Origin of the sequence: Celeribacter halophilus (assembly GCF_900114135.1) — a bacterium.
GTDB lineage: Bacteria > Pseudomonadota > Alphaproteobacteria > Rhodobacterales > Rhodobacteraceae > Celeribacter > Celeribacter halophilus.
Genome location: NZ_FORY01000010.1, coordinates 15203 through 130545, shown reverse-complemented (window position 1 = coordinate 130545; position 115343 = coordinate 15203). Strand labels below are relative to the sequence as shown.

The window sequence follows — 115343 nt, the reverse complement described above, 5'->3', positions numbered from 1 at the left end:
TCACTTCCATCAAACCTTTGCCGGCGACCGGATCATCTCCATCCCCGGCGAAACCCGTTCCGGCGCGATTCTGCTTGCTGTGGATCGTGATGATGTCATCACCGGAGCCACACGCGGGGCACGGCGCGTCTTTGGCCTGACAGACACGGATCTAAGCGCGGGGATCATTGCAAGCGACCTCTTTGCCAAGCTTCTGGAACCCTTGGATGATACGTTACAAGCGGCCGAATACAGCGTCTTGCGACGTTGGCTTATTCGTAATGGCGGCAACGTCACCGCGAGCGCGCGTGATCTTCAGATCAGTCATGCAACATTGAAACGCAAACTCAAGGCCCATAGCCTCAACCGGCGCCGTTTGAACTGAGACTTGTAAACCGGCTCAAATCTGAGCCGGTTTTCTTATAGGGTAAACACGCAGGTCTTGCGCCTTTATGAAATGACTTCAAACCTTCCTCCAAGGGTTGGCGGCAACGTCAACAGGGATCAAGAACCCAAAGAGGAGGAAATCAAAATGACCACGGACACCACCCTGCGCAAACCTGCCGAAAAGCTTTCCGAGCATCCGCAGGACTATCGCAACTACATTGACGGAGCCTTTGTCGCCAATAGCGGCGAGATGATTGACGTCATGAACCCCGCCAATGGCGCACTTTTGGGCCGTATCCCCGAAACAAGTCCGGACACCGTTGATGCCGCAGTTCGTGCTGCGCGGCGGGCTCAGGGACCTTGGGAAAAACTGCCCGCGATAGAACGCGCGGCCTACCTGCGAAAAATCTCGGCCAAGCTGCGCGAGCATCGTCTGGAGCTTGCCGATACGATCATCAAAGAACAGGGGAAAGTGCGCAGTCTTGCAGAGGTCGAAGTCGATTTCACCGCCGATTACATCGACTACATGGCCGAATGGGCCCGCCGGATCGAAGGCGAAGTTCTGACCAGTGACCGCCCGAAAGAAACCATGCTGCTCTTGCGCAAACCGATTGGCGTCGTGGCGGGGGTTCTCCCCTGGAATTTCCCGTTCTTCCTGATTGCGCGCAAGTTGGCTCCAGCACTGGTCACTGGCAATACCATCGTCATCAAACCGAGTGAAGAAACACCGATCAACGCCTATCTCTTTGCAGAATTGCTGGCGGAAACAGATTTGCCGAAAGGGGTGTTCAACCTCGTCGGCGGGCGCGGACCTGTGGCAGGTGAGGCCCTGATCTCCCACCCGGAGGTAGACTTGGTCACCTTTACAGGCAGCGTCGCGACCGGCTCGCATATAATGCAAGTGGCGGGAAAGAACCTGACTCGCGTCAATTTGGAACTGGGCGGCAAGGCTCCAGCGATTGTTCTCAAGGATGCCGATCTCGATCTCGCGGCCAAAGCCATCTATGACTCCCGTGTCATCAACACAGGACAGGTCTGCAACTGCGCGGAACGCGTATATGTCGAACGTGAGGTCCATGATGAGTTTGTCGAAAAGTTGACGGCTCATTTTGAAGCCACCCGCTATGGCGACCCTTCGGTGGACGACGATTTGCATATGGGGCCGCTGGTGAACGAGACTGGCCTCAACAAGGTGACTGCCGCCGTCGAACTGGCGCAAAAGCAGGGCGCAACCATCGTGTGTGGTGGCAAGCCGGCCGATCTGGGGCAAGGGTTCCATTTCCAGCCAACGGTGATTACAGGCGCAACCCATGAGATGGACATCATGCGGCGCGAAACATTTGGGCCAGTCCTTCCGGTGCAAGCTGTGGAGAACCTCGACGAAGCCATCGCGCTCGCAAACGACAGCGATTATGGCCTGACCTCTTCGATCTATACCCAGAACCTGAATGCGGCCATGCAAGCCTCACGCGACTTGAAATTTGGTGAAACCTATATCAACCGCGAGAATTTTGAAGCGATGCAAGGCTATCATGCCGGTCATAGAAAATCCGGTATCGGAGGCGCCGATGGCAAGCACGGGCTCTACGAATTCATGGTGACGCAGGTCGTGTATATCCAAGGGTAGCGGAGGCTGAACGTTCGCAAAGGCTGGAGTCTATCAGATTGGCGACCTGCACCTATCGATTTCATTCGATGCGACGGGTGCAGGTCACTCAAATTTGGGAGAATATCGGATGTTCGAGTATAGTGTAAGTTGAAAGCTCGCGTAGACCGAGAGCCTTTGGCGCACCAGATGGCACGAGGCGCAGAGTTGTAATTCTCCCATCGAAATGCTGCATAGCGCATAAATGGCAGGTCTGGTGAAGCGGCATAGGTGTGGTGGATGGAAAGCGGCTTAAGGCCGCTCACGTCGCTCGACATAAGGGCGGGTAACTGCCGTGCTCTGCGGGTGCGGGGTCTTGATCTGAAACCTAGCTAAAGCCGACATTCATCAGAAAATCACTTATACCATGAAGCCAGAAGATTATGGCCAGACATACACCCCGATGACTGGACCATGTAAACTCAACAGCAGCACATAGAGCCCTAATCCCCCCAATAAACGCAAAAAAACTGAAGCGCTGTTTTCGCATCCAGACAAGAGTGAGCCTGCACGCGTTGCAATCCAAAGCGCATCATAATCCTTGCCCGCCTCACTCATCTTCTGGCGGGTTCTTTGGTTGATCATTTTACATCCGAGCAAGGCAAAGATACCGAATGCGGCAAACAGAATAACATGAGCCACATCACCATTTGGCAAAAGATGCGCAAAAGACCAAAGCGCAAGCGCAACCAAGAGTGGATGACGGGTCAGCCGTACGATCCCTGGATGCGCTGGCTCAAAACTTTCGTTGCGTGCCCCGCCGAAGGAAAACGGATTTGGACGGGCTATGCTAAAGGACAGCATTAAACAAACCACAAACATGATGGAGATCGTAACATACGGCATCCAAGCCGCCTTTTCCCAGAGCGGCACATAGGGCGCACGATTGGCAGCCACAATCAACCATACAAAGATCACAAGAGACAGAATCGAATAGATAAGACCAAAGCCTTTTGCTCCAATACGAGCCACAATCCACGGCTTAACTGATGAGCGAACCGGAATGGTGTGGCTCAGAAAGAATGCCGCAGCGGCCAAAATAAAACTGCCCCATCCACTCATCTTATTATCCTCTATTACGCCAAAAACTTTACCCAGGCATACCGCAGCCGACCACACAGCCAAATATCATCACAAATAAAAATTTCGTGGCAAAGCCAGAGACACATATTGTGGAACAACTGACATTGACGATTGTCAAATCACCGCCGACAACATCTTTCATCAGTTGTCATCCATATAGACCCTCACTAGGGTCACGGTCAGAAAAGCGTCACATTGCATATGCCAAAGGCTCCACCATGCGTCGGGATATTACACAGATCGCGAAAGCGTCACTGTTATTTCAAAATGCTCCGACAGAACTAGTTGAGCCGTTGCTAGAGAGTGCTCGTGTTACCCGCCACACGCGAGGTGAAACGATTTTCATTCAGGATGACCCGGCGGATGTGATCTATATCGTGGTAAACGGTTGGATAAAATTGTACCGGATCGCCGCAAACGGCGCCGAAGCGGTCGTGGGCACGTTCACAAAAGGACATTCCTTTGGTGAGGCAGTCGCACTGCGCTCCGCACGATATCCTGTATCAGCGGAAGCCGTAACAGAATGTGAACTGATCGCCATCAATGCTGTCACGCTGATCCAAATGCTCGAAAGCAATCCAAAGATTGCAATCTCCATGCTGACCGCCACTTATGCCCATCTCCACAACTTGGTATCTCAGGTCGAACAGCTCAAATCCCGCACAGCCCCACAAAGAGTTGCAGAATTTCTATTGGAGCTTTGCCAAGGTTCAGACGGGCCATGCCAAGTCATTCTACCCTATGACAAAACGCTAATCGCAGGACGTCTTGGCATGAAACCGGAAAGTCTGTCGCGTGCATTTGCCAAACTTAAAGAACACGGTGTTCGCGTGAAGCAGAACGCTGCTGAGATCAAAAACGTCAACGCTCTCCGCAAATATGTTGAAGAAGACCCTGCATCTTCATGGAAACGTTAAAATGTTTAGCCATCAGGTCAAAAGCAGCTAAATTAATAAATCACAGGCTGACCTTAACCGTCATTCCTCCGGTGGCTGCGCGACGTTTGTTATAAATTCGGACAGCTTGACAGGTTCACTTTACTATTCACGAACGCCAACCGTCCCGTGTGGGACTGCGCTATGTTGGCGGAGAGGTAACAGACGGACGTGGCGCACGAGAATGGGTCAAGATGGGCCAAAACACTCCTGCGACCAATGCAAAGGCAAAACACCAAATCAGACCGGACAAAAACACCAGCGGCGTATACAGGCCCCAAACGTTCATTCCACCAAGCCATCGCATCAGGGCAGCGACAGGCAGCAAAACATACGCGATCACCATGGCAGAAGGGGCCACCAAAGGTCGTCCGGAATGCCCGAGAGATGCGCGTGACATCACCGAAACCGTCATGCCTCCAACGCCGCCAACGGCCAAAAAGTGCAGTCCAGCGACCTCGCTTCCGAAACCGACCATTGCAAGTCCCCAAAACACGAGACCGACCCCGACAGTTCCGTAGGATAGATGCAGTGTCCATAGAATAGGCTGGGACCATTGAAACCGGTTCTGCCATTTTGCGACTCTGATCAGCGCAAACAATCCCACGATAAGAGTGATTATGCCGGATAGCAGCGTATCAGGATAAAGGAGCTGCACTACCGGCAGGGCAATTGCCAAAACCAGAGCAACCGGAGTAAACACTGCAGGATCAGCGAGCTCTGCGACCTCAATCCCTGCCCTATGCATGGCATTGCGCGTGAAGGCTGGTGTAACCCTTCCTCCCAAGACTAGGATCATGGCAGCCAAAGAAAGCAAACCCACCCTAAGACCAATGCCTGCGCGCCCCGCGGTGTGTCCCCCCCAGTCAAGCAGCACCAAACAATCGCCAATCCAGAAAAATGTGAGAAAGATCAAAAACACCACGTTCTGTGGCTTGGGTTTGCGAACCAACTGGGTCGCGATCTTGGCTCCGATAAAGGGCACAAAGAGCAGTTCGACTACTGCGACCCCCGTAAAAAGGAGATTGTCCATATAAAGGATTGCTACACGGGCAAGAAGCCAAATCAACGCTGCCGCACCGATATAGAAGTGGCGAGCGGCCTTGGCCCCTGTCCAGTTTGGAACTGCGGTTAAAAAGAACCCGGCCAAAGTCGCACCACCATAACCAAATACCAGCTCATGAGCATGCCAATCACTCGGGCTAATACGTTCGGGTGTGATATCTAACCCACCAAAATAAGCCGCAAGCCAGAGGGAAAGGGAGAGAAGAGCTAAGAACACCGCACCGAGAAAGAAAACGCGAAACCCTTCGCCCAGTATCAGTGAGAAAAATCGTTTCATCACCGTGATCCTATTTTTGCAAATCAAAAAGACATTCACAAATCCAAGCCATAAGCGTCTTAACAAAAATCAAGGAGAACAGATCATGCCAGCGCGAGAAGGTTTCAAGTCTCACCAGATAGCCCGGATAATTCTTTCTTTTTGTTGGAGGCATGACCTAAACTTAACAAAGGGTTTCGGGACAAATCCTTCTGGGAGAAGCCGATGAAACGCAAACAAAAGATACAAAACGGGTGCCCGAAAGCACCCTATTTCACTTGCTTTTCGTCGCCGGTCTATCAACCCATGACCGAAGCCAGATAGGCGGAGGAGGTCATCAGCGGCAAGACGACAAGCGCGACACCCAGAATTCGCATGAGCGTGTCCCCGTGTCATTTGGCTAAACTTCACTTTATTCAAAGTACAAAACTCTCAAGACGCACCTCCTTGACATTTCTCAAGAGTTGCTCGGCTTCGGCTTGAGTTGTCGTCAGAACCAGACCGGTCGAAAGCCCATCCGCCATGGCCGCAGTAGGGGCGCTGACCGAGACCTGCGTGGCCGCCTGCACCAGATTTCCGTGGCGCGGATCGAGGATATGACCCTCGCCGTCCCGTATTTCCGTGCCCTGATACGCTGATGTCGCCAAAGCCCGATTGCGCAGGGACCTTTGCACGCTCTCCCCTGCAATCGTTACAGGCCAGCCATCGTGCTGAGGCGCAGAGCCAAGCGCCACGATCTCGCCCGTGTCGATCAGCACATCTTCGATGCCTTCACGACCGAGCAGCGCCGCGACATGATCCGCGACATACCCCTGTGCGATGCCATTCAACGTCAGCCGTTGTCCTTGCCTGAGACGCACGATCCCCGCTTCAAACATCACCCGGTCAAACCCGATTGCCGCGCGAGCGGCTGCAAGCGTGTCCGCTACGGGTTCATGCCCCTGCATCGCTGCCTCGGCCAAGACCTGCCAAAGCGGCTGAACCGTTGGGTCGAACCGCCCTTCAGTGGCATGATGCACCTTTCGGCACAGAGCAAGGCAATCAAGCAATTCAAAAGCCGGCGCCTCCAGATGCCCTGCACGGTTGAGCTGCGACAATTCGGAATTTGCATCATACAGGCTGAATACCGCTTCGAGCCTGCGAATTTCGGCACGCGCCATCGCAATAAGGCGGGTAGCATCAGGATGATCGAGAATGATCTGGGCATCCGCGCCAAGCGCGACGCCACGCCAATGCGCGGCCGCTGCCACAGATGTCGGCAGCCCCCCCGCCGCACCCAGACATGAGGCCGCAGCAATAATGAGAAAGCGTCTGCGAGTAATCTGCTGTGTCTCTTGCATGGTTCAAAATCCTTTCTGTGACGATAGCGCCTCAAGCCGCGCACCGATGTCTTCTTCCTGCCCGCTTTCTGTGGCCTCAGACGCATCGACGAGAGCCTCTTCGGCAGTGATCTCGGAAAACCGTTCAATCCGCCCGCCATGCTCACGCACAAATGCTTCGGCATCGTCAGGGTTTGTGAAGGGCACAAATTCCGGTGCTTTCATCCCGCCAAGCGCATCCGATCCGATGACATAGAGCGGCGCATCCACCTCGACCCAGGAACCCGGCGCATCCCAACGCGCACCGCTCATGTCCTGCACATAGGTGGCGACAACCGCATGGCTTTGTTCGGGCATATGCAGATATGCAACCGCATCGCGCACCTGACTGAAAAACAGCGGGGCAGGCATACCATCAAGATGGATTTGCGCTTTCGGGCCGTCATGTTCGAGCAGGTTCATCTGGCAATAAAACCCCACGGCCTCCGGCGTCATGTCCACCGGATCAGGACGCGCAATGCGTTCTTCCTTGCACCCCCCAAGCGCCATAGCCGCAAAGACAGCGACACAGAGCGGAACGCAAAATGATTGGCGGATTTTCGAACTGGTTTTCATGGGATAACCCTTCCAAAGGCAATACGGGCGGCTCCTGCGGCCAGCACCGGCCAGAGCCAGAGCGATGCAAGAGGTTTCCAGACCGCAATACTCGACGCAGCTCCTGCAAGCCCGGAGACAGCACCAACCGCTTCCGAGGCGGCAAGATTATAAATGCGGAACGCGTCGGCGGGATTGAGCACTAGCGCCCATGGGAAAACATCGGTGGTAAACGCGCCACCATCATCGGCGACAATGGCGGCCAGAAGTCCCAAGTCATAGAGCACGATGGCAATGAGCCAAAGCCCGATCACCAGAGCCGCAGCCCCTGATGGTCGCCGCGCCAGTGCTGACATCATATGTCCGAGAGAGAGAAACGCCGCCCCCAAAAGCACCGAGGTCCAGATCAGCCGCCACAAGGCCGGCAGCCCGGAAAGGGCCTCGTTCCCTGAGGTGCCAAAGGCATAGGCCGCCGCAATACCATAACCCGAGAGCACCGCGATGGCGACCACACCCAGTTGTGCGGTAAGTTTGCCCAAAAGCAGTTCCGAACGGCTCAGCGGATAGGTCAGATATAGCGGCAGGGTGCCGCGTTCGACCTCTCCGGCAATGGCGTCAAATGAAATCAACAGGGCGATGAGCGGCACAAGATAGACCGAAAGCGAAGTCAGGCTGGCCACGGTGACCGACAGGGTATCAACGGCCAGCGCTCCGGCGCTGCCAGTGCCCGCAAGCGACAGGACCAGTGAGAACAGCACCATAAGCACCACACCGACCGCAACCCAGCGGTTGCGCAGCGCAATGGCAAATTCGATGCGGGCAGTACTCAGGATACGACCAAACATCATGCGGCCCTCCGACTGATATGGGCGTAGATGTCATCGAGAGATGGCGGTTGAATATCGAAATCCGCAACCTGATCTCTGTTTGCGACAAGACGGGCGAGGACCTTGGATTTTTCATCCGCCTCACAAGTAAAACTCAGAGCGCCATGGTGCATCGCAGCTTCGGGGAAAGCCGCAACAAGCGCCTCCTCCTGACCGGATTGCGGCACCATCGACACCGTAAGAGGTAGCGCCGCTCTGCGCCGCAGGTCGGCAAGGCTGCCTTCTGCCACCTGTTGGCCTTTGGACAGGATCACAATGCGGTCGGTCCGCGCCTCCACTTCCGAAAGCGCATGCGAAGACAACAGGATCGCCGTGCCTTGCCCCGCCAGATCATCAAGAATGTCATAGAACTCACGACGCGAGATCGGATCGAGGCCGGAGGTCGGCTCGTCGAGTACCATAAGACGCGGTGTGCCAATGAGCGCTTGTGCTAGTCCGACACGTTGGCGCATGCCTTTGGAATAAGTGCCTATGCGGCGTCCGGCTGCCTCCAACAATCCGACACGGTCCAGAAGCGCATCCGCGTCCCTGACATGCCCTCCACGCAGACGTAGATAATGGCGGATCTGTTCGCGCCCCGTGAGCGCCGGATGAAACGCAGCGCTCTCCGGCAGGTAAGACACCAGTGCCCGCGCCACAGCAGAGCCCGGCGCATGTCCGGCAATGGAAATTGCACCTGCGCTTGTCGGAATGAGCCCGAGCACACATTTCATCAGGGTCGATTTGCCCGCACCGTTATGACCCAAAAGAGCCACACGTTCACCCGCAGAGATGCTCAGGGACACATCGTCCAGTGCGGCGGCCCCGGAGGCCGCTTTGTCATAGCGTTTAGTGAGATGCGAGAGGGTCAAAATCGTCATCGCGACCTCCTTTGGCCCAAAGTGGCGTGGCTTGGGCGAGGGTTTCATAAGGCGCTGGCACGTCGGAGGCCGGCGCCTGTGTCAAAGGGTGACTGTCCACCACACCGCCGATCTGTGTGGCGGGGAATTGTGCCTGCGACCAACGCACAAGCTGCACAGCGGGGGTGCCAAGTAACAGCTTTGCCGCCGGTTGCGACCACAGGATGTGATCCATCAAGTCATTCGGGCGATAGGGGCTGTCGGCGCGTGCATCACCATCAAGGTCGAAAACAACATGATCCGACCAGAAATTGCCCCGCCCCTCATAGGACCACTCGACATCGCGGGAGCCTACGTATTTCACCTGTGTCCGATTCCCGATAAAGGCATTTCCGGTAATCGTATTGCGCTCCGATCCAGCGGTGAAATGCACCCCGATATCGCAGCCCAGAAAGGTGTTCTCGGCCAGAAGATTGCGGTGCGCGTTATAGACAAAGACGCATTTCTCCGTCCCGCCCGTCACCAGATTGGCGAAGATGTCCGACTGGTTGGTGAAGTTCAGCATCACCCCGTGATCACGGTCGTTGATGGAGATATTCTCCCGCGCCACGATCCTGTCAGAATACATCATCGCAAAGCCGAGATGGTTACCGATGGAGATATTGCCCTCGATCAGGCTGTCATTGGTGTACATGTAATGGATCGCAAAACGCAGGTCGCGAAACAGGTTGCCGCGATAGGTGTTGTCGCGCGAGGTGTTAGAGAAAATCCCGTCGCGCCCGTAGCGGATTTCGTTGTCCTCCACCACCGAGCCGGGTGCATTCCACACATAGACCCCGTTGCCGCGATCATTCATCCGCGCCAGACGCAGCCCCTCGATGCGGTTGCCCTTCACCAGCGCATCGCGCGCACCGTGAATATCGACCCCCACAAGGTTGCCGCGAATGTCATTGTCGATCACGCGGGCGCGGGTGGCCTTCTTCGTCAGCTTCACGCCTGAATCAATCGTGTCATGCGAGCGTCCCGATCCCGTCACCGTCAGCCCTGTCACTGTCACATCCGCCGTGTTGATCGTGATGACGGAGCCAGCCCCTGCACCGTCGATCACAGCCCCCTTCGCACCCGTCAGACGCAAAGGGGTCTCGATGACCAGCGGGCCGACATATCGCCCCGCCGAAAGCACGATCTCGTCCCCTGCCGCAGCATCCGCTACGGCAGAGGCAAGCGCCCCGTCCCCCGCCCGCACCTCAATACGCTCCGCAGCCACGGGGGCGGCGAGGCACAAGGCGGCAAGAAGGCAAGCGACAGGACGGATCATCATGCAGGCTCCACAAACATCCGCCCGCGCATTTCCATGTGCAGCGCGTGACAGAACCACTGGCAATAATACCAGTAGACACCCGGTTTCGCGGCGGTGAAGGTCACCGAGGCCGTGGCCTGCGGTGCGACTTCCATCGCGACCCCGTGGTTGCCGAGGGTAAAGCCGTGGGTCAAATCGTCGATGTCATCGAGGTTGGTGACATACACCGTCACCTCGTCACCCTCCTTGACGGTAAAGCTCGACAGGCTGAACTCCGGCGCCTGGCTGGACATCCAGACTCGAACCTTGTTGCCGTCGCGGATGACCGTGTCCTGCCAGTCATCAATGTCGACACCGTCGATCTCGGCCTGCGCGCGCGCATCGGCAAACATCGGATCATTGCGATCCCAGACATCCACCGGATTGACGATATCGCGCCGCACCAAAATCACGTCATGCGGTTCGGCAAAGGTCGGCCCGTCATGCACGACCTTCATATTGTCTGTCGAAATGTCGATGATCTGCTCGTTTTCGGGCTTGAGCGGGCCGACATTGATGAAACGGTCCTTGGAGAACTTGTTCAGCGAAATAAGCCACTTGCCATCCGCCTCCTTGGTCTCGCCCATAGTGGTGTGGTTGTGACCGGGTTGGTAATGCACATCAACCTTCGACACGATCGGGTCCACCTCCGCGCCAGCATAGGCTTCCACCGCCTTGGCGATGTCCCACTTCACGATCTGGCTGTCGAGGAACAATGTCGTATAGGCAAACCCCTTGCCGTCAAATGCGGTATGAAGCGGTCCAAGCCCCAACTCGGGTTCCGCCACCACAGCCGAGCGCGGATCGGCATCGGCGTCAAAGAGCGCGTCCAGTTTGGTCACGTCCAACACGGTGCAGGTGGGCGACAGTTTGCCCGCAACCACAACGTGTTTCATGTCAGGCGCGGTGTTGATGCCGTGCGGGCTGTTGGGCACAGGAATGTAGCGGGTGTATTTCTTGTTCTGTCCCTTGCTCCCGTCGATGACCTTCACGCCGTTCAGCTCGATATAGTCACCTGCAGCAATCCCTGCTTCGATTTCGGCAATATTGAAGACAACGACGTGGTCACGCTCGGCTTCCATCATCTCCGGCAGGGTCATCCCCATTTCCGAGTTGTAGGAGGTCGAGAATGCGTATTTGCCCTGATAGTCGCAATCCGTGTTGTCGAGGTTGCCCGACACCATCACCTGCCAGGAGATCTCCATCGTGTCACCGTCAATCGCGGTGAAAAAGTTCACATACTTTTCGGGCTCGTCGAGCACCGACCCGTCATTAACCATGGGTGTCTCGTCCTCGCCATTGGCAAAGACATAGCCCGTGCGCGGGAATTTCTGCGGACGCAGACCGTGGATCGCTTTGGCGTTCGGGATGTCGATGATCTTGTCTGTTTTCATCACATCACAACGGATACGGGCCACGCGCGTGTTGGCCTTGTCGTTCACAAAGATGAAACGGCCGTCATAGGTGCCATCGGTGAAGGACATATGCGGGTGGTGCAAATCGCCGTTGTCGTGGACCTTCTTGCCCTGCGCCGCCAGATACTCCTTGGTCTCGGGCAGCATGTTCTCGGTGAGGACTTTGAGCGACTCGTTGGTCTGGCCCCAGCCCGTTGCAGAGCAGCGATTGAATACCGGCACCCGCATCAATTCGCGCATCGACGGAAAGCCGAGGATGCGCAATTCACCGGTCTGACCCGAGGACCAGAAACCGTAATACTCATCCAGTTCACCGGGAACCGGGCTGAGGTGATCCGTGGCCTGCGCCATCGCGCTGCCCGTACCCGCAGCCGTCGCAACCGCTGCCCCGCCAGCCAGCAGGCCCAGCCTGCCCCCTGTTCCTCCGATAAAAGCTGCCCCCGTAGCTGTCGCGCCCATGAAGCCGCGACGGCTCAGACCTTTATTCTCCGATTTAGACATGGTGTTTCCTTTCCCTAAGTGCGGATGTTGGGATGATTTTCGATCTCGGCTGTTTTGAGAGCCGACAGATCGGGTGAACTGACTTTCGCGCGCCGTTTCTCTTTCTTGATCACGACAGGACAAAAATCTTTGGACTGGTAGAGCACCTGACAATGCATGCAGTTGACGCATTCGTTCGGGTTGATCTCACCGGTTGGATGTATCGCCTGCACCGGACATTGATGCGCGCAGGTCTGGCAGGGGCTTCCGCATTCCTTGTAGCGTTTGAGCCAGTCGAACATGCGCAGCCGTGCTGGGATCGCCAGAGCCGCTCCCAGCGGACACAGGTAACGGCAATAGAACCGCTCCACGAAAAGCCCCGCGATCAGGAGAGCTGCGACATAGGCCACGAAAGGCCATGCCCGCATGAATTTCAGAATAATCGCGGTTTTGAACGGCTCTACCTCGGCCAGATGTTCGGCCTGTTCGATGGAGTAAAGCGACACCCCGAACAGCCCGAGGAAGATCATGTATTTGACCGCCCAGAGCCGCTCATGCAGCCCCCAAGGCAGGGTCCATTGCGGAATGCCGATCTTGCGCGCGATCTGGTTGGTGATCTCCTGCAAGGCGCCAAAGGGACACAGCCAGCCGCAATAGGCTCCACGCCCCCAGAACAACAACGCCGCCGCCACCGAAAACCACAAGATGAACGTCAGCGGATCAAGCAGAAACGCTTGCCAGCTGAACTCCGTCATTAATGCGCCGAACAGCGCCATGAGGTTCACCACCGAAAGCTGGGCGTTCCACATCCAGCCGAGGCAAACGAGTGTCACACTCAGAAATGCCATGCGGAACCAGAACGTCACCCGTGCCGAGCGCGTCAGCTGCATCTGGAAGAAAAATGCCAGCGTCAGTACAGACAACATGGCGCCGACCACTATGATCTGCGGGGTCTTGTCCTGCCAAATCCGTTTCCAGAGTGCGGCCTGAGCCTGCGCCTCGGTTGAAGTCTCTGCCGCGACGGTAACAGGTTGGGATGCGGAAATCGGTGTCAGATATGTCGAGGGCAACCGATACCCCAAGTCAAAGGTGGTAAAGACCTTTTCAATCGCCGCCACTTCACGCTGCACCAAAAGCTGCAAGCGGAACGGTTTCGTCGGATCAAAGCCAACATCGGCGGGTATTTTGAACAGATCCCGCTCTGTAAATTCCGGCGCATCCGCCGCCGCGATGCTGCCCATGCGGCGATGCCCACGGTCGCGAAACCGCACCGACACATCGTCTTGAATAAGCACGATCCGGTCAAAAATCCCGCCACGCACATAGCCCGACCCCTTGAAGGAATAGAGTCCGCGCCCGGTCACTGCGATCGCGTGTTCACCCTCTTCGAGCCAGCCCTGAAGATTGCTGTTTTCCGCCTCGCCCAGAATGGCCTCGCCAATCCCCGGCACCGAGACCAGCGCCATTTGCATATCGATGAACACCGTCTCCGGCGCTTCGGTCAATGCACGTTTGGCCGCCCGCGGGTCATCCATTTCAGCGAACGCGGTGTTGATCTGGCCAACATCAAGGGACATCCGGCGCACCGTGCCATCGCCCTCCATCTCCATCCAGCTTTTCGGCGCTTTGGCCTCTGGATTGATGGCAAATTTCGGCCCTGTATCTTCGACCTGTTGCAGGCCGCCAAGGCCCAGCGCACGGGCAACCTTGATACCGGACCGGATAATGCTGTCATCAATCACCATCACCGTCACGGTTGCCCCGGAAATGATGTTGAGATCATGACTTTCGCCACCGGAAGCCGCCTCTTCGACAAGGTTCACACCCTTGTAATCGGCCACCATGGATTTGATTTTTGTGTCGGGAATACCAATCAGAACGATTGGTTCGGAGTGCTTTACAAGCTTGATACCCAGCACGCGCGCGTTGTCGTCAACAGCCACCATCGTGTGGATCGGCTTGCCCGAATATCCCGTTGTACCAACGAAATCCGAGGTGATGAACACCCAGCCCAGCCGGGTATCTCCGGCCAACACGGGTGCGACAGGAACATCGTCGCGGATGGGGCCAAACGCATCGGCCCCCTCGACGATATCGGAGGGGGTCTCACTTTGCAGGAATCCGGTGAGAACGGGTTGGGCGGTTTGGGCCGCGGCGTCACCTATGGTCACGAAGGCGGAGAAAACCAGTGCAGAAAGCAGGCAGATCAGCCTGTTCAGGGACATCAAAAAAGATTTGTAAAAACGGGGCATGTGTCAAACCTTGCTCTGGCTGGGAGGTCCACGGGACGGTTGCCAGATGCGCTTGCTGCGCTCTGGCAAAGTGTTCAGTGTGAGTTGAACGCGTTCCCCCTGCGTCGCCGACGGACAATTGAAGGTCTGCGCGGACAGCGCAGCCATCGGCACGAGGGAACAATCCGCGCAATGTGCGCATTCTTGTGTGTCTTTCGGGGAAACGGGTTCACCAGAAGCATTCAACGTGATCGTTTCGGTGCCGTTCTGCCCACAGATGACAATGTTCGTCTGTCCCGCCCGCGCAATCCCGTGCGCGGTTTTGAGAATCCCCGACATCCCCGCCGAAGCCGTCAGGCTCAGCGCGAGAATCGCGATCATCACAAGGGGTGCAAAACGTGTCATGCCCGCGGGTGTGCGCCCGTCCGGTCACAGACGCCTTGACTTTAATCAAAAATCTAAGCTTTAAAGTTTATGCTAAGTAATTGCAAAACATGAATATATATGCTTGTTTTCTAAATTTAAGCACAAATACGCTTACGTCTCGGCCCGTTTAAGGCACCACGAATTTTCTACGCTTATCAGTATCCCACGCGTGACTCGCAAATCTCCTTACTGCGCGTTTTCAACGCGGTCGGATCGGTACGGCGGGATTTGTAATGATAGGTCGAGCAATCAAACCGCCCGGCGAGCCGTCGTAGAAATTGCAATGAACGAAACCTTTTTCGCCATTGGTTTAAGAGCAATGGTCGAGTGCCGTCGCGGAGAGCTTCTTTCAATTCTTGAAGCGCGAACGTATTCGGCGGAGGACATACCTCACACGCAACGCCGCAAGGCAGGACGTGTTCGACTACATCGAGATTTTTTACAACCCGACACGCAAGCACACTAACAACGGAATGCTGTCGCCAGTTGACTATGAAATCAAACAAAGGAAAATGAACAAGGCAGGTGTCAAGGAAATGAGGGGCACCTCAGATAGCAACAGTTCACCCCTTCCTAGCTCACCTTATCTGAAGTGATGCCCCCCAAAAACCTTTTGGAGTGTTGCTCGCATTTTAACCGTAAGCAACACTCCCAATCTGTACCGGTTAAGACAGGAGAGCCATTTTCACAGAACCGAGACAGATAGTCTTCATCGCATACGTGCTTCAGCCTAGATCTTCTGGACGCACTACTGCGGGCAGATTCTGATAACAGACCGGACGCAAAAAGCGCCGGATCGCCATGGTTCCAACCGAAGTCGCCCCGAAATTCGTCGATGCCGGATAGGGTCCGCCATGCACCATGCTATCGACGACCTCAACACCGGTCGGGAAACCGTTGAACAAGACACGTCCAGCCTTGCGCTCCAGTACGGGCAAAAGGTCACACGCAAGATCGGTGTCACCCTCGTCCATATGCACTGTGGCAGTCAGTTGACCCTCGAATCCCCGCGCCAGTTCCGGCATCGCGGCCCCATCTGCAACACGCACCACTAGACTAAGCGGACCGAAGACTTCTTCAGTCAAAGCATGGTCTTCAAGAAACGCGTCTGCGGTCACTTCGTAGAGGTTCGGGCTCGCCTGACGGCCCTCGGACTCACTGGTGTAAACGGGAGTGACCGAATTCCGGTTCTCGAACCGTTCTTTGCCCGCGCGATAGGCTTCAGCCATACCCGATGTCAACATGAGTTGCGGCGCAATTTCCTTGAGTGCGCCGGCAGTGGCAGCAACAAATGCATCTCCATCGCTTCCTGTCGGAACAACTGCGATGCCGGGATTGGTGCAAAGCTGACCCACTGAGCCAGTCATGGATGCGGCCCACCCCTTCCCTAAATCGGCAGCACGAGAGGCAAGGGCATGCGGCAGCAAAAACATCGGGTTCACTGATCCTAGCTCACCAAAGAACGGAATCGGTTCTGAACGTGCTGCGCACAGGTCGAACAAAGCACGCCCCCCGCCAAGGCTTCCCGTGAACCCCACGGCCTTAATGATAGGATGCTGCACAAGCGCAGTGCCCACCTCTCGCTTGCCACCCTGCACCATCGAGAACACACCTTTATGCTGATCGGTGCGCTGGATGGCTGCATAGATAGCTTCGGCAACGATTTCGCCGGTGCCGGGGTGGGAGGAGTGCCCCTTGACAATAACGGGACAGCCCGCAGCAAGCGCCGCTGCTGTATCCCCGCCCGCAACAGAAAAAGCCAACGGAAAATTTGAAGCGCCAAACACAGCCACCGGCCCGATCGGTCGTTGCATCATCCGCAAATCAGGACGCGGCATTGGCTGCCGGTCGAGCAAGGCTTCATCATGGCGCACATCCAAATAGTCGCCTTTAAGGATGGTTTGAGCAAACAAGCGTAACTGTGCAACTGTGCGACTCCGCTCCCCATTCAACCGCGCTTCCGGCAGCCCTGTTTCGCGACAACCTATATCGGTGATTTCGTCAGCGCGGGCTTCGATTTCGTCAGCAATAGCTTCAAGAAATGCGGCTCGATCTTTGCGTGAGGCATAGCCGTAAGACCAAAAAGCATCTTCGGCGGCATGCGCCGCGCGGTCCACCAGATCAACCGTTCCCATTGAGAAACTCGAAGGCGCTCCATGGGCTGGTTCATTTACAAACTTTGCATCTGTTTCAACCCATTCTCCTGCAATCAGATGTTTTCCATGCGGGGTGAACATCATTACGTATCCTTTCATTATTTCGGGAATAATCGGAAGGCTCCGGATCCGAAACCTTCCGTCATAGCAGTTATTCAAAGCAGCAAACTCACTCACACTTCCAGCGCAGAAGTCCGCTGATGTTCGGGATTAAGATTCCGAGGAAGTGCCTCAGTCAGTGACTGTCCTTGCCAACGGCATTGCCCCTGCAGCCCTTCAAGAAATCAAGATCCGCTCCGGTATCCGCTCCACCTACATGATTTTGATGCAGATAGGCGTAGCCACTGGTCACAATCTCGTGGCGCGGTTTCCATGCCGCCAGACGTGCTTTTAGCTCGGCATCAGAAATATCAAGATGCAAGCGGCGATTAGGCACATCCAGTTCAATCATATCGCCGGATTGCACCACCCCCAGAGGACCGCCCGCTGCAGCTTCGGGCGCGGTATGCAATACCACTGTGCCATAGGCCGTGCCGGACATTCTCGCGTCTGAAATTCGCACCATATCAGTCACCCCCTTCCGCAACACTTTGGGCGGCAAACCCATATTGCCGACCTCTGCCATGCCAGGATAACCTTTAGGACCGCAGTTCTTCAGAACCATAATGCAGGTTTCATCGATATCTAGCGTCTCGTCATTAATGCGAGTCTTATAGTCGTCAATATCCTCGAATACGATGGCGCGACCACGGTGGGTCAAAAGATGCGCGCTGGCTGCGGAGGGTTTGAGAACAGCCCCATTGGGAGCCAAGTTCCCGCGCAGCACTGCAATTCCTCCTTGCTCGGTCAATGCATGGTCTACAGGACGGATCACATCCTCGTTCCAGTTGCGCACATCACGCACCTCATCCCAGATAGTCTGCCCCGAAACGGTCAAGGCATCCTTGTGTAACTGGCCACATTCCCCTAAATTTTTAATCACTACGGGCAGACCTCCGGCATAGAAGAACTCCTCCATCAAATATTCACCGGAGGGCATCAGGTTCACGATGGTCGCCACATCCCGTCCACAACGGTCCCAATCATCAAGCGTCAGATCAACACCTACCCGCCCCGCAATGGCCAGAAGATGCACCACCGCATTGGTCGAACCGCCAATGGCACCGTTCGTGCGGATCGCGTTCTCGAAAGCCTGCTTTGTCATAATATCCGAAGGTTTGAGATCATCCTTGACCATCTGCACGATCCGGCGCCCCGACATCTGGGCCATCACACGACGTCGGCTGTCGACCGCAGGGATTGCAGCATTTCCAGAGAGCGCCATACCGAGTGCCTCTGCCATTGAAGCCATCGTCGAAGCCGTACCCATCGTGTTGCAGGTGCCGGTTGAGCGCGACATGGACTGCTCCGCCTCCAGAAATTCCTCTTGTGTCATCTTCCCTGCCTTCACATCCTCGGAAAATTTCCAAAGATGCGTGCCGGATCCCACACGTTCGCCGCGAAAAGACCCGTTCAGCATCGGCCCACCTGTGACCACAATCGAAGGAACATCACAGCTTGCAGCCGCCATCAGCAACGATGGCGTGGTCTTATCGCAGCCCACCATCAAGACGCAGCCGTCAATCGGTTGACCGCGAATTGTTTCCTCAATCGATAAGGCGGCGAGGTTGCGAAACATCATCGCCGACGGACGAAAGGTATTCTCGGACGCAGAAAAAACCGGTACCTCTACAGGAAAACCACCTGCCTCCCAGATGCCCGCCTTCACCTTTTCGGCAAGGTCGCGCAAATGCCCGTTGCAGGGTGTCAGATCCGACCAGGTGTTCATGATTCCAATGATGGGACGTCCATCAAAGAGATCGTGCGGATAGCCTTGATTTTTGAGCCAGCCACGATGATAGATCGTGTCACGCGAATTGCCTCCGTACCATTCTTGTGACCGAAGCTTGCGCGGCCAAGGTGCGGGAGTGAAAGTACTTGCTGTCATGACCTGCCTCTCCTTCACAATGACTTCACGTCGATCAGACCCTGCTCTGGCGCCTGAGCCAACGGATTGCTCAGGGCCTGACCAAATTCAGGCGCCGAAATTTCAAACACATCACCCGGTTGTGTCTTGATGCCAGACCCGAAAGAAAGGGTTGCAGTGCCGAACATATGCACATGCAGATCGCCTGACCTCCTGAAAGGAGCGTATTTGAAATGATGGTGCTCCAGATTGGAAATTGTGTGGGACATATTGTCTTCACCCGACAAAAAGGGTTGATCAAAGAGAACCTTATCCCCACGCAATATGCGTGAACGCCCTTCGATATGGCGAGGCAAAGCACCCAGCCGCATTTCAGGTCCGAAAGCTGCCGGTCGCAGTTTGGAATGTGCCAGATAGAGGTAGTTGAGCTTCTCCGTCACATGATCGGAAAATTCATTCGCAAGGGCAAACCCCACGCGGCACGGCGTGCCATCGAGACCGATCAAATAGAAACCCGCTATTTCAGGCTCTTCCCCACCATCCAGAGCAAAATCCGGCGAGATCAGCGGGTCACCATGAGCCACTGCCTCACTGCCCGGCCCTTTGTAAAACCACTCTGGCTGTGCCCCGACGGTTCCTCGGTTGGGTTTTCCACCTTCCAATCCAAGCTGGAACATCTTCATTGAATCCGACACATGGCCTTCGGATTTCGCATGCATGGAATTGCGTGTCGAAGCCGATCCTGTATGAGTCAACCCTGTACCACATAGATACATACGTGCGGGCTCGGGATGGCGCATCGGCACATCAAGATGTCCCTGACTGGCGAGGAGAGCCAGATCGACAGTTTCTCCGCCTGATGGCAAAACCTGTGACAATGGTAGCGCACGCGCGATGGCCTCTTGTGCCAGATCATATGTCGTGGCTTGAGCAATCAGCCGCGCGTTTGAAACGTCGGTATTCTCGTCACGAATAACGACACCGCCAGATTTAAGCTGGCTCAGATAGACGGGCATTTCAAATACATCCTTGTAATTGACCTGATTTTTGATGGCCGTGCATGGCGACAAAACGGACCAGTAGGAAGTCGTCCAGACGGCTACCTGCTCTTCGTTCAGTAGACCTTCGTCTTGTCCGTCGCGCGAGCAGGAGCGGTTGCATGGAAGTCCTCCAACAACTTCGATGCTCCGAGCGCCAAAAGTCCAACGTCATGACCAATGGCAACAAAAGTTGCACCTAACTCAGCATAATGTTTAGACAACGCCAAATCGCCTATCAGAATACCTGCGGCTTTTCCGTGGCGAATGATGCGAGCGATCATGTCCTCGATCACATCCTGCACATGAGGGTGGGCGGGATTATCCAGGTGGCCGAGGCTGGCGGCCAGATCGGCTGGACCAATAAAGACACCGTCCACACCATCCACCGAGGCGATTTCGTCAAGGTTTTCCAGCCCTTTGGTCGTTTCAACCTGAACCAGAAGGCAGGTTTCTGCATCTGCTGTGAGCGTGTAATCGGATATCCGACCGAAATCGGAGGCACGTCCCACCACCGCTCCCACACCGCGAATACCATGCGGCGGGTAGCGCATTGCCCGTACCAATGCCTGCGCCTGCTCTGCGGTTTCGACCATCGGCACCAAAATAGTTTGCGCACCTGCATCAAGAATCTGTTTGATAATCCAAGCTTCTCCCACAGGCGGGCGGACAATAGCGTGAGATCGGCTCCCACGGAGAGCAGCGATTTGTCCTGATATGGTCACCAAGTCATTCGGACCATGTTCACCGTCAATCAACAGCCAGTCATAGCCCGCATTTGCACAAAGCTCCGTGCAATAAGGGCTGGCCAGATCCTGCCAAAGACCGATCTGCAAACGACGTTCGGCCAAGGCGGCCTTGAAAAGATTGTGAGGGGCGGGCATGTCCAAGCTCCTTGAATAAACAGGTTGAAAGGCAGCAGGCAGACCACCGTCGACCTACAGAATTTGTCCGTTGATAACGCGGGCAGGAAACGAAACCCGAAGCACCAACTCCGCCTGCAACCCTTCAGGGTGGTTCTAACGTTTCACCGGCACAGTCTCCCGTGCATAATCTAAACCGGACCCCGCCCTTGTCTGGCGGAGTCCTTAGAGACAATAAAGATGCGCTTAATTACTGCGCATCTCGGTCAGAGTACTCTGGACCATTTCGACAACATCAGCACCGATCTCGGTCTTGTGCTTGTCATAAACCGGCTGAGATTTTTCCAGCATCCGTTCAAGTTCTTCGGCGGAGACGACATTGAACTGAAGCCCCTCCTCCTCCATCTTGGCAAGAGATTCCTGATTCAGCGTTTGGATCACTTCGCGTTCCACATCACGACCCACCGCAGCACAATCACGCAAAGCAGCTTGTTCTTCAGGAGAGTAGGTGTCGAAGATCGCCTTCGAGAACAGGAATAGGAACGGAGTGTAACTATGCTTGGTTTCGCTGATGTAGCTCTGGACCTCATAGAATTTAGAGGTGTCGATCGTAACATAGGGGTTTTCCTGTGCATCGATCGCCTTAGTCTCCAGCGCCGAGAAAACTTCCCCGAATGACATGGGCGTCGCATTGGCCTCGAAGTTCGAGAATGTGTCGAGGAAAATGTTGTTCTGCATAACACGCATCTTCAGTCCCTCGAAATCCTCCCACTTGGTGATCGGACGTTTGGAGTTCGACACATTGCGGAAACCGTTCTCCCAATAGGCCAGATTGACCAAACCGACTTTTTCCAGCTTTTCGTTAATGAAATCTCCGAATTCGCCATCCATAACAGCATAGGCCTCTTCGTTCGAGCGGAAGAGAAACGGCAAGTCGAACACACCAAGCGCCGGCTCAATCCCGACGAGCGGCGAAGATGATGTCACCACCGCTTCCTGTACGCCCGAGCGCAGGGCTTGCGTAGCTTGAAGGTCGCCGCCAAGTGCGCCGCCCCAGAATCCTGTCATCTTCATCTTTCCGCCAGTCCGGTCATCAAGACAGGCCTGCATGGCATCCATTCCGTTATGAACCGGATGGTCTTCGGCCACCCCGTTAGAGACACGGAAGTTCCGGTCTTTGAAATCAGCAAGAGCAGGGTTTGCCACTGCGCAGACGACCGTGGCCATAAGGGCAGCTTTCAGTTTGGAATTTTTCATGAGATCCTCCCATCATCAAGTGAAAAAGTTTCATAGTTTGAAGGTGTAGCAAGGTTCAGTAGAACCAATTTGCTGGCACAATGACGATCTGCGGGAACAGAACCAAAGTCAGGATGACAAGGATCTGTGCCAACAGGAACGGCCAAACACCAACGATTACGCGGCCAAGGGGTAACCTCCCCACCCCACTGACCACGTTGAGCACCACACCGACCGGCGGCGTCAGTAGGCCGATGCAGCAATTCATGATAAACATGACCCCAAAATAGACGGGATCGATGCCAGCTTCCTTGATAATCGGCAACAAAACCGGCGTAAGGATCAAGATGGTCGGCGTGAGATCCAACGCTGTGCCGACGACAAGAACCAATGCCATAATGGCCAACATCAACAGGATTGGACGATCAATCAGGGGCTCGATATAGCCTGAAATCTCAGCCGGGATATTGGCGGCAGTAATCAGCCAGGCCGACACAAGCGCAGCACAGACAAGGAACATGACCGCCGCCGTTGTGCGCCCGGCATTCAATAGAACCTGTGACAAATCTCTCAATTTCAGTTCGCGATAAACACAAGTACCTACAAACAAAGCATAAAAGGCGGCGATGACAGCAGCTTCTGTCGGCGTTACAATTCCGAACTTGATCCCACCAAGGATAATCACCGGCATTCCCAATGCCCAGATCGCCCGACCACCAGTATGAACGCGTTCTTCCCAGTTCGCTTTAGGCAAGGTCGCCACATCGTCGTTGCGGGCGACGATGATCCATGTCGCGATCAGAACGACCCCCATCAGGACACCCGGCACGATCCCTGCCATGAACAGTTTGGAGATCGATATATTCCCTGCAACACCGAGGATAATAAAAGCCATTGATGGTGGAATTACAGGTGCAATCACGCCTCCCGCCGCAATCAGACCTGCAGAGCGTGGCAAATGATATCCCGCCTTCGCCATCATCGGCAGCAATATCGCCGCCAGTGCAGCACTATCCGCTGCTGCAGAACCCGAGATGCTGGCGAGGATTACTGCGGCAAAGATCGCCACAATCCCCAGACCGCCCCGGATATGACCTACACAGGCGATCGAAAAGTCAATAATGCGTTTTGAAAGGCCGCCCGCATTCATTAATTCCCCAGCCAGAATGAAGAAGGGAATAGCCAGAAGAGTAAAGGTATCCGCTCCGATCATCATGTTCTGTGCGATGATCTGAGTGTTGAACATACCCATGTAGCTCATGAGAGAAACGCCACAGAGAATCAGCGCAAAGGCGACCGGCACACCTGTCATCATCGCCCCGATCAGAGATACGATAAATACAACAAGAGTCATTGTGCCCCTCCTTCTCTGCCGGAGGCAGGCGTCTCGTCAAATTGATGACGTTCGCCGGCAAAGGCAGCAATTTCATCTTCGGTAATCCGCCCTGTAACCAACCGCAGGAAACGCGTCGCTGTAATCAGTGCAATCATCACCGCAGTGAACATCCCGGTTCCGTAGACCCATGCCATAGAAAGCCCCGAAACAGGCGCGGTCATGCTGGCGTTGATCGGAAGCTGCTTCCATGTGCCGAGAAACAGCACCCAAGAACAACCGAGGATCAGAAGGTCAGAAACACCCATCATCAGCATCCGCCCACGTCGTCCAAGTGCTGCGACAAAGGTTTCCATTCCCATATGCATATTGTGCCGATGGGCCACGACGGCACCGATAAAGGTCAGCCAGACAAAAAAGAATCTCGATAGTTCTTCCGAGACAGGAATGCCGGAGTTTAGGCCGTAGCGCAGAACCACATTCAGAAAAACCATCACGGCCATTCCCGCTAGAAGCAGGATCATCACCAGATCAAGAAGACGGTAGAAAAGATCAATTATACGGGCCATGATCACACCTTCTCCCCGAGACCTCGGGAGAACAGGTTGCGGAACAGGGCCACTGTGCCAAACGACCATTCCGGACAGGCATCGCTGTAATCTACACTGTTCACCAAACATCCCAGAGACGGAGCCGAGATCTCGACGCGGTCTCCCGTTTCATGCGTAAACCCTTGCCCAACACCGTGGCGGTCCTTAGTTGGCGCAAACATTGTGCCAAGGAACAATACAGCGCCGTCTGGGTACTGGTGAGAGCGGTTGCGCATTTGTCCGACAAGATCAGTAGGGCTGCGCGAGATTGCCTGCATCGGACTTTCGCCCGTCATTGTGAACCCGTCTTCACCTTCAACGGAAAGCGACACAACAACCTTATCAAGATCGTCGAACGCGAACGTATCATCAAAAAGGCGGATAAACGGCCCGAGAGCACAAGAGGCATTGTTGTCTTTTGCTTTTCCTAGAAGCAGCGCCGAACGCCCTTCTACATCACGCAGATTGACATCATTGCCGAGAGACGCGCCAACAATGCTTCCGTCCGCGCGCAAAACCAATACAACTTCAGGCTCCGGATTGTTCCAATGGGACATTGAGTGGATACCCACGCGCTCACCGCATCCTACTGCGGACATGGGTTGTGACTTTGTAAAAATCTCGGCATCCGGTCCGATACCGACCTCGAGATACTGAGACCACAGACCCATATCTTGTAGCAACGTCTTGACTTGCGCCGCCTTGGCGGAGCCCGCCTTGATATCACGTAGGTTCTCCCCGATGACAGGTGCTAGACGTCCACGGATTTCCTGCGCACGAGCAGCATCGCCTCTTGCCTGCTCTTCAATCACACGCTCCAACATACTTTCCGCAAACGTCACGCCCGCAGCCTTCAGGGCTTGTAAATCCACAGGCGCCAGAAGACGCCCTGAAGTCCCATCGAGGAACTCATCAAGTCCTCCCAGACAAGGTAGGTCGTCACGCTCCAATATACGAAAGAGATCGTCGCGCTCTAGAAGCCCTGACATGGTTGCGGCGATAGCCGTCAAATCGAAAACCAGAGCATTACGCAGCGTGACTACGCAAGGACCGCCCTGCTCCTCCGACCAGACACGACCGACGAGTGCAGCCTGATGATGATCAGCCGGCAAGATATGATCAGCCTTCAACTTATCCGCTAAAGCCAATTGAGACCCTCCCTTGAATTGGCAGAGCGCCTCCATACGCCCTGCAAGACACCTGTTGTCTGACAACATTACAATAGCATGAGTGTCTGAGGCGCAAGCCCTAATCTGGCAATGTATAGAAAAAACTTAAATTTATATTTTATGAATAAAATTCGATACTTAACCCAATCCTGAGGGCTGAACCAATCAAATGACGCCGCATTGCTGCACGCGCCATGACCGGATCCTTTGTGCGGATCGCGTCTCGAATAGCCGTGTGCTCCTCAACCGTGCGAGAAATCACATCCTCCAGTTGGCCCTCTGTGCGCGCGATCACAATCACATGGCTGATTCGATCCGATATCGCGCCGACGAACTGTGAAAAATAGTCATTTCCGGTAGATTCCGCGATAATACGGTGAAAATCGAGATCCGCTGCAACCCCGGAGTTTCCCCAATCCTCTGTGTTGCATATCCGCACAAGCGCAGCACTGAGCGCCGCCATGTGTTCCTCAGTGTGATGGACTGCCGCAAGAGCTGCAGCCTCCATCTCCAACGGAATCCGCAGTTGATAGAGTGATTGAAAATCATTTTTATCCATAGACTTAGCGTCATCCAACTGAATCTGACGATCTGGGCGCTTCATAACAAACGCCCCTACACCCTGCCGAGTTTCCACTAGTCCTTCACTTTTGAGTTGAGCTATGGCTTCACGCACAACGGTACGGCTGACCCCGAAACTTTTGGACAAAGCGTGTTCAGTCGGTAATTTCTCTCCGGCTTTGAGAGAGCCATCATAAATTCGCTTGGCAAACTCCGACGCAATTCGCGTCGGAAGATGAGCAACACGTTTGATTTGTCCAAATTCATTGTCCATTAAATTTCCCCTTGCCTGACAAGCAGACCACTCCCGTCACAGGTCGATCTGGCACCCTCTATTCATCGTCAACGCCGGATCAATCGCGCTACGGACAGACTCCAGCAATCGGCGGTGAACATCGGTAAGTCTTTGACTGAAATCGTCTTTTTTTAGACGCCCGATCCCGTGCTCTGCGCTTATTGAACCGTTATAGCGGTCCAAAACCTCATTGGCGATCTGTTTGGCGCAGTAGATCTGCTCATCCACATCTCCGCGGCTCCCTGGCAATACGTTCAAATGCACATTCCCATCGCCCACATGACCATAAGACACGCAGATTGCATCTGGCATTTCAGTCCCAATTTTTGCCTCTACCTCCGAAACGAACTCGGCCATCCGCGATAGGGGTACGGAAATATCGGTACGCAAATGCTTCCCACGCTTGGCCTGCCCTTCGTTCATACCCTCGCGGATCAGCCACAAATTACGCGCCTGCGCCTGCGACGTCGCGATCACCCCATCGAGGGCTAACCCTTCCTCAAAGGCAAACTCGACGAAGCGGACCATCAAGTCGTCTATATCGACCAATCCGGAACCGGAAAGCTCCATCAAGACATAAGCGGGATATTCTGCCTGCATTGGCAGAACGAGGTCCGGCATACCCTCTTTCGCTAATTCAAAGGCTATAGGCGGCATAAACTCAAAGGCCGACATCAGATCACAACATTGCCGCCGCGCTCGGCGATAGAGCGTAATTGCATCTTCCAGAGACCCAAGCGCTAGAAGAGCTGTTGCCACCTGCTCCGGCGCAGGCAAGAGCTTGACCGACACAGCAGTAATAATACCAAGAGTGCCTTCTGACCCAATGAAAAGTTGTTTAAGATCAATACCTCTATTGTCCTTTCGCAAACAATTCAGCCCCTCGAACAAACTGCCATCAGGAAGCACAACCTCCAGCCCAAGCAACAACTCGCGCGTCATTCCATAGCGCAAAACATTCACCCCACCCGCATTGGTGGCCACATTGCCTCCCAGACGGCAACTGCCCTGCGCACCCAATGCCAGCGGGAAATAAAGCCCCTCCTGCGCTACCTTCTCTTTCAAATCTTCTAACACGATCCCTGCCTCAACCACCGCTGAAAAGTTATCGGCATCAAGGCTGCGAATTTTTGTCATCCGCTCTAAAGACACAACCACCTGACGGTCGGGCGCATCGGGCACTGCGCCCAGCACCAATCCGGTATTGCCGCCCTGTGGGACAACTTGCAGGCCGAGATCAATCGCCGCACGTACGCAATCCTGCACCTCCGCCGTGCTGCGCGGGCGCAGTACGGCCACAGCATCGGACTGGATATCGCCGTGCCAGTCACGACAATAGACGGCAACATCAGTGCCGGTGACGACAATCTCACATCCCAGACGAGCCTCCAACGCCTGCACAAACTCTGCACGCGTCTCACTCTTATCTTCATGCCCTTTTATGGCGTCCATCGCCGTCCCTCCGCAAAACCAGGCCCTTTCAGGCAAATCTTCTCTTGTCTTTCCTATCATGTTGTCCGACAACATTACAAGTTGGGATCGGCGGGGAGATCGGTCCGATGATATGCGGAGGAACACATGCACATTCTAATAATTGGCGCTGCCGGAATGATCGGGCGCAAACTCACTCAACATCTACTGGAAACAGGCCGTCTGGCCGACAAGCCCATAAGTTCAATTGACCTGGTAGATGTCATCACCCCCGAGACACCTCAAAGCACCGGTGCGGTTATAACCTGCCGCCAGGCCGATCTGTCAGATCCCGCCACAGCACCAGCCCTGGTGGAAAGTCGACCTGATGTCATCTTCCACCTGGCCGCCATTGTGTCTGGCGAAGCGGAAGCGGATTTTGACAAAGGATACCGCATCAACCTTGACGGAACACGCGCTCTCTTTGACGCTATTCGAACGCAACATGACACTCGAAGCTATCGGCCACGGGTAGTGTTTGCCTCTTCCATTGCCGTGGTCGGCGCACCCTTGCCATATCCGATCCCTGATGACTTCCACACAACACCGCTTACGAGCTACGGCACACAAAAAGCGATCTGTGAACTCTTGCTGGCGGATTACACTCGGCGCGGAATCTTTGATGGGGTGGGCATCCGCCTCCCCACGATTTGCATTCGCCCAGGCAAGCCCAACAAGGCTGCATCAGGGTTCTTTTCTAATATTCTGCGCGAACCTCTGGTCGGGCAAGAAGCTATCCTGCCCGTTCCAGACACAATCCGTCATTGGCACGCCTCACCACGCTCGGCTGTCGGCTTCATGATCCATGCAGCAACGATGGACACCGATGCTATCGGCCCAAGGCGCAACCTCTCGATGCCCGGTGTTTCCGCTACTGTCGGAGAACAGATCGAGGCTCTTCGTCGTGTTGCCGGCGACAGTGCGGTCCGGCTAATCCGGCGCGAACCGGATCCCACTATCATCGCTATGTGCGAGGGCTGGGCACCCGGATTTGAAGCCACACGCGCCAAATCGCTCGGCTTCCACGCCGAAAGCAATTTCGAAGAGATCATCCGAGCTCACATTGAGGATGAATTGGAGGGTGTGCAATGACCCCTCATATCGTTTTTCTAGGGACCGGACTCATGGGAGCTCCAATGGCTCGTCGTCTAATCACGGCCGGTCATCGTGTTACAGTCTGGAACCGCGACACCTCCAAGGCACAAGCACTCCAGGCCGACGGCGCCACTGTCGCCACCTCACCAGCACAGGCAGTCGCCAATGCCGATATTGTCTTTACCATGCTCACGGACGGAGCAGCCGTCGAGAATGTGCTCTTTACCCAAGGCACTGCAGAAGCGCTAAAAAACGGAGCCGTAGTGGTAGATTGCTCGTCTATCGCCCCTGATGTTGCACGCGACCATGCATGCCGGTTGGACAATTTCAACGTGCGGCATGTGGACTGCCCCGTTTCCGGCGGAGTGGTGGGCGCAACCGAAGGCACACTTGCACTTATGGCAGGAGGCACGCCGGAAACCATTGCACAAATCGCGCCTGTAATGGATTCTCTGGGTCGACTGACGCATGTGGGCCCATCTGGAGCGGGCCAGGTGTGTAAACTGGCCAATCAACAAATCGTTGCAATCACCATCGGCGCATTGGCCGAAGCCATGATGCTAGTCGAAGCCGGCGGCGCGGATCGGGGCAAATTTCGTGATGCGATCCGCGGCGGGTTTGCCGAAAGCCGGATTCTGGAGTTGCACGGAGCACGGATGGTTCAACGCAACTTTGTCCCCGGAGGCCCCTCGCGTTTACAGCTAAAAGACCTGGATGCAGTGATGGACCTAGCGCAGGCACAGGGCTTGACACTACCTTTGTCGCAAGATGTTCGCGATGCTTTTTCTGATTTTGTGGCCGGGGGACATGGTGAAACCGATCACAGCGGCTTGTTGCTGCATATTGAACAGCTAAACTCACCCCAAGCAGGCACAGCCACCACCGAGGACAGAGCATGACCGACACCACACCCAAACGCCGCCTGCGCTCGCAGGACTGGTTCGACAATCCCGACCACGCCGATATGACCGCTCTCTATCTGGAACGGTTCATGAATTACGGCACCACCCCCGAAGAATTGCGCGCAGGACGGCCCATCATCGGCATCGCGCAATCGGGAAGCGATTTAAACCCCTGTAATCGTCACCATCTGGACCTTGCCAAACGGGTGCGGGATGGCATCCGCGATGCAGGCGGAATTCCCATCGAATTTCCGACCCATACGCTGTTTGAAAATTGCAAACGCCCAACTGCAGCGCTTGATCGCAATCTGGCCTATCTGGGGCTCGTCGAATTGCTATATGGTTATCCTTTCGACGGCGTCGTCTTGACCACAGGTTGTGACAAAACAACTCCATCGGCGTTGATGGCAGCCGCCACGGTCGACCTGCCTGCGATTGTTTTGTCAGGCGGGCCGATGCTCGACGGGTGGCACGAAGGTGATTTGGTGGGATCCGGCACTGTAATCTGGAGGTCGCGCAGGAAATACGCTGCGGGCGAAATCACGCGTGACGAATTCTTGGAGACCGCCCTTGATAGCGCCCCTTCAGTCGGGCATTGCAACACGATGGGTACGGCCTCCACGATGAACGCGATTGCAGAGGCACTTGGCATGTCGCTGACCGGATGCGCCGCCATCCCCGCAGCATATCGCGAACGCGGGCAAATGGCTTATCGGACCGGAAAACGAGCTGTGGAACTGGTGCTTGAAGACCTCCGTCCCTCCGATATTATGACACGCGACGCCTTCCTAAATGCGATCCGCGTCAACGCAGCGATTGGCGGCTCGACCAATGCACAGCCACATATCATGGCAATGGCCAAGCATGCAGGCGTGGATCTCACACCCGAGGATTGGCAAGCCCATGGCTATGACATTCCGCTTTTGGCCAACGTGCAGCCTGCGGGGAAATATCTGGGGGAAAGGTTCCACAGAGCCGGCGGTGTTCCGGCGATTATGTGGGAACTTCTGCAAGCAGGAAAGCTTGATGGCAGCTGCGCTACTGTCAGCGGAGCTACAATGGCCGAAAACCTCGACGGGCGCGAAAGCCCCGACCGCGAGGTCATTCGCACCTACTCCGATCCGATGATGGAACGCGCGGGTTTCTTTGTGCTGTCCGGAAACCTCTTTGACTTCGCAATCATGAAAACCAGTGTGATCTCGGACGAATTCCGCACCCGGTATCTGTCCACGCCCGGATCCGAAGGCATCTTCGAGGGCACCGCCTTTGTCTTTGACGGTTCCGAGGACTATCACACACGGATCAACGATCCTGCACTGGAGATCGACGAGAACTCTATTCTGGTGATCCGAGGCGCGGGGCCTCTTGGCTGGCCGGGCTCTGCAGAAGTGGTCAATATGCAACCACCAGACCGATTGCTCAAACGCGGAATCACCTCGCTGCCAACCATCGGAGATGGACGGCAGTCCGGCACTGCAGACAGCCCTTCGATCCTGAACGCGTCCCCCGAAAGCGCGGCGGGCGGCGGGTTGGCATGGCTACGGACAGGAGACCGTATCCGCATCAACCTTGAGCAAGGACGCTGTGATATGCTGGTGGATGCGGAGGAAATCGCACGGAGAAAATCCGAAGGGCTCCCCGAAATCCCTCCCTCGGCTACGCCATGGCAAAAGATTTACCGCGAGACCGTAACCCAGATGCAAGATGGTGCCACCATTCGCGGGGCAGAAGAATTCAGACAACTCTCACGCAAATTACCACGTCACAACCACTAGACACGTTTGTCAGTCCTTGCCCTGCGAAGCTTCCAAAACTCACGGGCGAGAATGGCGATCAACGGATTGGGCGCCAATCAGAAAGTGGGCTTTATGCTCAAAGATACTGATGGCATCCCAATCCCGACCGCCGCCTTGTTTTGATCAAAGGGCATCGGCTTTTCTCTTGCCGCAGCACTGTCGGAATCACAGATTCTCAAGGCCGCCATTTCACCTGTCTCGGCTAGGCCGTGTTCCTCCGTGCCCACAATCTTGAACATCCTGTGAGCTACCGTGAAAACTGCCATGAACGAGACCTTATTCGCTAGTGCTTCAAATACAATGGTCGAGTGCTTTTGCCGAGAGTTTTGGCATACGGGGGCTCCGCCACGACAACCGTTAGAGAAGTGAACCTCGCATGGAGGGCTGCGATATGCGGAGACACAAATTTCGATTTAAGGACAAATGACAACGACTGTAAAATAGTCGAATCTATAGGTCACCGGTAAAGCCGATACGTTTCATTGTGATCAATCCCACTGACCAGTTTCAGTTCGCCGGTCAAACCGGCAAACCATAGTCGCGCATGGCTGTTGCCGCAGAAATCAAACCAGCCTCAACATCAGCCGCCACCTCCGCTAGAGACCTTTCAGAGGCAGGTCCAAATCCACCGCCGGAGGGTGAAATGTGACGGAAAACATCGCCCTTCTTTAAGGCATAAGGCTCTGTCACGAGAACCGGCAACTGGGTTTCTTTGCCATCTTGTATCAGAAGGTTGACCGGACCTGTTCCCTCGGATCCGCCCTCCAGACCATGCGGCAGAAAATCACGTTTATCGGATCGCAGAGACATCAGCCCCTCTTCCTCACCAAGGTACTCGTATTCCCGAATGAAGGCATTCCCACCGCGATAGCGTCCACTTCCTCCCGTATCGGGCATAATCCCGTAGCGTTTGACACGTAATGGATAAGATGCCTCGATCATCTCGATGGGAACATTGGCCTGATTGGCCCCCATATGCGGCACACCAACCTGCCCGTCATGCGCAGAACTTGCGCCCCAGGTTCCCATAACGGTTTCTGTAAAGACAAAGGCCTGACCGTCGTGCCAGCCGGCAAAGGTCGGCACGGTTGACCCGCCCATACCATCAGCCGTGACCCTGTCCGGCACGACCTGAGCCAATGCGCCGAACATACCGTCGATGACTCTGTAGCCCGTAATCCCCCGCGCACCGCAGGGAGCTGGATGAACAGAATTGACAACTGTTCCCTTGGGCGCTGTGACGGTTACAACACGCTCAAACCCGTGGCAGTTCGGAATGTCCGAAAGCATAATCGACCGCAGGGCTGTATAGACCGATGCCTTTGTGAACGGCAGCGGCGTATTGACACCTCCCTTAACCTGCGGCGAAGAGCCGGCAAAATCGACAGAGATTGTATCGTCGTGAATGGTGAGCGCGATTTGAATTACAATCGGTTCAGGTGTCTCTCCCAGTCCGTCAATATGATCTGTGAAATGGTATTCCCCATTTGGCAGATCACGGATTTCGGCGCGCCCAAGGCGCTCAGCGTAATCATGCAACTCTTCTGCGCAGGCGAGCACTTCATCAATACCATAGCGGGCAACAAGTTCGCCAAAGGACTTCCGGCCAGCCTTGCTCGCCGCCATTTGCGCCCGAAGATCACCTTGCACCATCTCCGGCACACGCACATTCAGCGCGAGGATCTCCCAGATCGCAGTATTCATTTCACCTTGATTGTAGAGCTTCAAGAACGGGAGCCGGAGACCTTCCTGATAGATTTCCACCGCACCCAAAGCATTCGATCCGGGCACAATACCGCCAACGTCGGCGTGGTGTGCGAGAGTCGTGGTCCACGCCACAAGACGGCCCTCAAAGAAGATCGGCTCTACAATATAGATATCGGGCAAATGCTGTCCAGCGGCGGCGTAAGGGTCATTTCCGATAAAAACGTCTCCCGGATGGATATCACCCTCGTAACGCGTCATCAGATGCTGCATCGCGTCATAGAAACTGCCCAAATGCATCGGGGTCGTTACCCCCTGCGCAAGTGTCTGGCCTTGCGCATCACAGATTGCTGTGGAGTAGTCCATACTGTCCCGAACGATCGGAGAATATGCAGCACGCATCAACATGAGCGCCATCTCATCTGCGATTGCGTCAAAAGCATTCTTCATGACTTCGAGGCGAATTGGATCGATCTTGCTCATTCTGCGGCCTCCAGAGTTTTCGTCGTTGCCGACACTGGCAAAGTGACGATGATATTGCCCTTTGCATCAATTTGGGCGGAACAGTCGGGCGGAACGATTGTCGTCCCTTCGTATTCCTCGATGATCGCAGGACCGGAGCGCGGGCCGGACAACAATGCGGCACGATCAATAACAGCCGTCTCTACGCGACCCCAATCCGGCCCGAAATAGACGCTGCGGATACGTTCTGGTGCAGGTTTTCGGCTGCGGTATTCGGGAAGGCTACCGGCCCCTTTGCGGACACGCGCGGTTGCACGTAGGCTGACAATCTCGACGGCCGTCCCGGCCAGACGATACCCATACGTCTTTTCATGCGCCTCATCAAAAGCCACGCGCGTCTGAAGAGCATTTTGCTCGGTAAGGGACAAACCCTGCTCAAAGGGAAGGGTGAGTTCGAAGGCTTGCCCGCGATAACGGAAATCTGCCTCGTAAATCAGTTCGACCTCATTGAGCGAACGGGCCAGTTCATTGGAAACGCGGGTCGCCAAGTCGGCGAAACCTTTAGATACAACGGCAGGGTCCACGTTATCAATCTGTTTCAGCAAGGCCATAGAGGCCGAGGTTTCGATATCAGCATAGAGCAAGCCCAACGCAGAAAGCACACCAGCCCCCGGCGGAACAATCACCGTAGACACTCCAAGAGAGCGGGCCAAAGAAACCGAATGGATGCCCCCGTTGCCACCAAAGGCGATCATTGAAAAATCGCGCGGATCCCGACCGCGAAAGGTCGTCACGGATTTTACAGCACGCGTCATAACCGTCGAAACAAGCTCGTGAACCCCGAAAGCCGCCCGATCAAGCTCGATCCCCATGGGATCAGCCACAACACGGGTGAGGGCTTCGCGGCTCAATTCCGGGTTCACGGGAACGGCCCCTCCCGCCAATGCCTCGGGATTTAGAAAGCCGAGCACCATGTTTGCATCAGTCACAGTCGGTTCGGTTCCACCAATTCCGTAGCACGCCGGACCGGGTCGTGCTCCGGCGCTTTGCGGGCCAACTTTCAACGCACCTGCGCGGTCGCGCCATACAATAGAACCACCGCCCGCGCCGACTTCGGAAATGTCGATTACCGGCAGTTTCAGCGCATACCCGCCCCCTTTGGCCAGTTTGGACGACAGGGAAATCCCGCCCCCTACTTCATAATCATCAGCGCGCATAAGCTGCCCGCCTTCGATCAAAGAAGCTTTCGCAGTCGTGCCGCCCATATCAAAGGCAATCGCATCGGTAAAACCTGCCTCCAGCATGACCGCACGCGCACCAATCACACCGGCTGCGGGGCCACATTCGACAATCTGTGCAGGCTTTGCGATGACCGTGCGGCTATCCACAATCCCGCCCGCCGAATGCATCATAAAGAATTTTGACGGCAGCCCCGCTGCCGCGAGGCGGTCACGCAGAGACTCCAGATAGTTTTTTACCGGCGGGCCGACAAATGAATTGATAACCGAGGTCGAGGTCCGCTCGTATTCACGAATTTCGGGCAAAACATCCACCGACAACGAGATGAAAACATCCGGAAGATGTTCCTTGAGCAGTTCTCCGATGCGGAGCTCGTGTTCCGAATTTGCGTAGGAATGCAAAAGGCAAACGGCCACAGCTTCGACATTCGCGGCTTTGATTTTTTCGATAGCCTTTAGAACAGAGGCCTCATCAAGCGGGGTCAGCACATTGCCTTTGTGATCAAGCCGTTCTTCCACTTCGAACCGCCATTTCCGGGGACTGAGCGCTGGTGGTTTTTCATAGAGCGGATCATAAAGACGAGGCACGCGTATGCGGCGCATTTCGAGCACGTCCCGAAATCCTTCCGTTGTAATAAGCGCTGTTCGTGCGCCTTTGCCCTCAAGAATGGCATTGGTGGCCACAGTACAAGCGTGCATGACTTCACCAATTTCATCAGGTTTTAGTCCCTCGACCTCTACAAGTTCCAGAATACCCTCGGCGACTCCGCGTGCATAATCTTCGGGAGTGGACGAGACCTTTCGCGTGGCAATTGTTCGATCCGCACGGATCAGCGCGACATCGGTGAAGGTGCCGCCAATGTCGGCAGCGATACGTAGTTTGTCGGTCATTGGATTACTTCCCCAATATGACGTCCGGGAGGAAAAGCACGACCTCCGGAGCGTATGTGATGATGAAGAGCACGAGGATCAGAGGCAGCAGGAACGGCACAGCCGCCCAGCAAACCCGCTCGAAAGAGATGTCAGCGATCCGCGTGACGATAAACAGGGCAACCCCGACCGGCGGCGTCACAATGCCGATCAGAAGGCCGTAGACCATGATCAACCCGAAGTGGACACGGTCGATGCCAAAATGGTCGACCAGTGGCATCATGATTGGGATCAGAATGATCATTGCCGGAATATTTTCGAGGATCATGCCAAGGGCGAGGAAGAACAAAATCACAAGGAACAAGAAAACATATTTGTTTTCCGTGACGCCCAACACACCTGCCGCGATCCTTTGCGGGACCTGATCATATGTCAGGACAAACCCCATCGCGTGGCTGACGCCGATAATCATCAGGATCGAACCGAACAGAATAATCGTTTCCCCGATGGCTCCTCTTAACCTCTGGAAAGACAGGGTTCGGTAGGCAAATCCGAGCACAAGCGTATAAGCACAAGCGATCACACCGGCCTCGACTGGCGTTGCAATGCCGGATGTCACAGATCCGATAATGATCATCGGAGCAAGGAGCGCCCAGCCCGATCTGGAAAACTCGCGCGCCAACACTTTCATCTTGGGTCGTGGAGTAAGCGGAACGTCAAACCGTGTCGCAATATAGCGGTTGTAGAGCATAAGAACGATCACAAGGATAATCCCCGGCCCTATGCCCGCAAGGAACATCCGTTCAACGGACACCTGCGCGCCGAAAGCGTATATCAAGAGCGGGACAGAAGGCCACATTGTCGGGCCGATCACCGAACTCGCACAAGTAAGCGCCGCTGAGAACGCCCGCGGATAGCCATGCTTTTCCATCTGGCTGATCACCAGATTACCAATGCCTGCCACATCAGCAATCGCAGAGCCTGTCACCCCGCCAAAGAGAAGCGAGCAGACAACATTGACCTGCGCCAAACCCGCACGAAGGTGCCCGACCAGACTGTTCGCGAGAGTAAAAATCCGCTCGGTCAAACCAATGGCGGTCATCAAGTGCCCGGCCAATATAAAAAACGGAACAGCCGTAAGAGTCGGAGAGTTGACGCCCTCAAGGATATTGAGCGGGAAAGTGTAGAGCACCCGCAGATTGTCAGCGAGGCCAATTTGCCAGAAGCCAGCCAGCGTTCCTGCTGCAAGCGCAACAACAACCGGAACTCCAAGCAGCATCAGGAGCAGAAACAGACCGAAAATCGTAACCGCTACCATGACATGGCCTCTTCATCTCCGGGAGTTTCATCATCTGCCCAGCCCGCCAAGAGCGCGATCAGATCAAACAGAAAATGCACGAACAGCATCAAGGCCGAAGCGATGAGTGGAACTGACAGCCAGAAACGCGTCAAACCGATGAGATCCATCGCACCTCTTTGACGTGAAAGAATTTGCGGGACCTCAGCCAGTAGAACACCGACGACCACGAGGCCCGCAATTGCTGTTAAGATGCGGGACAGTTTCACCCCGATGTGCCCGAAACGCCCCATAACAATCATCAAGACAATGTCCAGATGTCGCCGGTACATGACGTAAAAGGCCAGAAAAACGGCCCAAACCATAAGGAGCTGTGTCCAAGGCGAGACCCACAAAAGACTTGGGAAGCCGAGATTTCGCAGAACGATGTTCAGGAAGTTGATCACCAGCATGATCGCAAGAAAACACTCGGCAACGATCTGAAAGACCTCTGCAACCGCTTCAAGCACACGATCTACCAAGCGAAACCAAGGAGGCCCACGTCGGGATGAAACTGCATTTTTCATCTTATTTTCCAGACTTACTCAGCGCGTTTGGCCAGAGCAACATCAAGAAAACCTTCGGGCAATTCGCCTTGCGCATCCAGTTCGCGATACCAGTCAGCCATATGTTCAAACAATGGCTCAAGCGGCATATCCGTAAAGGTCACACCCTGATCTTCGAGGATGGCACGCATCTCGTTTGAATTTTGCGCCATCAGCTCTACCGAATACGCACCGGCCTCTTCATGAGCTTTGAGAAGTGCTGCTTGGTCCTTTTCAGGCAACCCGTCGAACGCCGCAGCATTCATCATAAATGGCAAACCCTGCCAGTATTCATTGGTGCGGGTAATATACGGAGCCTGTTCATAGAACTTCATAGCCTGAACCAGCGCAGCAGGGCTTGTCACAGCTTCGGCCACACCGGTTTGAAGCGCTTGGTAGGTCTCCGTCCATGCAAGCATCTGAAGATCAGCGCCAAGGCTTTTCCATACAGAAATCGCCAACTCATCAGGATACATCCGCAGCTTGATACCCGCGATATCCTCATAGCTTTCAATAGGCACTTTGGAAATCAGGACACGGTACGGACCGCGCACTACGGCCATTGGGTCACCAAGCGCACGGACGCCAGCTGCGTCTTCTGCTTTCGCAAACCAACCGGCAACAAGATCGGAATTGGTGAATTCGACCCATTCTTCCCGTGACTGGAACAGGAAGTGCGGTGCGATCCATTTGATTTCAGGAACCCATTTTTGCAAGAAAAAGGCATCTTCGGCGTAAAGGTTCACGGTTCCGAGTTCGAGTTGCTCGAGAATGGCATCTTCTTTGCCAAGCTGTTCGGACGGATAGACCTGCACGGTGAGGTCTCCTTCACTGTATTCCCCTACGCGATCAGCGAAATACTGAAAGACAAGACCTTCGGGGCTGTCCGCCGGCATCTTGGTCGCAAATCGCCACGTTTCGGCTGAAGCAAAACCGGTTCCCAGAGCCAGCACAGCAGTAGCAGCCAGAAGTGTGCGGTTTGCGCATTTCACAAACATTTCCATTTTCATTCCTGTTGGTCCTTTTCAGATACGTTTGAAGTGTCGGGACGGTTTTCCCGTCTCTGCCTTTGTTGTGTCTTTATCCTTCGGCGTTCTCGTGCGCGGGTGGTTGTCCCCATCCGCCGCCACCAGGGGTCTCGAGAACAACAGCCTCACCATGGCTCAGCGTAACTGACCCTTTCGCGGGTTGCTCTGTATGTTTACCATCTGCCACAATTCTCCAGTTGCGCCCTGGCAGGCCATCAGCGCCGCCGTGAAGCCCATAGGGCGCAAAGCGACGACGGTCGGTTTGCAAAGACACACGCGCTTCATGGTCGACAACTTCGATCGCGCGAACCATGCCTTCTCCACCGGAGTGCTGCCCGACGCCTCCTGATCCTTCACGCAGCTCATATCGGATGCAGCGCAGCGGATAGCTGATCTCGAGAGACTCGATCGGCGTGTTGAGCGTGTTCGACATATTGGCATGAACGCCGGACATGCCTGGCCCCATAGGCCGCCCCCCCTGCCCGCCGCCAGAGGTCTCGATATAGGTGTAAGGCCGACCGTTTCGCGGATCGACCCCACCGATACCGATCAGGTTCATCGTGCCATTCGAGGCCGCGGCAATGCGATCCGGAGCAATCTGGGCAAAGCCTTTGAGGATCGTATCTGCAAGACGCTGTGTGGTCTCGGTATTGCCCGCACACACCGCCGCCGGACGCTGCGCATCAAGAAAACAGCCTTTCGGGATGTGAACAGACACAGGGCGTAGAACACCAGAGTTCGGCGGCAGGCTCGCATCAGTTAGAAGTTTCAGGGAATAGAAAATCGACGACCAGCACATCGGCGCGACGGCGTTTACGTTGCCCCGCACTTGTGGCGACGTACCCGTGAAGTCAAATGCAATCCGGTCCTCTTCAATTTCGATTTTCAGACGGATCCACACCGGATCATCCGAAGAGCCGTCATTGTCCAGACAGTCTTCTGCATACCAGACGCCTTTGGGAAGTTCCGCCATTCGGGCACGCATTCGACGTTCGGTATAATCGAGGATTGCCGCAAGGCCTTCCTTGAGAACTTCCGCGTCAAAGCGATCTGCCAAATCCTCCATCCGACGTTCACCGATACGCAAAGCGGCCAGCTGTGCATTCAAATCGCCACGGCGCTCTTCCGGCGTGCGGACATTGCTCAGAACCATATCCATGATGTCCGTCTGAAGCACTCCGGCACGGTAGAGTTTCACGGGAGGGATGAGAATGCCCTCTTGAAAAATCTCTTTCGAACTTCCCGGCATAGAGCCGGGTTCCATACCCCCCACATCGGAATGGTGCGCCCGAGAAGCAACGTAAGCGACCCGTTCATTCTTGATAAAAACCGGCGCAATCAGCGTGATGTCCGGCAGGTGGGCCCCAGCCACATAGGGATCATTGACGATCACAACATCGCCGTCTTCCAGCGGTCCGGTGCGATCCAGTGTCGGCTTGACCGCGCGCAGCATGGAACCAAGGTGAACAGGAACATGTTCGGCCTGCGCAACAAGCTCTGCATCCGCTGTAAAAATAGCACAGGACGCATCCATGCGTTCCTTGATGTTCGGAGAAAAGGCCGTGTGCTTGAGCACCGCTCCCATTTCCTGCGCCGTCGCCTCCAATGCGTTGCGCAGAACTTCCATACGGATCGGATCGAAAGTTTTCATTGCGCGACCTCCACGATTACGCTGCCCGTCGCGAGAACCAATGCGCGGTCGCCCGGATACAGGATGGTGGTTGATGACACTTCTTCGATGGCTGCCGGCCCCGTGATCACGTTCCCCGCCAGAAGGCTGTCGCGCGCCCATATCTGGGACGGGTGCCAAGCGCCTTTGTCTCCACTGTCTCCCGGTTCGAAATAGATTTTCCTTTGTCCAAGAAGAGCGTTTTGAGGTGGGGTCTTTTCACCCGCCTCGACTTCGGGCAATTGGGGTTTTTCGATTTTGCCGATGCCCGTGACATTCACTCCGACAACTTCAAGCGGCGCAGTCGGATCGGCATGACCGAAACGCGCCATATGCGCATCGTTAAATGCGGCGGGCAATGCGTCCCACCATCCAGTCTCTGCGGGATTTGTTGGCACAGGAAGCGCAAAGCTCTGACCTTCATATCGAAGATCAATCTTGATCTCGAAAGCACGCCGGTCTTCCGGCACACCATCTGCAATCAAATAGGACTCTGCACGCGCAGAAAGCCGGTCGATCAAAATTTTGGCCCCACGCTCTCCCAATTCCTCAAAGAGAGAAATGTGGGTTTCGACAAGATCATGACGCAAATCCGAAATCAGTTGCCCCATCGCACAGAGAATACCGGGAGTCGGAGGCACCATGACCTTCGGCATTTTCAAATCACGTGCAACGGGGCTACCGTGCATAGGCCCTGCCCCGCCGAAGGGCACGAGCGCAAAATCCCGTGGATCGTAGCCCCGTTCGACAGAGACAACACGGATTCCGCGCACCATATTTGCATGGGCCACCCGCAGAATACCCGCGGCCGCTTCTTCAATGCTCAATCCCAATGGCGCCGCAATATCACGTTCAATGACGCGGGCGGCTGACTTCGCATCAAGCTCCATAGAGCCGCCAAGACGAGACTTGCCGTCAAACCGGCCCAAGACAATGTTTGCATCCGTCACGGTCGGACGATCCCCACCCCGCCCGTAACAGACTGGCCCCGGAACAGCCTCTGCACTCATCGGGCCGACCCGAAGCGCGCCACCTTCATCGATCCAGGCGATCGACCCGCCACCCGCGCCGATTGCGTTGATATCAATGACCGGCAACTGGATCGGCACCGTTTCGAGAGACGCCGAGCGTGTGATCTCCGGCTGCCCGTTCCGGATCAAGCTGATGTCGGTTGAAGTTCCCCCGATATCCATCGTGATAATGTCCGGAATATCTGCCGCATCCGCGACATAGGCCGCGGCCACAACTCCACCAGCAGGGCCTGACAGGACGGTATGGACAGGTTTTTCGCGCGCACTGTCGAGCTGCATCAGTCCCCCCGCCGCATCCATGACCATCACAGGACGATCTTCTGACAGTCCAAGCCCCTCCTCCGCATCTTGCAAAATGCCGGATAGGGACTGCAAGTAAGTCTCCATGACAGGTCTGAGATAGGCATTGAGGACAGTTGTGCTCGCTCTCTCATATTCCCGAAACTCTGAATTGATGTCTGTCGAAGCACAAATCGCCACACCAGGCAGTTCTTCTTTCAGAATATCGCTCGCGCGGCGTTCATGCGCCGGATTCGTGTATGAATGAAGGAAGAGTATTCCGACAGCTTCCACCCCTGCCGCCGCCATTTGACGTGCCGCATCGCGCACTTCACCTTCGTTCAAAGGAATGAGTTCCGCTCCGGTATGGTCCAGCCGCCCTTCAGCGGTAAAACTCAATTCCCGCGGCACAAGCGGTTCAGGGCGCACAACAGAAATATCAAAGAGTGTCGGTCTGTTTTGACGACCGATTTCCAACAGGTCGCGGAACCCTTTGTTGGTCAGAAAGGCTGTCTTCGCGCCATTTCTTTGAATGACCGCATTTGTCGCAGTTGTCATTCCATGACCAACATAGGACACATCGGCACCTGTTGCACCTTGTAGTGCCAGCGCTTTTCGCAGGCCTTCTGCAGTACCCTTCGCGCGGTTTTCGGGGGTTGTGGAAACCTTGGATACCGTAATGACGCGCGTTTCCGCATCATACGCGATACTGTCTGTAAAGGTTCCTCCCACATCAGATGCCACCCGAAAGTTCCTGTTGGTTTTCATCGATTCTTCCTGTAACGATAACGTTGCAGTTATCATTCGAGGCGAGAAGGTTTCCTGTCAACAAAATTTTCTTCCTGAAAGAAAATTCATTGCTGAGCCTCCCCTGAAACGCATAGCCTGACCAAAAGATAAGCGACTTTATGGGGAATGTGATGGAGAGCCCAGTGAACTCAATAGAACGCGCGCCCAAACCGCATGAGGTTCGCAGCGAAGCCACACGTCAGCGCATCCTTCAGGCCGCTCACAATCAATTTGTACAAAATGGACTTGAAGGCACGCGTATGGAAGCGATTGCCAAAGAGGCCGGATTAAACAAATCTCTCGTCTATCGCCATTTTTCAGATCGAGAAAACCTCTATAGACGGGTACTTCAACGTGCCTATCAACATATGCGCACAGCTGAGGCCGAACTGTCCTTGCCTAGTGACCCGCTTGAGGCACTGGACAAACTAATTTCTTTCACCCTGAATTACTATATTGAAAATCCGGACTTTCTCGTCCTCGTCGGCATTGAGAACCTGAAGCGAGGGGAACACCTGAAACTCATCGGTTCAGAACAACTTTTAGTACCCGCCCTCGTAAGCACGTACAAAAAAATTGCCGAAACAGGCGTCTCCGAAAAGCTGTTCCGAGAAAACCTCAATCCGGTTGAGCTTTATACGGTCGTGGCATCTCAGTGCTGGTTCACAGTTGCCACTCAATACACTTTCGGGATCACCTTCGACATTGATCTGCACGACAAGGACTTCATCAAACGCCGGGAAATGTTGATACGCGACAACGTAAGACGCTGGGTGCTTCGTCAGCCGTCAGATATTCCAAGCAATGAGCTAACGGCCCCGACCCCGTCCGATTGAACTGGCCGTGGCGATTCTATCGCAAACTTCCTATGCTGCACAAACTCGATCCACACCTGCTTTTGGAAGCCTAACGACCTAGGCTCAGGACTCATAACCAGAACATGACCGTAGCTGCGAGAACAATAGCGGAGAGGAAGACTTCGGGGCAGCGGTCGTATCGGGTGGCGACCCGCCGCCAATCCTTCAGGCGCCCGAACATGACCTCGATGCGATTGCGACGCTTGTAACGGCGTTTGTCGTATTTGATGGGCTTCTTGCGCGCCTTCCGTCCTGGAATGCACGGCCTAATCCCCATACCCTGCAGGGCTTCGCGGAACCAGTCGGCGTCATAGCCGCGATCCCCCAGAAGCCACTGGGCTTTCGGCATGTTGCCCAGGAGCGCCGCCGCCCCTGTATAGTCGCTGATTTGGCCCGCCGACATGAAGAACCGGATTGGCCGCCCGTGGGTATCGGTGATGGCATGCAACTTGGTGTTCATGCCGCCTTTGGTCCGCCCGATCAGGCGCCCACGCCCCCCTTTTTACCCCGCAGGCTCGATGCCGTGCGATGGGCTTTGAGATAGGTCGCGTCGATCATGATTGTCGTCGGGTCCATCGCCTCCGCAGCCAACCCTTCAAATATCCTGGCAAAAACACCCATTTCGCTCCAGCGTTTCCAGCGATTATAGAGCGTTTTCGACGGGCCGTATTCTTTCGGCGCATCGCACCACCGTAAGCCATTGCGGTTGATGAAAATTATCCCACTCAACACTCGCCGATCATCAACCCTCGGCTTGCCATGGCTCTTGGGAAAGAACGGCCGCAGCCGCGCCATCTGTTCGTCGGTCAGCCAAAACAGATTGCTCATGATACCCCCTGAAAGCTTGGGGATTTGAATCATGCAACCTATGCAATCTCAAGTCGATTAATGGGTCCTGAACCTAGGGCGACAACGCGGACAACCGTTGATCTCGCGCTCGATGTCATAGATCTTGCCAATCCGGTCGATTGCTTCGCGTGAAATGAAGCTATAGGTCTCCGGCAAACTCGGGGCAATTCATGCGACAACAAGCGCCCATGATGCATCTTGTTTTACAAAATCGTCACACATCTCTCAAACCACTGTTACAGATTTCGCCAAGTCTATGCACACGTGTGCAAATTCCGAGGCACATCCCATAGTGTTTGGAGAAATCGACCCATGAAACAAATGACGTGCGCCCTTGCGCTGGTCTCCGCCATGGCCGCAACGCCAGCTCTGGCCGAAGACATTACCATCACAGTCTGGGCCGGCGGGTCCAATGACAGTGATCATTACCGCATTGATAACATCAAAATTGCCGCCAACCTTCTGTCCCGCGAAGCCGCCATCCGTGGCGAGGAGTTGAACATCACCGTCGAAGGCAAACGCGACTTCGACGGTTGGGACGGGTTCAAACAGGCCGTGACGCTCGGCGCCGAAGCCGGCAATGCACCCAATATTGTAGTGACCTCGCATCTGGACATCGCCCCTTGGGCCAGCGCGGGATATATCGTGCCAGTCGAGGATTACGTCGATCTGGACGCGTGGCCACTCAACAATGTCTATTCCAACCTCATGGAAATCGCCGCTTTTGACGGGATGCAATGGGGCGTGCCGCAAGACGCCGAAAGCCGCCCGTTCTTCTTCTGGAAAGAAGCCATGAAGAAGCTCGGCTATACTGATGACGACATGGATGCCATGGCCGCCCGCGTCGAAGCTGGCGAATACACGCTGCGCGACATGCTCGCAGACGCCAAGAAGGCCGTGGACATGGGCCTCGTCGAAGAGGGCTACGGTTTCTATCCCCGTGTCTCCAACGGTCCGGACTATGCACAATTCTATCAATCCTTCGGTGGCGAGCTGATGGACCCTGAAACGGGCAAACTGGTGTTTGACCGCACCGCTATGACCGAGATGTATCAGTTCTTCGTCGATGCCGTTGAAGCGGGCGTGACACGCAAGAACCACATCGGCACCGAATGGGACCAATGGTATTCCGAAGTCGCCAGCGGCAAGGCTGCGTTCTGGCATGGCGGCACGTGGCACTATGGCCGCTACACCGGCAAGGAAGGCAACGACGACTTCTTCGGCACCATCGGCTTTACCCTTATCCCCGCAGGCAATGAGGCAGGGCGTGCCAACACGATCACCCATCCGCTGGTCTATCTTGTGACCGATCAGGAAGACGATCGCGCCGAAGAGATTGCCGCGCAGCTTGTGGCCATCGCCTCCGAACCGCGTCTGAACACGCTGCACGCCATTGAATCCTCGCACCTTGCCATCGGCAAAGCGGAAGCGGCGCTCGACCTTTACGCGGGCGACCGCTGGGCCTCTGAAGCAACTGAGGTTCTGCTGCCCCACGCCAACGCCCAACCGAACCACCCGTCCTACGGCGCCTTCTCCGAGGCGATGTTCAAAGGGCTCGAAGCGGCATGGACAGGCGTCCAGACGCCTGAAGAGGCCGTGGCCGAAGTCGAAGCGCAACTCACCGCCACACTCGGTGACGAGTTGATCATCCGCTAACCCGCGCGACGATCCCCTCGCGGCGGCGCGCCTCTCCCGCGTGCCTCCGCTCCAATTCAATCACGAGGTGCGACATGAACCGACAGACCCTTTTGGGCTTGGGCTTTCTCAGCCCCGCGCTCTTGGCGGTGGTGATGTTCTTTTTGCTGCCGGTCGTTCTGACCGTGGTGTTTGCTTTCACGAACATGAGCACCTCCACCGGAATTCTGGGCGGTGAATACCAGATCAGTGAAAGCGACCTGCGCCGTCTGCCTGCAGCGGGAGTGCGCGAGGAAGCTGTCGAGATGCTGGCGGGGGCCGACTATGCCGTGCGCGCAGATACGCTGGCGCTGTTTGCCGCAGAGTTCGGGGACAAGCGTGCGCAAGAACTTGAGGCGCTCCACGGCGGAGCCAGTTTTGACGACAGGCGGGCGATGGAACGCGCACTCAAAGACCTGCGCCGCGATCCGATCCGCTCCGTGCGCGAGCGCAAGGCCGCAGCCGAATTGTTCCGCATCTCGATCCTCGGTCAGCGTTTCCCGACAGAGGCCGCGTTTGTCGAGGCAATCACCGCGCTTGGCATCCCCGAGGCCGATCAAGCCGCGCTGACCGAAGCCGCCTATACCGGCTGGACCTTTACCACGCAAAACTTCGAACTGCTCTGGGAACTTCCCGCCACATGGCGCTATGCGCTGAACTCGGCGCTCTATGTGGTTCTCACACTGGCGTTCAATGTCGGTTTCGGCCTATTTCTGGCGCTCTCAACCTTTTACCTGCCGACACGCACGGCGCAGACCTTTCGCGCCATCTGGTTCCTGCCACGCATCCTCCCGCCTGTTCTCTATGTGCTGATGTGGCAATGGCTGACGTGGGATCAAGGGTTCATCTCCGCCATTCTGCGCCCTTTCGGCATCGAGCCGATCAACTGGATGCGCCACACGGCCACGCACGCGTGGACCTTTATCGTGCTGATCAACGGATGCGTCGGCGCTTCATTGGGGATGATCCTGTTTTCGTCGTCACTGCGCGCGATCCCCGAGACGCAACTTTTTGCCGCGCAGGTCGACGGGGCCAACCGCTGGCAACAGGTGCGCTTTGTGCTGCTGCCACAGATGCGCTGGCCGATCCTGTTCATCACCTCCTATCAAACCCTCTCGCTGCTGACCTCGTTTGAATACATCCTGCTGGCCACCGATGGCGGGCCGGGTCGTCAGACCGAAGTCTGGGCGCTCGCGGCCTATCACACAGCCCTGTCGAACTACGGCGGCAATCTCGAATACGGGCTGGGCGCGGCCTATGCGCTAGCGCTGGTGATCATCGGCATCCTGCTCTCCGCGCTCTACCTGCGGTTCTTCAACTTCCGCGACCTCGTCGCCAAACCGAGGATTGAACAATGACCACATCGCTCAAGGGCAACTGGCTGCTGATCCTCGCGCTGTCGCTGATCTCGGCACCGCTTGTCATCATGTATGGTTTCCAACTGATCGACAGCGTGTCGCGTCCCGCACCGGGAGGGATCATCCCGCAAGAATGGGAACTCACGAACTGGCGCTTCCTGTGGGAGCGGATCGACAGTGCGCGCCCCTCAATCTGGCGGGTGACGCTGAACACTTTCGTCTTTGCCAGTGCCACCGCCCTGCTGGTCTGCGCCTTCTCCATCACAGCAGCCTATGCGCTCTCGCGCCTGAACTTCCCCGCGCGGCGGTTCTTTCTGGCGGGGCTGATCATGTTGCACGCTTTTCCCACGATCACGCTCATCATTGCGATCTTCATCGTTCTGCAATTCCTCGGCCTCTATGACAGCCTGATTGGCGTCATCCTCGTGAAGGCAGCTTTGGAACTGCCCTTCGGCATCTGGATCATGAAAGGTTTCTATGACTCCGTGCCATGGGAAATCGAGATGGCAGGGGTGCAGGACGGTGCATCGCGGTTCCGCGTCTGGCGGGAGTTGATCCTGCCGCAAGTCAAACCGGGCCTCTCGGCGTTGCTGATTTTCTCCTTCCTCGCGGGTTGGTCTGAATTCATCCTGCCACTCGTGCTGGCCCCCGGTGCCGATGCGCAGGTGCTGGCCACCTATATGAACGCGGTCATCGCGGATGACACACGCCCCGACTACGGGCTCTTCAAGGCGATCGGCATGTTCTACGCATTGCCCGTGATCGCCGTTTACCTGCTGTTCCAGAAACGGCTCATGAACATTTATGGCGGAGGCACGAAAGGCTGATGCGGATCGAACTGCAAAACTTTACCAAACGCTTCGGTGACACGACCGTCATCGAGGATATGTCCCTCTCGGTCGCCTCGGGCGAGATGATTGCACTGCTGGGCCCGTCTGGCTGCGGCAAGTCCACGACGCTCTTTGCCATCAGCGGCATCCACCGGATCGACGGCGGCACGCTGCACTTCGGCGACCGCGACGTGACCCGCCTGCCGCCACAGGACCGGCCCGTGGGCGTGGTGTTCCAGAACTACGCGCTTTATCCGCATATGAGCGTGGCCGAGAACATCGGGTTTCCACTCAGGGTGCAAAAGCTCAAACCCGCAGAGATCAAAAGCCGCGTGGGAGAGATGGCCGAACTTGTTCAGATCGGCAACCTTCTGAAGCGCAAACCGCAACAGCTTTCAGGCGGGCAACAACAGCGCGTGGCTCTCGCCCGTGCGCTTGTGCGCAAACCCGACGTGTTGCTCCTCGACGAACCGCTCGCCAACCTCGACGCCAAGCTACGCCTTGAAATGCGTTCGGAAATCCGCCGCCTCCAGCGCGAGACAGGCATCACCGCGATCCTCGTGACCCATGACCAGATCGAAGCCATGTCCATGTGCGACCGCATCGCCTTGATGAAAGACGGGCGCATCGAACAGATCAGCACTCCCGCCGAGATGTATGAACGCCCCGCCTCGCGCTATGTCGCAGGCTTCCTTGGCAATCCACCCATCAGCTTTGTGAATGCCGACGCCAACGGACGGCTCGCATTTGGCGACAATGCACTTCCCTTGCCCTCGGGCATCGCAGCGCAAGGGCCGGTCGTGATCGGTCTGCGCCCCGAACATTTCGGCCCGCAACACCAAGGCCCCTGCGTGAGCGGACAGGTGAGTTTCATCGAACCACAGGGCCGCGAAGACCTGATCGACGTGACTTTGCCCGACGGCCAGCGCCTGCGCGCTATCGTCCCTGCAGGTCATGACGTTGCCTTGGGCCAAACGGTCAACTGGCAGGTTGATCTCTCCCGCATCCACCTGTTTGACGCCGAGGGGGCACGCCTGTGACCGCATCAGACTGGACCCGCCCCGCACGCCCCTACGCCATTGCCCACCGTGGTGCAGCCGCCTATGCGCCCGACAACACGTTAGAGGCCTTCCGCATCGCCAGTCGCATCGGCGCGGATATGTGGGAGGTCGATATTCGTGTGACCTCCGATGGCGAAATCATTGCCTTTCACGACAAAATCCTATCAGACGGGCGCAAGATCATCGAAACGCCCTTTGCCGATATCCTCGCCCACACCACCGCCGAACACCGCCCCTGCCCGCGGCTGCGCGATGTGGTGGCGGAGGCGGCCAAGCTGGGCGCGGGAATTTACGCCGATATCAAGGACACAAATGTCACCCTGCCGACCCTGCACATGTTGCAAGAGCACGGCATCACCCGCGCGATCCTCGGGGCCTTTGATCCGCAAGCGGCGCAAATATTGGCTGAGGCAAACAGCCCCTACCCACGTTCCGTGCTTGTGCCCTTAGGGGCCGAGCCGTTCTCCTATGCGAAAGGGGCCGATGTGATCCACCTGTGTTGGGAACGGATGGAACGCCCGCAAGACACCTTGACGGATGAGCTATTCGAGCGTGCCTTTGCCAATGGTCAAACCATCGCTATCTGGCATGAGGAAGACCCCGAACGTATGGCCGCAATCCGCACGCGCCCGGTGATCGGCATCTGTTCCGACCGGCCCGAACTGGTCAACCAACCCGGACGCGGACTGCCGTTCCAGACGGTCTGCCATCGCGGGGCGAACAAGATTGCGCCCGAAAACACTCTGCCCGCCTTTGAATGCGCCTTGGCGGCGGGGTTTGACTATATCGAATGCGACCTGCAAGAGACCGCAGATGGCGAGATCGTCATCCACCACGACCCGACACTGGAACGCACCACAAACGGTCACGGTCCCATCACCGCGCACACGCTCGGCGCTCTACGCGACCTCGACGCAGGCCACTGGTTCAGCCCGCATTTCACGGGCACCAAAATTCCGACGCTGGACGAGGTTCTGGAACTTGTGCGCCGCTATGACGGGCAAGCCTATCTGGAGTTGAAATCCGCACCACCTGCGCCGGCCTGGCAATCGGTCTGCGATGCAGGTCTGCAAGAGCGCGTGTTCTTCTGGTCGTTCAATCAAGCAGCGCTCAAAGAGTTGCGCGCAAGCGCACCGACCGCGCGGATCATGGCACGGCGGCAGGATTATGCGACATTGCAAGAGACGCTCAACGACCTCGCGCCGCAGATCGTGGAATTCACACTGCCCGAAGGTACCGAAGAGTTTGCTGCCGTGCGTGACGCTGGGGCGCAAGTCATGGTCGCCGCGATGGCGGATGATCCGGCCATACTGTCTCAGGTCATCGCCGCAGCCCCCGACCTTGCCAATGTAGACCATCCTTTTGCCCTTACCCGACAGGTGCGCGCATGACAGAGCGCCGCCCCCCTGAACACCGTCGCCCCACCTCGCATGACGTCGCCCGTCTGGCCGGTGTGTCCCGCTCGGCTGTGTCGCGCTGTTTCACACCGGGAGCGAGCATCTCGGAAGAAACCCGAAACCGGATCATGTCGGCTGCGACAGAATTGGGCTATCGCGCCAATGCGTTGGCCCGAAACCTCAAATCACAACAATCGCAACTGGTTGCGATCCTCGCTTCGCGTCTGGACACGCCCTTTCGCGCGCGTCAGGTGAAACATCTATCACGAGCACTGATTGCAGAGGGATTTCGCCCGCTGCTCCTTACCGCCGATCACAGCGATGATCTGGAGCCGCTTCTCTCCTCCATGCTCGATTACAATCTGGCGGGAATGATCGTGACTTCCGACACACCGCCCGTCGCCGTGGTGGACGAATGCAAACGGTTGCGCGTGCCCTTGGTGCTCATCAACCGCAACCCCGAACCCGATGGCGGCGACCGTATCCAGCTTGACACCCGCGCTGCCGCCGAGACGGTCTTTGACATGCTCTACACAGCCGGCGCGCGGCGCTTTGCCGTGCTGCGTCCCGAGGACCGGACCTATACGGTGATGGGGCGGGTCAGCGCCTTTTGCGAACTGGTGCGCTCCAAGGGGCTAAGCTGTCATCAACTGTCCTGCGGCACCCAGTCCTACGCGGCAGGACGCGCCTCCATCCGTCAACATGCCGAGCTGATACATGGGTGTGACGGGCTGTTTGGCACCACCGACTTGCTCGCCTGCGGAGCGCTGGACGGGTTGAAACACGACCTTTTCCTGCGCGTGCCCGAAGATATACGCGTCGTCGGTTTTGATGATATAGAACAGGCGAGTTGGGCACCCTATGATCTGAGCACCGTGCGTCAGGATGCGGGCGCCCAAGCCGAGCTGGCTGTCGCCATGATGCGGGCGCGGCTACAAGCCCCCGACGCCCCGATACGACGGGAACATCCGCCGCTGCAGCCGATCCTGCGCGGCACCACCGAAAAGACCGAGACAAGATGACTATACATGACCGACTGTCCTTTGCTGAAAACCTCGCCCGCGAAGCAGGCGAGCTTGCCACCACCATGCGCGCCGCCCGTGGAGGGTTGGACGTGCAAGCCAAAGGGCCGCAGGATTTCGTGACCGCCGCCGATCTGGCTGTCGAAAAACTGATCCGCACGCGCATCGCTGCACAGTTCCCCGAGGATGCTGTTATCGGTGAGGAAGGCGGGCGGCACGGCAACACTGCCACCGGTGCGGTCTGGATCATTGACCCAATCGACGGGACAACGAATTTCATGCGCGGCCTGCCCGATTGGGCGGTCTCCATCGCCTGCGCCATTGACGGGGAAATCGTGCTGGGCGTGATCTATGCGCCCGACTATAGGCAAACGCTTGTCGGACATTTGTCCGACACTCCGGAAGCGCGCAAAAACGGCAAAATTTTGAAAACATCTTCGGATGGCTTGGCAAAAAATGCGCTGGTCGCCGTCGGCTGGTCGCCACGCACAAATTTCAAGGAACATGCTGATTTGTTGGAGGCAATCATCTCCAAAGGCGGGGAATACCGCCGCTCCGGAGCCGCAACGATTGGCCTGATCGGCGTCGCCTCCGGTTCTGTGGACGCCTATTTCGAGCGCCAGTTGAACCTGTGGGACGCCGCAGCCGGAATCGCGATTATCCGTGCGGCAGGCGGCGTTGTGGAGGCGCCTGCGTTCACTCCTGAGCTCAAAACTCCGGCACCCTTTGTGGCACTAGCCCGTGCGGATCATGAGTTGGCGGATTTTTTGCGCTTAGCTGTTGTTTAGGAGTGAAAACGTTGCGCCCAATTAACGCCCATCCAAGATCCAAGCGGCGCTTTGTGTCTGATTTATTTCTTTGTGCCGGCGCATAATAATGCCTGACAACAAAGACCTTCCGCGAAAAGTCAGAGACGGAGCGCGTTTGTTCTGAACCTGCAAAACTGCCACCACACCTTGTGTTTCAGAACATACTTGACCCTAAGATGAACTCTTATGGTCCAATAACAAAACGGGAAAATGGTGGAGTTGATCGGGATCGAACCGACGACCTCGTCATTGCGAACGACGCGCTCTCCCAACTGAGCTACAACCCCACGCTGGTGCAAGATTTGAAAGTTTCGGGCCGAAAAGTCAAGCGGCCCGAAACAGGTTTCAGGCGGGCATTTTGCCGTTTTGCTCGACAAAGGCCACAATGTCGCGGGCCGGACGTGCGCCTGCGATGCGCGCGACTTCCTTGCCGCCTTGATAGAGGATCAGCGCGGGAATACCGCGGATGCCGTTTTTCATCGACACGGTCGGATGGTCCTCGGTGTTGATCTTGGCAAAGCGCGCACGGCCTTTGAGTTCTTGCGCGGCCTTGGCGAATTCCGGTGCCATCATGCGGCACGGGCCGCACCACGGAGCCCAGAAATCAACGAGAACCGGCAGATCATCTTTGGTGGACAAAGCCTTCAGCCCTTTCGGGTCAAGCTCTGCCACTTTGCCTGACATCAAAGGCTCGCCACAGGTGCCGCATTTCGGACCGGCAGAGAGCTTTGCCACGGGCACGCGATTCACCTGACCACAGGTCGGGCACGCGAGTTTGACATCCGTTTTATCAAGAGTAGCGACCATTGCGGTGGCCTCCCATTCACATTCATATTGCAGAATATATGTGCCCGAATGGCCTCCGGTTCAAGAGGTCAGAATGACGCTCTTTCCGCAAACACCTTCGGACACACTCCCCCGCTATTCTGCGGCTTCAACATAGTGTTCCGGCGGCGGACAGAGGCAGATCAGGTTGCGATCACCATAAGCGTTGTCCACACGTCCCACAGGCGGCCAGTATTTGTCCACGCGGAAGGCCCCCGGTGGGAAACAGCCCTGTTCACGCGGATAAGGCCGGTCCCACTCTGCCACCAGATCGCCCACCGTATGCGGCGCGAGTTTCAGCGGGTTGATGTCCTCGGGGAGTTCCCCGCTTTCGATCTGCGCGATCTCGGACCGGATCGACAGCATCGCCTCGCAGAACCGGTCAAGCTCCGCCTTGGTTTCGCTTTCTGTCGGCTCGATCATCAAGGTGCCGGGCACGGGGAAAGACATGGTAGGCGCATGAAAACCGCTGTCGATCAGCCGCTTGGCGATATCGTCCACGGAGACACCTGTGGTCTTCTCGAAAGCACGCGGGTCCACAATGCACTCATGCGCCACACGCCCCTGTTTGCCCTTGTAAAGCACAGGGAAGGCCTCATCGAGACGGGCGGCGATATAATTGGCATTGAGGATTGCCACCTTCGTCGCCTGCGTCAGCCCTGCGCCGCCCATGAGCATGCAATAGGCCCATGAAATCGGCAGGATCGAGGCGGAGCCGTATTGTGCGCCGGACACAGGGCCGACCTCGCCCGATCCGTCAGGCGCGCCGGGCAGGAACCGAGCAAGATGCGCTTTGACGCCGATGGGGCCCATGCCCGGACCGCCGCCGCCATGAGGGATGCAGAAGGTCTTGTGCAGATTGAGGTGGCTCACGTCGGAGCCGATCTCTCCAGGTTTCGCCAGCCCGACCAGCGCGTTCAGATTCGCCCCGTCGAGATAGACCTGACCGCCATGGTCATGGGTGATCTTGCAGACCTCTTTCACCGTCTCCTCGAATACCCCGTGAGTGGAAGGATAGGTGATCATACAGGCGGCAAGTTTGTCGCCTGCCGCTTCGGCCTTGGCACGGAAATCTTCCAGATCAATGTCGCCATTCTCCGCCGACTTCACCACCACGACCTTGAGACCCACCATCTGCGCAGAAGCCGGATTGGTGCCATGGGCCGACATGGGGATGAGGCAGATATTGCGCCCGCCCTGCCCGTTTGCGCGGTGATAGCCCATGATGGTCAGAAGTCCGGCATATTCGCCCTGCGCACCGGAATTGGGCTGCATCGACATGGCGTCATAGCCGGTGATCTCGCAAAGCTTCGCGCTCAGGTCCTCGATCATGTAGCGATAGCCTTCGGACTGGTCCACAGGAGCATAGGGGTGGATCGCGTTGAATTCCGGCCATGTAATCGGCATCATCTCGACAGCTGCGTTCAGCTTCATTGTGCAGGAGCCGAGCGGGATCATCGCCCGGTCCAGCGCCAGATCACGGTCCGCCAAGCGCCGCATGTAGCGCATCATCTCGCCCTCGGCGCGGTTCATGCCGAAAATCGGATGGGTGAGGTACTCACTCTCGCGCAGAAGCGTTTCGGGGAAACCGAGACCGGGGAAGTCCTCCGGCACCTCTGCCTCATGCCCGAAGGCGCGCCAGACCTTTGTGATGACCTCATCATCGGCCATTTCATCCATCGAAATGCCGATCCGGTTCTTGCCCACCTTGCGCAGGTTGATCCCCTCGGCCACGGCGGAACGCAGGATCACGCCCTGCATCGCGCCAACCTCAACCGTGATCGTGTCAAAGAACGCATCCGGCGAGACTTTGAACCCTTCGGCCTTGAGCCCTTCGGCCAGTTTCACCGCCTTGGCGTGGATTTGTTCACCGATGGCGCGCAGTCCTTGCGGCCCGTGGAACACGGCATAAAACGACGCCATGACCGCCAACAAGGCCTGCGCCGTGCAGACATTGGAGGTGGCTTTCTCGCGCCGGATATGCTGTTCGCGGGTCTGAAGGCTCAGGCGATAGGCGCGGTTGCCGTTGGCATCGACAGAGACGCCGACAATCCGGCCCGGCATGGCGCGTTTCATCGCATCCTTGCAGGACATGAAGGCCGCGTGCGGACCACCAAAGCCCATCGGCACGCCAAAGCGCTGCGCCGATCCGACCGCAATATCGGCATCCATCGCACCCGGATCCTTGAGCATCGTCAGCGCCATAAGGTCAGTCGCCATGATCGCGACCGCCTTACCGGCGTGCAGAACGGAGATCTGATCGGTGAAGTCCGAGACATGGCCGTAGGTACCCGGATATTGGAAAATCGCACCAAAGACATCTTCCGGCTCCAGCGCCGCCGGATCGCCGATGACAATCTCGATGCCCAGAGGGGCCGCGCGGGTTTTCATCACTTCGATATTCTGCGGATGGCAGTTCTCGTCCACAAAGAACCGCGCCCCTTTCGACTTCGACACACGTTTCGCCATGGTCATCGCCTCGGCGCAGGCGGTGGCCTCGTCCAGAAGCGAGGCATTGGCGACCGGCAGCCCTGTCAAATCGCTGACCATTGTCTGGAAGTTCAACAAGGCCTCCAGACGCCCCTGCGCAATCTCCGGCTGGTAGGGCGTGTAAGCCGTATACCATGCTGGGTTTTCAAGGATGTTGCGCTGGATCGCGGGCGGCGTGGCCGTGCCGTAAAACCCCTGACCGATGAGCGAGGTCATCACGAGATTGCGCTTGGCCACCTTGCGGATATGGCCCAGCACCTCATGCTCCGTCATCGGCGCCCAGTTCAAAGGCTCCATCTGCCGGATGCCCATCGGCACGGTCTCGTCGATCAGCGCATCCAGAGAGGAGACACCGACCACGTCGAGCATCTCCTCCATCTCCGCCGGAGAAGGGCCGATGTGGCGGCGGTTGGCAAAATCATAGGGATTATAGGATGAGGGTGTATAGGCCACGATTGCGTTCCTTGACGCGTGTCCACACAAGGGTAAGGCAGGCTTGTGCGGACACGCTATGCGACGGTTGAACAGTTGGGACGTTTCGAGAAAATCTTGCCTCACGCTTTTCCCGAAAGGCGTTAGCCGATGTAGGCTTTGTATTCCGCTTCGGACATGAAATCGTCGAGTGCGGACATATCCTCGATCTTCATTTTGAAGAACCACGCATCCCCCAAGGGATCTTCACCCACCTTGCCCGGATCTTCGGTCAAAGGTTCGTTCACCTCGACGATCTCGCCATCCAGCGGCGCCAGAATGTCGGAGGCGGCCTTGACGCTCTCGATCACCACGACCTCGTCGTCTTTCGACACGGTCGCGCCTTCGTCCGGCAGTTCGACGAACACCACGTCGCCCAGTTGTTCTGCGGCGTGTTCCGTGATGCCGACGACGACCAGATCGTCCTCGACGCGGAGCCATTCGTGTTCTTCGGTAAATTTGATATCAGCGGCCATTTCAGTGGTCCCTTTAGGTCAGTTTCAGCGTTTGTAAGTTGAAGGGCGGAAGGGCATCGGCGCCACCGTGACCGGCAGGCGTTTGCCCCGCAATTCTGCGAAAACTTCGGTATCATTGGCGCAATAGTCAACCGGCAGGTAGCCCATCGCCACAGGGCGCGCGACCGAAGGGCCGAAGCCGCCGGAGGTGATCTCCCCGATCTGCGCATCACTCTCTGCCGTGGCGAACAGCGGCGTGCCTTCGCGCATCGGCGCACGGCCTTGGGGCAACAGACCCACACGTTTGCGCGCGGCTCCCTTGTCCAACTCGCTCAGGATACGCTCCGCGCCGGGAAAGCCCCCTGCCCGTGCGCCGCCGGTGCGCCGGACCTTCTGGATCGCCCATGCGATATTGCCTTCGACCGGTGTAGTGGTCGTGTCTATGTCATGGCCATAAAGGCACAGCCCTGCCTCAAGCCGCAGACTGTCGCGCGCGCCAAGGCCGATGGGTGCAACCTCCTCCATTGCCACAAGCGCTTCGGCAATTTCCGCAGCGCGAGCGGCAGGGATCGAGATCTCGAACCCGTCCTCACCCGTATAGCCGGAGCGCGAAATCCACCATTCGTCCTGACCAACCTTGAGCCGCACACTGTCCATGAATTTCAAATCCGCGACCTGTGGCACCAGACGGGCCAAGGCTACCTCCGCCATCGGCCCTTGCAACGCCAGAAGCGCGCGGTCGGTGATCTCCTGCACCGTCACATGATCCGGCAGCTTTGCGCGCAGATGGGCAATGTCCTCCGCCTTGCAGGCCGCATTGACCACAAGAAACAACCCCTCCCCCGTGTTCGAGATCATCAGATCGTCAAGAATACCGCCCGCGTCATTGGTGAAAATCCCGTAGCGCTGCCGCAAAGGTTTCAGGCCCAGCACATCAACCGGCACGAGAGCCTCCAGCGCAAGGGCCAAGGCGTCATGACCCTCCTGCGAGCTCAGCATCACCTGCCCCATATGCGAGACATCAAACAATCCCGCCTGAGCACGGGTATGCAGATGCTCTTTCATCACGCCCAGCGGATATTGCACGGGCATCTCGTAACCCGCGAAGGGGACCATCTTGGCCCCGTGCGTGAGGTGGAAGTCATAAAGCGGCGTGCGCAAAAGTTCGGTCATCAACGAGCCTCCAAGGTTTCTCGCCCGACGCAAACACGCCCGGCATCACAAGGCGGGTTTCCCCGCTGGATGCCCCCTCTGTCTTGGTGCCTGAGATCGTTATCCCTTCGGCGGAGGTCCGGCCCGATGGACCAACCCCTCTCTCCAGAGTGTTTGACCGTGCGAAGGTCCGTTTACCTGAGAGTTTCCCGGGGCGGTTGCTCCTTCGGTAGGGGTGGCCCCTTCTCCCGACGCACGATGTTGAGGCCACGTTAGTGGAGCTGTGGATTCGGGGCAAGGGAGAAAGTTTCCTATCGGAAACCAAAGACGAAAAAACCGCCGCTCGGAGGTTCCGGCGGCGGCTTTCTGTTGATTTTTGAACAAGTCAGATTAAAGAGAGGGCTTTTTCTGCAAAAGCGGCAGAACGTGGGACATATCCGGTCCGCGTTCCATGCCGGTCACAGCCTTGCGCAGCGGCATGAACAAGCCTTTTCCCTTGCGACCCGTCGCCTCTTTCACCGCACTAGTCCACTCTTTCCAGCTCTCGGCGGTATAGGGCGGCTCCGGCAACATGGCGAAGGCTTGCGCCACAAACTCTTTGTCCTCGTCCGCCACCAACGGCGTCGCACCGTCGCGGAACAACTTCCACCAGCCTTTCATATCGGCTTTCACAGTGATGTTCTCGCGCACAACGGTCCAGAACGGTTCCGCAATCTCAGCAGGAACGCCCAGCGCAGTCACATCGTCAGCCACATCCGCGAAGGGTTTGGTGTGGTTGATCTGCGAGGTCAGGGCGAACAGGTCCTGCGTGTCGAATTTCGTCGGCGCGGACCCGAAGGTGGAGAGATCGAACCCTTCGATCAACTCTTCCATAGAGGTGCGCAATTCAACCGGCTGGCTGGAGCCCAGACGCGCCATCAGCGACAAAAGCGCCATCGGCTCGACGCCCTGTTCGCGCAGATCACGCAAAGACAGCGTGCCGAGACGTTTCGACAGCGCCTCGCCTTGCGGTCCGGTCAGAAGCGAGTGGTGGGCGAAGGTCGGCACCGTGCCGCCCAGCGCTTCGATAATCTGGATTTGCGTGGCCGTATTGGTCACATGGTCGGAACCGCGCACAATATGGGTCACACCATAGTCCACATCGTCGCAGACAGAGGCGAGCGTGTAGAGGAACTGGCCATCGGCACGGATCAGCACCGGATCGGAGACGGAGGCGGCATCAATCGAGATGTCACCCAGAATACCGTCAGTCCATTCGATGCGTTTCTGATCCAGCTTGAACCGCCAGACCCCGTCGCCCCGCTCGGCGCGAAGGGCGTCTTTCTCGGCGTCGGTCAGCTCCAGAGCGGCGCGGTCATAAACCGGCGGCTTGCCCATGTTGAGCAGTTTCTTGCGCTTGAGGTCCAGTTCTGTCGGCGTCTCGAACGCCTCATAGAAGCGGCCTTTGGCGCGCAATTCATCGGCGGCGGCACGATAGCGATCCAGACGCGTGGACTGTTTCTCGAACCGGTCCCAAGTGAAGCCCAGCCATTCGAGATCTTCAAGAACCCCGTCGGCATATTCCTGAGTCGAGCGTTCCTGATCCGTGTCGTCGAGGCGCAGAATGAACTGCCCTCCGGCCTTTCGGGTAATCAGATAGTTGAACAGCGCAGTGCGCAGGTTGCCGACATGAATAAAGCCCGTGGGCGAAGGCGCGAAACGTGTGACGATCATCGTAGGTCTCCTGTTGCGCTTCCTCTTTCATATCGTGACCGAAGAGTCCATATCGGAGCAAGCCCCAACCGGAGTTCTATGATGACATCACCCCTTCTTGATGCAACCGCGCCCGATCTCGACCTGATCGAGGACATCGCCCGCGCCACAATGGCCGATCTGCCGCCGGCCTTCAAAGTGCTGGCCGCGAATGTCGCGCTGACCGTGATGGACTTCGCGCCGGAAGATTTGCTGGCCGAGATCGGCATTGCCGACCCGTTCGAGCTTACGGGGCTTTATACAGGCATCCCGATGACCGAGAAATCCACCATGGATCAGGCCACCGCGCCGGACACGATCTGGCTGTTCCGCAGGCCCATTCTCGATGAATGGTGTATGCGTGGGACTGTGACGCTGCAACAGATGGTGGCCCATGTCACCGTGCATGAGCTGGCGCATCATTTCGGCTGGTCGGATGACGACATCGCCACGATCGACAAGTGGTGGGAATACGACTGAACGGTGAGGCCGGTCGGGCATCTGCGATTTGACGAAAATGTCATGCGATCTTTTCCCTTCCCGTGCTATCCTTGATGCCAACAACATCGGGAGATCACAGATGAAAATTACAGCACAACCGTCCAGCCCCTACCTGTCACGTCGCCACCTTCTTTTGGGGGCCGCCGCCCTGCCTGTCGCTTCCAGCCTGCCCTTTGGCGCATCAGCAGAGGCGCCGATAATGGGCGCTTCGCTTGCGCCCTATCGCCGCTTTGCGCTCGGAAATTTCGAGGTCACGACGCTTTTGGCAGGCACCCGCACCGTCGCGGACCCGCACAAAATCTTCGGGCTGAATGCCACGGATGAGGATTTCGCCGCCGCTTCCGAAGCCGCCTTCATCCCCGCAGATGCGGCCCAGTTCTTCTTCACCCCCACGCTGATCAACACCGGCGCAGAACTGATCCTGTTCGACACGGGTCTGAACCCCGCAGGCATCACCGCCGCGCTGGAAGCTGCGGGCTATACCGCCGATCAGGTGGATCGCGTGGTCATCACCCACATGCATGGCGACCACATCGGTGGCATCTATGACGGCACGCCGACCTTTGCCAATGCGGCCTATTCCACGGGCTCTGTTGAAATGGGCCATTGGGAAAGCACAGGCAACGAAGGGTTCGAAGCGAAAATCCGTCCCCTTCAGGAACAGTTCGACCTGCTCAAAGGCGGATCTGAAGTCGCCCCCGGCATCACCGCGATGGAAGCCTTCGGTCACACGCCCGGCCATATGGCGTTCCACATTGAAAGCGAAGGAGAGCGCCTGATCCTTGCGGTCGATTTTGCCAATCACTACGTCTACTCGCTCGCCCATCCCGATTGGGAGGTCAGCTTTGACGCCGACAAAGCCGCCGCCGCACAAACCCGCCGCAAGATGCTCGACATGATGGCTGCGGATCGCGTGCCCTTCATCGGCTACCACATGCCCTTCCCCGCCATCGGCTATGTCCGCGCCGTTGACAGCAGTTTTGAATATGTGCCCGCGAGCTATCAGATGATGATCGAAAGCTGACGGAACGCCGTCACGGATTTACTTTCGACGGCCTCACTCATCACGGTCGCAGCCCCTCCGCTGCGGCCGTTTTCATGTCCCGAACATGCAACATGCCGCCTCGACCTCGCAAATTCTGCCTGAACCGCCTGTTATGCCGATGAATTTTCATGCCAATTCTGATAATTCTTCACAAATCCGGCGTTGATCCTGACCTTGATCAAAGTTGTTATCGCTACCGCATGTAAGCTAGGCTCCGGATTGACTCGCTGGCGAACGGGATACACGCACATGACACACATTCTGACAATCACGCTGAACCCGACGGTGGATATTTCAACCGCTACGGCTCGTGTCGAGGCGGGACCGAAACTGCGATGTCAGACGCCGGAGGCCGATCCGGGCGGCGGCGGGATCAATGTGTCTCGCGCCATCAAGTTTCTGGGCGGCGACAGCACGGCATTTATCGCGGTGGGGGGCGAGACGGGGGCACAGCTTTTGCGGCTTCTGGCTGAAGAGCGCGTGCGCTTCACCGCGTTTTCCGTCAATGGCGGGGCAACGCGGCAATCCATGGCGGTCACAGAGGAAGAGACCGGCAAGCAATACCGTTTCGTGATGCCGGGGCCGCATTGGGATCAGGAGATGGTCGAGGAATCCCTCAACGCCATCGCACAGGCCGCGCCCTCCAGCGGAGTGGTCGTGCTCTCCGGCTCACAACCGCCCGGTGTGCCGCTGGATTACACCGCCCGCCTGTCCCGCAGGCTTGAGGCCAAAGGCGTGCAGCTTTTCGTCGACACCTCCGGCCAGCCCTTGCGCGAACTGGTGAAACATCCGGCCAACCCTTCTGTGCTGCGCATGGATGATGTCGAGGCCGAGGATGTGGTGGGCCATGCGCTGCCCACCCGCGCCGCGACAGCCGATTTTGCCTCCGATCTGGTGGCGAAAGGCGTGGCGCAGACGGTCATTGTGGCGCGCGGCTCGGACGGGTCCACACTGGCCAATGCCGAAGGGCGCTGGCATGCCTCACGCGCCATTGATCCCGCCGAGGTAGTCTCCGCCGTTGGTGCAGGGGACAGTTTCGTGGGCGCTTTCTCTCTGGCGCTCACGCGCGGCGAAGAGATGCAGCAAGCCCTGTGTTACGGAACCACCGCCGCAGCCGCCGCCGTTCTGACCGCAGGGACACAACTTTGCACTGCTCAGGATGTCACACGGCTCTTGTCCGGTTGCGAGTTGATCGCGCTCTGATCCGGCGCGGGTCTCTGGCGTGGCCCCCGACCTCAGGCACCTTGTGCCGAGGCAATCGCCAAACCGTCCACCACTGCCGTGAACGCCTCGCCACGCAGGGCGCGGGCTTCCGGCAGGACGGCGCGACAGGCCGTTTCCACCACATGCATCAGGCTTGATCCGCCAACATAGACCACGGCCCCCACCGCCTCCGCAGACAGGCCCGCAAGCATCAGGGTCTCACTGATCGCCTCCGACAGTTCCGCCCGATAGCCCGCCAGATCATCGGCCAGAGCTTGCGAGACCAAAGGCGCGGACAGGCCCTTTTCGATCAGCGCCAGATCAATCTGCGCATCGCGCCCGCCATTGGCCACAATCTTTGCGGCCTCGACCGCAAAGGCCAGATCATGCCCCAACTCGGCCTCGATCACCTCCACAAGGCGGGAAAGCTTGTCCGGCTCCACCGCGTGGCGTTCGAGATCGCGCACCTTGCCCAGCGTCTCGCGCGTGTAGAGAAAGGGGATTTTCTGCCATGTGGCCAGATCGTTGAACAATGTCGCAGGCATGGGCAAAAGCCCGTCGCCCAAGGTCCGGCGCAACTGCGTGCCCGCCCCCAGCAAGGGCATGGCATGGGCGAGGCTCAATGCGCGGTCGAAATGCGTCCCGCCCAGCCGGATGCCGTGGGAGGCCAGAACATCGACCTTACCGCCCTCCTTGCGAAACAGGGTGAAATCCGATGTGCCGCCGCCGATATCGACCACAAGGCCGATTTCCAAGGGCTGCAAATCCTGCGCTGCCAAGGCGGCCGCCTCGGGTTCCGCAAGGAAGCGCACGCGCTGGAACCCCGCCATTTCATAGGCTTCGCGCAGATCGTGTTCGGCCTGCGCATCGCGTTCGGCATCTTTGGAATGGAAATGCACCGGACGACCGGAAACCACCCCCGTCACAGGTTGGCGCAACTGCTCTTCGGTGCGGGTTTTCAGGGTGGCGAGGAATTGCGCGATGACTTCCAGAAGGCTCTGGCGCTTGGCCCCGATGGGGCGGGTCTCGCGCAGAAGCGGGGTGCCCAACACGGATTTGAGCGCCCGCATATAGCGCCCTTCCTCTCCGTCGATGAGGGCGCGATTGGCCGCCGATCCGAGACGCATTCCGCCTTTGGCATCAAAGAACACAGCGGTGGGCAGGGTCTTTTCCCCCGGCTCCAGTTCGACCAGCCACGGCGTGCCGTTCACCGCCAGTCCAAGCGCGGAATTGGAGGTGCCAAAGTCGATGCCAACGGTGAGTTCCATGCGCGCCCTTTCCGGTCCGAAAGCGCGTTCTCTAACGGTCTGTGATGCAGGGGGCAAGAGGCTTTGCCGCGAGAAATCCATGCGCCCTCACCTGACGCTCCTTCTCTCTGCGTTAAGGTTAATCAGATTAAGATTAACGCGAAGGAGCTAGGGCGAGAGTGAAGGTGGAAGGGCTATGTCGGCGCGACAGGCGGCGCGGGTCAGCTCGGGTCGCGCCAGCGGCTGGCAATCGGATAGCGGCGATCCAGCCAGAAGGCTCGCGGCGTCAGACGTGTGCCCGGCGCAGACTGGAATCGTTTGTATTCCGAAATATAGAGCAGATGTTCGATCCGCTTCACCGTATCATGATCGAACCCTGCCGCGACCAGATCGGCCACGCTTTCGTCACGGTCCACCAACCCTTCGAGAATTGCATCCAGCACCTCATAGGGCGGCAGGCTGTCCTCGTCCTTCTGGTCGGGGCGCAATTCGGCTGAGGGCGGTTTGTCGATGATCGATACGGGGATGACCTCACCCTCTGGTCCCTTCATCCAGTCGCGGTGATTGGCATTGCGCCAGCGGCATTGCTCGAACACCCGCGTCTTGTAGAGGTCCTTGATCGGGTTATAGCCGCCGTTCATATCACCGTAGATCGTGCAATAGCCCACCGCGACCTCGGATTTGTTGCCAGTGGTCAGAAGCATGGAGCCGAACTTGTTCGACAGCGCCATAAGCAACAGCCCGCGCAGGCGCGACTGGATGTTTTCCTCGGTCGTGTCAAAGGGCAGATCGCCAAAGATCGGCGCAAGCGTGTTGGTGATGGCGTCGCGGCCTTCGGAGATCGGCACGAAGTCATAGCGGCAGCCCAGACGGGTCGCGATATCCTTGGCATCTTCCAGCGAGCTTTCCGACGTGTATTCGGAGGGCAGCATCACGCAATGCACATTCTCCGCGCCCAGCGCATCTGTGGCAATCGTGGCGACAATGGCCGAGTCGATCCCGCCGGACAGGCCCAGAACCACCTTTTTGAAGCCGGTTTTGCCCAGATAGTCGCGCAAAGAGTCGACCATCGCGCGGTAATCCTGCTCCCACTCGTCGGGCTGCGGCGTGATCTCGCCATCGGTCGCCCACCAGCGCCCTTCGGATTTCTCGAAATCCACATGACGCAGCGCCTCGTCAAAGACCGGCAGGATATGCGCGGGCTTGCCGTGCCGGTTGAGCACAAAGGAGCCGCCGTCAAAAACCTGATCGTCTTGTCCGCCGACCATGTTGAGATAGACCAGAGGCACATCATTCTCGACCACCCGCGAGACCATATGAGTCAGCCGCGTATCGAATTTGTTGCGGTAGTAGGGCGAGCCATTGGGCACCAGCAGAATTTCCGCCCCGCTTTCCACCTGTGCCTCGGCCACATCCTCGTGCCACGCATCTTCGCAGATGGGCGAGCCAATGCGCAGCGGGCCGATGGCATAGGGGCCTTCCAGCGGGCCTTCGGCAAAGAGGCGTTTTTCGTCGAATACCTTGTAATTCGGCAGATGATGCTTGCGCAGCACCTGTTTGACGCGGCCCTCCGCGAGAATCCAGTAGCCGTTGTAAAGCGCATCGCCATAAGAATAGGGCGCACCGACACCGATGGCCGGACCATCGGACGTCAGGGCCGCCAGTTCTTCCACTTTGGCCATGGCCGTGTTGACCAGAACCGGCTTCATCACCAGATCCTGCGGCTGATACCCGATCAGGAACAGTTCGGGAAAGGCGATCATATCGGCCCCTGCGGCCTTCGCCTGCGCATGGGCGGCCCGCACCTTGTCCGCATTGGCATCTATCGCGCCCACGGTCGGGTTGAGCTGGGCAAGGGTAAGGCGGAATTTCTCGGTCATGGCACTCATGCGTCCTGATATCTCGGGCCAAGGTTTAGCAGAATGACGCCCAAGGGAAAGACGTTCATGCCAAAAACATTTGAAGCCCGCGACCCAAGCCCCTAGTCTGGCGCGCGACAGGCTCTCTACGGGCCAAGGTCCACCTAAGCGCCACGGACGCCACAGGCAGACCCCGACAGCAACTCATCTGGAATGGGACAGACATAGTGACACGGATGCGCATTACGCTTTTCGCGGCAACAATGATCGGGGCCATGCCCCTGACCATGAACGCACAGGACACGGGAGCGGTCGAGACCCACCAGTTCGAAGACGGCGGCATTTACGAAGGGACGTTCAAAGAGGGGCTGCGCGACGGCGTCGGCACCTACACCCTGCCCAACGGCTACGAATATACCGGCGAATGGGTCATGGGCGAGATCAAGGGTCAGGGGATTGCGCGTTTCACCGACGGATCGGTCTATGAAGGCGCTTTCGACAAGGGCAAACCCCACGGCTATGGCAAGATCACCTATGCCGATGGCGGCACCTACGAAGGCGACTGGGTCGAGGGCGAGGCCACCGGCTCCGGCGTTGCGGTCTATGCCAATGGCGTGAAATACGAGGGCGGCTTCCTCTCCGCCAAACATCACGGGCAGGGCCGACTGGAAAGCCCCACGGGCTATATCTACGAAGGCGGCTGGGTCAATGGCGTCAAGGAGGGCAAGGGCAAGATCACCTACCCCGAAGGCGCCACCTATGAGGGCGAACTGGCCCGCGACCAGCGGCACGGTCAAGGCGTTCTGGTCACGGACGAGGGCATGATTCTCGATTGCCAGTGGGTCGACAACCAGTGCAACGGCACAGGCACGATCACCCAGCCCAACGGCGACGTCTATGTGGGCGAGCTGGTCGGCGGCAAACGTCAGGGCACGGGCAAGGTGACCTATGCCAATGGCGATGTCTATGAGGGCGAATTCGACGACGACAAGCGCGACGGACAAGGCACCTTCACCGGTGCGGACGGCTATCTCTATGTCGGTGAATGGACCCAAGGCCGGATCGAGGGGCAGGGGCAAGTGACCTATCCCGACGGGTCTGTCTATATCGGAGAATTCCTTGACGACCTTTCCCACGGGCAAGGCAAGATCACCTACCCGAACGGCACGACCTATGAGGGCGAATGGAAATACGGCGTGATCGACGGCACAGGCGTGGCGCGCTATGCGGGCGGGCTGGTCTATGAAGGCGAATTCCAGAACGCGCAGAACCACGGCAAGGGCAAGATGACCTATCCCGATGGTTACATCTATGAGGGCGACTGGGTCGATGGCCAGCGTCAGGGCAAGGGCAAAGGCACCTATCCCGACGGCACTGTTTACGAAGGCGATTACGTTGCCGGTAAACGCGAAGGCATCGGCACGATCACCATGTCTTCCGGCTTCACCTACACGGGTGAATGGAAAGCTGGCGAAATTCAGGGCCAAGGCAAGGCAACCTATGCCAATGGCGATGTGTTCGAGGGCATGTTCGTCGCGGGAAAATCCAACGGCCACGGCACCATCACCTATGCCGACGGCAAGGTGGTCTCCGGTGAATGGGTGGACGGGGCGTTGGTCTCCGAGGACAAACCCGAAGCTGAGGCCGACACCGCACCTGCGGAGTAAAGCCCTATTGCAAAACGGTTTTTTCTACGGAAGGCGGGGTTGAACCGCACCGCCTTCCGGCAAGAAATGCCTCTGACAGAGAATTTGGGGTTTTCAACCGGACCTCAGACAGTATATTCCACCCTCATGACGAATAAGGCACATATCTCCACCCTGCCCCTGCGCACCCGCGCAGCCCTTCGTCGTGAGCTTCTTCTCCTTAGCTGCCTCTGAGCGTGCCGTCGGCGCGATGCTCAGAGGTGACCAGATGCGCCGGATCGCAACGCTAAGGACCATAAGAGAGATTTCAAAATGACCAATACATCCAAACAGGACCGCGTCCTGATTTTCGACACGACTCTGCGCGACGGCGAACAAAGCCCCGGTGCCACGATGAGCCATAACGAAAAGCTCGAGATTGCCTCCATGCTCGACGAAATGGGCGTGGACATCATCGAAGCGGGCTTTCCGATTGCCTCCGAAGGGGACTTTGAAGCGGTCAGGGATATTGCCAAGAACTCGAAGAATTCCGTGATCTGCGGTCTGGCACGCGCCAGCATCCGCGACATTGACCGCTGTATGGAAGCGGTCAAACACGCCGCCCAGCCGCGCATTCACACCTTTATCGGCACCTCGCCCCAGCACCGCGAGATCACCGCTCTTTCGATGGACGAGATGGCCGACAAGATCCACGAGACCGTGACCCATGCCCGCAACCTGACGGACAATGTGCAATGGTCTCCGATGGATGCGATCCGCACGGAGCATGACTATCTTTGCCGCGTGGTCGAGATTGCGATCAAGGCCGGTGCCACCACGATCAACATTCCCGACACTGTGGGTTATACCACCCCGCGCGAATCCGCCGCGATCATCGAGATGCTGCTCGAACGTGTGCCCGGTGCCGACGAGATCATCTTTGCGACCCACTGTCACAACGATCTGGGCATGGCGACCGCCAATGCTCTGGCGGCTGTCGAGGCTGGCGCGCGCCAGATCGAATGCACGATCAACGGTCTGGGCGAACGCGCGGGCAATACCGCGCTGGAAGAAGTGGTCATGGCGCTGAAAGTGCGTGGGGACATCATGCCCTATACCACCGGCGTCGATACGACCAAGATCATGAACATCTCGCGGCGCGTCTCCCAGGTCTCCGGTTTCCCCGTGCAGTTCAACAAGGCTATCGTCGGCAAGAACGCCTTTGCCCACGAGAGCGGCATTCACCAGGACGGGATGCTGAAGAACAAGGAAACCTTCGAGATCATGCGCCCGCAGGATGTGGGTCTGACCGGCACCTCCCTGCCCTTGGGCAAGCACTCGGGCCGTGCCGCCCTGCGCGCCAAGCTCGAAGATCTGGGCTATCCGATGGAGGACAACCAGCTCAAGGATGTGTTCGTCCGCTTCAAGGATCTCGCCGATCGCAAGAAAGAAGTGTTCGACGACGACCTGATCGCGCTGTTGCGTGACGCGGGCGCGGCGGACCAGAACGAGCGCATCAAGGTCAAGTTCCTGCGCGTGATCTGCGGCACCGAAGCCCCGCAATCCGCCGATCTGATCCTCGAAGTCGATGGCGAGGAAAAACAGGTGACCTGTCAGGGCGACGGTCCGGTGGACGCGACCTTCAAGGCGATCAAGTCCATCTTCCCGACAACCGCACGTCTGCAACTCTATCAGGTCCACGCCGTGACCGAAGGCACCGATGCGCAGGCCACGGTCTCCGTGCGCCTCGAAGAGGATGGCAAGATCGTCACCGGCCAAAGCTCCGACACGGATACGGTTGTGGCCTCGGCCAAAGCCTATGTGAACGCGGTCAACCGGCTTCTGGTGCGGCGCGAGAAATCCGCACCGGATGCGGATGTGAAAACGGTCAAATACACCGACGCAAGCTGATCACAGCTTTCTGAACTCTCTGGTTCACTTTTCGAGGGGCGCGCCTTGGTGCGCCCCTTGTCTTGTGCGGGCAAGGCCTTAGCTCTGCTCACAAGACACAAAGACACATAGCCCACTGGAGCCACCTATGCGCAGCGCAACCCATGCCACCTTTGGCGATCCCGCCGAAGTCATCACTGTCACCGAAACCGACACGCCCGTGCCCCAGACCGGCGAGGTGCTGGTGCGAACAATTCTCTCTGCGATCCACAACCACGATCTCTGGACCGTGCGCGGCGAATATGGCGTCAAACCGGACCTGCCTGCCACCGGCGGCACCGAAGCCGTGGGGGTGATTGAAGCCGTCGGTCCCGAGGTCGACAGCGCGCTGGTCGGCAAACGTGTCACCGTGGCTGGCACGATGGGCACATGGGCCGACTATTTCACCGCCCCCGCCGCCTCCGTCCTGCCCCTGCCTGACGCCGTGTCGGACGAAGACGCCGCCCAACTCGTCGCCATGCCCTTCTCCGCCATCTCGCTGTTGGAATTTGCCAAGGCGAAAGCCGGCGACTGGATCGTGCAAACCGCCGCCAACGGGGCGGTGGGCAAGATCATCGACACGCTGGCCAAAACCCGCGGCATCCATGTGGTCAACATCGTCCGCCGCCAAGCCGCCGCCGAGGAATTGCGCGCCAGCGGTGTGCAAAACGTGGTCTCGACCGATCAGACCGACTGGAAGGAGCAGGCCAAATCCATCATCGGTGAACAAGGGGCCCAAATCGCCATCGACAGTGTCGGGGGCAGCACTGCCAATGATCTCGTCGACCTGCTGGGCTGGGAAGGCCTGCTCGTGACCTTCGGCACCGCCGACGGTGGCGACATGATCCTGAATTCGGGCCAGCTCATCTTCAAACACATCACGGTCAAAGGCTTCTGGGGTGCGAAAGTCTCGCAACATATGGCCCCCGAAACGCGCAAGGCGCTGATCTCCGAACTGGTCACACTGGCCGCACAAGGCAAACTTCCGCTGGATGTCGAGGCCATCTTAGACCTTTCCGACGCCCCCGCCGCGATGCAGGCGGCCCAGACGCCGGGACGCAAAGGCAAGGTGCTCTTGCGCGCCTGAGAACAGGCGCCGGACCACACGACCCGAATAGGCAAGCCGGAAACGGCTCTGAAACCTGCGCAAAGGCCAGCGCAAAGGCCAGCGCAGGTTTCACAAACCAGTCATCACAGGCGGAAAGTGGCGGTTCCTTGCCATCTCGGACTATGCCGCCCCTTTTCCCCCAGCCCCGCGCCCCCTATAAGTCTGCCGATACGGGGGATTCTCCCCTTTTTGCGGCTTGATGGGGCATCGGGAACACAATGGCGGGATTTGCGGGTTTATTCTCTTCTGACATGGCGATCGACTTGGGAACAGCGAACACGCTGGTCTATGTCAAAGGCAAAGGCATCATTCTCAACGAACCGTCCGTGGTGGCCTATCACGTCAAGGACGGGCGCAAACAGGTGCTCGCCGTGGGTGAAGACGCCAAACACATGCTGGGCAAGACCCCCGGCTCTATCGAAGCCATCCGCCCGATGCGCGAAGGGGTGATTGCCGACTTCGACACCGCTGAGGAAATGATCAAACATTTCATCCGCAAGGTTCACAAACGCACCACCTTCTCCAAGCCGAAAATCATCGTCTGCGTGCCGCACGGGGCCACCCCCGTTGAAAAACGCGCCATCCGTCAATCCGTGATGTCCGCCGGTGCACGCCGCGCAGGTTTGATCGCGGAACCGATTGCCGCCGCCATCGGCGCAGGGATGCCGATCACCGACCCGACCGGCAACATGGTTGTCGACATCGGCGGCGGGACCACCGAAGTGGCCGTGCTGTCCTTGGGCGACATCGTTTATGCGCGGTCCGTGCGCGTCGGCGGGGACCGGATGGATGACGCCATCATCGCCTACCTGCGCCGCCAGCAGAACCTCCTGATCGGGGAAGGCACCGCCGAACGGATCAAGACCACCATCGGCACCGCACGGATGCCCGATGACGGGCGCGGTGCAGTTCTGACCATTCGCGGGCGCGACCTGTTGAACGGTGTGCCGAAAGAGATCGAGATCAACCAGGCCCAAGTGGCCGAGGCTCTGGCCGAACCGGTGCAACAGATTTGCGAGGCGGTGATGACCGCTCTGGAAACCACCCCGCCGGATCTGGCCGCCGACATCGTGGACCGTGGCGTGATGCTTACCGGTGGCGGGGCTTTGCTGGGCGAGTTGGACCTTGCCCTGCGCGAACAGACCGGACTTGCCATCTCGGTCGCTGACGAGTCACTGAATTGTGTGGCCTTGGGCACTGGCAAAGCGCTGGAGTATGAGAAACAACTCCGGCACGTTATTGATTACGACAGCTGAGGGCCTGCGCCGATTAGGCGCGCCTCGGGCGGCCTGAACCGGAGGACAGTTTGGCCAGAGACAAGGGCAATGCGGAGACCTACGTCCGCCCGATCCGGCGTTTGCTGATCGGGATCATGTTGCTGTGCCTGATGGGTCTGTTCATCCTCTGGCGCATCGACAGCCCGCGCGTCGAGCGGCTGCGTGCCAATCTCGTGGACAGGGTTGTGCCCTCCTTTGAATGGGCCTTGGTGCCGGTGACGAAAACCGTCGATATGATCGAGAATTTCGAGAGTTATCAACGACTTTACGAACAAAATCAGGAATTGCGCAACGAATTGCGCCAGATGCAGGCGTGGAAGGAAGCGGCCCTCCAGCTTGAGCAGAAAAACGCCAAGCTCCTTGATCTGAACAAGGTGCGGATCGACCCGCGCTACACCTATGTCACTGGCGTTGTGATGGCCGACAGCGGCTCGCCCTTCCGCCAGTCCGTGCTTTTGAATGTTGGTGCTCGGGACGGGATTCGCGACGGCTGGGCGACGATGGACGGGATCGGTCTGGTGGGCCGGATTTCCGGCGTGGGCCAAAATACGGCGCGGGTGATTCTTCTTACCGACAGTAATTCCCGCCTTCCGGTAACAATCCAACCCTCTGGACAACGCGCGATCCTGTCGGGGGACAACACCATTCGCCCTTCGCTCGATTTCATTGAAACGCCCGAGCTTGTCCGTCCGGGCGATCGCGTGGTCTCCTCCGGTGACGGCGGGGTCTTTCCGCCGGGGCTGTTGATCGGTCAGGTGGCCAAAGGTCCGGATCGTCGCCTGCGCGTGATCTTGGCGGCCGATTATGAACGGCTCGACTATCTGCGCGTTTTGCGGACCCATGAGAGCGAACGTATCACCGATCCGGGTGGCCTGATTGCCTCTGACCCTGTGGATGCCGCAGCCGATGCCAATGCAGGCGCAGAGCCGGAGCAGGACGGAGCGCCCGAAGATGGTTGATCCGCGCACGGTTCGCACATGGTCCTTCCGCGCAGGGTTTCTGCTCGTCGCAGCTTTGGTGACGTTTTTCTATCTTCTGCCTCTGAAAGTCGGTGCAGCAAGCTGGCCGGGACCGGATCTGATCCTGTCCGTGGCTTTTGCATGGGTGCTCCGGCGTCCCGATTATGTACCGGTGTTTCTGGTCGCGCCAGTGATCCTTCTGGCTGATTTCATCTTTCTGCGCCCGCCGGGTCTATGGACACTGCTCAGTGTGCTGGGACTGGAATTCCTGCGCCGGCGCGAGCCGATTTCGCGCGATCTGCCCTTTGCGATCGAATGGGCGATGGTGGCCGGTGTGATGCTGGCCATGGCGCTAGGTTACCGGCTCTGCCTCGCGCTGTTCATGGTGGACCAAAGCTCGCTGGGGCTTGCCATTATGGGACAGGTCTCGACACTTCTCAGCTATCCGGTGGTGGTGGCCCTGTCGCGCTACGGATTCGGCATGACCAAAATCAGCCCCGCCGAAGCCGATGAAATGAGGTATGTGCGATGAAACGTTCCCCCACAGAAAATGCCGCCTCGGCGCGCAAGGTCACGCGGCGCGCACTGTTTCTTGGCGCCTCCCAGCTTGCCTTCATGGGGGTTCTGGGGCTCAGGATGCGCTTTTTGCAGGTCGATCAGGCCGACCAGTTTCGCCTTCTGGCCGAAGAGAACCGCATCAAGATCCAGCTTCTCCCCCCCGCGCGCGGTCTGATCTATGACCGCAACGGCACCGCTCTGGCGGAGAACGAACAGACCTTCAAAGTCGTGATCCGCAAACAGGATGCACAGGAGCTCGACAAGGTGCTGGCCGAGCTGGAGCGCCTCATCGGCCTGACCCCCGCCGAACAGGCCCGCGTGCGCGACGATCTCAAAAACCGCAAGATCGGCCCCTCCACCCCGATCACCATCGCGGACCGGCTGACATGGGAACAGTTCTCCGCCGTCGCTGCCAACGGCCCGGCGCTTCCCGGCATCACGCCGGAGGTCGGCCTGTCGCGCCACTACCCGCTCAAAGGCGATTTCGCGCATCTGGTGGGCTATGTCGGCCCCGTCTCCGACTATGCCCTGTCACAGATGGAAGAGGTCGACCCGATCTACCACATCCCCGATTTCCAGCTTGGCAAATCCGGCGTCGAGCACCGGATGGAAGACGTGCTCAAAGGCAAGGCCGGCATCTTGCGCGTGGAACAGAACGTCCACGGGCGGATCATCCGCGAAATCGACCGTCAGGAAGGCCAGCCGGGCGCCAATATCCAGCTGACCCTCGACCACAAGGTGCAGAACTTTGTGCAGGCCCGACTGGGGGGCGAAAGTGCCGCCGCCGTGGTGCTGGACGTGGAAACCGGCGACATCATCGCGGCCGGATCGACACCGTCCTTTGACCCGAACCTCTTCGTGCGCGGTATCTCAGTGGCCGATTACAATGCGCTGCTGGAAAACGACCACCGCCCCCTGCCCGGCAAAGCGGTGCAAGGCGCCTATCCGCCCGGATCGACCTTCAAACTGGTCACCGCCCTTGCCGCTCTCGAAGCGGGCGTTGTCACCCCCGACGAAACCGTGCGCTGCCTCGGCCATGTCGAGGTCGGCTCCCGCCGCTTCCACTGCTGGAAACGCGCAGGCCACGGCAATATGAACCTCGCCGCCTCCCTGCGCCACTCCTGCGATGTCTATTACTACGAAATGGCGCAACGGACCGGAATCGAGAACATCGCCAAAATGGGACGGCGGCTCGGACTGGGCGAATCCTATGACCTGCCCCTGTCGGGGATCAGCTCCGGCCTCATGCCCGACAAACAATGGAAACTCGCCAATCGCGGTGCGGAATGGGTGGTCGGCGACAGTCTGAACGCCGCCATCGGACAGGGCTTTGTCCTGACGACCCCCTTGCAACTGGCCGTGATGACCGCTCGCGTTGCCACCAATCGCGAAGTTGTGCCCCGCCTCGTCCGCTCTATCGACGGGATGGAACAGCCGGTCCGCGGCGGCGGTGAGTTGGGGATCAACGAAAACATGCTGCGCTCCGTGCGTCAGGGCATGTTCGAAGTGCTCAATTCCAACAGAGGCACGGCCTATGCCTCCCGCATCGCGGATGAAACCCAGCACATGGCGGGCAAGACAGGCACCTCTCAGGTCCGCAACACTGTGGTCAACAACAAGAACGTCCCGTGGGAAGAGCGCGACCACGCCCTCTTCGTCTCTTACGCCCCCTATGATGCGCCGCGCTACGCCGTCTCCGTTGTGGTGGAACATGGCGGCGGCGGGTCCTCCGTGGCCGCTCCGATTGCGCGGGATGTGATGCTCTTTGCCCTGCACGGGGCCGTGCCGCCGCTCGACGCCTACCCGAGCTCGCAACGCAACACCATCCGCGAACGCTTCCGCACCCTGCCTCTGGTGGGCAAGGAAGACGAGAGCACCGAGAGGAGCCGCGCATGAGCTATCTCGAAAGCACACTCAAAACCATCCCGACGGGCATTTCCAAAGTGCTCTATGTCAACTGGGCGCTGGTGCTGCTGCTCTCGGCGGTGGCCTCTTTCGGCTTTCTCATGCTCTATTCCAATGCGGGCGGCTCGTTCCAGCCTTGGGCCGAACCCCAGATGAAACGTTTCGCCATTGGCATGGTCGCCATGCTGATGATCGCCATGGTGCCGATCTGGTTCTGGCGCAACATCGCGGGGCTGGCCTATATCTTTACCTTTATCCTGTTGGTTTTCGTGGAGTTTTTCGGCCACGTCGGCATGGGGGCGCAGCGCTGGATCGATCTGGGCTTCATGAAGCTCCAGCCCTCCGAGTTGATGAAAATCGCCTTGGTCATGCTGCTGGCGGCCTATTACGACTGGCTGCCTCTGGAAAAGGTCTCGCGGCCTTTGTGGGTTGCCATTCCCGTGGCGCTGATCCTGCTGCCGACCGTTCTGGTGCTCAAACAACCCGATCTCGGCACCTCCATCCTTCTGGTGGCGGGCGGGGCCATCGTGATGTTTGCCGCTGGCGTCAGCTGGATCTATTTCGGCGTGGTCATTGCAATGGGCGTGGGGCTGGTCTCTGCCGTGTTCGCCTCGCGCGGGACCGGCTGGCAGTTGCTCAACGACTATCAATACCGCCGCATCGACACCTTTCTTGATCCCTCCGCCGATCCTCTGGGCGCGGGCTATCACATCACGCAGGCCAAGATCGCGCTCGGCTCCGGCGGCTGGACAGGGCGCGGCTTTATGCAGGGCACGCAGTCGCGGCTCAACTTCCTGCCCGAGAAGCACACGGATTTCATCTTCACCACGCTGGCCGAAGAATTCGGCTTCATCGGCGGGTTCTCCCTTCTGGCGCTCTATGCGGGTATCATCATTTTCTGCCTGATCTCCGCGATGAACAACAAGGACCGTTTCGGCTCTCTTGTCACCATCGGGATCGCGGCGACGTTCTTTCTGTTCTTTGCGGTCAATATGTCGATGGTCATGGGGCTGATGCCCGTGGTCGGTGTGCCCCTGCCGCTGGTGTCCTATGGCGGCTCGGCTATGCTGGTGCTGCTGGCCGCGTTCGGCATCCTGCAATCGGCCCATGTCCACAGACCGCGAGGCAAACGATGACCCTCACCCTATTGTTTTCCGCACCGGACCGGATTTGGCCGCTTTACGAAACCGCTCTGCCGCGGGCCTTGCAACAGGCGGGCATTGACGCCCGTCTCACCCGTGAGGCCGCGCCCGAAGAGGTCGATTACATCATCTATGCGCCCAATGAGACGTTGCGGGATTTTTCGCCCTTCACCCGCGCCAAAGCGGTGTTGAGCCTCTGGGCCGGTGTCGAAAAAATCGCCCCGAACCCGACCCTCACGCAGCCGCTGTGCCGGATGGTCGATCCGGGGCTGGCGCTGGGGATGCGGGACTATGTCACCGGCCATGTGATGCGCTATCACCTCGGGATGGACCGCTACATCCTCGGTCTCGACGGGGCATGGGATCAAACCGCCCCGCCCTTGGCCAGAGATCGTGCGGTCACGGTTCTGGGGCTGGGCGCTTTGGGCAAGACCTGTGCTCTGGCGCTGGCGGAGCTGGGCTTTGATGTCACCGGATGGTCGCGCAAGCTCAAGGAGATCGACGGGATCACCTGCCTTGCAGGGCCGGAGGGCTTGAAGAGCGCGCTTTCAACGGCGGAAATCCTTGTGCTGTTGTTGCCCGACACAAGTCAGACACAAGGCATACTCAATGCCGACAGTCTGAAACACCTCCCCGAAGGAGCGCGGATCGTGAATCCGGGGCGGGGCACATTGATTGACGATGACGCGCTTCTGGCAGCACTCGACAGCGATCAGGTCGGTCATGCCACGCTTGATGTCTTCCGCATCGAACCCCTGCCGGAGGGGCATCCCTACTGGTCTCACCCCAAGGTCACGGTCACGCCCCACATCGCCGCAGAGACGCGCGAGGACACGGCCTCAGAGGTGATTGCAGAGAACATCCGGCGCGGCGAATCCGGCCTGCCATTCCTGCATCTTGTGGATCGGTCTGCCGGCTATTGAGCCGGAATATAGTATATTATTCAATGCGTTGCGCAGGTGGCAGAGGCCGGTCCGAAGTGACACGGTCCGGCGCTCTCCTTTGCTGCTGAAAATACTCAAATCACCGCAGTTTCGGCGGTGTGTTCGGGTCCATCCCCGGCGCGGAAGGTCCGGTCGGGAGTGGCTCCGGTTCCGGCAGGTCAAACCGCAGGCCGAACCGCGCCAGAGGGGCGCACAGGGCATCGGAGGATTTGAAAAACGCCACATCCAACGCACCTGCCTCCACGCCGGAAAAGATCAGCGCTTCGGACACCAGCTTGGCCAAGGCGTCCTCGGCGCCGGGCACATGATCGACAAAAGCCAGCAAATGCGACCGCACCCCATCCTCGTATTTAACCCCCGCAAGATACACCAGTTTCGCCAACCCGCCCGCAATCGCGAGCTTGGCGTCCAGCGCCGTGATCAGCACTTCGGGAAGTCCCGCCGGTGGGAAAATTTCTTCAGCTTTTCCATGGGTTTCCGCAGGCGCATTGCCCAAAGTCGCGTGCAGCCAGTCCACCGCAGCGCCGGGCAGGAGCATCTCCGAAGGCGCCACGGTCAGGTTCAGCCCGAGGCCATAGCCCGAACCGGCGAGCATTTCGGCCAGAACCCGCCCCGACATCGCCGCATAGGGCGCATGTCCTGCAAACTCTGCCAGACGCTGTTCGCGATCAAAGGCCAGCACGAACTTGTCCTCTTCCACCGGAAACACGCGCGGAGTGATCGGGCCTTCGCCGTCATGTTCTTCTTCGAGCAGTAAGAACCACTCGCCATCCGCGACACGTTCAAAGAAGCGTAAACGCGCGGTGTCGTCTTGGGGCGCGGCCTCCATAGCAGCATGGGCGAGATCGATCGGGGTTTCTTCGGTCATGGCAGGTCTTTCACAGCAACTCTTGGATACGGGCGCGCAGGTCGGGCAGAAGGTCGGCCTCGAACCACGGATTTTTCCTGAGCCAAGCCGTATTGCGCCAGGACGGATGAGGCAAGGGGTAGAGACGCGGCGCATGGGCGCGCCAGTTCGCGACCGCCTCGGTCAGACTGCCCTTGTGGCCCAAATGGTAACGCAGCGCGTGAAGGCCGACAGGCAGGATCAACTCGACCTCTCCCAGTTCCGCCATTACCCGCTCATGCCATGTGTTACGGCACAGCGCAGGGGGCGCGATATCCGACCCTTTGGCATCATACCCCGGAAAACAGAACCCCATTGGCACAATCGCAATACGATCCTGATCATAGAATGTTGCTTCATCCAGCCCCAGCCAGTCGCGCAGCCGCTCTCCGGAAGGATCCGTGAAGGGCCGCCCGCTTTGATGCACCCGTGCGCCGGGAGCCTGTCCCGCGATCAGAATACGCGCACCAGGACGGAACCACACCACCGGACGCGGGCTGTGTGCGGTGGCAGTGGCTTTGAAACGCTCCGCACAGAGACGGCAGTTTTTGATCTCTTGGACAAGACACATTCGATCAATCTAATACGGGGGCCGCGAAAACACCACTTGACTCATTTTGATATTTTTAGAAATATAGAAATTAATCGCACAACAGCCGACAGGAGTCCCCATGTCCGCGCCACGAAATGCCTCGCAATTTGACGACATCCACCTTGCCGAAGCCGCCAGCCTGTTTTCCGCGCTGGGATCGGAGCAACGTCTCCTCGTCCTGCGCACGCTTTTGCGCGCCGGTCCCAAAGGGCTCTCTATCGGAGAGTTGGGTAATCGCACTGGTATCACAGGGGCCACACTGACCCATCACATGAAAACACTCGCCGCCGTGGATGTGGTGAAACAGGAAAAACAGGGGCGCTCGGTCATTTGCATCGCAGCGGATTATGACACGTTGCAAGGCCAACTGACCGCCCTGCTCGATGAATGTTGCGCCGATTGCACAGATGAGGCCTGCACACCAGAGCATCATTGTCATGAGGCGCCAATCACGGATCAGGAGGCCCGCCATGACTGATCTCACACAAACCCCGCCCCGTCTGCCGCAGCTCTGGAAGAAACTCGACAAGGCGTTGCTGGTCACGGGGCTTGTCCTGCTCGCCGTGGCGATCCTTGATCCGGCCAACCTGTTCCCGACCTTCAAATTCACCTTGGCCGCGCTTTGGCATGCTGCCCCCTTCTTGCTCTTCGCCATCCTTGCCACGGCCTATGTGCAGGCTTCGGGCGCGGAGACGCTGTTGTCCAAAGCCTTTGAAGGCCGCGAAATCCACATGATCATGGTTGCCGCCATCGTGGGCGGCATTTCACCCTTCTGCTCCTGTCAGGTCATCCCCTTCATCGCCGCCTCGCTTGCGGTCGGAGTGCCGCTTTCTGCGGTCATGGCCTTTTGGCTGGCATCCCCGCTCATGGATCCGGCGATGTTCTTTGTCACTGCAGGCGAGCTGGGCATGGACTTCGCCATCGCCAAAACCGTAGCCGCGGTGGGTATCGGCCTTCTGGGCGGGTTTGGCGTCAAGCTGTTGGGCGGGTCTGCGCTTTTCGCCGATCCTCTCAAGGAATTCACCAAGCCCTCCTGCTGCGCCACGTCAGGGCTGCGCGGAAAACCCGAATGGCGGTTCTGGCGCGAGGACAGCCGGATTGACGCTTTCAAATCCAGTTTTGTGAAAAACCTGCTGTTCTTGGGCAAATGGATGGTGGTGGCCTATGTGCTGGAAAGCGTGATGCTCTCCTACCTGCCGGCTGACGTGATCGCCACTGTCATGGGCGGCGAAGGCATACGGCCCATCCTCATCGGCGCTTTGGTGGGAGCACCCGCCTATCTCAACGGCTTTGCCGCCGTGCCGTTGATGTCCGGCATGATCTCGCAAGGCATGGCCGAGGGGGCGGCGATGTCCTTCATGGTTGCGGGTGGCGTGTCTTGCATCCCCGCAGCGGTCGCGGTCTGGGCCTTGGTCAAGCCACGTGTCTTTGCCGCCTATATCGGATTTGCCCTCACCGGCGCGGTTCTGGCGGGGTTGATCTGGTCGGCCTTCTAAGACGCCACAGCATACAACACTTTAGCAAGCGCCGGCATATCCTGCCTGTGCTTGCCCTGTGAGCCCGGTTGAATTATCTCGACAAGAGCGCTTATAAAATTTCCTACGAGACTATCGCTATACAAGCGCGAAACGGAGCGGCCTGTTTTCATCAAATCTGCGAACACCCTTGCGTGTTCAAATGATGAAACCGGCGTCGGGAGGAAACTGCATCGGGCTAAGAGGGGCTGAGAATGTACAAGGTCTGGAACTTTATCGCCAACTATTCACTGTTGCTGATCATCGGTGCGATTCTGGCGCTGATCTGGGCCAATGTGGACCCGCATTCCTACCATGCTTTCGTCGAATATCCGATTGCAGACCAGTTCTTCATCGGGCACGCCCATGTGGATGAACACGGTCATGTCCACCGCACCCTGACCTTGCACTACCTGTTCAACGATCTGTTCATGGCGTTCTTCTTTGCCATTGCCGCGAAAGAAGTCTGGGAGGCCGTGATCCTCAAAAACGGTAGCTTGCGCGGGAAAAAAGCAGCCACGCCGCTGGTCGCGACCTTCGGCGGGATGCTCGGGCCGATTGCGGTCTATCTGGGGCTGGCCATGCTTCTTGGCTCGGATACGTTTGACGCGGTCAAAAACGGCTGGGCCGTGCCGACGGCAACCGACATCGCCTTTTCCTATCTTGTAGGGCGTATGGTCTTTGGGGCCGGACACCCTGCGGTGCGGTTCCTGTTGCTTCTTGCTATTGCTGATGATGCGGCGGGGCTTGTGATCCTCGCGATCTTCTACCCGACCGGTGCGCTTGCACCGCAATGGCTGCTGCTCTCCCTGATCGCAGCGGGCACGGTGTTTCTCCTCGCCAACTGGCTCCCGCGCAAGCTTGATGTCGGCAACCAGCTCCGGCCCAATTCGACATGGGTGCGCAAACACCTGTCCTTCTGGCCCTATCTGATTGCGGCCAGCCTGTCGTGGTATGGCTTCATGCGTGCGGGGATTCATCCGGCTCTGGGCCTGTTGCCCATCGTTCCGACCATCCCACATGCGGATCGGGCCTTCGGGATTTTTGCCGCCGCCGAGGAGCATCTGCACGATCTTCTCAACGACATCGAGCACAAGCTCAAACTGCCTGTCGAAGTGATCCTCTTTTTCTTCGGCCTCCTGAATGCGGGCGTCGAGTTCAATGCCATCGGCTCGCCGACCTGGCTTGTGCTTGGAGGGCTGCTGATCGGCAAGCCGCTTGGCATCTTGCTTATGGGCGCTCTGGCGGCGCATGTCTTCCGCCTCGGCCTGCCTGCGGGCATGCGGACGATTGACCTCTTCGTGATCGGCTGCGTGGCGGCCATCGGCTTTACCGTCTCGCTGTTCATCGCAGCCGTGGCCTTTGACGCAGACGCCATGCTGGGCAGCACACCGGTGCAGGCCGCAGCCAAGATGGGGGCGCTCTTCTCCTTCTTTGCTGCGATCGTCGCGATTGTTGCTGGCAAACTGTGTGGCGTGAAGAAACAATCCGCGTAGACATCCCTTCTGACCCCGCAACTGTTTCCTGTTTGGAGCCAAATTTCGAAAGTTTGGCCCCATTCTTGCCACATTTTCAGGGTGAAAAAGGGATTTGCCGCCGCTCCGGCGACATAATATAGCCGAAATGGTCTATTAACACTGTTCTCACGCAATTCTGTTTGGCGGTTTGCGTGGTGAGGCAGTATCAAGGCGCGTAACGATGCTCGAGTTTGACAATGTCAGTAAATCCTTCTGGACAGGCAAGCAGCGCAAGGTGATCCTTGACCGCGCGTCTTTTCGTGTGGAACTCGGAAATTCTCTTGGCATCCTCGCGCCCAATGGCACCGGCAAGACCACAATCATCAACATGATGTCCGGCTTAGAGAAGCCCGACGAAGGCGAAATCCGCCGCAGTTGTCGCGTGTCCTTCCCGCTCGGTTTCATGGGCGGATTGATCGGCAAACACACCGCCCGCGAAAACGTCCGCTTCATCGCGCAGCTCTATGACCTCGATCCCGATTATGTCGAGGCGTTCTGCCGCTGGCTATGTGAACTGGACGAATATTTCGAAATGCCCGTATCGTCATTCTCGTCAGGGATGCGTTCCCGCCTGTCTTTTGCGCTGCTTCTGGCGCTGGATTTCGATATATATCTGATTGACGAAGGCATGCCTTCGACCGCTGACGTCAATTTCAACCGCAAAGCGGGGAGCATCCTGCGCGAGCGGCTTGAACGCACCACCATTGTCGTGGTCTCGCATCAAGCCGCCACACTTGAAAAATTCTGTCGTTCTGCGGCCGTATTGAGAAACGGTCAGCTTCATATGTTCGACACGCTGGAAGAAGCAAAGGCACTCTATGACTACCAAGGTTAAAGCCCAGAAATTCCGCGTGCGCCGCAAAGCCCGCAGCACCAAAGACGCGCAGAGCGTGGCCGCATCTGCCAGCACGGCGAAGGTCGAAAAGATTGTAAAACCTGCCGCAAATCAGGCCACACTCGGGCCGGATGACAAGCTCTTTGACACGGATGCCAGCGCCGATGGCTTTGGCGACGCCCCCTTCCCCGGCTCGGCTGCCGCTGCGGTGGCCTCTGGACCTGCGGGCAAGGGCGCAAGCAAGCGCGGCAAAGTCGCCCGCTCTCTGGACCTGAGCGCCGCGGATGGAGACGCCACACAAGACACAGCTGTGCAGGGCGAAGTCACCCCCGCCGACGAAGCCGCGATTGATGCCGAAATTGATGCGATCCGGCGCGAGGGTCTCACCGGACGACAATTGCGTTTGGCGCGGCGCGTGGCGCAGAAACACGGGCTGGCCGTCACCTCCGATTTCGACGCTGTCCGGCTTTTGCGCAAAAAAGGCATTGATCCCTTCCAGCGCAGCACCGTGCTTGACCTCGTGACCACAGAGGGCAAAGCGCCTTCGCGTGAATTGGCCCCAACAGGCGAGGCCAAGCTGCCGAAAACGGTCGACAACAAATCCACCCTGCCCTCGAAAGACATCCTTGAGCGCTTGACCCGCGACGGGGAGATATCGCAAATCCAGCAGGACATCGCACAAAGACGCCGCCGCAAGATGCTTTTGCTGGCAGCACGTCTGGCGGTGTTTGTGGGCATCCCGACGATTTTGGCGGGGATCTATTTTTATACGATCGCCACTCCGATGTATGCCACCCAATCAGCCTTCATCATCCAGCAATCTGAATCGCCCTCGGCGGCGGGTGGCGGTCTCGGCGGGTTGTTGTCAGGCACGTCTCTGGCCACCTCGCAGGATTCGATTGCCGTGCAGGACTACCTGACCTCGCGCGACGCCATGCTCCGGCTGGATGCCGATGCGGGGTTCAAGGACCATTTCTCCTCTGATGCCATCGATCCGCTTCAGAGGCTGCCGAAAAATCCGACCAACGAACAAGCCTACAAGGTCTTTCTTGACCGCGTCACCATCGGTTACGATCCGACCGAAGGCCTCTTGCGCATGGAAGTCGTCGCGGCTGATCCGGAGACCTCTCAGGAATTCTCCGATCACCTGATCAAATATGCCGAGGAACAGGTCGACCAGTTGACCCAGCGTCTGCGCGAAGATCAGATGAAAGGCGCGCGCGAAAGTCTTGAGGACACCGAGGCCAAAATGCTCGCCGCGCAGGAAAAGATCGTGCAGTTGCAGGAGCAGCTTGGGATCATCTCGCCGGATGCGGAAACTTCTTCGATCATGGCGCAGGTCTCCACGTTCGAAACGCAATTGCAGCAGAAGAAATTGCAACTGCAACAGCTCCTCGACAACGACCGCCCGAACCAGGCCCGCGTGGAAGGCACGCAAGGGGACATCCGTCGTCTGGAGACCCTGATTGCAAGCCTGCGCGCACAACTGACACAGGCAAACGAGGGCGCCGACTCTCTGGCCCGCATCACCGCAGAACTGCGCATGGCGGAGGTCGATTTGGCAACACGACAGGCCATGGCCTCAGCCGCCATTCAGGCGCTCGAAGCGGCCCGTGTCGAAGCCAACAGACAGGTGCGCTACCTCTCGCTCTCCTCGCGCCCTGTGGCGCCCGACGAGCCGACCTACCCGCGCAAATTCGAGAACACGCTTCTGGCCATGCTGATCTTCTCCGGCATCTACCTGATCGCCTCGCTCACCGCAGCCGTGCTGCGCGAACAGGTCTCTGCGTAACTTCGCGGGCCTAAAAAGCAGTGCCCGGAAGCACTTGAAGGCTTTCGCAACTGTCCGAAAACACTGGACGATTGCGAAAGGCCGCCCCTCTTTCACGCAGCGCGCCATTTTTTCAGAACCATTTCAGGTTTTTTCAAAAAACATCTCAAAAAGGGGTTGCGCAGACAGCGGGCTCAGACTAAATACCGCTCCACGTTGGGATGTAGCCAAGTGGTAAGGCAACTGTTTTTGGTACAGTGTACCGTAGGTTCGAATCCTACCATCCCAGCCAACAACCTGAAAAAATTGTTTAAAAACAAACCCACGAACGCTTCATCTGAGGCGTGCTGAGGGATAGGTTACACAAGTGGTTACACAGATGTTCACACACGTCATCTCCACAACCGCGAAGTTGATCATGTTTTCTATCGGCAGTGACCAAAGAGCGAGGTCACTATGGGCAATATTACTTACTTAGAGAAACGGCGTAAAACATACTATTTCCGCAGACGCGTTCCAAAGTTATCCACACATTTGCCACCTGTAATGCTGTCTTTGGGGACGACAGATCGAAAATTGGCCCTTAAATCATGTGTTCAATTGAATGCACACATGGACCGAATGCTCGACGAGAATGCTCATATCACAATCCCTGAAGTGGATGTCCCGGCTTTTTTCAAGGCCGAACTCCGCACGTATCTCGAAGATCTTCGAAATGCGCGGATGATGGAACGTATGGATGGCACATTGACCGCCACGCGTGAACAGCACAATCGCGTCGAAGCATTCGTTCTTCGTAGCCTCGTCGAAGATGGGTTGCGTGAAAATATGTCAGAAAAACGTTTGATGGAATTGCCCATCAACCAGCGGGCCCCTGCCGCACGAGTCCAAAATGAAAAATTTAAGGAGTTCATGTCCCCGGAATTCAATCAAGCCGTCCTTGAGCGCGCAGCTTCCAAAGACCGCATCCAACACATGTCGCAACATGAAAAGCTTAGACTCCGGTGGGCAGCGGTAGAAGCCCGTATGGCGGCACATCATGCAGTCGAGACAGTTCCCCTTCACGCCGGGGAGTCCGCCTGCATTGCAGCCGAAACAATGCTTCGCGCTTTGGTTGCTCCCTCGACTGCGGCACCTCACCCAAGAAATGACATTTTGAGCTCCCAGTCACAGACATTTGCAAGTGCTGGCATGGGAACTGCAGTGGATACCTCTTCGGCTTCCGATGCTGGGTCACTCGTATCTTTTTCGGACGATAAAACGCCATTTCTAACCCCCGGTGTGTCTCTGATTTCCAAGCGCATTACCGCCAACAGAATCAAAACCCAACGTAATGAAGCCCTTGCGCAACCCGAAGCCCGTGTTTTCAATGGCAATGCAATGGACGCAGAGATTGAACGCCGTTTTGGACAAGATTTGTTCGGTACGGCAGTTCGGATGACACGCAGCAAAGAGTGTACACAAGGCACAAAAGATCAAGCATTGAAGACGGTCACTTTGTTTATCTACGTAACAGGCATTCAATTGGTTACGGATATTCGCGCGCATCATCTCGAAATTTTTTCCAACGCGATTGCAAAAGAAATGCCAAAGACATACTGGAAGTCACCCCGTCAAAGGGATTTGACTTTCAAGGAGATTCTTGAAGAGGCACGAACGCTCCCCGCTGCAAAGGTTGGTCTTTCGCCAGCTACAATCGAACGTCACCTCGTAACGCTCAAGTCAATCATTGAGCATGCAGAATACGAGGGTAACCACCTCTCGCCACTTCTCCACGAAGGTCTATTTCTTCTCGCCAGCTTTCGGTTCTGCAATCGCATCATGATCGACGAGGTTCCAGGGCAAGCCCGAATGACGGTAAATACGTTTACCCAAATGCGGGTAGTCGCCTACGTCGTGCGCCAGTCTCTCTCCGACCACGATGCAGCGTAGGGCCGTCTTACCCGTGTTGCGGATCGAGTGGGCAAGTCCACCCTTCCGGTAGCCGATGAAATCACCTGGTCCGATTGGATATTCTTCATCTCCGATCACAGCCGTCGCCTCGCCCTCCAGCACATAAACGCACTCATCCTCGTGGTGATGGACATGATATTCGGTGGTCTCGTAGTTTGGCTCGACCTCGATGAGGTGGAAACCGAACCCTGTCAGTCCCGTCAAGTCGCCCAAGCTCTTATTGTTGCGGCGTGCGTTCTGGTTAAGGAAGTGCGTCTTGAAGTGTCCTTCCATCCTAGCGACTTCCTCCGCCCTGACAATGTAGGGTGTTTGCGAACCGCGGTCGCTTACTGTCTCGTTAAGCATGATTTCCTCTGCTCTTGAAAAATGTGCGAAAATCTAAACATGCATAGGCCCTATCGTAGCCCCCGCAAAGCAAAGCTGTCATTGGTTCGTTGCGCAGCATCGAGAAAAATTGGTTCGGACCGGGTTTGATTGTGTCTATGCCTGATAGGATCGTCATATCACTGTTCCTTTGCGACGAGTTCAACAGTGTTGCCGTCCGGATCCTTGGTGAATACCCCGCGCCAGCCAATCCATGAGAACCTCTCGACATGATATTCCCTCTTCAGCGTCTCGTACCATGCGATGACCGCATCTTGCTCGTCCCAGGGCAGGCTGAGAGCCAGATGATGGAGCGACGAGCCAGGGCCAGTGGTCGGAGGTTCATCACCAGCCAGCGTGTTCCCTGCACCTTCGATATCATGTCGGAACAGAGCGAGCACCTGAGTATGACCGGCAAAGCCCTCTGCGATCCGAAAGAACACGACATCGCTATTCTCCGGATCGTTTATCGGCTCCAGACCGATCACATCACGATAGAATGCAACCATCGCATCGAGATCAATACAACGGATGGCGATTTCGCCAAGGGCGCGGACGGAAAATCCTCTATGGGACATGGAACCTCTCCTGCTTGTCTATCATACGGCTATTTTGCGCTGTCAAAAATCTTCATGACCGGTGCTGCCTTGGAGAAGCAATCGAAGGCAAAATGCAGTTTCGGCCAAAATTGTTAGTGCATAGGCTGGAGCGAATACCGGGGCCAGCTCGGGGGCGAAGAAGCGTAAGCCACTACCGAACAGGTAGACCAGTCCAGCGATGGCAAGGCCGGCGCCGAATGCCCTTGCAAAGAGGCTCGACCGCCAGACCAGCAATCCCATAATCAAGCTGTTGATGCCGAAGAACACGAGGCCAAGATCGTATCCGTGGGCGTGAAGATCGAAAAATATCAAGGCGAGTGTGTGCGCATCGACCAGTACATCCGCGCGAGCTAAAAGCAACCACCCGGTGAGCAGGCTCATGAGACTGGCGACAATCACCACTGTCTGAATCAACCGAAAGACCATCGCCGATAGGGCCAACCCCCGCGCCATCGGGCTGAAAATCAGGTATAGCAGAATTGCCAGCCCTGCATCATTGAGTGCCATCACGATATCGGCAGCGATGGCGAGACGGAATTGCCCCGGTGCAGCGAGGATAGCAGCGGCCGTGGCGTCGGCATTCCCGAGATCAATCAACGGAGCGCGCAGCCCGATTTCGGCACTTAAGCCCGTTATGATGATCACAAGGTAGAGTAATCCGGCGAACCGCATATTACGCGCGAGATCTGGGCGTGCGGTAAGAGCAGGCATGAAAACGGTCCTTTCTTCAGGGGTGATCAGATATTTCTTGCGAGCGACGATGTCCGCTGCTCGTACGTGTCATTTGAACCGGTCTGGTTGAACCTCTGACCAGCCCATACGGAGGCAAGGACGACGACTGCCCCCAGGCTCTGTAGGGGCGAGAGAGATTGCCCGAGTATCATCCAACCAAGCAATGCCGCTGTTACTGGGCTCATCATGCCAAGCAAAGAGACGGTCCCTGGTTCGATTCGAGCAACGCCCCGAAACCAGAGTGCATAGGTCGCCGCCGAGCCGATCAGGCCAAGCCAGACCAGTCCGGCGATGTTCTTCGCTGAAAGCAGCGGCAAGGGGGGCTCGGTGATCAAAGCGAACAGCAACAGGATGATACCTCCGGCGGTTAGCTGCCAAGCGGTGAAGCTCAGGGCCGAAACTGGTGGTTGCCACTTTCGGCTCAGCACGGTGCCCGCCGCCATAGAGGCGGCTCCGCCCAAACCGGCAGCGACACCGATAGGATCGAGCGCAGACTCGGGACCGATCAACAATAGTGCCACACCAAGGACTCCCACAGCAGCCGCTGCAATCGCTCCTGTCCGGATCGGCGTGCCGAGCCAGCCGCGAGCCATGACGATGACAATCATCGCTTGCAATGCCCCCAGTGTTGCTGCGACCCCGCCAGGAAGCCGGTATGCCGCCACGAAGAGCAGCACCCAGAACAGCGCGAAGTTAAAGCTCCCGAGCAAAAACACACGGCCAAGCCACGTCCGCGGTGGCAGGCAACGTGTCAGGGCAAGCAGCAACACCCCCGCTGGCAGGGCACGAAGCGCGGCAAGGGTCACGGGATAGCCTGCCGGCAGCGCCTCGGTGGTGACAAGATAGGTGCTGCCCCAGACCGCGGGAGCGAGCGCCGTAAGTAAAATGTCGGCTGTGCGTGACATGGCGTGTCTCGTTTTCTGAGGGACTTGAGAAGGGGCAGGTAATCGCGGACCCGGCAACGGCTGGACTTGTCTGATCACCCGCATGCCTCATGCCTCACGACATTGAAGCCCTCCCCCAGTAAGGGCGCTTGAAAGTGACTGGAAAACTGGCGAAACTGGGCCTCAGTTACCGCGAACGGGTGGTCGCCTTGGCAATTGCGCTCGCGTAGCCTAGCGAGGCAGGCCTCGTCAGGCACGTCCAGAAAGTGAAGCTGATGCGCGGCAGTCGTTTTCTCGATGATGCCACGGCTCCAAGCACGCTGCTCGACAGTGTTCGCTGGAAAATCGAGAACGACCGAGACGCCTGCGTTCAGCAACGCAGCGACATGGGGCGCCATGATCCCTGCCAGCTTCGAAGAGCACCGGACGTAGTCGGGCAATGAAACCAACTCGTCGGCGAAGAGCACATTCAGCCAGTCATCCTCGGCAATCAGGACGGTCTGAGGCGAGCGGGCAAGATCGGCCGCCAGGGTGGATTTCCCAGCGGCAATCTTTCCGCACAGAATGTGCAGAACAGGCGACATTTCTGGAAGGAGGGAAGCCATCACGCAGCTGCCTCGCCCAGATTGGCTCCCGTAAGGTGCGCGGCAATCCGAGCGACATGGGCACCTTGAAACCGCGCGCCGGCGAGGTCTGTCTCGTTGGGTTCACGGGAACCGTCGGCTCCAGCGATGGTGCCCGCGCCATAGGGTGCGCCGCCGACTATGTGGTCGGCCGTCGTCTGGCCAGCGAAGCTGTAAGGCATACCCGCGATCAGCATTCCGAAATGCTGGAGCGGGATCTGGGTCGAGAGCAGCGTCGCTTCGTGCCCACCATGCTGCGAGCCAGTGGAGGCAAAGACAGCAGCAAGCTTTCCAACAAGCGCGTTGCGCGCCCAAAGCCCGCCGGCCTGATCCAGAAAGGTTTTCATCTGTCCGGCCATCATGCCAAAGCGTGTCGGTGTCCCGAAAATGATGGCGTCGTAGGCCTCCAGATCAGCCGGGTCGGCAATAGGCGTATCGTCTGAGGCGAACCCGGCCTTCTGCCGGATCTCCTGGGAAACGGTTTCCGGTACGCGGCGTATATCTACATGGGTGCCGGGGACGCTGCGTGCGCCTTCAGCCTCGGCCTGTGCGAGCGCGCGGACATGGCCATAGCTAGAATAGTAGAGAACAAGAATACGGGTCATGGGAGCCTCTCATGGGGTGAATTTCATCACCTGAGAAGATCGAGGATAGGACGATTTGGAAAAACCGGCCCGCTTTGACTTCACTCTTTACATGGGTTGAAGAATGTCAGGGGCGCAGCGCTACGCAGAGGTGATCGAGAAACGCCGTGACCTTCGCATCCATGCCGAGCCGCGAGGTCGTCACAGCGTAGATTTCCGGCGCGGGTAGCTCCCAATCGGGCAGCACGCGGACCAGATCACCGCGCGCAACAGCATCCCTTGAAACGAAATCCGGCAAGGTGCCGATGCCCTGGCCGGCAACCAGAAGATCTCGCAGAACAAGACTGTTGCCGACGCGGACGGGAGGATCAAGGTCCACGGATACTGTTTCGGTTGGACCATGAAGAGCCCAAGTGGTGAGATGGTCGGCAAGCAAAAAACCAATGATACGGTGATTGGCAACGTCTTGCGGCGTTTCTGGGGCGCCGACGCTATCCAGATAGGACGGTGCGGCAAAGATCTGCTGCCGCATCGTCCCTAGCTTGCGCGCCACTAGTGCGGAGTCCGACAGGGCTGAGCTAATCCGGATAGAAACATCGAAGCCGCCCTCAACCATGTCTATCACCCGATCATCCATCGACAGCGTCAGGCGAAGGTCGGGATAGGCGTCGAAAAACCTTGGCAGAATCGGAGCAATGACGGTCTGTCCGAAGGAACTGGACGCATTCACCTTGAGGTGGCCTCGTATCGCGCCAGCGCCGTCACGGATGCGTGTCTCGATCTGGGATACAGCATCGAGGATGCCCAATGCCTCGTCGTAGAAGAGCTGTCCGGCATCGGTGAGTGACATCGAACGTGTCGTGCGGGTGAGCAATACCGTACTCAGGCTCTCCTCCAAAAGCTTGATCTCGCGGCTGAGAAGTGCGGGCGAAACACCCAGATCCTCCGCCGCACGCGCAAAGCTTCCGCGCTCAACAATGCGGCGGAAAGCGTTCATGACGGAGAGCTTGTCCATAGTATCTTTCGATCAATCCGAGTGAAAAGTCGCATTTTGCGAGCGGTCGAATCGAGAAATACCATAAATGCGGCTTTCGGGCGAACTCGTCGCGAGGCAGTTTAGCCGCCAATTCACCACCTGCGAAGCCCATTGATGCGAAGCACTGGCAGGCAAAAAGAATATGGTAAAATAGCTCCTTTGGGACACCTGCGCACAGCCGACCTTGGCGCGCAGCGCAGCATGGGGGCTTCGGTCTGCTGCGGCTTGAATGGCCGATTTTGCAATTCTAGCACAGAACCTTCGCAGACGCAGCTAAGGCCCGGTTCCCGCCCTCCCAGTGTATGCCCTTCGTCATACTGCGCCCGGCACGAATGTCTTGGAAGGGCTGACTGATGTCATCAGGCGGGTAGGACCGAGCTCTGTTTTGCTGCAAGACTGCTGCTTCACCGCCGCAAGGCAGCTCCGAGCCCAAATCGACCAATGCTGCGCAAGCGTCGAAAGGCCACTTTTGCCAACTTACTGGATGACAAGAAATAGTATCTTTACCCGTTTTCGCTGCTGAGCCTTGCGATATTGTCCCTGCGAAATGCCTGAGTATCACCTGAAGACCGGATCCAGTATCGGACATTATGCATGGCTTTGGCGGCGTGTTAAAATGCATACGCCACCAATGCGGTGGATCAAATTATGCCGCCGTTTGCACGCAATGTCTGGCCATTGACCCAAGCGGCGTCTGGTCCTGCGAGAAACGCCACAACATTTGCGATATCCTGCGGTGTCCCGAGCCGTTCCAACGGTGCCATTTTTGACATACGATCGACGACCTCATGTGGCTTGCCGTTTAGGAAAAGCTGCGTTGCTGTTGGGCCAGGGGCGACCGTGTTTACAGTGATCGACCGCCCGCGAAGTTCCTTGGCCATAATGCCTGTCATTGTTTCGACGGCCGCTTTGGTCGCAGCGTAGACGCCGTAAGTCTCAAGCTTCAATCCGACGACGCTCGTCGATAAGTTAACGATTGCCCCGCCGTCACGAAGGCGATTTGCGGCTTCTCGCAACAGGTTGAACGTGCCTTTGAAATTGATTGCGACTTGAGTGTCAAAGAGAGCGTCATCGCTATCTGCAATAGGTGCCAATTTCATAATGCCCGCATTGTTGACCAGGATGTCGACCCCGCCAAAGGCTGTTTCTGCGAAGTCGAACATCCGTTTGACAGCGACGGCATCCGACACGTCGGCTTGGGCTGCGATGGCTTTACCGCCTGCTGCTTCGATCTTTTCGACAATTTGATGTGCGGCAGCTTCGCTTCCTGCATAGTTGACGATGACATTGAATCCATCCGCTGACAGCCTCTCGGCTATTGACGCGCCAATCCCACGTGAGGCGCCAGTCACCAATGCTGTTCTGTTTTCGATAGTGGCCATTTATTGTCCTTTCGCTGATCGGCCCCATGCCGAACCTTTAAGAACAATAGGCATTTCTATAGTTTGGATAATCTACTACAATATGACATCACTATTCTGCTTGATCGGATAATAAATGGACCGCCTTGATGCCATGAACGTCTTCGTGCGGATCGTAGAAGTGCGAAGCTTTTCTAAAGTCGCAACTGATCTGGGTTTGCCAAGATCAACGGTCACAGATGCGATCAAAGCACTTGAGGCCCGATTGGGCGTGAGCCTGCTGCACCGTACTACAAGGGTTGTGCGCCCAACGCTGGATGGTGAAGCATATTATCAACGCTGCCTGTCAATCCTATCCGAGATTGAAGATGCCGAAGACGCCTTTGCAGGAACTACGCCGAAAGGCTCGCTGCGTATCGAAACCCATGGTGTCCTAGCGCGGCATTTCCTGTTGCCTTCGCTGCCAGGCTTCATGACGCGTTTTCCTAACATTCAGATCCATATCGGAGAAGGGGATAGACTGGTTGATCTGGTCCGCGAAGGTGTGGACTGCACGATACGGGTGGGTGATCCGGTCGATAGCAACATGACCAGTCGCAAATTGACGGACCTTGAAGAGGTGACCTGCGCGGCCCCGACCTACCTTGAACGGTTCGGCACACCGCAAAACATTGACGCGCTCAAAGGCCACCAGATGATCGGATTTCGCTCTACCGCGACAGGATCTATCTTGCCGCTCGAATTTGTTCAAAATGGTATCCTGCGCACGGTTTCTCTCCCGACACCAATCATTGTAAGCGGCGCAGACACATTGGCACATTGCGCCCGGCTTGGCCTCGGCATTATCCAAAAACCGCGCTATTCTGCTGCCGAAGATCTTGCCGCAGGGCGCTTGATCGAACTCCTCAGCGACACACCACCGGCCCCGTCCCCGGTCTCGATCTTTTTCCCACGCGACCGATACCTGTCGCCGCGCGTGCGCGTGTTTATTGACTGGGCAGTAAAAGCCTTCGCGCATTCATGATCACCGTTTGAACAGATTTTCGGCTCTCGGCCGTTTTGAGAACGGACAACGTGTTGGCTGAGAATAGTTACCCTTCTGCGGGCGTAGACTGACATATCTCGATAAAGGCCCGCAGAGGCTTTGGAGCAAAGCGACTCGGATAGTAGAGGTGTGGCCCCTCAATGTGTGGCCACCAACCGTACAGCACAGGCATCAGCTTTCCACTTTCGAAATCATCGTCCAGCCAGTGGCGAAAAGTATATACGATTCCCATTCCCTCCTGCGCATATCGAAGTCCGGTGTTAAGTGCGCCTACACTGAGGATGAGCGCGCTTTTGGGCTCTACACTTACGGATTGCTCCTTGCTTTGCAGCATCCATGGAAGCAATGGGCCCGCGTCCAGCCGGTAGCGGATCGCGTGATGGGCGGTCAGGTCTTCTGGAACGTGTGGCCTCCCGTGCGCCTCAAGATAAGCAGGGGACGCGGCCAGTGCCATTTGTTGCCTGCGCGGCCCGATCGGTATCGAGATCATGTCTTGCTCCAGCACGCTGCCGTAGCGAATGCCCGCATCACAGCCTGCCGCAACAATATCGACGAGGTCGCTCTCGATCTTGATCTCAACCTCCACATTTGGATGCTGCGTCCGATATGCGGCGAGCAGTGGCGGTAATATATCTGGCATGACCGCCCCCGGCACGTTGAGCGTTAATCTCCCCTGTATCTGCCCTCCAAGCGTCGCAACATCATGGCAGGCAGCGTCAACTGCAGATAACAATGGGCCCACACGATCCACCAAAAGTTGGCCCGCTTCCGTCAGGTGTTGGCTGCGCGTTGTGCGGCGCAGCACGGGGGTGCCAAGTTGCGTTTCTATCCGTGAGACCGTGGTGCTAACTTTTGAGGCTGCTACGCCGAGCCGCTTTGAAGCTGCGCGGAATCCGCCTTCACGGATAACTGCCAGAAGAACGGCAAGATCGTCAGCAGAAACATTGTTCTTCATTGAGAACAGTCCATTCCAGTTTTGATATCTTATGCAATTACTGCGGAACAGTCATCTTGTCGATCATCAATAAGAATTGCGCCAACTGGCGCGAGTCAAAGAACTGGAGATCGAACAATGCTCATTGTTACAGGAGCCTCGGGAAAACTGGGCGGGCTTGTGGTTGAGGCTCTGCAGCGCCTCGTGACAGCGGACCAAATCGGAGTCAGCGTACGTAACCCGGAAAAACTGGCCGAGCTCTCGGCCCGTGGAGTACGCGTAAGGTGTGGGGACTACGAAGACGCTGACAGCCTGCGCCACGCGTGGGAAAGTGCCAGCCGAGTACTGCTGGTATCCTCAAATGCAGCCGCCAGTGGGGGTGACCCGCTTCAACAGCACGCAACGGCGATTTCGGTGGCTAAGGAACTGGGTGTCGAACGGCTACTCTACACCAGCCAAGTTTCGGCCAATGAGCAGTCGCATTTCCCGCCTGGGCGCTATCATGCCGCAACGGAAACAATGTTGGCTGGTTCAGGTCTGGCGTGGACGTCCATGCGGCACGGGTTCTATGCGGACAGCGCCATGAGCATGAATGCGCAGGGATTTTCGAATGGCAATTTGGTAGGTCCGGCGGATGGCAAGGTGGCTTGGACGACCCATGAAGACTTGGCTCAAGTCGATGCGCTTTTGCTGGCTGGAAAAGAGACCTTCGAGGGCGTGACTCCGCCCCTCACCGGCCGTGTAGGGCTCGATCTTGCTGACCTCGCGCAGATGGCAAGCGGGGCGACAGGACGGACAATCAAGCGCCAGATCGTCAGCGAAGAAGATATGATCGAAAACTTGCAACGAGCCAACTCACCGGAAGCGGTCAAAAGCGTCATTCTGGGTTACTACCGCGCCGCGCAGGCAGGAGAATTTGCAAAAGTAGACCCAACGCTTGGGCGCGTGCTGGGTCGAGAACCACGCCCGATGCAGGATGTTGTGAGACGACATCTGGGATGACGATGAACGGTGAAGATCTTGGAAAGGCAATCACCAACGGTTGGAATTTCTGGAAGCAGCCATTGGCGCAACCGCAGCGAATATACCCTTTGTCCCGCACCCCTTCCGTTCGATGATGGTTGGTGGCTGCACGCGCGGCGAAGGTCAGTTCTTTCCATTGCTCGTGCAGCATTGGACCGCCGCCCGGGTGGCAGAACCAGAGACTTTGCAAAGGTCACTAACTGCGCATTGCTGACCTTGGTGCATGGCGCGGCAAGAGCTACCGCGCAGGCAGTGGTGTGAATGTCGGCTTTTCACATTACGAACCAATGATCGCGCACCTGCAGAGGATGTCCGCAATCCGCCCGTAGCGACTATCCTAATGAAAATCCCGACTTGGAAATAACTGCTTCGCCTGATCACGCGGATGCATGGCGCGGGGTTGGGGGGCGTGGACGTGGGGCGTCGTCTGCTTGTGGCTCGGTTACGCCAATCGCGCTGTCCATCGGATGGCCAAGGGTGCTGAGGCGGTGCGAGACGTCTTCCATGTGCTGCGCAATGAGATGCACCACGATGCCTTCGCGCTGCACCACACCCGTGACGCGCAGCAACCGCCCGCCCATCACCGCGCGACGGAACTTTTTGTAGACCGCCTGCCAGACCACCACATTCGCAACCCCCGTCTCGTCCTCCAGCGTCAGAAACACCACGCCAGACGCGGTGCCGGGCCGTTGCCGCGTGATCACCAGACCACAGACCGAAATGGCCCGCCCTGCAACGGGACCAAGAGGCACATCGGGGAGCGCCGCATGGGGCGTCAGCCCGTCCATCTCGGGGCGTAGCAACTCCATCGGGTGCGCCTTGAGCGACAGGCGCATGGCAACATAATCCTCGACCACCTCCTCGCCCAGATGCATCACGGGCAGGGTCACGGCAGGTTCGCGTATCCCCTCCCCCTCAATCGGGTCATTGAACAGCGGCAGCGGCTTGGGACCACTGATCGCCTTCACCGCCCAAAGCGCATCGCGCCGCCCCATACCCAGACCCGAAAACGCATCCGCTTCGGCCAGCCGCTCAAGGGTCGCAGGCCCGACCCTCGCCCGCAGCCACAGCGCCTCGGGGTCGGGATAGCCGTTGCCTCGCGCCGCCACGATCCATGCGGCATCCTCCTCGCGAAACCCCTTGATCTGTCGAAACCCGAGCCTGAGCGCCAGTGACCCGTCCGCCCGCTTCTCCAAGGTATTGTCCCACGCGCTGGCATTGACACAGATCGGGCGCACCTCGACGTGATGCTCACGCGCGTCGCGGACAATCTGGGCGGGGGCGTAAAATCCCATCGGCTGGGAGTTGAGCAAGGCACAGGCAAAGGCGGCGGGGTGGTGGCATTTCAGCCATGCGGAAACATAGGCGAGCATGGCAAAGGCGGCAGCATGGCTTTCGGGAAACCCGTATTCGCCAAAGCCCTCAATCTGCGAAAAACAGCTTTCCGCAAAGGCCAGATCGTAGCCGCGCTCCAACATGCCATTGATGAATTTGTCACGCAGCTGACCAATAGTGCCCATCCGCCGAAACGTCGCCATAGACCGGCGCAGCTTGTCCGCCTCGGAGGGCGAAAACCCCGCCGCGACCACGGCAATCTGCATCGCCTGCTCTTGAAACAACGGCACGCCGAGGGTCTTGCCCAGCACCTTTTCGAGCGCATCGGAGGGAAAGGTGACAGGCTCCCTGCCCTGCCGTCGATTGATATAGGGATGCACCATGCCCCCCTGAATCGGACCGGGACGGACAATCGCAACCTCGATCACCAGATCGTAAAAACGGCGCGGTTTCATACGCGGCAGGAAATTCAACTGCGCGCGGCTTTCAACCTGAAACACGCCAATGGCATCCGCCGCACAGAGCATATCAAAGGTTGGCGCATCGGCTTGCGGGACGGTGGCGATGCTGTAGTTCAGGCCGCCATGCTGCGCGATCAGATCGAAACTCTTGCGAATGCAAGTGAGCATTCCGAGACTGAGAATATCGACTTTGAGAATACCGAGCGCGTCGATGTCGTCCTTGTCCCACTCGATGATCGTGCGGTCCTCCATCGTCGAGTTTTCAATCGGACAGAGTTCGTCCAACCGCCCCTTGGTGATGACAAATCCACCGACATGCTGGCTGAGGTGGCGCGGGAACCCGATGATCTCCCCGATGAGTTTGATGGTCAGCGCAAGGCGCGGGTCGCTCATATCAAGGCCCAACTCCTTGACCCTCTCAGGGTCCGCCCCGCCATTGCCCGATCCCCAAATCTGCCCTGACAGGTTGGCCGTGACATCCTTGGACAGGCCCATCACCTTGCCCACCTCCGCAATGGCTGCCCGCGAGCGGAAATGGATCACCGTGGCGCATAGCCCCGCGCGGTGACGCCCGTATTTGGCATAGATATGCTGAATGACCTCCTCGCGGCGTTCATGCTCGAAATCCACATCAATATCGGGCGGCTCGCCGCGATGCTCGGAGACGAACCGCTCGACAACCATAGTGATGGTCTCGGGGCTGACATCGGTGATGCCGAGCAGATAGCACAGGATCGAATTGGCCGCCGAACCGCGCCCCTGACACAGGATGCCTTGGGAGCGGGCGAATTGCACAATGTCATGGACGGTGAGGAAATAGGCGGGAAAACCAAGCGATTTGACCAGCGCCAACTCCTTCTCCATCTGCGCGATGGCGGACGGGGGCGCACCGTCGGGATAGCGGGTTTTCAGCCCTTCGGCGGCGAGGCGGGCCAAACGCTCCTGCGGCGGCTCACCTTCCGCGACCTCATCTGGATAGTCATAGCTCAACTCGGACAGGCAGAAACTTGACCGCGCCGCGATCTCCACCGTGCGGCGCAGGGCGGCGGGATGACGCGCAAAGAGTCGCGCCATATCCGCCGCGCCCTTGAGACGGCGCTCGGCATTCAACAACGCGCGGGTGCCGATCTCGTCAATCGTGATGCCCTCGCGCATACAGGTCAGAACATCGGCCAGCTGCCTGCGCGACCCGTGATGCATCAACACATCCCCGACCGCCACCATCGGCGCGGCGGTGCGATGCGCAAGCCGTGCAACGGCGTCGAAATGCTGCTGGTCGCTGCCGTCATAGCGCGGGGCGGCGCCGATAAACACATCTGTCGGGAAGTGCTTTCTAAGCGTGGTAATCTCCTCGGCGCTGTCGTGCAAGTCCGATTGCGGCAGGGCAATAAGGCTCATTCCCGCGCCCCCCTGCACAATATCACGCAGGTCGAGGTGACAGGCTCCCTTGGGCGCACGCCGTTTGCCAAGCGTGAGCAACCGCGTCAGCCGCGCATAAGCGGCACGATCATGCGGCAGGGCCAGCCAGTGGGTGTCGCTATCACGCAAGACCAGCCGCGCCCCGATGATGAGCTGGGGGAGACGGGCGGCGTCCCCATGTTCGCGGCGCAATTCCTTGAGCGCGGAATAGGCCCGCACCACCCCCGCCAGCGAGTTGTGGTCGGTGATCGCGATGGCAGTCAGGCCGAGATCGACGGCGCGAGAGATCAACTCCTCCGGATGCGACGCGCCGCGCAGGAAGGTGAAATTGGATGTGCAGCACAGTTCCGCATATCCGGGGTCCAGGGAGGGGTTTCGGACGGTCATGCGAATTCCCCATGCACAAACCACGCGGGGCTTTGCGGCGTGTAGAACAGCCACAACCGCCGCCCCTCCCGCGTCTCGACATGCCAGTAATCGCGCACACCAGAGCGCCACGCCTCGTCGGGCAACCACCACTCCGGCGCGATGCGTTCGGGCCCCGTGCTGCGCCCCGTTGTGAGCGCCATGCGCCGCCAGCGGAACCGCGCGGGCGGGCGGGCGCCCGTGCCGGCTATCGGTTCGGGGGGAAAGAGTTTCAACGGGCGCGGCCGATGGCGCGACCATGCGCCCTGCGCCGTGCTATAGGCGGCGGGGGCGATCTGGAAACTGCGTTCGGGGATATGGCTGTCGGCGGGCAAAAACCGCTGGACGTTCTCAAGCCCGATGCGATTGCCAAGCCGCGTGATCAGGTCATCCAGACCATCGGGACGTGCCGCCGTGGTTGTCGTAATTTGCACGGGCAGGAGAGGCTCCACCTGCGTGGCTTCAAGGCGAAGCTGATCAATGCCGAACCCCGCATCCACCGCAGACACCCCGCGTTCGAACAATGGCAAAATCCGCGCGGCATCGCGCATGGGCGCGGCCAGACGCAACTCGACCTGTTGTGCGCCCTGATCCACACGGCGCAGGGTGAGTTGCAACCGACGCGCCCCCATATCCTGCTCTTTGAGCTTGTCGCACAGCCGCCGCAAAAGGCGCTCCGTGCCCGCCATCACATCTGCCGCCAGTCCGATCGGCTCGGGCAAGGTGATGCGGGCCCCGTAGTGCTGAGCCTCGCCCAAGGGCGTGATGACCTCATCCTGCGCCCCCATAGCCTGATCCAGACGCAACAGCACATCAGGACCGAAACGACGCGCAATCGTAGCGCGTGGCAAGTCGAGAAGGTCGGAGATCTTGCGCAGGCCCAAACGCTGCAACGCGGTATCCGTCTTGGCCTCAAGGCGCAGGGCAGCAACGGGCAGCGTGCGAATGTCGTCTTGGGCGGAGCGCCCGTAACGGGTCAGCGCCCACGCCGCCCCGCGTGTGTCCGCTGCCGCGATACGCACGTTCAGCCCCCCGCGGGCAAGACGGTGGCGCATGTCATCAAGCATCGCCGCCTCGCCCCCGAACAGATGCGCCGATCCCGCAATATTGAGCATCACCCCGTCCGCACCATCAAGCCCCACCCAAGGGCAATACCGCTTGCTCCACCGCGCGAGCATCTGCAAAAACCGTGCATCGGCGCGCGGGTCGGCAGGCTGGCTTTGCAGGTCGGGACAATAGGCCCGCGCATCAGAGACCCCCATACCGCGATGCAACCCCTGCGCCTCGGCGGCGCGGTTCAGGCAATAGATACGGTCGGTGTTTTTCTCGTGGCGGGTGAGCACAAAGGGGCGGTTGTCGTTGGCCGCGACCTGCGCACGTGCGCGTAGAACCCTATCGCTGGGCAGTCGTGGAAACCACATTGATACGACGCGTTTGCGCATCCCACTTCACATGCCACTCTCTTAGCGTTCCTGATTTGTTCTTTATAATTTCCCATTTTTGCAGAGTCGAGTCCGCCTGTTCCTGCGGATCGAAAACGGGCGTGCAACGCCAACGGGTTTGCGCGGCATTGCTGCCCATGCCCTCGGGCAGAATGCAAAGCCCCATCGACCCGCCCTGCTGCGCAGCAAGCTGCAATCGCCGCCCTTCGGTCAGGCCAACGGATTGGCTCAATTCCATGACAACCAAGGCAACGCGCCCCGAGCGCAACGCCTCTTCCGCCGAAGCCAGAACATCAATATGGCTCGGCGCCTGCGCAACCAAAAGCTGTTGCGGATCGAGATAGGTCTCAAACCCTAGCGGGTTCAATTGCACGGAATTCCACGCCTCACGCACCCAAAGCACCGAGTTTCCCTTGGCACGCGACACTTGCCCCGCAAAGGCATAAGCAAAGACATGCGCCGAGGGACCGCAAGCCTCATGGGTGCGGGAAGGCATTGGGGGGAAATGGGATTCGAAGGTAGCCATGACTCAGATTATACATGAAAGTAAGAACAGGGGATCAGTCTTAGTGAAATAAACACGACCGGCCCGATCCTGCCGCTCGCTATCCATTGCAATGCCGCACCACAGTCCGCCGAAGCAGCCATTTGTGTATCGAGCAACATTTTCTTGGTTCGATTTCTTTCCGAGCAAACTTTGTTGCCCTAAATCTTTTAGGCTCCAAGTTCAAACCTCAGGCTCAAACAGTTAACCGGATGTGTGAAGTTGAATGAGCCGAGCAATTACTTTTTCCAGAGGTGTATGATCGAAATGTGGACAAAGAGATTCAAAGCAGGCGCCATCCAAACTGTGAGAGTGATCGTACAGGTATCGCTGTTCGAAAAGCTCTCGGCCCAACTCCCAAAACGGGGCGCTCAGGCGAAGTGCCCACCAGGGAAAGCGGTTGATCTCTAACCTGCGGTTTGTCTGCCGCTCAATCTCTGCGACCAGGTCATTGATGCTGAAGTTATGTCCAGGAAAGGGAATATCAGCAAAAACGGGTAGGTCATCCGCTTTGGACAAAATGGCTGCAGCACGGGCAAAATCTGGCAAATAGGCATAGGCGCGCTGTATCTCCGGTGCGCCCATGGCCGTGACCCTGTCCGTGTACAGCTTTTTAAGGACCACCAATCCGATGGCCTGCCCCTGACGCTGCTCATCGATGAAGTCTCCGCCGCGCAAGATCGTCACGGGCAAGCGAGACTCACGCCAAGCGGCTTCCATGTCGGCGCGAATTTTTCCCTTTCGGCTGCAGGGACTGTGCGGGGTGTCATTTGACCACGGGCCGGGCTGGCGGCCATAAACATAGACATTCCCAGGGATAAGAACGCGTGCCCCGCTTACCCGAGCGGCGGTCATGGCAAGCTCGGTAATCTTGGGTATCTGCCGTGCCCAGTCATGATAATTCGGTGGGTTCATCGCATTTATGATAAGATCGACGCCACGTGCGGCTTCGGCAGGATCGGTTCCGCGCTGATAGCGGCGGATCCTCCATCCATCCGTAAAAAATGCCCGATCGAAGGCTTTGCCCGCAAAACCCGAGGCCCCGAGAATAAGAACGGTTCTGGACATGAAAGCTCCTTTTGCTTTGTTGCCCGACTATTGTTTCGCAAGCATGTTCGAATGGGTATTGCTATCATATGCATTGCGGCTATTCATATATGAATGGATATTTGTGGATTGGACTGGGCGCTTCTTCGGAGCTTTTTACATGTCGCCAAAGCGGGATCGCTTTCTGCGGCAGCGCGGGACTGCGGCATTAGCCAGCCGACACTCGGGCGACACATTCGGGCGCTTGAGACGACACTTGAACAGCCGCTCTTCACGCGTACACCGAGCGGGCAGCGCCTTACACCTCTCGGCCATCAACTTTTCGAGCATGTTTGCACGATGGAACAGGCGGCGGCCCGTATCGCGCTAACCGCTGCCGGACGAAGTGCCAACTTAGAAGGGCGGGTGCGCATAACCGCGTCGCGGATCGTATCCTACTGGCATTTACCGCCAATCCTTGCGCGCCTAAGACAAGAGGAACCGGGAATACAGGTTGATCTTGTGGCCTCAGACATCCCTGAAAATATGATATACCGAGAGGCAGATATCGCGTTGCGGATGTTCCGACCCGAGCGTGGTGATCTTGTCGCACAAAAGATCTCCGAACTCCCACTCGGGCTCTACGCCGCGCGTAGCTACATCGAACGTATGGGGCGACCGGAAAGCCCTGAGGCGCTGATGAATCTGGATTTCGTGGGATATGACCAATCTGAGATGATGCTGCGCCTTATGGCCGAGAACGGCCTCCACGTAACGCGTGACGATTTCGCGCTTCGCTGCGACGACCAGCTTGTCAATTGGGCGCTCGTCTGTGCCGGTTGCGGTGTGGGTGGCTTCCAATGTATAGTCGGCGATGCTGAGCCGCGTGTGGAGCGCATAGCAGATTTCGTGACCTTGCCAGCACTCCCTGTTTGGCTTGTAGTCCCCAAAGCGCTGCGTAATGTACCTCGGATTGCCCGTGTGCGCGAGATACTGGCGAGGGGGATCACAAGCCTCGGCAACCCTAAAGCCCATACGGATTGATCTGATTTCTCCACAATGAACAGTTTATCACGATAGAGGCTTTGAAAGTCCAGTTCATTTCCCATGCAAAGTTTTAACTGACGGTAAGGGCCGCTGCCTTTAATGTCGCCTTTACGTCGACCACCGCAGCGTCTCGGCCTTGCACTCCAAGGTAACGGACAATTACAGGGCGTAGCTAAAGCTACGCCCTGTAAATTTAAGGATTTTGGGAGCGTCTACCTCTATTTCCAAACTCCAAACAATAACTTTTAAACTTCACGCACAGACCGTTAAATTAACCTAACAGCCCTGCACACCGCCTCTTGACGTTGCCATGGGTTGTACATCGCAAGCCCATTACGCATTGCCGCGGCCAGCATGTCGCCTTTTTCAATATGCACGGAAACATAAACCAAAGCATCTTCCAGCCTGTCGCCACGCATGTCTTCATCCGCACATCTGGCCGCCACGGCATCCAGGAAATCAAGAACGCTATTCAGCTGATCACTGGTGAGGATGTCCTCACTCCAGTTCCCCCCGAAAGAGACGTTGCCGAGTTTTCTTTTCATATCCATAAAGGAACAAATAGCGAACATATGACGATTCTGAAATGGCAAAGACCACGAAATTCCGGACCCTCTACATCGACATGGACAGCTTTTATGCTTCCGTGGAGCAACAGCTGCGTCCTGAGTTGCGTGGGAGGCCTGTAGGCATCACCGCTGTCGATAATGATGCCGGGGCCATCGTTGCGGCCTCTTATGATGCGAAAGCCCTCGGGATCGGCGTAGGCACACGCATTTATGAGGCCAAGAAACTTTTTCAAGGATTGCCTTGGTCGGGGCTCGTCATAAAGTCTGTGTACGCATGAACCAGAAGATCGCCAAAGCGATAGACAAGATTGCGGAAGTTGAGCGGATTAGATCTGTGGACGAGTTTCAGATCCGTCTGTCGGCCGTCGATCATGAATTGGACCGGGCGATTGCGAAAGCGCAGGAGATCAAGTCTCTCATCAAAGCCGAAGCGGGGCCATTTATCGGGGCGTCTGTAGGGTTGGGCCCCAATCATTTGCTTGCGAAAATAGCGGGCAAGCTGGAAAAACCGGACGGACTGTCCTGGCTATCCCCGAATAACATGCCAGATCGCTTGGCTGACATGCCCTTGGACAAGCTGCCCGGCATCGCCAAAGGTGTTCATCGAAAGCTGAACGCCGCAGGCGTTTACACGATCCCGGATCTTTACCGGATTGATCCCCGCCACGCGCGGATGATCTGGCGTTCCGTGGAGGGAGAAAGGTTCGTGCGCGCGCTCCAAGGAGAGGATATTCCCCTCGTTCCAACGCGGCGAAATGGCTACGGGAATACCAAGGTGCTGGCCCCGGAAAATAGGAGCCTGCCGAATGCCTATTTCGTCTCACGATGGCTTGTCGAAAAAGCAACCGCGCGCCTGCGTCGCGACGGGTATCTGGCGCGACATTTTTCCATACAGGTGTCCTGCCGTCCGAAAGGATGGTGGACAGACGGGATCAGCACATTCCCCAGCCAGGACACGATGCATTTCCTGGAATTGAACAGAGTGTTATGGCGCCGGTTCTACGATCGGACAGGGTGTAGGGACTATATGTCCGTCGGCGTGCAGCTGGGCCGCATTCAACGGCTCGAGGATCGAGTGCCGGACCTGTTTCTGCCATTGCCGCAGGCATCCAAGACCGAACGGGAAAAGCTCGGAAAAGTCGTGGATAACATCAACCGGAGGTTCGGCCCGGATACCGTGTCCTTTGGTCATTCGAAGCCACACTACGGGTTCTTCGAAAAGGGGTAACCCCATACACAGGGTTTCAGACACACTCCACATGTGGCCACGAATTGGTAACCGCAAGATAGTCGCGTCGACAACAGACAAGGGGACTATCCTGCATTTTTGCTCTGGCGTGGTAGCTCTCAGATGAGGAGACCCACGTATGAGCATCAACAAAGACCTTTTGGACCAACTTATGGAAGGCCGGCCCCCCGGCGACCTGTTTGGCAAGGGCGGGATAATACAGGAGCTGACAAAAGCATTGGCGGAACGTGCCTTGAGAAGCTCATCTTCACCGAAAACCCCGAAGGAAGGGGCAATCAGTCGCATACGCAGGCCTCTCCCGCGGCCCAGTCGAGGATGCGGGTTTGCTTTAGCGCCCCAACTCCGTCCGAGACATCGGAGCCCCATAGTCAGGACCATACCCCCCTCGGAATGATGCTAATTTAGAGGCTATGGCCCGCTGTGTAGTCGTCAAATTGCGCAGCAGGTGGCCATAGCCGGGTCTCAGGTCCCAGTTACTTCACACCCGCCGTCAGAAAGGCCTGCACGAATTGGCGCTGGAAGATCAGGAAGCCGATCAACAGCGGCGCGATCACCATGATCGTGGCCGCTGATATGACCGAGATATCGACCCCGTTCTCCGGCGCCGCAAACAGCGACAGACCAACGGTCAGAGGCCGTGTGCTTTCCGAATTGGTGACGATCAAAGGCCAGAGAAAATTGTTCCAGTGGGTCGAAATCGAGACCAGCGCATAGGCCAGGTAGGTGGGGCGCGCCGCAGGCACGTAGACACGCCAGAGCACGCCGAGGGTAGAACATCCCTCGACACGCGCGGCTTCGTCCAGGTCACGTGGCACGGATTTGAACGCCTGGCGCATCAGGAACATCCCGAAGGCCGAGGCCATGTAAGGCGCGCCTATCCCCATTAGGCTATCCAAAAGACCCAGCGACGCCGCCACGCGGTAATTCTCCACGATCAGGACCTCGGGCAGGATAAACAGCTGTAACAGGACAAGGATGAACACCGTATCGCGCCCGGCAAACCGGGTTTGGACAAAGGCAAATCCCGCCAGTGTGCAGAGGAAAAATTGCCCGGCGAGGATCAACGTGACCAGCAGGAAGGTGTTAAGGAAGTAGCGCAACCAAGGTGCCCCGTCCCATGCAATGCGGAAATTTTCCAGCGTAAGCGGGGCCGAAAGGCGAAAGTTGATCGCATCTGACACGTTGTGAAACGCGGCCCAGAAGGCCACCACCAAGGGCGACACCCACAGGATGGCCAGCGCGATGGCGAGGATGGGTTCAATGTATCGGCTCATTGGTAGTGGGTCCGGCGTTCGAGGACAAGGAACTGAAACGCGGCCAGCAAGCCCAGGACGATCAGCACAAAGATCGTCATCGCCGCTGCAGCCGGGCGGTCGAAATAGGCAAAGGCGTTTTCCCATATGTAATAGAGGATCAGCTTGGAGCTGTCGGATGGCCCGCCCTTGGTCAGGATGAAAAGATGATCGATCAGCTTGACCGAATTGATCATCGCATTGACGAAAATGAACAGCGTCGTCGGCATCAGCAGCGGCAGGACGATGCGGCGCAGATAGGTCCAGCGGCTGGCGCCTTCAATCTCGGCGGCTTCCTTCAGGTCGGGCGGGATGGTTTGCAGCGCGGCGAGGTAAAAGACCATGAAGAACCCGGCCTCTTTCCAGATCGTCACGATGCAGATCGCCCAAAGCGCAGTGTCGGGCTGGCCGAGCCAGTTTACGGACGGCGCGCCAAACAGCGCACCGATCTTGTTCAGGATGCCGAAGCTGGGCGTATAGAAAAACAGCCAGAGATTGCCCGCCGCGATCATGGGAAGAACGGTGGGTGTAAAATAGGCCGTGCGGATGAAGCTGCGTGCGGGGATCCTGGAATTCGCCCAGAGCGCCATGATCAGCGCAATCGCGATGGAGGCTGGAATGGTCACCCCTGCATACAGCAGGTTGTTCCAGACCACCTTCCAGAAGGTCGGATCTTCCAACAGGGCGCGGTAGTTTTCCAGCCCGATGAATTCGGAGGGATTGCGCCGCGTGCCGCGCGACCACAGCGAGGTCCAGAAGGTCGCCACCGATGGATAGAGCGCGAACACCGTCAGCATCGCCAGCGCGGGCGATAGCAGAAGCCAACCGTGGATGGCACGTCTGCGACGTTCAAGCTTGAGGGGATCAGTCATAGCGGGCCCTTGGATGGCACGAGGGCCCGCCATACGGCAGGCCCTCGCAGGTTGGATTACTTGTAAGAACGAAGCTGGCGCTCTGCCGCCGCCTGCGCCTCGCTCAGGGCTTCTTCGGCGGCCTTGTCACCGGTCAGAGTCGACTGGATCGCGGCATTCAACCCGTCGCGCACCCGCGCGGTTTCGAAGGTCGAAAATTCGGCCACGGCATGTTCCAACTGGTCACGCGCCACAAGAGCGGGCGGGAATTCCGCAGTGTAGGCCTTCAGCGCATCGGTTTCATAGGCAGCGGGAGAGACCCCCATATAGCCGGTGGCGATGGACCATTCGGCGGCCTGCTCGGGCGCGGTCATAAACTGGATCAACTTCAGGGCCGCAATGCGCTCTTCCGCCGACGCGTCCTTGAATACATAGAAGTTGCCGCCGCCGGTGGGAGAACCCAGACGTTCCTGAGCAGGTAGCATGGCAACGCCGAAGTCGAACTCCGCCGTGTTCTTCACCGCCGTCAGGTTGCCGGTGGAGTGCCACATCATCGCGGTTTCCCCTTCGAGGAAAGCCTGACGCAGGGTACCCCATTCGACGGTGCCCTCGGGCATGATGCCATGCTCGGTTGAAAGGCTCTTCCAGAAATTCAGCGTGTCCACGACAGCGGGGTCATCGAAATAGGTGGTGGTGCCATCGTCCGACATCAGCTCTTTGCCGTTCTGGATCGCAAGCGCCTGGAACATCCAATAGGGATAGCCGGTGGAGGGGATCATCAAGCCGTAATGCGCGTCGGTGGTCAGCGCCTTGCCCATATCGACCATTTCGTCCCAGGTGGTGGGCGCGTGTTCTGGATCAAGGCCCGCTTCGCGGAACATGTCCTTGTTGTAATAAGCGACGATGGTCGAGCGCTGGAACGGGATGCCCCAGGTCTGACCTTCCACTTTACCGTTGGCCATCAGCGCCGGATAGAAGCTGTCGAGCCAGGCGCTGTCATCGGTCAGTTCTTCGAAAGGAACGATCAGGTCCTGTTCGATCAGGTCGTAAGCGTCGATCGAGAACATCACCGCCAGTTGCGCAGGTTCACCGGCGGCCAGTGCGGCCAAGGCCTTGATGCGGGTGTCGTCATAGTTTCCCGCATAGATCGCGTTAACCGTGATGTCGGGGTTTTCGTCCATGAAATCGGCCACAATGCCGTCAACCACCTTGGTCAGCGAGCCCCCTACTGCGATGGGGTAGTACATGGTCAATTCTGTCTCGGCCGCCGCCGGATTGACAAGGGCTGTGGATGCGGCGAGGATGGCCGCCACGGCAGAAAAACGGGTCATGATGTCGTCCTATTCAGATCGAATGAAGGTTCGGTTGCTTCGGGGGCCGTCTGGCCATCACGCGGTGCGGTGTTTTGGCGATTGAGCGCCGCGGGATTCTGCTGCGACGCCTTTTCGATCCGCCCACTATGGGTGTCGAAAATGCGCCGATCTTGTTCGGGAAGGATCACGCCGACAGAATCGCCGGGAACCTGGGACGCATGGCCCGGCAGGACTACGGCCAGCCCCTGCCCTGCGGGATGATCCAGTGACACCAGCGTCTCGGAGCCGAGGAATTCACAATCCAGCACACGGGCTGTCAGATGCGCCTGTTCCGGCGGGGACAGTTGGATAAGTTCAGGCCGCAGGCCAACGGTCAGCCCTTCGCGCAGGCCCAGCAACGGCCCTTCGACCAAGGCCATGGGCGGCTCGCCAATGAATTGCGCGGCAAAGATCGTGGCGGGCTGGTTGTAGAGCGTCGATGGCGGCCCAACCTGTTCCACCTGCCCCTTGTTCATCAGGGCAACCGTGTCCGACAGGCTCATCGCTTCGCCCTGATCGTGGGTGACATACACAACGGTCAGGCCAAGATTACGGGCCAGAGCGCGGATGTCGCGCCGCACCGAATGGCGCAGCTTGGCATCAAGGTTCGACAGCGGCTCGTCCATCAGGCAGAGGGGCTTTTCCGCCACCGCCGCACGGGCAAGGGCCACGCGCTGGCGCTGGCCACCCGACAGCTCCGCAGGCTTTCTGCGTTCCAACCCGTCAAGGCCGGTCATCTTAAGGGCGTCGGACAGGCGCCGGTCCCGCTCACGCGCCGCGACGCGCCGAACCTTGAGACCGAACATCACGTTTTCAGCCACGTTCAGATGCGGGAACAGCGCATAGGATTGAAAAACCATGGACAGGTTGCGTTGCGCGGGGGGCAAGGCGGTGACATCGCGTCCGTCGATCACCACGGTGCCGTGTTGGGGCTGTTCCAGCCCTGCAATCAGGCGCAGCAATGTGGATTTCCCGCAGCCGGAGGGACCGAGGATCGACAGAAAATCCCCCCGCTGCAGCGACAGGCTGATGTCACGTACGCCGCCTTGGCCGTCCCAATCCCGGGTGATCCCGCGCAATTCGAGAAAGCTCATGTTAAATCCCCTGCAATTGTCGGCGTATTTTCCAAGCCATCCAGCAGCGGATGGAAACGCGGCTCGGGGCGTGCATCAATAATCACATGATCGGCGTCCCGAAGATGGCCACCCACCGCTGCGGCGTGGCGGCCGAATTTCGACGCATCCGCCACCAGGATCGATTTGCGCGCATTGGACCGCATGGTTTCACGCATGCGCACCTCGGTTTCGTTGAAATCCAGCAAGCTGCCATCGGCATCAATTCCGCCGACGCCGTAGATCGCGAAATCAGCCCGATACTTCTGGAACAATTCAAGAGCATGCGGACCGAGGATATCCCGGTCAGGCAACCGCAGCTCGCCCCCCGGCAGAAATATCCGCGCCTCAGGCGCATCCGACAACGCCATAGCCGCGCTCAGGTTACTGGTGATGACAGTCAGTCCCTGTCGTTCGGCCAATGCAGCCGCGGCGATTGCCGGGGTCGTGCCGATCGAAAAGAACAGGGTAGCGCCATCCGGGATCAGCCGGACCACCTGCGCCGCGATCTTTTTCTTGGCCGGGACGTTCAGGGAACTGCGCGCGGAATAAGGCAGGTTCGCGCTTTGCTCGATAAACTCGGCTCCCCCGTGTAGCCGGCGCAGCTTCCCCTTTTCACACAGAGCATTGATGTCGCGCCGTATGGTATGGTGCGAGACCCCCAGAACCCGGGCAAGGTTGTCGACCTCGACCCGCCCGCAGCGTTGCGCATTTTCAAGAATGAGAAGTTGTCTGTTCATGCTCTGACCTTGCCACCTTGATTGCTCATATGAGCAAGTTCGGTAACGGCGAGGTGACGCCTGGATGACATTGAGATAACAACGCTGCTCAAGCGCGCAACGCCAACAGCCCCACTTCTCTGGCAGGGTTTCAAACCGCCTGGACATCAGATCGGACAAAACCGCCGAAATCCGGGCTAATTCGCTTAATGGTCTTTATTTGGTTGCGAAATGGCCATTTCAACTCCGCCGATGACCACCGATTGGTAGTCAGGTCACAAAATATCTGACAGTCTCCAGACAACGACATGAAATATTTCCGCCCAGCTGAAACCGGAACCATCTCCTGAAAAACAGGAGATGACGATGTTACCTTTCTCGAAATTTCACCCAGCCAGCATACTCGACTTGCACGAGTGGTCGACACTGTCACGCAACGAGATCGGCCCGTTTCTCCAACGGTTCGGAATTCAACCTCTTGGTCGCAAGTTCCCGATGCTGCGGATCTACGAAGGTGTGCTTGGTCTTTCACCGTTCGATGAAGCCTGCGAAAATATGCTTGGGCATGGTCTCATTCGAACCACAAAAGTTGCCGGTATGGTCGGCTTGGCCCCCGAAACTTTGCTCGAAAAGGTGCGAGACAGGAATAGCGAATATCCGCCACTCTATGTGTTCGGCCCCCGACGGCATCTGATGCTGAAGGCGCAGATTGAGCAGATGTGCAATAGCATGCGCAACGAATGGCAATCCATTGAACCCCTCCAAGAACACTCTCTTAGCAAATACCGCTATTTGGTCCCATAAACGCTGACGTCAGACACGTGCAATATTTTACAGAACTGAAAGCCTGTGGGGTGAGTTATTTATCGCGTACAAAGTAAAAATGTGTTCGGGTTGATTGGATAGTATTGCGCCCCCTTAAAAAGGACAGAGACATGCATAGTGAAAAAATCACCTTTCCCGGCGCTGCAGACGTAGAGCTTGCTGCACGATTGGACAGGCCTGAAGGGCCGGTACGCGCCGCGGCGATTCTTGCACATTGCTTTACCTGCTCCAAAGACATCGCTGCAGCCCGCCGAATTGCGGGCCGGCTTGCGGGTTTTGGCATCGCCGTTTTACGATTTGATTTCACAGGACTTGGCCATTCTGGAGGCGAGTTCGCCAATACCAACTTTTCGTCAAACGTGGCCGACCTTTTGGCGGCAGCAGATTGGATGGCGGGGCAAAACATGTCTGTACAATTGTTGATTGGTCATTCTCTGGGCGGAGCCGCGGCACTCAAGGCCGCGCCTCAAATTGAATCCTTGCGGTCGGTGATCACCATCGGGGCTCCGGCTGAGCCGGGACATGTTGCCCACAACTTTGACGGCAAGCTGGATGAAATCCATGAAAAAGGTCATGCAATGGTCAATCTTGCGGGCCGCGAAATCGAAATTCGAAAACAGTTTCTTGACGATATCTCAAAGGCTTCTCTGGTCGATGCTTTGCCTCGGCTGGGAGCTGCGTTGTTGGTTCTACATGCCCCGCGTGACGCTATCGTCAGCATCGACAATGCCAGCACAATCTTCATGGCTGCCAAACATCCAAAAAGTTTCGTATCTCTTGATAACGCAGATCACCTTTTGAGCAGCGATACCGACGCTGAATACGCCGCCGATCTGATTTCTGCTTGGTCGTCGCGCTATCTTGATCTCGCGCCCGAGCCAGTGACCTCCTATGCGCCCGAAGGCGTAGTGCGGGTCGCTGAAGCCGAGGCCGGAGGCTTTCGTCAGGACGTCACAATTGGTGGCAAGCATCAATTGGTCGCTGATGAGCCGGTTTCAATTGGCGGCACCGATCAAGGCCCCAGCCCTTACCAACTTTTGTCGGCAGCACTCGGGGCATGTACCACGATGACAATCAGGATGTATGCGCGGCGCAAAGGGATCAACCTGTCCAATGTCGTTTGTGATGTGACACACAATAAGTCCCACTCAGAGGATTGCGGGGGTTGCGACAAACCCGCGACAAAGGTGGATGTGTTTCATCGGCATATTAGACTTGAGGGTGACCTAACAGCAGAGGAGCGTGCCAGCCTTCTGGCTATCGCTGACAAATGCCCAGTTCACCGAACACTGCACAGTCAGGCGCAAATCGTAACCGATCTTAAAGGTGCCTAATTTTTACCTGCCGCGAATGACTGTTTCCCGCCCCCAGTGTCAATCGACGCTCACGGCCCAGACCGGCCTTTGGTCGTTCCTATCGTCGCTGCATTGCAGCTTCCCCGAAGCATGCGTAATTGGGCTGCCCCTATTCAGAGGTCGAGTTCCCGTTAAAATCACAGTCAGATTGTGAACAAGGGAGATGAATGATGGAATATTTTGCTGGTTTGGATGTGTCGCTCCGCTCATGTGCCATCTGTATCGTCGATACCAAAGGCACGGTGATGTTCGAAAGGGAGCTAACCTGTGAAATCGAGGATATCGCCGATTGTCTGAACAGCTTCGGCTGTCCGATCGAGCGTGTTGGATTTGAGGCTGGCACGCTTAGTCAGCATCTCTTTTATGGCCTGTCCGGCGAAGGCTTTGATGTCGTCTGCATGGAAGCCCGCCAGGTGAACGCTGCCCTTTCGGCGATGCGCAACAAGACCGACAAGAACGATGCGCGTGGGATTGCCCATGTCCTGCGCACCGGCTGGTTCAGCCCGGTCCACATGAAGAGCCGGGAAGCGCATGGTGTGCGAGCCTTGCTCAGCACCCGCAAAGCGTTGCTCAACAAGACAATTGATCTCGCCAATGAAGTGCGGGGGCTGCTGAAGATCTTTGGCCTCCGACTTCCCAAGACAGTGCAGCATGGCAGCTTTGACGGTCTCGTCCGCCCGATGATTGAAATGGATGAGATCCTGGCACATGCGATTATTCCGCTGCTCGATGCACGTCGGGTCTTGTATCAGCACTTTCTGGAGCTGGACCGGCGGGTCAAACGCGCGGCCGCCCAGGATGAGGTCTGTCTCCGTATGATGACCGTCCCGGGTGTCGGGCCGATTGCGGCGCTGACCTTCAAGGCCGCCGTTGACGATCCTGCGCGCTTCAAACGGTCTCGCACGGTTGCCGCCCATTTTGGACTGACACCAAGGCGCTATCAATCTGGTGAGCATGACAATCTTGGCAGGATTTCCAAAGCTGGAGACCGGGATGTCCGATCGACGCTTTATGCGGCCGCGAATGCACTGCTGATGCGCACGATGGCAGGTTCTCAGATCAAGTCTTGGGGCATGCGACTGGTGCGCACCAAAGGACGCCGCCGTGCCGTTGTCGCGGTAGCGAGAAAGTTGGCCGTCCTGCTGCATAGAATGTGGGTAGATGGCACCGAGTTCCGTCTGGCAGAGGTGGAGGGCACAGCATGACCTGATCCGCCACCCTCCAAAGCCGAACGGGGTCGTCCCTCACCGGACGAGGTCTGTGGAAGAAGCCGAAAATGGCTGCTGCGCAACGAGAAGCGCGTCCCAAAACAAGGCTCTCCACTACCAATCCGACACATGCGTGCAGCGGTGCCATCACGGCATCAACCAGACTGCGAAGAGTAGCGTGACCCGGATGAGTGACAATGATCCACAAGAACAAAGGAAAATGAGCTTGACCCAAACGCCCAATTAGAGAAGCTGCCGTTGACCAATAATTCAGATGCTGCATTGCATCTTTCCTGAAGCAGCCGTTGGACACATCATGCAACATTTTGGTTGGTCAGAGGGCGGCAGTGCAGGACAAAGTGTGAATTCGCTGCGTTTGCGCCAATGGTCGCTATCGGAAATCGAAAGCTGTCAAAAACGGGCAATGTTGCCGGTGGCACAAACGGTTGAGTTCTGACAATTTAGTCGATCAACCGAAGGATTGAGATGAAGGCACCTAGACTATGTAGTCCATCCTTCGAAAATGCTGCGGGATGTGTCGAACGGCAATTTTAGAGAAGTTGTTTTCCAAACGTTTGACGACCAGTAATAATTAATCAAAAGCGCATTATCATCCAAAAGCGCAGCGCTCACTAAGTATGAGGACGCTACAGGAAACCAGCTTTGAAGGCTATGGCGACGGCCTCCAGCATCGTGCGGGCTCCGAGTTTTCGGCGCAGATTACCGCTGTGCAGGTCCACGGTCGGGACCGTGATCCCAAGGTCATGGGCAAGTTGATCGCGCCTGAGCCCCTTGACAAGACCGGTCAAGATATCACGTTCCCTTTGTGTCAGAGAGATTTTTTCCTGCGGCGAGTAAAAATCGGATCTTAGCTCCGCAGCATCTTCCGTTGTTACGATGACAAGCGCGCGCCGACCATTGGTAGTTTGGGGTAGGAGGTTCAGTCGCAGGTTTGGCAGGATGCGACCATCTTGTGCCCTCATTGGGGGTAGGTCCAACCAGCTGGCGTGACTGTGCGCCGCCACTGTTGCATTGCCTACAGCCGCATTGAAAGCTTGTTTTTTTGGCCCGCCGATTGCCAAAATTCGGTTGCGCTGAAGGATCAGCAATGGGTGTAGCAACAGCAAGGTCTCGGCCATACCATTCATCCGCAAAAGTCGGCCCTCATGGTCAAGATCGAAGATCGGCATCTCGCCCTGCAAGGTTCTATCCGCCGCTGCGATCTCTCGTATGTTGTTGCGTATCAACTCTCGCCTTATAGAGTGGAGCCGTCCTAAGTCACGCGTGTGTCGATTAACAAAACCCAGCTCTGAATCAGAAAAATCCCCGGCCTGTTTGCCTTTGTGAAATGCAGTGACAACGCGCCCGTCGCGGGTGTCCTGAATCATGCCAAGGCACCAGAAGCGGTCCAACCGGTGTTTCAGTGTGATCTCGTTATACATCACACTTTTTTCGAACGCTTCAGCACTCACATGATCCGTAAGGCGAAATGCACCGCTGTTAGCCCGCTCGTCTTTTACTTCGGCCATCCAAGGATCCTGATCTAGGATCTCGATGTAATCGGCATTGGCTTCTGGCTGGGTCCCGGCCGAGATTTCCTGCATGTTGCCGGGATGAAGCCAGAAGAATATCGCCGAGGGTACATTCATCTCCCGCGCCAAACGTTGGGGAAGAATATCGAAAAGCGTGTCATCTAGTGCCGCATCGTATATGTCATGGTGTGATAGGGGGAGTGTCATATACATCAACTTCTTGGCAGGCGGCTGGGCAAACCTTAATCAGATATTTATACGCCTTCAACCTGTCCAGCATTCATAAGCATGCGTTCAAATATTTACACATCCACATTGGACCGAAACATTCATTTCGTGTTGGGAGCAAACCGCTGCGCCGATTAGAATCTGAACGCCCAATCGATCCGAAATCTGTTGAGTTTCCGTCATAATGGGCGATGTGTGATTTGTAAGCATTCGGCGTAGGCCGCAGGGAGGTCTGAATTGCCCCGAGTTTGCCGGAGACCTATAGCTTCATTTCACGCGACCATATCGAACACGTCGCGCTGTGCATAGAAGTTCTCTTCGGCCTCGGCTGGTGGGATATTCCCAATAGGGCCAAGCAGGCGGCGATTATTGAACCAGTCGACCCATCCGAGGGTGGCCATTTCCAGATCTTGCATGTTGCGCCAAGGCCCCTGGCGATGAACGAGTTCGGTTTTATAGAGACCGTTAATCGTCTCGGCGAGGGCGTTGTCGTATGAATCCCCGACGCTGCCGACCGATGGTTCAATACCAGCTTCG

The 115343-nt window shown here is 57.5% G+C and carries 97 protein-coding genes, 2 tRNA genes, 3 pseudogenes and 1 riboswitch (1 of these 103 cut by a window edge); of the genes and pseudogenes, 42 read left to right on the top strand and 60 right to left on the bottom strand.

Annotation, left to right across the window (positions count from 1 at the left end; genetic code table 11):
- Together BM152_RS12020 and aldA are read left to right on the top strand one after the other, a co-directional pair.
- Positions 1–364, top strand: partial view of a GAF domain-containing protein gene (locus tag BM152_RS12020; protein ID WP_211435252.1) — the final stretch only. 506 nt of this gene lie to the left of the window's left edge; only the last 364 of its 870 coding nucleotides appear in the window; the start codon falls outside the window, past its left edge; its stop codon occupies positions 362–364.
- A 147-nt stretch (positions 365–511) separates the two neighbouring features.
- Positions 512–1993 (top strand): aldehyde dehydrogenase, encoded by a 1482-nt coding sequence (gene aldA, locus BM152_RS12015; protein WP_066605439.1) that lies wholly within the window; start codon positions 512–514, stop codon positions 1991–1993.
- Between the two features lie 399 nt (positions 1994–2392).
- Here aldA and BM152_RS12010 read toward each other — a convergent pair whose 3' ends face one another.
- Positions 2393–3073, bottom strand: a complete 681-nt coding sequence (locus BM152_RS12010; RefSeq protein ID WP_066605441.1) for an NnrU family protein — start codon at positions 3071–3073, stop codon at positions 2393–2395.
- 239 nt (positions 3074–3312) lie between these two features.
- Between BM152_RS12010 and BM152_RS12005 the strand changes: the two genes are divergently transcribed.
- Positions 3313–4011 carry a Crp/Fnr family transcriptional regulator gene (locus tag BM152_RS12005; RefSeq protein ID WP_066605448.1) on the top strand — a complete coding sequence of 233 codons (699 nt, stop codon included), beginning with the start codon at positions 3313–3315 and terminating at the stop codon, positions 4009–4011.
- A 160-nt stretch (positions 4012–4171) separates the two neighbouring features.
- Here the strand turns inward: BM152_RS12005 and BM152_RS12000 are convergent, their stop codons facing one another.
- From BM152_RS12000 to BM152_RS11960, 9 genes are all read right to left on the bottom strand, one after another.
- Complete coding sequence (locus tag BM152_RS12000; RefSeq protein WP_066605450.1) at positions 4172–5371, bottom strand: NnrS family protein; 1200 nt, start codon at positions 5369–5371, stop codon at positions 4172–4174.
- Positions 5372–5766: 395 nt separating this feature from the next.
- Complete coding sequence (locus BM152_RS11995; protein WP_111481382.1) at positions 5767–6690, bottom strand: FAD:protein FMN transferase; 924 nt, start codon at positions 6688–6690, stop codon at positions 5767–5769.
- Positions 6691–6693: 3 nt separating this feature from the next.
- On the bottom strand, positions 6694–7284 hold the full coding sequence (locus tag BM152_RS11990; RefSeq protein WP_082715411.1) for a nitrous oxide reductase accessory protein NosL: 591 nt from the start codon (positions 7282–7284) through the stop codon (positions 6694–6696).
- Positions 7281–8108, bottom strand: coding sequence for an ABC transporter permease (locus BM152_RS11985; protein ID WP_066605456.1), 828 nt, complete (start codon positions 8106–8108; stop codon positions 7281–7283). Before BM152_RS11985 ends, BM152_RS11990 begins: the two co-directional genes overlap by 4 nt.
- Positions 8108–9010, bottom strand: coding sequence for an ABC transporter ATP-binding protein (locus tag BM152_RS11980; protein WP_170845873.1), 903 nt, complete (start codon positions 9008–9010; stop codon positions 8108–8110). Before BM152_RS11980 ends, BM152_RS11985 begins: the two co-directional genes overlap by 1 nt.
- Positions 8979–10307, bottom strand: coding sequence for a nitrous oxide reductase family maturation protein NosD (locus BM152_RS11975; protein ID WP_066605720.1), 1329 nt, complete (start codon positions 10305–10307; stop codon positions 8979–8981). The genes BM152_RS11980 and BM152_RS11975 overlap by 32 nt, the downstream gene beginning before the upstream one ends.
- Positions 10307–12244 carry a TAT-dependent nitrous-oxide reductase gene (gene nosZ / locus BM152_RS11970; protein ID WP_066605458.1) on the bottom strand — a complete coding sequence of 646 codons (1938 nt, stop codon included), beginning with the start codon at positions 12242–12244 and terminating at the stop codon, positions 10307–10309. Before nosZ ends, BM152_RS11975 begins: the two co-directional genes overlap by 1 nt.
- Before the next feature lie 14 nt (positions 12245–12258).
- Positions 12259–14448 (bottom strand): NosR/NirI family protein, encoded by a 2190-nt coding sequence (locus BM152_RS11965; RefSeq protein ID WP_066605724.1) that lies wholly within the window; start codon positions 14446–14448, stop codon positions 12259–12261.
- A gap of 30 nt (positions 14449–14478) precedes the next feature.
- The gene (locus BM152_RS11960; RefSeq protein ID WP_066605461.1) at positions 14479–14859 is read right to left on the bottom strand and encodes a DUF2946 family protein; all 381 of its coding nucleotides are present in this window, start codon (positions 14857–14859) and stop codon (positions 14479–14481) included.
- A gap of 347 nt (positions 14860–15206) precedes the next feature.
- Here BM152_RS11960 and BM152_RS11955 point away from each other — a divergent pair.
- A pseudogene (locus BM152_RS11955) lies at positions 15207–15377 on the top strand (IS3 family transposase); the annotation flags it as partial.
- A 228-nt stretch (positions 15378–15605) separates the two neighbouring features.
- On the opposite strand, the gene BM152_RS11950 reads toward BM152_RS11955, so the two are convergent.
- From BM152_RS11950 to BM152_RS11905, 10 genes are all read right to left on the bottom strand, one after another.
- On the bottom strand, positions 15606–17120 hold the full coding sequence (locus tag BM152_RS11950) for an aldehyde dehydrogenase (NADP(+)) (RefSeq protein ID WP_066605462.1): 1515 nt from the start codon (positions 17118–17120) through the stop codon (positions 15606–15608).
- Between the two features lie 151 nt (positions 17121–17271).
- Complete coding sequence (araD, locus tag BM152_RS11945; protein ID WP_066605465.1) at positions 17272–19023, bottom strand: L-arabinonate dehydratase; 1752 nt, start codon at positions 19021–19023, stop codon at positions 17272–17274.
- 14 nt (positions 19024–19037) lie between these two features.
- Positions 19038–20018 (bottom strand): AraD1 family protein, encoded by a 981-nt coding sequence (gene araD1 / locus BM152_RS11940; protein WP_066605467.1) that lies wholly within the window; start codon positions 20016–20018, stop codon positions 19038–19040.
- Between the two features lie 98 nt (positions 20019–20116).
- Entirely contained in the window at positions 20117–20923 is an 807-nt protein-coding gene (locus BM152_RS11935; RefSeq protein WP_066605469.1) for an aldolase/citrate lyase family protein, read from the bottom strand.
- Positions 20924–21148: 225 nt separating this feature from the next.
- Positions 21149–22159, bottom strand: a complete 1011-nt coding sequence (locus BM152_RS11930) for a TRAP transporter substrate-binding protein (RefSeq protein WP_066605472.1) — start codon at positions 22157–22159, stop codon at positions 21149–21151.
- A 55-nt stretch (positions 22160–22214) separates the two neighbouring features.
- Complete coding sequence (locus tag BM152_RS11925) at positions 22215–23492, bottom strand: TRAP transporter large permease (RefSeq protein ID WP_066605478.1); 1278 nt, start codon at positions 23490–23492, stop codon at positions 22215–22217.
- A complete protein-coding gene (locus BM152_RS11920) occupies positions 23489–24040 on the bottom strand; it encodes a TRAP transporter small permease (protein ID WP_066605481.1) in 552 nt (183 codons plus the stop codon). The genes BM152_RS11925 and BM152_RS11920 overlap by 4 nt, the downstream gene beginning before the upstream one ends.
- Positions 24041–24042: 2 nt before the next feature.
- Positions 24043–25209, bottom strand: coding sequence for a fumarylacetoacetate hydrolase family protein (locus tag BM152_RS11915; protein WP_231730550.1), 1167 nt, complete (start codon positions 25207–25209; stop codon positions 24043–24045).
- 139 nt (positions 25210–25348) lie between these two features.
- A complete protein-coding gene (locus BM152_RS11910) occupies positions 25349–26065 on the bottom strand; it encodes a FadR/GntR family transcriptional regulator (RefSeq protein ID WP_066605488.1) in 717 nt (238 codons plus the stop codon).
- Positions 26066–26101: 36 nt separating this feature from the next.
- On the bottom strand, positions 26102–27538 hold the full coding sequence (locus BM152_RS11905; RefSeq protein ID WP_066605489.1) for an FAD-binding oxidoreductase: 1437 nt from the start codon (positions 27536–27538) through the stop codon (positions 26102–26104).
- 126 nt (positions 27539–27664) lie between these two features.
- Between BM152_RS11905 and denD the strand changes: the two genes are divergently transcribed.
- Genes denD through BM152_RS11890 form a run of 3 tightly spaced genes read left to right on the top strand, consistent with a single transcriptional unit; the run spans position 27665 to position 31328 of the window.
- Entirely contained in the window at positions 27665–28648 is a 984-nt protein-coding gene (gene denD / locus BM152_RS11900) for a D-erythronate dehydrogenase (RefSeq protein ID WP_066605490.1), read from the top strand.
- Positions 28645–29550: an NAD(P)-dependent oxidoreductase gene (locus BM152_RS11895; RefSeq protein ID WP_066605491.1), complete on the top strand. Its 906-nt coding sequence runs from the start codon at positions 28645–28647 to the stop codon at positions 29548–29550. The genes denD and BM152_RS11895 overlap by 4 nt, the downstream gene beginning before the upstream one ends.
- A complete protein-coding gene (locus tag BM152_RS11890) occupies positions 29547–31328 on the top strand; it encodes an IlvD/Edd family dehydratase (protein WP_066605493.1) in 1782 nt (593 codons plus the stop codon). The genes BM152_RS11895 and BM152_RS11890 overlap by 4 nt, the downstream gene beginning before the upstream one ends.
- Before the next feature lie 77 nt (positions 31329–31405).
- Here the strand turns inward: BM152_RS11890 and BM152_RS11885 are convergent, their stop codons facing one another.
- The 8 genes from BM152_RS11885 to BM152_RS11850 form a co-directional block, all read right to left on the bottom strand.
- Entirely contained in the window at positions 31406–31615 is a 210-nt protein-coding gene (locus tag BM152_RS11885) for a hypothetical protein (protein WP_066605496.1), read from the bottom strand.
- Positions 31616–31868: 253 nt separating this feature from the next.
- Entirely contained in the window at positions 31869–33536 is a 1668-nt protein-coding gene (locus tag BM152_RS11880) for a hydantoinase B/oxoprolinase family protein (RefSeq protein WP_066605500.1), read from the bottom strand.
- Positions 33533–35644 (bottom strand): hydantoinase/oxoprolinase family protein, encoded by a 2112-nt coding sequence (locus BM152_RS11875; RefSeq protein WP_066605502.1) that lies wholly within the window; start codon positions 35642–35644, stop codon positions 33533–33535. The genes BM152_RS11880 and BM152_RS11875 overlap by 4 nt, the downstream gene beginning before the upstream one ends.
- 4 nt (positions 35645–35648) lie before the next feature.
- On the bottom strand, positions 35649–36941 hold the full coding sequence (locus tag BM152_RS11870; protein WP_066605507.1) for a TRAP transporter large permease: 1293 nt from the start codon (positions 36939–36941) through the stop codon (positions 35649–35651).
- Positions 36935–37486 carry a TRAP transporter small permease gene (locus BM152_RS11865; protein ID WP_066605511.1) on the bottom strand — a complete coding sequence of 184 codons (552 nt, stop codon included), beginning with the start codon at positions 37484–37486 and terminating at the stop codon, positions 36935–36937. Before BM152_RS11865 ends, BM152_RS11870 begins: the two co-directional genes overlap by 7 nt.
- Positions 37487–37500: 14 nt before the next feature.
- Positions 37501–38514, bottom strand: coding sequence for a TRAP transporter substrate-binding protein (locus tag BM152_RS11860; RefSeq protein WP_231730552.1), 1014 nt, complete (start codon positions 38512–38514; stop codon positions 37501–37503).
- Between the two features lie 70 nt (positions 38515–38584).
- Positions 38585–40183, bottom strand: coding sequence for a hydantoinase B/oxoprolinase family protein (locus BM152_RS11855; protein ID WP_066605513.1), 1599 nt, complete (start codon positions 40181–40183; stop codon positions 38585–38587).
- Positions 40180–42279: a hydantoinase/oxoprolinase family protein gene (locus BM152_RS11850; protein ID WP_066605518.1), complete on the bottom strand. Its 2100-nt coding sequence runs from the start codon at positions 42277–42279 to the stop codon at positions 40180–40182. Before BM152_RS11850 ends, BM152_RS11855 begins: the two co-directional genes overlap by 4 nt.
- 140 nt (positions 42280–42419) lie before the next feature.
- Between BM152_RS11850 and BM152_RS11845 the strand changes: the two genes are divergently transcribed.
- Entirely contained in the window at positions 42420–43136 is a 717-nt protein-coding gene (locus BM152_RS11845) for a TetR/AcrR family transcriptional regulator (protein WP_111481381.1), read from the top strand.
- Positions 43137–43227: 91 nt separating this feature from the next.
- Here BM152_RS11845 and BM152_RS18825 read toward each other — a convergent pair.
- Positions 43228–43985 (bottom strand): IS5 family transposase gene (locus tag BM152_RS18825; RefSeq protein ID WP_111481383.1). Its coding sequence is split into 2 segments (ribosomal slippage): positions 43228–43661 and positions 43661–43985, totalling 759 coding nucleotides; the frame shifts between segments, so codons are not numbered across the junction.
- Positions 43986–44318: 333 nt separating this feature from the next.
- Between BM152_RS18825 and BM152_RS11830 the strand changes: the two genes are divergently transcribed.
- The 7 genes from BM152_RS11830 to BM152_RS11795 all read left to right on the top strand — a co-directional run bounded on the left by BM152_RS11830 (position 44319) and on the right by BM152_RS11795 (position 52136).
- Positions 44319–45662 (top strand): ABC transporter substrate-binding protein, encoded by a 1344-nt coding sequence (locus BM152_RS11830; RefSeq protein WP_066605526.1) that lies wholly within the window; start codon positions 44319–44321, stop codon positions 45660–45662.
- Between the two features lie 74 nt (positions 45663–45736).
- On the top strand, positions 45737–47038 hold the full coding sequence (locus tag BM152_RS11825) for a carbohydrate ABC transporter permease (protein WP_066605531.1): 1302 nt from the start codon (positions 45737–45739) through the stop codon (positions 47036–47038).
- Positions 47035–47865, top strand: a complete 831-nt coding sequence (locus tag BM152_RS11820) for a carbohydrate ABC transporter permease (RefSeq protein WP_066605538.1) — start codon at positions 47035–47037, stop codon at positions 47863–47865. The genes BM152_RS11825 and BM152_RS11820 overlap by 4 nt, the downstream gene beginning before the upstream one ends.
- Positions 47865–48908 carry an ABC transporter ATP-binding protein gene (locus tag BM152_RS11815; protein WP_066605540.1) on the top strand — a complete coding sequence of 348 codons (1044 nt, stop codon included), beginning with the start codon at positions 47865–47867 and terminating at the stop codon, positions 48906–48908. The genes BM152_RS11820 and BM152_RS11815 overlap by 1 nt, the downstream gene beginning before the upstream one ends.
- The gene (locus BM152_RS18820) at positions 48905–50320 is read left to right on the top strand and encodes a glycerophosphodiester phosphodiesterase (RefSeq protein WP_066605544.1); all 1416 of its coding nucleotides are present in this window, start codon (positions 48905–48907) and stop codon (positions 50318–50320) included. The genes BM152_RS11815 and BM152_RS18820 overlap by 4 nt, the downstream gene beginning before the upstream one ends.
- Positions 50317–51348, top strand: coding sequence for a LacI family DNA-binding transcriptional regulator (locus BM152_RS11800; RefSeq protein ID WP_066605550.1), 1032 nt, complete (start codon positions 50317–50319; stop codon positions 51346–51348). The genes BM152_RS18820 and BM152_RS11800 overlap by 4 nt, the downstream gene beginning before the upstream one ends.
- Positions 51345–52136, top strand: a complete 792-nt coding sequence (locus BM152_RS11795) for an inositol monophosphatase family protein (protein ID WP_066605562.1) — start codon at positions 51345–51347, stop codon at positions 52134–52136. The genes BM152_RS11800 and BM152_RS11795 overlap by 4 nt, the downstream gene beginning before the upstream one ends.
- A 232-nt stretch (positions 52137–52368) precedes the next feature.
- On the opposite strand, the gene BM152_RS11790 is transcribed toward BM152_RS11795, so the two are convergent.
- The 6 genes from BM152_RS11790 to gltX all read right to left on the bottom strand — a co-directional run bounded on the left by BM152_RS11790 (position 52369) and on the right by gltX (position 59263).
- Positions 52369–52444 (bottom strand) — tRNA-Ala (locus tag BM152_RS11790).
- A gap of 58 nt (positions 52445–52502) precedes the next feature.
- Positions 52503–52964, bottom strand: a complete 462-nt coding sequence (gene trxC, locus BM152_RS11785; RefSeq protein WP_066605568.1) for a thioredoxin TrxC — start codon at positions 52962–52964, stop codon at positions 52503–52505.
- Positions 52965–53078: 114 nt separating this feature from the next.
- Positions 53079–55925 carry an aminomethyl-transferring glycine dehydrogenase gene (gcvP, locus tag BM152_RS11780; protein ID WP_066605571.1) on the bottom strand — a complete coding sequence of 949 codons (2847 nt, stop codon included), beginning with the start codon at positions 55923–55925 and terminating at the stop codon, positions 53079–53081.
- A gap of 122 nt (positions 55926–56047) precedes the next feature.
- Complete coding sequence (gene gcvH / locus BM152_RS11775; protein WP_252735594.1) at positions 56048–56419, bottom strand: glycine cleavage system protein GcvH; 372 nt, start codon at positions 56417–56419, stop codon at positions 56048–56050.
- 24 nt (positions 56420–56443) lie between these two features.
- Positions 56444–57571, bottom strand: coding sequence for a glycine cleavage system aminomethyltransferase GcvT (gene gcvT, locus BM152_RS11770; RefSeq protein ID WP_066605573.1), 1128 nt, complete (start codon positions 57569–57571; stop codon positions 56444–56446).
- Positions 57572–57726: 155 nt separating this feature from the next.
- Positions 57727–57811: riboswitch (glycine riboswitch) on the bottom strand.
- Between the two features lie 129 nt (positions 57812–57940).
- Positions 57941–59263: a glutamate--tRNA ligase gene (gltX, locus tag BM152_RS11765; protein ID WP_066605574.1), complete on the bottom strand. Its 1323-nt coding sequence runs from the start codon at positions 59261–59263 to the stop codon at positions 57941–57943.
- An 81-nt stretch (positions 59264–59344) separates the two neighbouring features.
- Here gltX and BM152_RS11760 point away from each other — a divergent pair, with 81 nt between their 5' ends.
- The 3 genes from BM152_RS11760 to BM152_RS11750 all read left to right on the top strand — a co-directional run bounded on the left by BM152_RS11760 (position 59345) and on the right by BM152_RS11750 (position 62030).
- A complete protein-coding gene (locus tag BM152_RS11760) occupies positions 59345–59761 on the top strand; it encodes a metallopeptidase family protein (protein WP_066605575.1) in 417 nt (138 codons plus the stop codon).
- 100 nt (positions 59762–59861) lie between these two features.
- The gene (locus tag BM152_RS11755; RefSeq protein WP_066605576.1) at positions 59862–60806 is read left to right on the top strand and encodes an MBL fold metallo-hydrolase; all 945 of its coding nucleotides are present in this window, start codon (positions 59862–59864) and stop codon (positions 60804–60806) included.
- Positions 60807–61076: 270 nt separating this feature from the next.
- The gene (locus BM152_RS11750; RefSeq protein WP_066605580.1) at positions 61077–62030 is read left to right on the top strand and encodes a 1-phosphofructokinase family hexose kinase; all 954 of its coding nucleotides are present in this window, start codon (positions 61077–61079) and stop codon (positions 62028–62030) included.
- Between the two features lie 32 nt (positions 62031–62062).
- Here BM152_RS11750 and BM152_RS11745 read toward each other — a convergent pair whose 3' ends face one another.
- Both BM152_RS11745 and BM152_RS11740 read right to left on the bottom strand, forming a co-directional pair.
- Positions 62063–63298, bottom strand: a complete 1236-nt coding sequence (locus tag BM152_RS11745; protein ID WP_066605583.1) for an Hsp70 family protein — start codon at positions 63296–63298, stop codon at positions 62063–62065.
- Positions 63299–63498: 200 nt separating this feature from the next.
- The gene (locus BM152_RS11740; RefSeq protein ID WP_066605585.1) at positions 63499–65157 is read right to left on the bottom strand and encodes an NAD+ synthase; all 1659 of its coding nucleotides are present in this window, start codon (positions 65155–65157) and stop codon (positions 63499–63501) included.
- Positions 65158–65372: 215 nt separating this feature from the next.
- Here BM152_RS11740 and BM152_RS11735 point away from each other — a divergent pair, with 215 nt between their 5' ends.
- From BM152_RS11735 to BM152_RS11695, 9 genes are all read left to right on the top strand, one after another.
- Positions 65373–66803 (top strand): MORN repeat-containing protein, encoded by a 1431-nt coding sequence (locus tag BM152_RS11735; protein ID WP_111481380.1) that lies wholly within the window; start codon positions 65373–65375, stop codon positions 66801–66803.
- A gap of 291 nt (positions 66804–67094) precedes the next feature.
- Positions 67095–68672 (top strand): 2-isopropylmalate synthase, encoded by a 1578-nt coding sequence (locus BM152_RS11730; protein ID WP_066605591.1) that lies wholly within the window; start codon positions 67095–67097, stop codon positions 68670–68672.
- 127 nt (positions 68673–68799) lie between these two features.
- Positions 68800–69777, top strand: coding sequence for a zinc-binding dehydrogenase (locus BM152_RS11725; protein ID WP_066605596.1), 978 nt, complete (start codon positions 68800–68802; stop codon positions 69775–69777).
- 239 nt (positions 69778–70016) lie between these two features.
- Positions 70017–71054, top strand: a complete 1038-nt coding sequence (locus BM152_RS11720; RefSeq protein ID WP_066605599.1) for a rod shape-determining protein — start codon at positions 70017–70019, stop codon at positions 71052–71054.
- Between the two features lie 50 nt (positions 71055–71104).
- Positions 71105–72034 carry a rod shape-determining protein MreC gene (mreC, locus tag BM152_RS11715; RefSeq protein ID WP_066605602.1) on the top strand — a complete coding sequence of 310 codons (930 nt, stop codon included), beginning with the start codon at positions 71105–71107 and terminating at the stop codon, positions 72032–72034.
- Positions 72027–72566, top strand: a complete 540-nt coding sequence (locus BM152_RS11710) for a rod shape-determining protein MreD (protein WP_066605608.1) — start codon at positions 72027–72029, stop codon at positions 72564–72566. Before mreC ends, BM152_RS11710 begins: the two co-directional genes overlap by 8 nt.
- A complete protein-coding gene (mrdA, locus tag BM152_RS11705; protein ID WP_066605619.1) occupies positions 72563–74488 on the top strand; it encodes a penicillin-binding protein 2 in 1926 nt (641 codons plus the stop codon). Before BM152_RS11710 ends, mrdA begins: the two co-directional genes overlap by 4 nt.
- Positions 74485–75633 (top strand): rod shape-determining protein RodA, encoded by a 1149-nt coding sequence (gene rodA, locus BM152_RS11700; RefSeq protein WP_066605622.1) that lies wholly within the window; start codon positions 74485–74487, stop codon positions 75631–75633. Before mrdA ends, rodA begins: the two co-directional genes overlap by 4 nt.
- Positions 75630–76562: a 2-hydroxyacid dehydrogenase gene (locus tag BM152_RS11695; protein ID WP_066605624.1), complete on the top strand. Its 933-nt coding sequence runs from the start codon at positions 75630–75632 to the stop codon at positions 76560–76562. Before rodA ends, BM152_RS11695 begins: the two co-directional genes overlap by 4 nt.
- 100 nt (positions 76563–76662) lie before the next feature.
- Here BM152_RS11695 and BM152_RS11690 read toward each other — a convergent pair whose 3' ends face one another.
- Together BM152_RS11690 and BM152_RS11685 are read right to left on the bottom strand one after the other, a co-directional pair.
- Positions 76663–77451 carry an SseB family protein gene (locus tag BM152_RS11690; RefSeq protein WP_066605626.1) on the bottom strand — a complete coding sequence of 263 codons (789 nt, stop codon included), beginning with the start codon at positions 77449–77451 and terminating at the stop codon, positions 76663–76665.
- Positions 77452–77461: 10 nt separating this feature from the next.
- Positions 77462–78040, bottom strand: a complete 579-nt coding sequence (locus tag BM152_RS11685; RefSeq protein ID WP_066605627.1) for a uracil-DNA glycosylase family protein — start codon at positions 78038–78040, stop codon at positions 77462–77464.
- A gap of 100 nt (positions 78041–78140) precedes the next feature.
- Between BM152_RS11685 and BM152_RS11680 the strand changes: the two genes are divergently transcribed.
- The 7 genes from BM152_RS11680 to BM152_RS19545 all read left to right on the top strand — a co-directional run bounded on the left by BM152_RS11680 (position 78141) and on the right by BM152_RS19545 (position 85630).
- Positions 78141–78539, top strand: a complete 399-nt coding sequence (locus BM152_RS11680; protein ID WP_066605628.1) for an ArsR/SmtB family transcription factor — start codon at positions 78141–78143, stop codon at positions 78537–78539.
- Complete coding sequence (locus BM152_RS11675; RefSeq protein WP_066605634.1) at positions 78532–79557, top strand: permease; 1026 nt, start codon at positions 78532–78534, stop codon at positions 79555–79557. Before BM152_RS11680 ends, BM152_RS11675 begins: the two co-directional genes overlap by 8 nt.
- A gap of 233 nt (positions 79558–79790) precedes the next feature.
- A complete protein-coding gene (locus tag BM152_RS11670) occupies positions 79791–81071 on the top strand; it encodes a Na+/H+ antiporter NhaA (protein ID WP_066605637.1) in 1281 nt (426 codons plus the stop codon).
- A 202-nt stretch (positions 81072–81273) separates the two neighbouring features.
- A complete protein-coding gene (locus BM152_RS11665) occupies positions 81274–81927 on the top strand; it encodes an ABC transporter ATP-binding protein (protein ID WP_066605638.1) in 654 nt (217 codons plus the stop codon).
- Positions 81911–83719: a KpsE/RkpR family capsule polysaccharide export protein gene (locus tag BM152_RS11660; protein ID WP_066605641.1), complete on the top strand. Its 1809-nt coding sequence runs from the start codon at positions 81911–81913 to the stop codon at positions 83717–83719. The genes BM152_RS11665 and BM152_RS11660 overlap by 17 nt, the downstream gene beginning before the upstream one ends.
- A gap of 196 nt (positions 83720–83915) precedes the next feature.
- Positions 83916–83990 (top strand) — tRNA-Gln (locus tag BM152_RS11655).
- Between the two features lie 164 nt (positions 83991–84154).
- Positions 84155–85630, top strand: a complete 1476-nt coding sequence (locus BM152_RS19545) for a DUF6538 domain-containing protein (protein ID WP_244524890.1) — start codon at positions 84155–84157, stop codon at positions 85628–85630.
- 42 nt (positions 85631–85672) lie between these two features.
- On the opposite strand, the pseudogene BM152_RS19540 reads toward BM152_RS19545, so the two are convergent.
- The 8 genes and pseudogenes from BM152_RS19540 to BM152_RS11610 all read right to left on the bottom strand — a co-directional run.
- Positions 85673–85924, bottom strand: a pseudogene (locus BM152_RS19540) (cupin domain-containing protein); the annotation flags it as partial.
- 230 nt (positions 85925–86154) lie between these two features.
- Positions 86155–86592: a VOC family protein gene (locus BM152_RS11640; protein ID WP_066605650.1), complete on the bottom strand. Its 438-nt coding sequence runs from the start codon at positions 86590–86592 to the stop codon at positions 86155–86157.
- A gap of 42 nt (positions 86593–86634) precedes the next feature.
- Positions 86635–87324 (bottom strand): DUF4386 domain-containing protein, encoded by a 690-nt coding sequence (locus tag BM152_RS11635; RefSeq protein ID WP_066605655.1) that lies wholly within the window; start codon positions 87322–87324, stop codon positions 86635–86637.
- Positions 87325–87350: 26 nt separating this feature from the next.
- Positions 87351–88250, bottom strand: coding sequence for an EamA family transporter (locus BM152_RS11630; RefSeq protein ID WP_066605660.1), 900 nt, complete (start codon positions 88248–88250; stop codon positions 87351–87353).
- Positions 88251–88324: 74 nt separating this feature from the next.
- Entirely contained in the window at positions 88325–88834 is a 510-nt protein-coding gene (locus BM152_RS11625) for a P-loop nucleotide/nucleoside kinase family protein (RefSeq protein ID WP_066605663.1), read from the bottom strand.
- Positions 88834–89457: an NAD(P)H:quinone oxidoreductase gene (wrbA, locus tag BM152_RS11620; RefSeq protein ID WP_066605665.1), complete on the bottom strand. Its 624-nt coding sequence runs from the start codon at positions 89455–89457 to the stop codon at positions 88834–88836. Before wrbA ends, BM152_RS11625 begins: the two co-directional genes overlap by 1 nt.
- Before the next feature lie 106 nt (positions 89458–89563).
- Complete coding sequence (locus tag BM152_RS11615; protein ID WP_066605668.1) at positions 89564–90451, bottom strand: LysR family transcriptional regulator; 888 nt, start codon at positions 90449–90451, stop codon at positions 89564–89566.
- 662 nt (positions 90452–91113) lie between these two features.
- Positions 91114–91854: an SDR family oxidoreductase gene (locus BM152_RS11610; protein ID WP_066605670.1), complete on the bottom strand. Its 741-nt coding sequence runs from the start codon at positions 91852–91854 to the stop codon at positions 91114–91116.
- Between the two features lie 115 nt (positions 91855–91969).
- On the opposite strand from BM152_RS11610, the gene BM152_RS11605 reads away from it, so the two are divergent.
- Positions 91970–92857, top strand: a complete 888-nt coding sequence (locus tag BM152_RS11605; RefSeq protein WP_066605672.1) for a LysR family transcriptional regulator — start codon at positions 91970–91972, stop codon at positions 92855–92857.
- 67 nt (positions 92858–92924) lie between these two features.
- On the opposite strand, the gene BM152_RS11600 is transcribed toward BM152_RS11605, so the two are convergent.
- On the bottom strand, positions 92925–93833 hold the full coding sequence (locus BM152_RS11600; protein WP_066605675.1) for a LysR family transcriptional regulator: 909 nt from the start codon (positions 93831–93833) through the stop codon (positions 92925–92927).
- A 117-nt stretch (positions 93834–93950) separates the two neighbouring features.
- On the opposite strand from BM152_RS11600, the gene BM152_RS11595 reads away from it, so the two are divergent.
- Positions 93951–94814 (top strand): NAD(P)H-binding protein, encoded by an 864-nt coding sequence (locus BM152_RS11595; RefSeq protein WP_066605678.1) that lies wholly within the window; start codon positions 93951–93953, stop codon positions 94812–94814.
- A gap of 358 nt (positions 94815–95172) precedes the next feature.
- On the opposite strand, the pseudogene BM152_RS11590 reads toward BM152_RS11595, so the two are convergent.
- From BM152_RS11590 to BM152_RS11575, 4 genes and pseudogenes are all read right to left on the bottom strand, one after another.
- Positions 95173–98437: pseudogene (locus BM152_RS11590) on the bottom strand (error-prone DNA polymerase).
- On the bottom strand, positions 98434–99876 hold the full coding sequence (locus BM152_RS11585; RefSeq protein ID WP_066605684.1) for a Y-family DNA polymerase: 1443 nt from the start codon (positions 99874–99876) through the stop codon (positions 98434–98436). Before BM152_RS11585 ends, BM152_RS11590 begins: the two are co-directional and overlap by 4 nt.
- Positions 99848–100423 (bottom strand): ImuA family protein, encoded by a 576-nt coding sequence (locus tag BM152_RS11580; RefSeq protein ID WP_066605686.1) that lies wholly within the window; start codon positions 100421–100423, stop codon positions 99848–99850. Before BM152_RS11580 ends, BM152_RS11585 begins: the two co-directional genes overlap by 29 nt.
- A gap of 222 nt (positions 100424–100645) precedes the next feature.
- On the bottom strand, positions 100646–101509 hold the full coding sequence (locus BM152_RS11575; protein ID WP_066605688.1) for a Rossmann-fold NAD(P)-binding domain-containing protein: 864 nt from the start codon (positions 101507–101509) through the stop codon (positions 100646–100648).
- A 93-nt stretch (positions 101510–101602) separates the two neighbouring features.
- Between BM152_RS11575 and BM152_RS11570 the strand changes: the two genes are divergently transcribed.
- Complete coding sequence (locus BM152_RS11570) at positions 101603–102511, top strand: LysR family transcriptional regulator (RefSeq protein ID WP_066605690.1); 909 nt, start codon at positions 101603–101605, stop codon at positions 102509–102511.
- Positions 102512–102780: 269 nt separating this feature from the next.
- Here BM152_RS11570 and BM152_RS11565 read toward each other — a convergent pair whose 3' ends face one another.
- A complete protein-coding gene (locus BM152_RS11565; protein WP_066605692.1) occupies positions 102781–103086 on the bottom strand; it encodes a hypothetical protein in 306 nt (101 codons plus the stop codon).
- 14 nt (positions 103087–103100) lie between these two features.
- Here BM152_RS11565 and BM152_RS19640 point away from each other — a divergent pair, with 14 nt between their 5' ends.
- Positions 103101–103361 (top strand): Y-family DNA polymerase, encoded by a 261-nt coding sequence (locus tag BM152_RS19640; RefSeq protein ID WP_197418792.1) that lies wholly within the window; start codon positions 103101–103103, stop codon positions 103359–103361.
- Complete coding sequence (locus BM152_RS11560) at positions 103358–104311, top strand: Y-family DNA polymerase (RefSeq protein ID WP_197418793.1); 954 nt, start codon at positions 103358–103360, stop codon at positions 104309–104311. Before BM152_RS19640 ends, BM152_RS11560 begins: the two co-directional genes overlap by 4 nt.
- Positions 104312–104805: 494 nt before the next feature.
- Here BM152_RS11560 and BM152_RS11550 read toward each other — a convergent pair whose 3' ends face one another.
- From BM152_RS11550 to BM152_RS11530, 5 genes are read right to left on the bottom strand one after another with little or no spacing between them, the layout of a single operon-like run.
- Positions 104806–105606 carry a carbohydrate ABC transporter permease gene (locus BM152_RS11550; RefSeq protein WP_066605694.1) on the bottom strand — a complete coding sequence of 267 codons (801 nt, stop codon included), beginning with the start codon at positions 105604–105606 and terminating at the stop codon, positions 104806–104808.
- Complete coding sequence (locus BM152_RS11545; RefSeq protein WP_066605696.1) at positions 105603–106496, bottom strand: carbohydrate ABC transporter permease; 894 nt, start codon at positions 106494–106496, stop codon at positions 105603–105605. The genes BM152_RS11550 and BM152_RS11545 overlap by 4 nt, the downstream gene beginning before the upstream one ends.
- A 56-nt stretch (positions 106497–106552) precedes the next feature.
- Complete coding sequence (locus BM152_RS11540; RefSeq protein ID WP_066605701.1) at positions 106553–107806, bottom strand: ABC transporter substrate-binding protein; 1254 nt, start codon at positions 107804–107806, stop codon at positions 106553–106555.
- Positions 107803–108921 (bottom strand): ABC transporter ATP-binding protein, encoded by a 1119-nt coding sequence (locus BM152_RS11535; RefSeq protein ID WP_074914225.1) that lies wholly within the window; start codon positions 108919–108921, stop codon positions 107803–107805. The genes BM152_RS11540 and BM152_RS11535 overlap by 4 nt, the downstream gene beginning before the upstream one ends.
- Complete coding sequence (locus tag BM152_RS11530; protein WP_066605704.1) at positions 108918–109679, bottom strand: DeoR/GlpR family DNA-binding transcription regulator; 762 nt, start codon at positions 109677–109679, stop codon at positions 108918–108920. The genes BM152_RS11535 and BM152_RS11530 overlap by 4 nt, the downstream gene beginning before the upstream one ends.
- 345 nt (positions 109680–110024) lie before the next feature.
- Here BM152_RS11530 and BM152_RS11525 point away from each other — a divergent pair, with 345 nt between their 5' ends.
- The 3 genes from BM152_RS11525 (at position 110025) to BM152_RS11515 (ending at position 113043) form a co-directional block, all read left to right on the top strand.
- Positions 110025–110462, top strand: coding sequence for a hypothetical protein (locus BM152_RS11525; protein WP_066605710.1), 438 nt, complete (start codon positions 110025–110027; stop codon positions 110460–110462).
- 131 nt (positions 110463–110593) lie between these two features.
- Positions 110594–111817: a bifunctional alpha/beta hydrolase/OsmC family protein gene (locus tag BM152_RS11520; RefSeq protein WP_066605713.1), complete on the top strand. Its 1224-nt coding sequence runs from the start codon at positions 110594–110596 to the stop codon at positions 111815–111817.
- Positions 111818–112008: 191 nt separating this feature from the next.
- Positions 112009–113043, top strand: a complete 1035-nt coding sequence (locus BM152_RS11515; protein ID WP_066598806.1) for an IS110 family RNA-guided transposase — start codon at positions 112009–112011, stop codon at positions 113041–113043.
- A 650-nt stretch (positions 113044–113693) separates the two neighbouring features.
- Here BM152_RS11515 and BM152_RS11505 read toward each other — a convergent pair.
- Both BM152_RS11505 and BM152_RS11500 read right to left on the bottom strand, forming a co-directional pair.
- Positions 113694–114791, bottom strand: a complete 1098-nt coding sequence (locus tag BM152_RS11505; RefSeq protein ID WP_066606544.1) for a LuxR C-terminal-related transcriptional regulator — start codon at positions 114789–114791, stop codon at positions 113694–113696.
- A gap of 287 nt (positions 114792–115078) precedes the next feature.
- Positions 115079–115343 (bottom strand): integrase core domain-containing protein (locus BM152_RS11500; protein ID WP_139222498.1); only part of this gene is annotated, 265 nt, incomplete at its 5' end.

Coding starts and splice junctions, on each gene's coding strand:
- gltX (WP_066605574.1), bottom strand. CDS start 59,263: ATGATCGTCACACGTTTCGCGCCTTCGCCCACGGGCTTTATTCATGTC.
- BM152_RS11745 (WP_066605583.1), bottom strand. CDS start 63,298: ATGGAACTCACCGTTGGCATCGACTTTGGCACCTCCAATTCCGCGCTT.
- BM152_RS11965 (WP_066605724.1), bottom strand. CDS start 14,448: ATGTCCCTGAACAGGCTGATCTGCCTGCTTTCTGCACTGGTTTTCTCC.
- BM152_RS11610 (WP_066605670.1), bottom strand. CDS start 91,854: ATGGCCACTATCGAAAACAGAACAGCATTGGTGACTGGCGCCTCACGT.
- araD (WP_066605465.1), bottom strand. CDS start 19,023: ATGACAGCAAGTACTTTCACTCCCGCACCTTGGCCGCGCAAGCTTCGG.
- BM152_RS11625 (WP_066605663.1), bottom strand. CDS start 88,834: ATGGCTTCCCTCCTTCCAGAAATGTCGCCTGTTCTGCACATTCTGTGC.
- BM152_RS11890 (WP_066605493.1), top strand. CDS start 29,547: ATGACCGACACCACACCCAAACGCCGCCTGCGCTCGCAGGACTGGTTC.
- BM152_RS11845 (WP_111481381.1), top strand. CDS start 42,420: ATGGGGAATGTGATGGAGAGCCCAGTGAACTCAATAGAACGCGCGCCC.
- BM152_RS12000 (WP_066605450.1), bottom strand. CDS start 5,371: ATGAAACGATTTTTCTCACTGATACTGGGCGAAGGGTTTCGCGTTTTC.
- BM152_RS11640 (WP_066605650.1), bottom strand. CDS start 86,592: ATGTCCCATAGAGGATTTTCCGTCCGCGCCCTTGGCGAAATCGCCATC.
- denD (WP_066605490.1), top strand. CDS start 27,665: ATGCACATTCTAATAATTGGCGCTGCCGGAATGATCGGGCGCAAACTC.
- BM152_RS11885 (WP_066605496.1), bottom strand. CDS start 31,615: ATGGCAGTTTTCACGGTAGCTCACAGGATGTTCAAGATTGTGGGCACG.
- BM152_RS11690 (WP_066605626.1), bottom strand. CDS start 77,451: ATGACCGAAGAAACCCCGATCGATCTCGCCCATGCTGCTATGGAGGCC.
- BM152_RS11825 (WP_066605531.1), top strand. CDS start 45,737: ATGAACCGACAGACCCTTTTGGGCTTGGGCTTTCTCAGCCCCGCGCTC.
- BM152_RS11565 (WP_066605692.1), bottom strand. CDS start 103,086: ATGTTCGCTATTTGTTCCTTTATGGATATGAAAAGAAAACTCGGCAAC.
- BM152_RS11530 (WP_066605704.1), bottom strand. CDS start 109,679: ATGAACAGACAACTTCTCATTCTTGAAAATGCGCAACGCTGCGGGCGG.
- BM152_RS12010 (WP_066605441.1), bottom strand. CDS start 3,073: ATGAGTGGATGGGGCAGTTTTATTTTGGCCGCTGCGGCATTCTTTCTG.
- BM152_RS11925 (WP_066605478.1), bottom strand. CDS start 23,492: ATGACTCTTGTTGTATTTATCGTATCTCTGATCGGGGCGATGATGACA.
- BM152_RS11600 (WP_066605675.1), bottom strand. CDS start 93,833: ATGAAGAACAATGTTTCTGCTGACGATCTTGCCGTTCTTCTGGCAGTT.
- BM152_RS11685 (WP_066605627.1), bottom strand. CDS start 78,040: ATGTGTCTTGTCCAAGAGATCAAAAACTGCCGTCTCTGTGCGGAGCGT.
- BM152_RS11905 (WP_066605489.1), bottom strand. CDS start 27,538: ATGGACGCCATAAAAGGGCATGAAGATAAGAGTGAGACGCGTGCAGAG.
- BM152_RS11540 (WP_066605701.1), bottom strand. CDS start 107,806: ATGACCCGTTTTTCTGCCGTGGCGGCCATCCTCGCCGCATCCACAGCC.
- BM152_RS11635 (WP_066605655.1), bottom strand. CDS start 87,324: ATGCCTGCTCTTACCGCACGCCCAGATCTCGCGCGTAATATGCGGTTC.
- BM152_RS11520 (WP_066605713.1), top strand. CDS start 110,594: ATGCATAGTGAAAAAATCACCTTTCCCGGCGCTGCAGACGTAGAGCTT.
- nosZ (WP_066605458.1), bottom strand. CDS start 12,244: ATGTCTAAATCGGAGAATAAAGGTCTGAGCCGTCGCGGCTTCATGGGC.
- BM152_RS11855 (WP_066605513.1), bottom strand. CDS start 40,183: ATGAAAACTTTCGATCCGATCCGTATGGAAGTTCTGCGCAACGCATTG.
- BM152_RS11580 (WP_066605686.1), bottom strand. CDS start 100,423: ATGGCTACCTTCGAATCCCATTTCCCCCCAATGCCTTCCCGCACCCAT.
- BM152_RS11710 (WP_066605608.1), top strand. CDS start 72,027: ATGGTTGATCCGCGCACGGTTCGCACATGGTCCTTCCGCGCAGGGTTT.
- BM152_RS11660 (WP_066605641.1), top strand. CDS start 81,911: ATGACTACCAAGGTTAAAGCCCAGAAATTCCGCGTGCGCCGCAAAGCC.
- BM152_RS11630 (WP_066605660.1), bottom strand. CDS start 88,250: ATGTCACGCACAGCCGACATTTTACTTACGGCGCTCGCTCCCGCGGTC.
- BM152_RS11575 (WP_066605688.1), bottom strand. CDS start 101,509: ATGTCCAGAACCGTTCTTATTCTCGGGGCCTCGGGTTTTGCGGGCAAA.
- rodA (WP_066605622.1), top strand. CDS start 74,485: ATGAGCTATCTCGAAAGCACACTCAAAACCATCCCGACGGGCATTTCC.
- BM152_RS19545 (WP_244524890.1), top strand. CDS start 84,155: ATGGGCAATATTACTTACTTAGAGAAACGGCGTAAAACATACTATTTC.
- BM152_RS11865 (WP_066605511.1), bottom strand. CDS start 37,486: ATGAAAAATGCAGTTTCATCCCGACGTGGGCCTCCTTGGTTTCGCTTG.
- BM152_RS11815 (WP_066605540.1), top strand. CDS start 47,865: ATGCGGATCGAACTGCAAAACTTTACCAAACGCTTCGGTGACACGACC.
- BM152_RS11525 (WP_066605710.1), top strand. CDS start 110,025: ATGTTACCTTTCTCGAAATTTCACCCAGCCAGCATACTCGACTTGCAC.
- BM152_RS11935 (WP_066605469.1), bottom strand. CDS start 20,923: ATGCCCGCCCCTCACAATCTTTTCAAGGCCGCCTTGGCCGAACGTCGT.
- BM152_RS11550 (WP_066605694.1), bottom strand. CDS start 105,606: ATGAGCCGATACATTGAACCCATCCTCGCCATCGCGCTGGCCATCCTG.
- BM152_RS11735 (WP_111481380.1), top strand. CDS start 65,373: ATGCGCATTACGCTTTTCGCGGCAACAATGATCGGGGCCATGCCCCTG.
- BM152_RS11570 (WP_066605690.1), top strand. CDS start 101,603: ATGGATATTTGTGGATTGGACTGGGCGCTTCTTCGGAGCTTTTTACAT.
- BM152_RS11605 (WP_066605672.1), top strand. CDS start 91,970: ATGGACCGCCTTGATGCCATGAACGTCTTCGTGCGGATCGTAGAAGTG.
- BM152_RS11755 (WP_066605576.1), top strand. CDS start 59,862: ATGAAAATTACAGCACAACCGTCCAGCCCCTACCTGTCACGTCGCCAC.
- BM152_RS11860 (WP_231730552.1), bottom strand. CDS start 38,514: ATGAAAATGGAAATGTTTGTGAAATGCGCAAACCGCACACTTCTGGCT.
- BM152_RS11820 (WP_066605538.1), top strand. CDS start 47,035: ATGACCACATCGCTCAAGGGCAACTGGCTGCTGATCCTCGCGCTGTCG.
- BM152_RS11675 (WP_066605634.1), top strand. CDS start 78,532: ATGACTGATCTCACACAAACCCCGCCCCGTCTGCCGCAGCTCTGGAAG.
- BM152_RS11870 (WP_066605507.1), bottom strand. CDS start 36,941: ATGGTAGCGGTTACGATTTTCGGTCTGTTTCTGCTCCTGATGCTGCTT.
- BM152_RS11960 (WP_066605461.1), bottom strand. CDS start 14,859: ATGACACGTTTTGCACCCCTTGTGATGATCGCGATTCTCGCGCTGAGC.
- BM152_RS11740 (WP_066605585.1), bottom strand. CDS start 65,157: ATGACCGAGAAATTCCGCCTTACCCTTGCCCAGCTCAACCCGACCGTG.
- BM152_RS11680 (WP_066605628.1), top strand. CDS start 78,141: ATGTCCGCGCCACGAAATGCCTCGCAATTTGACGACATCCACCTTGCC.
- mrdA (WP_066605619.1), top strand. CDS start 72,563: ATGAAACGTTCCCCCACAGAAAATGCCGCCTCGGCGCGCAAGGTCACG.
- BM152_RS11720 (WP_066605599.1), top strand. CDS start 70,017: ATGGCGGGATTTGCGGGTTTATTCTCTTCTGACATGGCGATCGACTTG.
- BM152_RS11560 (WP_197418793.1), top strand. CDS start 103,358: ATGAACCAGAAGATCGCCAAAGCGATAGACAAGATTGCGGAAGTTGAG.
- BM152_RS11850 (WP_066605518.1), bottom strand. CDS start 42,279: ATGAAAACCAACAGGAACTTTCGGGTGGCATCTGATGTGGGAGGAACC.
- wrbA (WP_066605665.1), bottom strand. CDS start 89,457: ATGACCCGTATTCTTGTTCTCTACTATTCTAGCTATGGCCATGTCCGC.
- gcvH (WP_252735594.1), bottom strand. CDS start 56,419: ATGGCCGCTGATATCAAATTTACCGAAGAACACGAATGGCTCCGCGTC.
- araD1 (WP_066605467.1), bottom strand. CDS start 20,018: ATGCCCGTCTATCTGAGCCAGCTTAAATCTGGCGGTGTCGTTATTCGT.
- BM152_RS11990 (WP_082715411.1), bottom strand. CDS start 7,284: ATGAAAACCAGTTCGAAAATCCGCCAATCATTTTGCGTTCCGCTCTGT.
- trxC (WP_066605568.1), bottom strand. CDS start 52,964: ATGGTCGCTACTCTTGATAAAACGGATGTCAAACTCGCGTGCCCGACC.
- BM152_RS11910 (WP_066605488.1), bottom strand. CDS start 26,065: ATGGACAATGAATTTGGACAAATCAAACGTGTTGCTCATCTTCCGACG.
- BM152_RS11880 (WP_066605500.1), bottom strand. CDS start 33,536: ATGAGCAAGATCGATCCAATTCGCCTCGAAGTCATGAAGAATGCTTTT.
- BM152_RS11800 (WP_066605550.1), top strand. CDS start 50,317: ATGACAGAGCGCCGCCCCCCTGAACACCGTCGCCCCACCTCGCATGAC.
- BM152_RS11545 (WP_066605696.1), bottom strand. CDS start 106,496: ATGACTGATCCCCTCAAGCTTGAACGTCGCAGACGTGCCATCCACGGT.
- BM152_RS11795 (WP_066605562.1), top strand. CDS start 51,345: ATGACTATACATGACCGACTGTCCTTTGCTGAAAACCTCGCCCGCGAA.
- BM152_RS11665 (WP_066605638.1), top strand. CDS start 81,274: ATGCTCGAGTTTGACAATGTCAGTAAATCCTTCTGGACAGGCAAGCAG.
- BM152_RS19640 (WP_197418792.1), top strand. CDS start 103,101: ATGGCAAAGACCACGAAATTCCGGACCCTCTACATCGACATGGACAGC.
- BM152_RS11980 (WP_170845873.1), bottom strand. CDS start 9,010: ATGACGATTTTGACCCTCTCGCATCTCACTAAACGCTATGACAAAGCG.
- BM152_RS11950 (WP_066605462.1), bottom strand. CDS start 17,120: ATGATGTTCACCCCGCATGGAAAACATCTGATTGCAGGAGAATGGGTT.
- BM152_RS11985 (WP_066605456.1), bottom strand. CDS start 8,108: ATGTTTGGTCGTATCCTGAGTACTGCCCGCATCGAATTTGCCATTGCG.
- BM152_RS11975 (WP_066605720.1), bottom strand. CDS start 10,307: ATGATCCGTCCTGTCGCTTGCCTTCTTGCCGCCTTGTGCCTCGCCGCC.
- BM152_RS11535 (WP_074914225.1), bottom strand. CDS start 108,921: ATGAGCTTTCTCGAATTGCGCGGGATCACCCGGGATTGGGACGGCCAA.
- BM152_RS11515 (WP_066598806.1), top strand. CDS start 112,009: ATGGAATATTTTGCTGGTTTGGATGTGTCGCTCCGCTCATGTGCCATC.
- BM152_RS11595 (WP_066605678.1), top strand. CDS start 93,951: ATGCTCATTGTTACAGGAGCCTCGGGAAAACTGGGCGGGCTTGTGGTT.
- gcvT (WP_066605573.1), bottom strand. CDS start 57,571: ATGACCGAACTTTTGCGCACGCCGCTTTATGACTTCCACCTCACGCAC.
- BM152_RS11875 (WP_066605502.1), bottom strand. CDS start 35,644: ATGACCGACAAACTACGTATCGCTGCCGACATTGGCGGCACCTTCACC.
- BM152_RS11920 (WP_066605481.1), bottom strand. CDS start 24,040: ATGGCCCGTATAATTGATCTTTTCTACCGTCTTCTTGATCTGGTGATG.
- BM152_RS11615 (WP_066605668.1), bottom strand. CDS start 90,451: ATGGACAAGCTCTCCGTCATGAACGCTTTCCGCCGCATTGTTGAGCGC.
- BM152_RS11730 (WP_066605591.1), top strand. CDS start 67,095: ATGACCAATACATCCAAACAGGACCGCGTCCTGATTTTCGACACGACT.
- BM152_RS11695 (WP_066605624.1), top strand. CDS start 75,630: ATGACCCTCACCCTATTGTTTTCCGCACCGGACCGGATTTGGCCGCTT.
- BM152_RS11760 (WP_066605575.1), top strand. CDS start 59,345: ATGACATCACCCCTTCTTGATGCAACCGCGCCCGATCTCGACCTGATC.
- BM152_RS11725 (WP_066605596.1), top strand. CDS start 68,800: ATGCGCAGCGCAACCCATGCCACCTTTGGCGATCCCGCCGAAGTCATC.
- BM152_RS11830 (WP_066605526.1), top strand. CDS start 44,319: ATGAAACAAATGACGTGCGCCCTTGCGCTGGTCTCCGCCATGGCCGCA.
- BM152_RS11505 (WP_066606544.1), bottom strand. CDS start 114,791: ATGTATATGACACTCCCCCTATCACACCATGACATATACGATGCGGCA.
- BM152_RS12005 (WP_066605448.1), top strand. CDS start 3,313: ATGCGTCGGGATATTACACAGATCGCGAAAGCGTCACTGTTATTTCAA.
- BM152_RS11995 (WP_111481382.1), bottom strand. CDS start 6,690: ATGCAAGAGACACAGCAGATTACTCGCAGACGCTTTCTCATTATTGCT.
- BM152_RS11670 (WP_066605637.1), top strand. CDS start 79,791: ATGTACAAGGTCTGGAACTTTATCGCCAACTATTCACTGTTGCTGATC.
- aldA (WP_066605439.1), top strand. CDS start 512: ATGACCACGGACACCACCCTGCGCAAACCTGCCGAAAAGCTTTCCGAG.
- BM152_RS11895 (WP_066605491.1), top strand. CDS start 28,645: ATGACCCCTCATATCGTTTTTCTAGGGACCGGACTCATGGGAGCTCCA.
- BM152_RS11930 (WP_066605472.1), bottom strand. CDS start 22,159: ATGAAAAATTCCAAACTGAAAGCTGCCCTTATGGCCACGGTCGTCTGC.
- BM152_RS11750 (WP_066605580.1), top strand. CDS start 61,077: ATGACACACATTCTGACAATCACGCTGAACCCGACGGTGGATATTTCA.
- BM152_RS11585 (WP_066605684.1), bottom strand. CDS start 99,876: ATGTGGTTTCCACGACTGCCCAGCGATAGGGTTCTACGCGCACGTGCG.